Source organism: Methylobacterium sp. J-030, assembly GCF_022829545.1.
Lineage (GTDB): Bacteria > Pseudomonadota > Alphaproteobacteria > Rhizobiales > Beijerinckiaceae > Methylobacterium.
The window spans coordinates 1-85,927 of the sequence record NZ_JAKSYM010000322.1 but is presented as its reverse complement, the minus strand read 5'-3'; the positions used below and the strand labels follow the sequence as shown (position 1 = coordinate 85,927).

General features: G+C 69.5%; 79 protein-coding genes and 2 pseudogenes. 35 read left to right on the top strand and 46 right to left on the bottom strand.

Annotated elements, in window-relative coordinates:
• Nucleotides 1–265: 265 nt before the first annotated feature.
• Both MKK75_RS25325 and MKK75_RS25320 read right to left on the bottom strand, forming a co-directional pair.
• On the bottom strand, nt 266–1,651 hold the full coding sequence (locus MKK75_RS25325; protein ID WP_244045261.1) for an MdtA/MuxA family multidrug efflux RND transporter periplasmic adaptor subunit: 1,386 nt from the start codon (nt 1,649–1,651) through the stop codon (nt 266–268).
• A 285-nt stretch (nt 1,652–1,936) separates the two neighbouring features.
• Complete coding sequence (locus tag MKK75_RS25320; protein ID WP_244045260.1) at nt 1,937–2,116, bottom strand: hypothetical protein; 180 nt, start codon at nt 2,114–2,116, stop codon at nt 1,937–1,939.
• Between the two features lie 345 nt (nt 2,117–2,461).
• Between MKK75_RS25320 and MKK75_RS25315 the strand changes: the two genes are divergently transcribed.
• From MKK75_RS25315 to MKK75_RS25300, 4 genes are all read left to right on the top strand, one after another.
• Nucleotides 2,462–3,616 carry an aminotransferase gene (locus MKK75_RS25315; RefSeq protein ID WP_244045259.1) on the top strand — a complete coding sequence of 385 codons (1,155 nt, stop codon included), beginning with the start codon at nt 2,462–2,464 and terminating at the stop codon, nt 3,614–3,616.
• A gap of 81 nt (nt 3,617–3,697) precedes the next feature.
• The gene (locus MKK75_RS25310) at nt 3,698–4,174 is read left to right on the top strand and encodes a DUF4112 domain-containing protein (protein ID WP_244045258.1); all 477 of its coding nucleotides are present in this window, start codon (nt 3,698–3,700) and stop codon (nt 4,172–4,174) included.
• A gap of 327 nt (nt 4,175–4,501) precedes the next feature.
• Nucleotides 4,502–5,713, top strand: a complete 1,212-nt coding sequence (locus MKK75_RS25305; RefSeq protein ID WP_244045257.1) for an ABC transporter permease — start codon at nt 4,502–4,504, stop codon at nt 5,711–5,713.
• A gap of 435 nt (nt 5,714–6,148) precedes the next feature.
• Nucleotides 6,149–6,688 carry a MucR family transcriptional regulator gene (locus MKK75_RS25300; RefSeq protein WP_244045256.1) on the top strand — a complete coding sequence of 180 codons (540 nt, stop codon included), beginning with the start codon at nt 6,149–6,151 and terminating at the stop codon, nt 6,686–6,688.
• Nucleotides 6,689–7,084: 396 nt separating this feature from the next.
• Here the strand turns inward: MKK75_RS25300 and MKK75_RS25295 are convergent, their stop codons facing one another.
• A complete protein-coding gene (locus MKK75_RS25295; RefSeq protein WP_244045255.1) occupies nt 7,085–8,518 on the bottom strand; it encodes an FAD-linked oxidase C-terminal domain-containing protein in 1,434 nt (477 codons plus the stop codon).
• Nucleotides 8,519–8,700: 182 nt separating this feature from the next.
• Here MKK75_RS25295 and MKK75_RS25290 point away from each other — a divergent pair, with 182 nt between their 5' ends.
• On the top strand, nt 8,701–9,738 hold the full coding sequence (locus MKK75_RS25290) for an SIS domain-containing protein (protein ID WP_244045254.1): 1,038 nt from the start codon (nt 8,701–8,703) through the stop codon (nt 9,736–9,738).
• Between the two features lie 171 nt (nt 9,739–9,909).
• Here MKK75_RS25290 and MKK75_RS25285 read toward each other — a convergent pair whose 3' ends face one another.
• The 5 genes from MKK75_RS25285 to MKK75_RS25265 form a co-directional block, all read right to left on the bottom strand.
• Nucleotides 9,910–10,656: an SHOCT domain-containing protein gene (locus tag MKK75_RS25285; protein ID WP_244045253.1), complete on the bottom strand. Its 747-nt coding sequence runs from the start codon at nt 10,654–10,656 to the stop codon at nt 9,910–9,912.
• A gap of 156 nt (nt 10,657–10,812) precedes the next feature.
• Nucleotides 10,813–11,412: a nitroreductase family protein gene (locus tag MKK75_RS25280; protein WP_244045252.1), complete on the bottom strand. Its 600-nt coding sequence runs from the start codon at nt 11,410–11,412 to the stop codon at nt 10,813–10,815.
• 129 nt (nt 11,413–11,541) lie between these two features.
• Nucleotides 11,542–11,844, bottom strand: a complete 303-nt coding sequence (locus MKK75_RS25275; RefSeq protein WP_244045251.1) for a BrnA antitoxin family protein — start codon at nt 11,842–11,844, stop codon at nt 11,542–11,544.
• Nucleotides 11,825–12,115, bottom strand: a complete 291-nt coding sequence (locus tag MKK75_RS25270; protein ID WP_244045250.1) for a BrnT family toxin — start codon at nt 12,113–12,115, stop codon at nt 11,825–11,827. Before MKK75_RS25270 ends, MKK75_RS25275 begins: the two co-directional genes overlap by 20 nt.
• 101 nt (nt 12,116–12,216) lie before the next feature.
• Complete coding sequence (locus tag MKK75_RS25265; protein ID WP_244045249.1) at nt 12,217–13,284, bottom strand: GSCFA domain-containing protein; 1,068 nt, start codon at nt 13,282–13,284, stop codon at nt 12,217–12,219.
• 73 nt (nt 13,285–13,357) lie between these two features.
• Between MKK75_RS25265 and MKK75_RS25260 the strand changes: the two genes are divergently transcribed.
• Nucleotides 13,358–14,422, top strand: a complete 1,065-nt coding sequence (locus MKK75_RS25260; protein ID WP_244045248.1) for a WcbI family polysaccharide biosynthesis putative acetyltransferase — start codon at nt 13,358–13,360, stop codon at nt 14,420–14,422.
• A 6-nt stretch (nt 14,423–14,428) separates the two neighbouring features.
• Here the strand turns inward: MKK75_RS25260 and MKK75_RS25255 are convergent, their stop codons facing one another.
• Nucleotides 14,429–14,833, bottom strand: a complete 405-nt coding sequence (locus MKK75_RS25255) for a response regulator (protein WP_244045247.1) — start codon at nt 14,831–14,833, stop codon at nt 14,429–14,431.
• 352 nt (nt 14,834–15,185) lie between these two features.
• On the opposite strand from MKK75_RS25255, the gene pal reads away from it, so the two are divergent.
• From pal to glmM, 7 genes are all read left to right on the top strand, one after another.
• Nucleotides 15,186–15,680: a peptidoglycan-associated lipoprotein Pal gene (gene pal / locus MKK75_RS25250; RefSeq protein ID WP_244045246.1), complete on the top strand. Its 495-nt coding sequence runs from the start codon at nt 15,186–15,188 to the stop codon at nt 15,678–15,680.
• Nucleotides 15,681–15,800: 120 nt separating this feature from the next.
• Nucleotides 15,801–16,838 carry a tol-pal system protein YbgF gene (gene ybgF, locus MKK75_RS25245; protein WP_244045245.1) on the top strand — a complete coding sequence of 346 codons (1,038 nt, stop codon included), beginning with the start codon at nt 15,801–15,803 and terminating at the stop codon, nt 16,836–16,838.
• Between the two features lie 145 nt (nt 16,839–16,983).
• On the top strand, nt 16,984–18,108 hold the full coding sequence (gene tilS / locus MKK75_RS25240) for a tRNA lysidine(34) synthetase TilS (RefSeq protein ID WP_244045244.1): 1,125 nt from the start codon (nt 16,984–16,986) through the stop codon (nt 18,106–18,108).
• Nucleotides 18,109–18,111: 3 nt separating this feature from the next.
• Nucleotides 18,112–20,034 (top strand): ATP-dependent zinc metalloprotease FtsH, encoded by a 1,923-nt coding sequence (ftsH, locus tag MKK75_RS25235; RefSeq protein WP_244045243.1) that lies wholly within the window; start codon nt 18,112–18,114, stop codon nt 20,032–20,034.
• Between the two features lie 509 nt (nt 20,035–20,543).
• Nucleotides 20,544–21,074: a YagU family protein gene (locus MKK75_RS25230; protein WP_244045242.1), complete on the top strand. Its 531-nt coding sequence runs from the start codon at nt 20,544–20,546 to the stop codon at nt 21,072–21,074.
• Nucleotides 21,075–21,316: 242 nt separating this feature from the next.
• Nucleotides 21,317–22,063 carry a sulfite exporter TauE/SafE family protein gene (locus tag MKK75_RS25225; RefSeq protein WP_244045241.1) on the top strand — a complete coding sequence of 249 codons (747 nt, stop codon included), beginning with the start codon at nt 21,317–21,319 and terminating at the stop codon, nt 22,061–22,063.
• A gap of 142 nt (nt 22,064–22,205) precedes the next feature.
• On the top strand, nt 22,206–23,546 hold the full coding sequence (glmM, locus tag MKK75_RS25220) for a phosphoglucosamine mutase (protein WP_244045240.1): 1,341 nt from the start codon (nt 22,206–22,208) through the stop codon (nt 23,544–23,546).
• 124 nt (nt 23,547–23,670) lie between these two features.
• Here the strand turns inward: glmM and MKK75_RS25215 are convergent, their stop codons facing one another.
• Nucleotides 23,671–24,003 carry an MmcQ/YjbR family DNA-binding protein gene (locus MKK75_RS25215; RefSeq protein ID WP_244045239.1) on the bottom strand — a complete coding sequence of 111 codons (333 nt, stop codon included), beginning with the start codon at nt 24,001–24,003 and terminating at the stop codon, nt 23,671–23,673.
• A gap of 289 nt (nt 24,004–24,292) precedes the next feature.
• Between MKK75_RS25215 and MKK75_RS25210 the strand changes: the two genes are divergently transcribed.
• The gene (locus MKK75_RS25210) at nt 24,293–25,279 is read left to right on the top strand and encodes an outer membrane protein (RefSeq protein WP_244045238.1); all 987 of its coding nucleotides are present in this window, start codon (nt 24,293–24,295) and stop codon (nt 25,277–25,279) included.
• 212 nt (nt 25,280–25,491) lie between these two features.
• On the opposite strand, the gene MKK75_RS25205 is transcribed toward MKK75_RS25210, so the two are convergent.
• Together MKK75_RS25205 and MKK75_RS25200 are read right to left on the bottom strand one after the other, a co-directional pair.
• Nucleotides 25,492–26,076, bottom strand: coding sequence for a methyltransferase domain-containing protein (locus MKK75_RS25205; RefSeq protein ID WP_244045237.1), 585 nt, complete (start codon nt 26,074–26,076; stop codon nt 25,492–25,494).
• A 6-nt stretch (nt 26,077–26,082) separates the two neighbouring features.
• Nucleotides 26,083–27,000 (bottom strand): glycosyltransferase, encoded by a 918-nt coding sequence (locus MKK75_RS25200; protein WP_244045236.1) that lies wholly within the window; start codon nt 26,998–27,000, stop codon nt 26,083–26,085.
• A 484-nt stretch (nt 27,001–27,484) separates the two neighbouring features.
• On the opposite strand from MKK75_RS25200, the gene MKK75_RS25195 reads away from it, so the two are divergent.
• Nucleotides 27,485–28,027 (top strand): methyltransferase domain-containing protein, encoded by a 543-nt coding sequence (locus tag MKK75_RS25195; RefSeq protein WP_244045235.1) that lies wholly within the window; start codon nt 27,485–27,487, stop codon nt 28,025–28,027.
• A 692-nt stretch (nt 28,028–28,719) separates the two neighbouring features.
• Here MKK75_RS25195 and MKK75_RS25190 read toward each other — a convergent pair.
• The 5 genes from MKK75_RS25190 to MKK75_RS25170 form a co-directional block, all read right to left on the bottom strand.
• Nucleotides 28,720–29,259: a hypothetical protein gene (locus MKK75_RS25190; protein WP_244045234.1), complete on the bottom strand. Its 540-nt coding sequence runs from the start codon at nt 29,257–29,259 to the stop codon at nt 28,720–28,722.
• Between the two features lie 156 nt (nt 29,260–29,415).
• Nucleotides 29,416–30,000, bottom strand: coding sequence for an SIS domain-containing protein (locus MKK75_RS25185; RefSeq protein WP_244045233.1), 585 nt, complete (start codon nt 29,998–30,000; stop codon nt 29,416–29,418).
• A gap of 264 nt (nt 30,001–30,264) precedes the next feature.
• Nucleotides 30,265–31,263: a GHMP kinase gene (locus MKK75_RS25180; protein WP_244045232.1), complete on the bottom strand. Its 999-nt coding sequence runs from the start codon at nt 31,261–31,263 to the stop codon at nt 30,265–30,267.
• Nucleotides 31,264–31,281: 18 nt separating this feature from the next.
• Nucleotides 31,282–33,180: an HAD-IIIA family hydrolase gene (locus MKK75_RS25175; RefSeq protein ID WP_244045231.1), complete on the bottom strand. Its 1,899-nt coding sequence runs from the start codon at nt 33,178–33,180 to the stop codon at nt 31,282–31,284.
• A gap of 10 nt (nt 33,181–33,190) precedes the next feature.
• Nucleotides 33,191–34,162, bottom strand: coding sequence for an NAD-dependent epimerase/dehydratase family protein (locus tag MKK75_RS25170; RefSeq protein ID WP_244045230.1), 972 nt, complete (start codon nt 34,160–34,162; stop codon nt 33,191–33,193).
• A 425-nt stretch (nt 34,163–34,587) separates the two neighbouring features.
• Here MKK75_RS25170 and MKK75_RS25165 point away from each other — a divergent pair, with 425 nt between their 5' ends.
• Nucleotides 34,588–35,493 carry an outer membrane protein gene (locus tag MKK75_RS25165; protein ID WP_244045229.1) on the top strand — a complete coding sequence of 302 codons (906 nt, stop codon included), beginning with the start codon at nt 34,588–34,590 and terminating at the stop codon, nt 35,491–35,493.
• Between the two features lie 41 nt (nt 35,494–35,534).
• A complete protein-coding gene (locus MKK75_RS25160) occupies nt 35,535–35,777 on the top strand; it encodes a hypothetical protein (RefSeq protein ID WP_244045228.1) in 243 nt (80 codons plus the stop codon).
• A 425-nt stretch (nt 35,778–36,202) separates the two neighbouring features.
• On the opposite strand, the gene MKK75_RS25155 is transcribed toward MKK75_RS25160, so the two are convergent.
• On the bottom strand, nt 36,203–36,751 hold the full coding sequence (locus MKK75_RS25155) for an HNH endonuclease (protein ID WP_160536565.1): 549 nt from the start codon (nt 36,749–36,751) through the stop codon (nt 36,203–36,205).
• A 534-nt stretch (nt 36,752–37,285) separates the two neighbouring features.
• On the opposite strand from MKK75_RS25155, the gene MKK75_RS25150 reads away from it, so the two are divergent.
• Nucleotides 37,286–40,000 (top strand): DUF3772 domain-containing protein, encoded by a 2,715-nt coding sequence (locus tag MKK75_RS25150; RefSeq protein WP_244045227.1) that lies wholly within the window; start codon nt 37,286–37,288, stop codon nt 39,998–40,000.
• A 96-nt stretch (nt 40,001–40,096) separates the two neighbouring features.
• Nucleotides 40,097–40,594 (top strand): CAP domain-containing protein, encoded by a 498-nt coding sequence (locus tag MKK75_RS25145; protein WP_244045226.1) that lies wholly within the window; start codon nt 40,097–40,099, stop codon nt 40,592–40,594.
• A 7-nt stretch (nt 40,595–40,601) separates the two neighbouring features.
• On the opposite strand, the gene MKK75_RS25140 is transcribed toward MKK75_RS25145, so the two are convergent.
• Both MKK75_RS25140 and MKK75_RS25135 read right to left on the bottom strand, forming a co-directional pair.
• Nucleotides 40,602–41,435 carry a flagellar motor protein MotB gene (locus MKK75_RS25140; RefSeq protein ID WP_244045225.1) on the bottom strand — a complete coding sequence of 278 codons (834 nt, stop codon included), beginning with the start codon at nt 41,433–41,435 and terminating at the stop codon, nt 40,602–40,604.
• A gap of 1 nt (nt 41,436) precedes the next feature.
• Nucleotides 41,437–42,210 (bottom strand): motility protein A, encoded by a 774-nt coding sequence (locus MKK75_RS25135; RefSeq protein WP_244045224.1) that lies wholly within the window; start codon nt 42,208–42,210, stop codon nt 41,437–41,439.
• A gap of 283 nt (nt 42,211–42,493) precedes the next feature.
• On the opposite strand from MKK75_RS25135, the gene MKK75_RS25130 reads away from it, so the two are divergent.
• The 3 genes from MKK75_RS25130 to MKK75_RS25120 all read left to right on the top strand — a co-directional run bounded on the left by MKK75_RS25130 (nt 42,494) and on the right by MKK75_RS25120 (nt 46,150).
• Nucleotides 42,494–44,269, top strand: coding sequence for a glucan ABC transporter ATP-binding protein/ permease (locus MKK75_RS25130; protein ID WP_244045265.1), 1,776 nt, complete (start codon nt 42,494–42,496; stop codon nt 44,267–44,269).
• Between the two features lie 572 nt (nt 44,270–44,841).
• Complete coding sequence (locus tag MKK75_RS25125) at nt 44,842–45,456, top strand: TonB-dependent receptor domain-containing protein (protein ID WP_244045223.1); 615 nt, start codon at nt 44,842–44,844, stop codon at nt 45,454–45,456.
• Nucleotides 45,457–45,652: 196 nt separating this feature from the next.
• Nucleotides 45,653–46,150: a peptide deformylase gene (locus MKK75_RS25120; RefSeq protein WP_244045222.1), complete on the top strand. Its 498-nt coding sequence runs from the start codon at nt 45,653–45,655 to the stop codon at nt 46,148–46,150.
• Nucleotides 46,151–46,186: 36 nt separating this feature from the next.
• Here MKK75_RS25120 and MKK75_RS25115 read toward each other — a convergent pair whose 3' ends face one another.
• The 6 genes from MKK75_RS25115 to MKK75_RS25090 form a co-directional block, all read right to left on the bottom strand.
• Nucleotides 46,187–46,423: a hypothetical protein gene (locus MKK75_RS25115; protein WP_244045221.1), complete on the bottom strand. Its 237-nt coding sequence runs from the start codon at nt 46,421–46,423 to the stop codon at nt 46,187–46,189.
• A 177-nt stretch (nt 46,424–46,600) separates the two neighbouring features.
• Nucleotides 46,601–47,998, bottom strand: a complete 1,398-nt coding sequence (locus MKK75_RS25110) for a TAXI family TRAP transporter solute-binding subunit (RefSeq protein WP_244045220.1) — start codon at nt 47,996–47,998, stop codon at nt 46,601–46,603.
• Nucleotides 47,998–48,918, bottom strand: a complete 921-nt coding sequence (locus MKK75_RS25105; protein ID WP_244045219.1) for a DMT family transporter — start codon at nt 48,916–48,918, stop codon at nt 47,998–48,000. Before MKK75_RS25105 ends, MKK75_RS25110 begins: the two co-directional genes overlap by 1 nt.
• Nucleotides 48,919–48,940: 22 nt before the next feature.
• On the bottom strand, nt 48,941–50,203 hold the full coding sequence (locus MKK75_RS25100; RefSeq protein ID WP_244045218.1) for an arsenic transporter: 1,263 nt from the start codon (nt 50,201–50,203) through the stop codon (nt 48,941–48,943).
• Between the two features lie 65 nt (nt 50,204–50,268).
• Nucleotides 50,269–51,507, bottom strand: coding sequence for a metallophosphoesterase family protein (locus tag MKK75_RS25095; protein WP_244045217.1), 1,239 nt, complete (start codon nt 51,505–51,507; stop codon nt 50,269–50,271).
• A gap of 398 nt (nt 51,508–51,905) precedes the next feature.
• The gene (locus MKK75_RS25090) at nt 51,906–52,955 is read right to left on the bottom strand and encodes a helix-turn-helix domain-containing protein (RefSeq protein ID WP_244045216.1); all 1,050 of its coding nucleotides are present in this window, start codon (nt 52,953–52,955) and stop codon (nt 51,906–51,908) included.
• A 394-nt stretch (nt 52,956–53,349) separates the two neighbouring features.
• On the opposite strand from MKK75_RS25090, the gene MKK75_RS35865 reads away from it, so the two are divergent.
• The 3 genes and pseudogenes from MKK75_RS35865 (at nt 53,350) to MKK75_RS25060 (ending at nt 58,565) form a co-directional block, all read left to right on the top strand.
• Nucleotides 53,350–58,005, top strand: a complete 4,656-nt coding sequence (locus MKK75_RS35865) for a S8 family serine peptidase (RefSeq protein ID WP_313901892.1) — start codon at nt 53,350–53,352, stop codon at nt 58,003–58,005.
• Between the two features lie 15 nt (nt 58,006–58,020).
• Nucleotides 58,021–58,359: pseudogene (locus MKK75_RS25065) on the top strand (autotransporter domain-containing protein); the annotation flags it as partial.
• Entirely contained in the window at nt 58,356–58,565 is a 210-nt protein-coding gene (locus MKK75_RS25060; RefSeq protein ID WP_244045214.1) for a hypothetical protein, read from the top strand. The pseudogene MKK75_RS25065 and the gene MKK75_RS25060, both read left to right, overlap by 4 nt.
• Before the next feature lie 10 nt (nt 58,566–58,575).
• Here MKK75_RS25060 and MKK75_RS25055 read toward each other — a convergent pair whose 3' ends face one another.
• Both MKK75_RS25055 and MKK75_RS25050 read right to left on the bottom strand, forming a co-directional pair.
• On the bottom strand, nt 58,576–58,941 hold the full coding sequence (locus tag MKK75_RS25055) for a response regulator (protein WP_244045213.1): 366 nt from the start codon (nt 58,939–58,941) through the stop codon (nt 58,576–58,578).
• Complete coding sequence (locus tag MKK75_RS25050; RefSeq protein ID WP_244045212.1) at nt 58,938–59,192, bottom strand: hypothetical protein; 255 nt, start codon at nt 59,190–59,192, stop codon at nt 58,938–58,940. The genes MKK75_RS25055 and MKK75_RS25050 overlap by 4 nt, the downstream gene beginning before the upstream one ends.
• A 156-nt stretch (nt 59,193–59,348) precedes the next feature.
• On the opposite strand from MKK75_RS25050, the gene MKK75_RS35860 reads away from it, so the two are divergent.
• Complete coding sequence (locus MKK75_RS35860; RefSeq protein ID WP_279594111.1) at nt 59,349–59,480, top strand: hypothetical protein; 132 nt, start codon at nt 59,349–59,351, stop codon at nt 59,478–59,480.
• A 9-nt stretch (nt 59,481–59,489) separates the two neighbouring features.
• On the opposite strand, the gene MKK75_RS25045 is transcribed toward MKK75_RS35860, so the two are convergent.
• Together MKK75_RS25045 and MKK75_RS25040 are read right to left on the bottom strand one after the other, a co-directional pair.
• On the bottom strand, nt 59,490–59,768 hold the full coding sequence (locus tag MKK75_RS25045) for an adenylosuccinate synthase (RefSeq protein ID WP_244045211.1): 279 nt from the start codon (nt 59,766–59,768) through the stop codon (nt 59,490–59,492).
• 33 nt (nt 59,769–59,801) lie between these two features.
• Nucleotides 59,802–60,050 carry a DUF6894 family protein gene (locus MKK75_RS25040; RefSeq protein WP_244045210.1) on the bottom strand — a complete coding sequence of 83 codons (249 nt, stop codon included), beginning with the start codon at nt 60,048–60,050 and terminating at the stop codon, nt 59,802–59,804.
• A 176-nt stretch (nt 60,051–60,226) separates the two neighbouring features.
• Between MKK75_RS25040 and MKK75_RS25035 the strand changes: the two genes are divergently transcribed.
• From MKK75_RS25035 to MKK75_RS25025, 3 genes are all read left to right on the top strand, one after another.
• Nucleotides 60,227–60,547, top strand: coding sequence for a hypothetical protein (locus MKK75_RS25035; protein WP_244045209.1), 321 nt, complete (start codon nt 60,227–60,229; stop codon nt 60,545–60,547).
• A 247-nt stretch (nt 60,548–60,794) separates the two neighbouring features.
• Nucleotides 60,795–62,171, top strand: a complete 1,377-nt coding sequence (locus MKK75_RS25030; protein ID WP_244045208.1) for an NAD(P)H-dependent oxidoreductase — start codon at nt 60,795–60,797, stop codon at nt 62,169–62,171.
• A 392-nt stretch (nt 62,172–62,563) separates the two neighbouring features.
• Nucleotides 62,564–64,714 carry a molybdopterin-dependent oxidoreductase gene (locus MKK75_RS25025; RefSeq protein WP_244045207.1) on the top strand — a complete coding sequence of 717 codons (2,151 nt, stop codon included), beginning with the start codon at nt 62,564–62,566 and terminating at the stop codon, nt 64,712–64,714.
• A gap of 279 nt (nt 64,715–64,993) precedes the next feature.
• Here MKK75_RS25025 and MKK75_RS25020 read toward each other — a convergent pair whose 3' ends face one another.
• Genes MKK75_RS25020 through MKK75_RS25005 form a run of 4 tightly spaced genes read right to left on the bottom strand, consistent with a single transcriptional unit; the run spans nt 64,994 to nt 68,028 of the window.
• Entirely contained in the window at nt 64,994–65,404 is a 411-nt protein-coding gene (locus tag MKK75_RS25020; RefSeq protein WP_244045206.1) for a response regulator, read from the bottom strand.
• Between the two features lie 49 nt (nt 65,405–65,453).
• On the bottom strand, nt 65,454–65,915 hold the full coding sequence (locus tag MKK75_RS25015) for a hypothetical protein (RefSeq protein ID WP_244045205.1): 462 nt from the start codon (nt 65,913–65,915) through the stop codon (nt 65,454–65,456).
• A 19-nt stretch (nt 65,916–65,934) separates the two neighbouring features.
• Nucleotides 65,935–66,432 carry a hypothetical protein gene (locus tag MKK75_RS25010; RefSeq protein ID WP_244045204.1) on the bottom strand — a complete coding sequence of 166 codons (498 nt, stop codon included), beginning with the start codon at nt 66,430–66,432 and terminating at the stop codon, nt 65,935–65,937.
• Between the two features lie 30 nt (nt 66,433–66,462).
• The gene (locus MKK75_RS25005) at nt 66,463–68,028 is read right to left on the bottom strand and encodes a chromosome partitioning protein ParA (RefSeq protein WP_244045203.1); all 1,566 of its coding nucleotides are present in this window, start codon (nt 68,026–68,028) and stop codon (nt 66,463–66,465) included.
• A 440-nt stretch (nt 68,029–68,468) separates the two neighbouring features.
• On the opposite strand from MKK75_RS25005, the gene MKK75_RS25000 reads away from it, so the two are divergent.
• Nucleotides 68,469–69,116, top strand: coding sequence for a peptidase inhibitor family I36 protein (locus MKK75_RS25000; RefSeq protein ID WP_244045202.1), 648 nt, complete (start codon nt 68,469–68,471; stop codon nt 69,114–69,116).
• 475 nt (nt 69,117–69,591) lie between these two features.
• Here the strand turns inward: MKK75_RS25000 and MKK75_RS24995 are convergent, their stop codons facing one another.
• Complete coding sequence (locus MKK75_RS24995) at nt 69,592–69,885, bottom strand: hypothetical protein (protein ID WP_244045201.1); 294 nt, start codon at nt 69,883–69,885, stop codon at nt 69,592–69,594.
• Between the two features lie 412 nt (nt 69,886–70,297).
• Between MKK75_RS24995 and MKK75_RS24990 the strand changes: the two genes are divergently transcribed.
• Nucleotides 70,298–70,510, top strand: a complete 213-nt coding sequence (locus tag MKK75_RS24990) for a hypothetical protein (protein ID WP_244045200.1) — start codon at nt 70,298–70,300, stop codon at nt 70,508–70,510.
• A gap of 39 nt (nt 70,511–70,549) precedes the next feature.
• Here the strand turns inward: MKK75_RS24990 and MKK75_RS24985 are convergent, their stop codons facing one another.
• On the bottom strand, nt 70,550–70,996 hold the full coding sequence (locus tag MKK75_RS24985) for a response regulator (RefSeq protein WP_244045199.1): 447 nt from the start codon (nt 70,994–70,996) through the stop codon (nt 70,550–70,552).
• 226 nt (nt 70,997–71,222) lie between these two features.
• Between MKK75_RS24985 and MKK75_RS24980 the strand changes: the two genes are divergently transcribed.
• Nucleotides 71,223–71,936 (top strand): hypothetical protein, encoded by a 714-nt coding sequence (locus tag MKK75_RS24980; RefSeq protein ID WP_244045198.1) that lies wholly within the window; start codon nt 71,223–71,225, stop codon nt 71,934–71,936.
• Nucleotides 71,937–71,991: 55 nt separating this feature from the next.
• Here MKK75_RS24980 and MKK75_RS24975 read toward each other — a convergent pair whose 3' ends face one another.
• The 7 genes from MKK75_RS24975 to MKK75_RS24935 form a co-directional block, all read right to left on the bottom strand.
• Nucleotides 71,992–72,369: a hypothetical protein gene (locus MKK75_RS24975; protein ID WP_244045197.1), complete on the bottom strand. Its 378-nt coding sequence runs from the start codon at nt 72,367–72,369 to the stop codon at nt 71,992–71,994.
• A gap of 354 nt (nt 72,370–72,723) precedes the next feature.
• The gene (paoC, locus tag MKK75_RS24970) at nt 72,724–74,943 is read right to left on the bottom strand and encodes an aldehyde oxidoreductase molybdenum-binding subunit PaoC (protein WP_244045196.1); all 2,220 of its coding nucleotides are present in this window, start codon (nt 74,941–74,943) and stop codon (nt 72,724–72,726) included.
• 3 nt (nt 74,944–74,946) lie between these two features.
• Nucleotides 74,947–75,897, bottom strand: coding sequence for an FAD binding domain-containing protein (locus MKK75_RS24965; RefSeq protein ID WP_244045195.1), 951 nt, complete (start codon nt 75,895–75,897; stop codon nt 74,947–74,949).
• Nucleotides 75,894–76,454, bottom strand: coding sequence for an aldehyde dehydrogenase iron-sulfur subunit PaoA (gene paoA / locus MKK75_RS24960; RefSeq protein WP_244045194.1), 561 nt, complete (start codon nt 76,452–76,454; stop codon nt 75,894–75,896). Before paoA ends, MKK75_RS24965 begins: the two co-directional genes overlap by 4 nt.
• 242 nt (nt 76,455–76,696) lie before the next feature.
• Nucleotides 76,697–76,894, bottom strand: a complete 198-nt coding sequence (locus MKK75_RS24955) for a hypothetical protein (protein ID WP_243998730.1) — start codon at nt 76,892–76,894, stop codon at nt 76,697–76,699.
• Nucleotides 76,895–76,994: 100 nt separating this feature from the next.
• Entirely contained in the window at nt 76,995–79,469 is a 2,475-nt protein-coding gene (locus tag MKK75_RS35855) for an EAL domain-containing protein (RefSeq protein ID WP_279594110.1), read from the bottom strand.
• Between the two features lie 113 nt (nt 79,470–79,582).
• On the bottom strand, nt 79,583–80,041 hold the full coding sequence (locus tag MKK75_RS24935) for an NUDIX hydrolase (RefSeq protein ID WP_244045262.1): 459 nt from the start codon (nt 80,039–80,041) through the stop codon (nt 79,583–79,585).
• A 245-nt stretch (nt 80,042–80,286) separates the two neighbouring features.
• Here MKK75_RS24935 and MKK75_RS24930 point away from each other — a divergent pair, with 245 nt between their 5' ends.
• On the top strand, nt 80,287–80,760 hold the full coding sequence (locus MKK75_RS24930) for a CYTH domain-containing protein (RefSeq protein WP_244045193.1): 474 nt from the start codon (nt 80,287–80,289) through the stop codon (nt 80,758–80,760).
• A gap of 278 nt (nt 80,761–81,038) precedes the next feature.
• Here the strand turns inward: MKK75_RS24930 and MKK75_RS24925 are convergent, their stop codons facing one another.
• Nucleotides 81,039–81,587, bottom strand: coding sequence for a hypothetical protein (locus MKK75_RS24925; protein ID WP_244045192.1), 549 nt, complete (start codon nt 81,585–81,587; stop codon nt 81,039–81,041).
• 181 nt (nt 81,588–81,768) lie between these two features.
• A complete protein-coding gene (locus MKK75_RS24920) occupies nt 81,769–82,002 on the bottom strand; it encodes a hypothetical protein (protein ID WP_244045191.1) in 234 nt (77 codons plus the stop codon).
• A 339-nt stretch (nt 82,003–82,341) separates the two neighbouring features.
• On the opposite strand from MKK75_RS24920, the gene MKK75_RS24915 reads away from it, so the two are divergent.
• The gene (locus MKK75_RS24915; RefSeq protein WP_244045190.1) at nt 82,342–83,913 is read left to right on the top strand and encodes an ABC transporter substrate-binding protein; all 1,572 of its coding nucleotides are present in this window, start codon (nt 82,342–82,344) and stop codon (nt 83,911–83,913) included.
• A gap of 275 nt (nt 83,914–84,188) precedes the next feature.
• Complete coding sequence (locus tag MKK75_RS24910) at nt 84,189–85,517, top strand: MFS transporter (RefSeq protein ID WP_244045189.1); 1,329 nt, start codon at nt 84,189–84,191, stop codon at nt 85,515–85,517.
• A 271-nt stretch (nt 85,518–85,788) separates the two neighbouring features.
• Here MKK75_RS24910 and MKK75_RS24905 read toward each other — a convergent pair.
• Nucleotides 85,789–85,927 (bottom strand): annotated as a pseudogene (locus MKK75_RS24905) (porin family protein); the annotation flags it as partial.

Below are 85,927 nucleotides of genomic sequence, written 5' to 3'. Positions count from 1 at the left end.
CGGAGTGGCGACCGGCCGCATGATGAGGAGGCGGGGTGGGTTCACGACGGGCGTACCGCCTTCCCGCCCACTCTGCGGGGGAGGGTGGCCCGCGCGTCAGCTAGAGTCGGGAGAGGCGGGCGACGGTGCAGAATGAAGCGATGAGCTTCATGAAGGCCACGTCTCGTCCGGAAGCCGGGCGCCCCGCTCCCAACCCCCGTCGGCGGCCACCCTCCCCCGCAGAGGGGGGAGGGGGTGAAGCGGCTAGCGCGCGCCAACCCCGAACTCACTCCGCCTGACGGCGCCGGTGCCGACGACCGCCCTCCGCTGTCCCCTGCGCATCCGCCGCGGCCTCGGCCGGCTTCGCCTCACCCTTGCCATCGGGCTTCGACTCCGCGGCCTTGCCGTCGCCCGCGGCCGCCTGCGTACCCTCGGTGATCCGGACCGGCGCGCCGTCCTTCAGCCGATCGGTGCCGTCGGTGACGACGCGATCCCCCGCCTTCAGCCCCGAGACCACCACGGTGGTGGTCCCGTCGGTCTCGCCGGTCTTGATCGGCCGGACCGTGACCTTGTTGGCCCCGTCCATCAGGTAGACGTAGGTGCCGGGCGTGCCCTGGAGCAGGCCGGCATTCGGCACCAGCGTGGCGTTCCGCACCGTGTCGACGGTGAGCTTCGCGTTGACGAACTGGTTCGGGAACAGCTCCTCGTCGGCGTTGTCGAACAGCGCGCGCAGCTTCACCGTGCCGGTGGTCGTGTCGATCTGGTTGTCGACCGTGTCGAGCCGCCCGGTGGCGATCTCGTGGGCGTCGCCGCGGTCGTAGGCCCGCACGGTGAGCGTGGCGCCCGCCCGCACCTGCCGCATCACCCGCGCGACGTCGTCCTCCGGCAGGGTGAACACCACCGAGATCGGGTGGAGCTGGGTCACCACCACGATCGCCGTCGAGGCCGCCGAGATGTAGTTGCCCTGGTCGACCTGCCGCAGGCCGACCCGGCCGTCCACCGGCGACGTGATGTGGGTGTAGGCGATGTTGAGCTTCTGCTGGTCGACCAGCGCCTGGTCGGCCGCCACCGTGCCCTCGTTCTGCTTCACCAGCGCGGCCTGCGTGTCGACGTTCTGCTTCGAGATCGAATCCTGCCGGTTCAGCGTCTGGTAGCGCTGCAAATCGAGCTTCGAGTTCTGGAGGAGCGCCTGGTCGCGGGCGAGCTGGCCCTGGTACTGGGCGAGCAAGGCCTCGTAGGGTCGCGAGTCGATCCGGGCGAGCTCGTCGCCGGCCTTCACATTCTGACCTTCCCGGAACTGCACCTGCGTGAGGTAGCCGCTGATCTGCGACTTCACCGTCACGGTGGCGAGCGGCGTCACCGTGCCGAGGCCCTGGAGTACGACCGGCATGTCGCCGGTCGTGACGGAGGCGATGCCCACCGCCTGCGGCATGTCGGCTCCGCCGTGCCGGCCGCCGCGTCCGCCGCCCTTGTGGGCCATGGCGGGCTCGGCCCCCTTGTCGGTCCGGGCCTCGTACAGGCGATGGCCGATCGCCCCGGCGCCGGCGAGCAGCACCAGGATCAGGAGCCAGCGGATCGGCCGGAACCGCCGCCGCCGGACATCGCGCACGGGTGCCTCGCCGGGCTGGTAGGCGCGGGCCGTGTCGGTCCGGATCGGTGAACTCTCGTTCATGGCTGACTCATGTCTGACGGGAGCCGAGGCGGTCGCTCCGATGGAAGGCCCCGTTTCCGCGTATCCGAACCCCTGTACCGGCCCCCGCGACGCCGGTCCCGGAGACTGGGTCTGAGACCGTTTCCGTCCCGTATCGCACCGGGGCGGAAACGACCCCCGGCGTGAAGCCTAAGCCCATAACGTTATCTGGGGCCTGTACGGCTCATGACCGCGGCGACATCTTCGCCGCCCGGTCGGCGTGCGATCGGTGCCCGCCCAATGCGCCGTCACTAGGGCGGCGAGGTTTCAGTCGTGTTGCTGACGGTCCCCGGATCCCGGAGGGGCCGCGGATTGCGGGGACGCGTAGGCGCGCAGCACCGCCCGGAACGCGCCGTCCACGGGCGTCACCGGCAGGGCGCCCCGCAAGGCGACGCCGAGACCCGCAATCAGCAGGGCGAGGAGAAGGCAGCGCGAGACCGTCGGCATCGTCGGCTCCGGAACGGCCACGGGCGATCGAGCGGGGGCGGCCCTGCCGGAAGCGTGGCCCCGAAACGTCGAAAGGACCACCGACCCGCAAGTCGATGGTCCTTCACGAGGACCGGAGCGGCATCCTGATGACGGGGCGAGGGGGCGAAGCCCCGTCAGAGGATGTGCCGTTCCGGCCGTGAGGGAAACCTACGATACGAGTGATGAAAGTCAACATTCGTCAGCCATCCGTTTCCGGCGGCACGATGCGTCTGTGCGGCGGCGCACATTCCTCATTCCCGCGCGCCCGTGCTACAGCCCGGCCATGCTGAGCCCGTTCCGGCACGACCGCCCGTTCCGTCCCGCATGAACCCGGCCTTCGCGACGCTGCCCACCACGGTGTTCGAGACGATGTCGCGGCTCGCCCGGGCCCACGGCGCGATCAATCTCGGCCAGGGTTTTCCGGACGATCCCGGACCCGCCGACATCCGCCGGCACGGCGCCCGGGCCCTGGTGGACGGATGGAACCAGTACCCGCCGATGATGGGCGTGCCGGCCCTGCGCGCGGCGGTGGCGGCGCATTACGAACGGCACCAGGGCCTCGCCCTGGATCCCGAGACCGAGGTGATGGTGACCTCCGGCGCCACGGAGGCGCTGGCCGGCGCGCTGCTGGCCCTGATCGAGCCCGGCGACGAGGTCGTGCTGTTCGCACCTCTGTACGACGCCTACCTGCCGCTGGTCCGGCGCGCGGGGGGCGTGCCGCGGGTCGTGACCCTGACGCCGCCGGCCTTCCGCCTCGACGAGGCCGCCCTCGCGGCGGCCTTCGGCGACCGCACCCGGGTGGTTGTGCTGAACAACCCGCTCAACCCCGGCGCCAGCCTGTTCGCGCAGGACGACCTCGCGCTGCTGGCCTGGTACTGCCGTCAGTTCGACGTGACCGCGGTCTGCGACGAGGTCTGGGAGCACGTGGTGTTCGACGGCGCGCGCCACACGCCGCTCATGGCGCTGCCCGGCATGCGCGAGCGGACGGTGAAGATCGGTTCGGCCGGAAAAATCTTCTCGCTCACCGGCTGGAAGGTCGGCTTCGTGATGGCCGAGGCCCGGCTGATGCAGGGGTTGGCCAAGGCGCACCAGTTCCTCACCTTCACCACGCCGCCGAACCTTCAGGAGGCGGTGGCCTACGGCCTCGCCAAGCCGCCGGACTGGTTCGACGCCATGCGGGCGGGCTATGCCCGGTCCCGGAACCGGCTGGCCGGCGGCCTGCGGGCGCTGGGTTTTTCCGTGTTGCCCGCACAGGCCACGTGGTTCCTCAACATCGACATTGCGGGCCTCGGCCCAGAGAATGACGCGGCGTTCTGCGAGGCGCTCGTCACCCGACACGGCGTGGCGGCGATCCCGGTGAGCGCCTTCTACCCCGACGCCTCCGTGCGAACGCTCGTGCGCCTCTGCTTCGCCAAGGACGACGCCACCCTGGACGCCGCCCTCGACCGGATGAGCGGGCTCGCTCCGAGCCGGCCATGAGGGAGGCACGCCTCTTCCTTGCGGGGATCCGACCGGGGGGCCACATCGTTGAACGCGATGGCTTTCCCACGGACCGCAACCATGGATTTCACCCAGGCCCCCCCGACCGGACGCTTCGCCCGGGCCGAGACCTCTTCCGGCGGCCGGCCGCCGTTCCTGTCGGCGGATCTCGGCCGCGAGGCGAGCCTCGCCCGGCTGGAGACGCTGGCCCACCTGATGGACACGGCCTTCGTGATCCCGGGCATCAACCGGCGGGTCGGCTTCGACGCGCTGATCGGCCTCGTGCCGGTGATCGGCGACGTGGCCGGCATGGTGATCTCGTCGTTCATCGTCTACGAGGCCCGGCGCCTCGGGGCGCCGCGCTGGCTGCTGACCCGGATGGGGCTCAACGTCGCCTTCGACGGGCTGATCGGCGCGGTGCCGATCGCGGGCGATCTGTTCGACGCCGCCTTCAAGGCCAACCGCCGCAACGTCCGCCTGCTGCGCCGCTGGATGGAGCGCAGCGGCGGCCTGCGCCCGAGCGAGATCGAGGGCACCGCGACTCGGCTCGACGTCTGAGGGGGATGGCAGCCACCGGCCTCCCGGTATGCGGGGAGGAATCCCCGCGCCCCGCTTGCGGGGAGAGGGCCGCGTCTCCCCCTTGTCGGGGAGCGCGGCGAGGCGGCAGCCGACGGTGAGGGGGCCTGAACGGACCAGTCTCTTCCGGAGCCGCCCCCTCACCGTCGCTCCGGCTTCGCCTGCGCTTCCCGTACGGACGACGAGGTCCGTACGGGCCTCTCCCCGCAAACGGGGCGCGGGGAACCCGCGCTTGAGCTTGAGATGCGCCGAGCGCGCGACCCGCCGCGCGGGCCGGACGCCCCCGCGCCAGCCCGGGAGCCTCCCGCGATGAACGAAGTCGCCCGCCCAGGCGAGAGCACGGCCGTGCCGGCGCCGATGCCCGGTGCCCAGCCGATCCTCCTGCGGCCGGACGAGGGCGCGCCCCCGCCGCTCGCCCCGGCGGGACGGCGCGGCCTGTCACCGCTCAACCGGCGCCGCCTCGACAATTTCCGCCGCAACCGCCTCGGCTATGTGTCGTTCCTGATCTTCACGACCCTGTTCGTCCTCAGCTTGTTCGCCGAGTTCATCGCAAACGACCGGCCGATCCTCCTGTCCTACAAGGGCGAGTGGCTGGTCCCCGTGCTGGTCGACTATCCGGAGGAGAAGTTCGGCGGCTTCCTCGCGCAGACCGATTACCGCTCCTCCGAAATTCGAAACGAAATCGCCGGGAACGGTTGGGCGCTCTGGCCGCCGATCCCGTTCTCCTACGACACGATCAACGAGGATCTACCGACCCCCTCGCCGTCGCCGCCGACCTGGATGCTGACCGACGCGCAGTGCAAGCCGGTGGCGGAGAAGCTCGGCGGCGCGACCTGCGCCGACATCCCCTGGCACTGGCTCGGCACCGACAACACCACCCGGGACGTGCTGGCGCGGGTGATCTATGGCTTCCGGATCTCGGTGCTGTTCGGCCTGATCCTGGCGGCGGTCTCCTCGGCGATCGGCGTGGTGGCGGGCGCCGTGCAGGGCTATTTCGGCGGCTGGGTCGATCTCGCCTTCCAGCGCTTCATCGAGGTCTGGGGCGGGATCCCGACCCTCTATCTCATCATCATCATCTCGGCCTTCATCGCCCCGGGCTTCTTCGTGCTGCTTGGGATCATGCTGCTGTTCTCCTGGGTGGCGCTGGTGAGCGTCGTGCGCGCGGAGTTTTTGCGCGCCCGGAACTTCGAATACGTCCGCGCCGCCCGGGCGCTGGGCCTGTCGAATCTTCGCATCATGACCGTGCACCTGTTGCCGAACGCCATGGTGGCGACGCTGACCTTCCTGCCGTTCATCCTGAACGGATCGATCACGACGCTGACCTCCCTGGACTTCCTCGGCTTCGGCCTGCCGCCGGGCTCGCCCTCGCTCGGGGAACTCTTGGCGCAGGGCAAGGACAACCTCACGGCCCCCTGGCTCGGCCTCACGGGCTTCTTGGTGATCGCCGTGATGCTGAGCCTGCTGGTCTTTGCAGGCGAGGCGGTGCGCGACGCGTTCGATCCACGCAAGACCTTCGCGTGAACCCCCGCGATGGGATGACCTGAGGTTGGTGGCGCGCGAATCAATCGATCGCGTGATGGCACCGAATGTCGCAGCCACGCAGATTTTTCACGAAATCTTGCGCGCGGGCTGCAGTTCTTGCCGACAGATCGATAAACCCGGTCGCAGGACCGCCCGAGACTAGGGCGGCCCTTGGGGGTAAAGGTCTCTCCCATCAACGAAAACTTGCTTTCCGGATCCGCGCAGCATTCGGCCGACGGACCGCGATAAAGCGGCCGGGAAGTGCGGTCCAAATGTCGCCAATGCAACCGCACCCTGTATGTATGGACGGTGGATGCATACTTAGACTTTTGTTTAGGCACGGAGCGATATCAGGATGACCTTGCTTTTTCCGGTCGGTGTCTTAACTCGCGAAAAGAGGGGACCCAACCAGGTTTTAAGGCAAGGAAAGAGAGAATGTCCGACGCTGCGCCGACATCCCAACTGGATTTTATCGAACGGACCGTGGACGTCGTCGCGGCCTACGTCTCCAACAACTCGCTGCCCTCGGCCGAATTGCCTGCCCTGATCACGAGCATCCACAGCGCATTGAATTCGATCGGATCCGGTCCGGCCGCTCCGGCCGCCGACACTGTCGAGCGGCCGACACCCGCCCAGATCCGCAAATCGATCCGGCCCGACGGGCTGGTCAGCTTCATCGACGGCAAGTCGTACAAGACGCTGAAGCGTCACCTCACCAAGCACGGCCTGGACCCGCAGAGCTACCGCGACCGGTTCGGACTGCCGGCCGATTACCCGACCACGTCGGCAAATTACTCGGCGCAGCGCTCGGCGCTGGCCAAGAGCCTCGGCCTCGGTCAGCCCGGCCGCGGCCAGCAGGCCGATCAGGACAACGAGCCCGCGGACGACGCCGCCACCTCCGGCGCCCCGCAGGGCCGGCGTCGAAATGCGGCCGCCGGGGGCCGCGGGCGCAGCCGCAAGGTCGAGGCCGCCTGACGCGGCCCCGCGGAGCCTGTTTGGCGGGATCACGAGAAGGCCCGCGCCGCGCGGGCCGCTCACCTCGTGGTTTCGAAAGGCCGAGACCCAGCCCTTTCAAGCTGTTTGGCCGGGCGCGCGGCACAGGATCGGGGTCCCCGGGCTGATGGTGCGCGCCCTATCCCGGATAGGTGAAGCGACGCGGAACCTGATCCGGGATCCGGCGCACAGGGCGCCGCGCCCGCGGCACAGGGTGATCCCGGTATACCCTTCGGCGGCGTCGTGGGCTGGGTCCCGGGGCGCATTCCGCGGGCGCTCCATGCGCCCGGGAAGGGGTCGGTGCGAACCTGCCCGACGCCATGGTGTCGGATCGCTCAACACCCTGAAGGGCGGGGCTGAGCCCTTTGGAAACCCAGCTCAGGCCGCGAGCCGGCCCTCCAGCGGGAAGACCTTGGCGGGGTTCAGCATCCAGTCCGGATCGAACACCGCCTTGACCCGCATCTGCTGCTCGAGATCGACCTGATCGTACTGGAAGCGCATCAGCTCGCGCTTCTCGATGCCGACGCCGTGCTCACCCGTGAGGCAGCCGCCGACCTCGACGCAGAGCTTCAGGATCTCGTCGCCCGCCTCCTCGGCCTTCTGCAACTCGCCGGGCCTGTTGATGTCGAACAGGATCAGCGGGTGCAGGTTGCCGTCGCCGGCGTGGAACACGTTGGCGACGCGCAGGCCCTTCCCGGCGCAGATCGCGCCGATCCGCTCCAGCACCGGCCCGAGCTGGCCGGTGGGGATCGTCCCGTCCATGCAGATGTAGTCGGAGATCCGGCCGGTGGCGCCGAAGGCCGACTTGCGGCCCTTCCAGATCGCGGCGGATTCCGCCTCCGAGCGCGAGACCCGGATGCTCGTCGGGCGGAAGCCTTGCGCGATCCGCTCGATCCGCGCCAGCATGGCGTCGCACTCGGCATCCGAGCCCTCGACCTCGATGATCAGCATCGCCTCGGCGTCGCGCGGGTAGCCGGCTTTCGCGAAATCCTCGGTGATCAGGATCGCCTCGCGGTCCATGTACTCGATCGCCACCGGGATGATGCCGGCCGCGATGATCGCGGCGACGCAATCGCCCGCATCCTCGACCTTCGAGAAGCCGACCAGCACCGGCCGCGCGCCCTCGGCGGCCCGCAGGATCCGCACGGTCGCCTCGGTGACGATGCCGAGCTGCCCCTCCGAGCCGCAGACCAGGCCGAGCAGGTCGTAGCCGCCGCTGTCGAGGTGCTGGCCGCCGAGCTCGACCACGGTGCCGTCGTTGAGCACCAGGGTGACGCCGAGCAGGTTGTTGGTGGTCACCCCGTATTTGAGGCAGTGGGCGCCGCCGGAATTCATCGCGATGTTGCCCGCGATCGTGCAGGCGAGCTGGCTCGACGGGTCGGGGGCGTAGAAGAAGCCCTCGTGGGCAACCGCCCCGGAGATGGCGAGGTTGGTGATGCCGCTCTGCACCCGGGCGGTGCGGTTGGCGAAGTCCATGTCGAGGACCTTGGTCATCTTGCCGACGCCGAGGATGATCGCGTCCGCCTGCGCGATGGCGCCGCCCGCGAGGGATGTGCCCGCGCCCCGGGGCACCACCCGCACGCCCTCGGCGTGGCAGTAGGCCATCACGGCCGCCACCTCCGCGGTGGTGGAGGGCAGCACCACGGCGAGCGGCATCTGCCGGTAGGCGGTGAGCCCGTCGGTCTCGAAGGCCCGGCGCTCGTCCTCGCTCACCACCAGCGCCTCCGGCGCCACCAGGGGCGCGAGGCCGGCCAGGATCGCCTCGCGCCGGGCGAGGATGGCGGGATCGGGTTCGGGGAAGCGGATCGACATGGGGCGCGTGCCCTCGTGGCTGGTGTGGCGTGCCGCCAGCATGGACCCGGGCGGGCGCGGCTTCAACCGGGTTGCGGACAACCGACGTGCGGCCCTGCGTCGTCCCGGCGTCACATTTCAACCACGACGGCTGCCTAGCGTCGGTCCTCACGCTTCGCATTGCCGGGTTCAGAACGGAACCGATGAACGCTCCCGCTTCCAGCGCCCTGCGCGACGATCGTCACGACGACCGCTACGACGCGCCGTCGCCGCATCTGGCCACCACCCGGGACCTTGGGATCCGCAGCCTGCAGCTCGGCATCGCGGCCCTGCAGGAGGCGAGCGCGGCGTTCCAGGGGCGCCTCGGCGTGGCCTTCGAGGAGGCGGTGCAGACGATCCTGCAGAGCAAGGGCCGGGTGATCGTCAGCGGCATCGGCAAGAGCGGGCATGTCGGGCGCAAGATCGCCGCGACGCTGGCCTCCACCGGCACCCATGCGTTCTTCGTCCACCCCACGGAGGCGAGCCACGGGGACCTCGGGATGATCGCCCGGGACGACGTGATCATCGCCCTGTCGTGGTCCGGCGAGACCGCGGAACTGTCCGACCTCGTGGGCTTCAGCCGGCGCTTCTCGATTCCCCTGGTCGCCATCACCCGCAACGGCGAGAGCACGCTGGCCAAGGCCGCCGACGTGCTGCTGGAACTGCCGCGCGTGCGCGAATCCTGCCCGCACGACCTCGCGCCGACCTCCTCCAGCCTGATCCAGCTGGCGCTCGGCGACGCGCTGGCGGTGGCGCTGCTGGAGCGGCGCGGCTTCACCTCGGCGCGCTTCCACACGCTGCATCCCGGCGGGACGCTCGCCGCCCGCCTCAAGACCGTGCAGCAGGTGATGCACGGGCCGCAGGACATGCCGCTGGTCCACGAGACCGCGCTGATGTCCGAGGTGCTGATCGAGATCGCGGCCCGGCGCTACGGCTGCGTCGGCGTCACGGATGGGGCCGGGCGCCTCGTCGGCATCGTCACGGACGGCGACCTGCGCCGCCACATGGGTCCGGCGCTGCTCGACACGCCGGTCTCGACGGTCATGACCCGCGATCCGATCACCGTGGAGCCGCACAAGCTCGCCCAGGCCGCCCTGGAGCTGATGAACCGCAGGCTCATCACGGCGGTCTTCGCGGTGACGGACGGGCGGCCGGTCGGGATCGTGCACGTCCACGACCTGCTCCGCGCCGGCATCGCCTGAGCCCGGCCTCGCAAAGCGTCGGAAAGTCCGGGTTTCAAGAAGGGCGAGCCCTTGTGCGGGTGCAGGGCGGAGCCCTGCTGTGTCGGGCCGCGCCCGATCGGCCAGGGCTTCACCCTGGCGACCCACCGAAGGGCCGAAGCCCTTTGGAATCTCCGGTGCGGCGATCGATCCCTAAAGCCGCGCCAGCAGTTCCGCCTTCTTGTCGGAAAATTCCCGGTCGGTGAGCACACCCCGGGCGTGCAGCGCGGCGAGCCGCTCGATGGTGGCCAGCACGTCGCCGGGCGGCGCGGGATCCGCCACGGGTGCCTGCGCGGGATCGGCCTGCCGCGGGGCGGCCGCCTCCGCCTCGATGCGGCGCAGCCGGGCGACGTCGACGGATCCCGCCGGCCCGGTGAAGCCGAGGCTGCCGTTCGCTTGCGAGACCCCCGTGATGGGATGCTCGCCCGTGTCGTAGACTGCCACGCCCGAACCCGACTCGACGGCAAGCCGCCGGGCCTGCGGAAAATAGGCGTAGCGCATCCCGTTCTGCGAGCCGGTGCTCGCCGGGGCGCCGAGATCCGCCGGCCACCACTCGCCGCCGCCGTGCCCTGCCGCGGGCGACGCCACCGAGAAGCCGCCCGCCGGCAACGCGGCGGCCAGCTCCGTGCAGAGGGCGTCGACCCGCGTCTTCAGCGCGTCGTCGAACATCCGGCCGACCATCACCATGCCGCCGGAGAACCACTGGCCCATCCCGCCGAGATCGGGATGGTCGAACTGTGCCATGGTGCCGTGGCCGCGCTCCAGCGCCTGCACGAGATGGCGCACGGCGTCGAGGCCGACCCCGTGGCGGTCGGCGATACTCTGCAGCCCCGAGGCATGGTCGAACCGCCCGTCGTCGAGGAATTCGGCGGCCGTGGCGCCCCTGTCGGAAGAACCCATGAGCCAGCTCCCGAATCGTCGCAGGGCGGACCGGATAGGTCCGGGACCGGCAATTCGCCCACCCGGAACCCGGTTCGGAGGCGGCGAGCGCCGGAGCTGTGACGGCTTTGCGATGCGGACACAATCCCCGGTCGAAGCCGCTGGTTCCGACGCGCCTCAGTCCGCGGCGGCCGGGAACGGCCCCGCGATGGTGAAGTCCGTGATCGGCCGGCGGCCGTTCGGGGTCTCGCGCGGTCGCTGCTCCTCGGTGAGGTCGGCCTCCGGGGTCTTGCGGCCGACCGCGAAGGCGGCCTCGATCCGGTGGTTCTCGGGCAGGCGCAGCACCTCCGGGGCGCGGACATGGTCGAAGCCGACCATGCCGTGGGCGTGCCAGCCCTGGTGGATCGCCTGGAGCTGGAACGCCAGGGAGGCGGTGCCGGCATCGAAGGAATGGCTGTAGGAGGGCTTCAACTCGTCCCCGACCTTCATGAGGCCGTTCGAGACCAGGAACAGGATGGCGCCGGTACCCGAGACCCATTTCTGATTGGCGGGCACCAGCAGGCCGAGGAAGGTGTCCCAGTGGGCGTCGCCCCGGAGCGCGTAGAGGAAGCGCCAGGGCTGCGAGTTATAGGCCGAGGGCGACCAGCGCGCCGCCTCGATCATCCGCATCAGCTCGGATTCCGGTACGGCCTCGCCCGTGAAGGCGCGGGGCGAGTGCCGCGCGACGAAGACCGGATCGATGGCGTGGTCGGCGCGGCGGGGCGGGGGCAGGCTCACGGGATTCGTCTCCGGCAGGGCGCGGGCGCCCGGGCGGCCGAGCTTGCCCGAAAGGGCGGGCCGGAGGCAAACCCGGGATCGGCGCTTACGCCTAAGGCTGCGGAAGACCCGAGCCTATTGTCCGTCGGCTTATCGGTCGGCCTTCTTGACCTGCTGGGCTTCCATATAGCGGCGCAGCACGGCGTTCATGCGGGTCTGATAGCCCCTGCCACCCTGCTTGAAGAACGCCACCACATCCCGGTCGAACGTCGCATGGATCGCGGTCTTGCCCGTGGGGACGTAGACGGTCGCGTGCGCCCATGCGTCGTCACTGACGGTGGCCGGGTTGTCCGCGTCCTCGACGGCCATCCGCTCGATCTCGTCCTCGGACATGGCGCGGAGGGCCACCCAATCGGTCTGGCCTTGTGCGGGCTTAGCGACTTTGCCCGGCATGGTAGATCCTCCTTTCCTTCCGATTGGCGAGACGGGCGGACACGATCCGCTGCTTGCCGCCGCGCGGGGTGAAGGTGATGTTGAAGATGATCCCGTGCAATTCGACGATCATATTGAAGCGCCGTTCGCCGTAATCCTGCCGCTGATCCTCGTTGACCAGGGCAAACCGCCCGTCGAAGGCTGCCTCCAGATCGGCGAAGTCGATCTTACGCCGCGAGATGTTCGAGGCATTCTTCTCGTCATCCCACGCGGTCAGTTCGTTCTCACCCACGGCGCAATGTACATCAGTATGGACATCGTTGCACAGGCGATGACGGCGGGGGCGCCGTCAACGGATCTTGGCCGGAGCGGAGCTCGGGGGCTCGCCCCGCCTCACGCCACGCTGCGCTCGATCTCCTCCTCGTCGCAGATCACGCCGGCATTGCCCTCGAACTCCGCCGCGAGGTCCACCGGGGCGTGAGTCGGCGCCGGGGAGACCCGGTCGCGCGCAAAGGTCGCCAGGAACAGGCGCATCACGTGGCGCACGCCCGCGTCGTTGATGGTGCGCTGGTCCTCGTTGTAGTAGCGCCCGGCATTCACGTTGCTCGTGACGATGTCGTAGGCGGGGAAATACACCGCCCGCGGATCGCCCCGGCCGACCACCTCGCCGGCCGCCACCCGCAGCACCGACTTGGAGTAGCTGTTCGACTCCATCACGTGCCGGTCCATGTAGGTGGCGATCATCGGCACCGGCGAGACCGTGAAGATCACCCGCGCCTTCGGGTTCACGCTCCACAGCCGGTCGAGGAAGCCGTTGAGGTCGCCCAGCACCTCGCCGGCGCCGGCATTCACGCATTCGTAGAGCGCGGGGTCGAAGGTGCCGCCCGCAACCCCGGGGGCGAGCGGCAGGGCCGCGCCGTCGGCCCGCCAGCGCCAGCCCTCGGTCAGGCCGAGCGTCAGCACGAACACGTCGAGCGTCTCGAACAGGCGGCGCACCTCGGCGAGATGCGCGTCGCGCGCCGCGATCACCTCGGCCTCGCTGGCGAAGCCCGCCGGCTCGACGGTCGGGCGGAACGGGTCGACGTAGCGGCCGTCGTCGCGCAGCCACGCCTTCAGCTCCGGCTCGAACCGGCCATAGGCCCGGTCGAACAGCTGCACGAACTGGCGCGTGTAGTAGAGGTTGCCGTAGCGCGCCGAGAACGTGCCGAACTGCCGGGCATTGGCCTCCTCGGGGCTCATGCCGGGGAGCGGCGGCTCGGTCAGGTAGTAGTTAAACCCGGCGCCGCGCACCGCCTCGGCCACCCGCTGCGCGAAGCAGGAGCCGCCGGTGGCGACCTTGTCGGTCGGCGCGATCACGAACGTGTCCTTCGGGTGCGGATTGACCGCGAAGGGCGGCACGTTGGTCACGACCTTGCGCCAGAATCGCTCGGCCGGTAGACCCGTATACGGATTCAACGCCATCTTCGAACCCTCTTCCTCACGACGGCGACGGCCCTCGGGACCGCCGAACCGTCCGCTGATACCGGCACGCGACGTGGCCCTGAACGACCTGCCCCGGCGCGCCCGCAGCGCGTTCACCCTCTCGGTGCCCAGTTGGGCCCCCGTCAGTTGGGCCCCCACCTGGGCGACACCATGGCGGAACCGCGCCCGCGCCGCCACCGGCCGCGACGGGCCGAGCATCGCGGTGCTGGGCAATTGCCAGGCCCGCGGCGTCGCCCGGGCGATGCGCCTGCTCGCGCCGAGGAGCCCCGTGCGCTACCTGCCCATGGGCTCTCTGAAGCGCGACCACGGCCATATCGACGGCCTGGTCCGGACCCTGCTGGCCCACGACCACGTCTTCGCGCAGACGTTTCCGGCCGGGCTGATCCCGGGGGGCGACGCCGCCACGCTGCGCGCCGCCGATCCGCGGCTCAGGCTGTTCCCGTCGATCGTGTTCTCGGCCTTCCACCCCGATATGGTGTATGCCGGGCAGGCCTCGGACCTCGCCGCGCTGAAGCTCGCGCCCTCGCCGATGGGGCAGTACCATTCGGCGATCGTGCTGACCGCCCACCGGCTCGGGCTCGCGCCCCGGCACACCGCCGGCCTGTTTCGCGAGGACGTGTTCCGGCGCCTCGGCTATCTCGACCATTGGGATCCGGCGGTGCGCGAGCTCGTCGGCGCGGCCGAGGCCCTGGGCTTCGGCCTGGAGCGCGAGCTGACGCGCTGGGCGCGGCGCGGCGCCTTCATGCACCTGATGAACCACCCGAAGGCGCACGTCATCGGCGACATCGCCCGGCGGCTGCTCGCGGAGAGCGGGATCGCCCCGGAGCCGGTGGAGATCGAGGATTACCTCGGCGACGAGCTGACCCAGGACGTGATCTGGCCGATCTATCCGCCCGTGGCCGAGCTTTTCGGGGTGACCGGATCGTACCTGTTCAAGGCCAAGGCGTTGAAGTCCAAGGTGTCCGGCGACGAGTTCCCGGTGCTCTACGATCTGCCGGGTTTCATCGCGGCGAGTTTTTCCGTCTACGAAACTCTGCCGGTCGGCGACCTCACCTGTCCGCGGGTGGAGTCCTGGCTCGCCGCACCGGAGATCGTGGCGCTGTTCCGGGTTGGCTGAGCCTGCTCAACCCGCTGTGCAGAGCGGCGCGCCGAGATGCGCCTCACCCAGTCCCTCGACCATCATCCGCACCAGCCGGTTGACCTCCCGCACCTGGAACGGCTTGCGCAGGAAGAGGCTGCCGGGCACGCCGTTGCGGCCCGTCGCGTCGGTCGAGGTGTAGACCACCGGCCGGTCGGGATGGATCGCCCGGAAGGCGTGGGCCACCGTCCAGCCGTCGATCAGCCCGGGCAGGTGGATGTCGGTGAACAGCCAGTCGATCGCCGCGCCCCGCGCACGCAGGAGCGTCAGGGCCGCCTCGCCGGTGGAAGCCTCGACCACCCGGATGCCGTGCGTCTCGCAGAGGCTCGCGATGATCTCAAGGAGCAGGTAGCTGTCCTCGACGATGAGGACGCTCTGGGCGGGGCGCATGGCGGGATATCCGGAGTTCGGCCCGCCGATTTAGGGATCGATAGGGTTGATGATCTCTTAATCGGCGCCCGGGGTCCGTTACCGGACGGTGCGAAATCCGGATGATCCTGTTGCAGCGCCGCAACCGACCCGCGTGAAATCGCCGGTCCGGCTCCTCCGCCCCGCGACCGCCGCATTCCGGGCGTGTCCCGGGTGTGTCAGCGCACGCCGCCGAGACGACGCGAGCCCCATCAGCCGCCCGGCGGAACCGTCGCTTAACCATCCGCGCCTACAGACGGCGCTCAAGGACTACGCGGACCCGCCTCGAAGACCCGCAGCCGGCCTTCGGCCCCGCGCGAGGAGCTTTTTGATCATGACGCAGCGTTTCCGTGCCGCCGCCCTCGGCCTCGCCCTCGTCGCCGGCCTCGGCCTCGGCGCCTGCAGCAACGACAAGGACCTCGCCGACGCCTCCGCGTTCGGCGCCGGCGCCGCGACCCCGGGCAGCGCTCAGGACTTCGTGGTCAATATCGGCGACCGGGTCTTCTTCGAGTCCGATTCCACCGACCTGACGCCCACCGCCACCGCGACGCTGGACAAGCAGGCCGCGTGGCTGCAGCGCTACCCGCGCTACACCTTCATCATCGAGGGCCATGCCGACGAGCGCGGCACCCGCGAGTACAACTTCTCCCTCGGCGCCCGCCGGGCCCAGGCGGTGAACGACTACCTCGCCACCCGCGGCATCGGGGCGAGCCGGATGCGGACCGTGTCGTACGGCAAGGAGCGGCCGGTGGCGGTGTGCAACGACATCTCCTGCTGGTCGCAGAACCGCCGGGCCGTGATCGTGCTGGACCGCGGCGCCGGGGCGTGACATCCGAACGGCCGCGCCGGAGGGCGGGAACACGCCTCGCCCTCCAGTCCCGCCCCAGTTTTGCCGCGGACCGGCGCATCTGTTAGGGCCACGCGCCGCCATCGGACCGTAACCTGATCCATGCCCGTCCGCCTTCGCACCCGTCTCACCCTCGCCACCGCCCTCGGTGCCGCGCTCCTCGGCCACCCGGCCGCCGCGCAGGACGCCTCCGAGCTGGTCGTGCGCCTCGGGCGCATCGAGAACCAGTCCCGCGTGATGGCGGGGCAGATCGAGACCCTTCAATACGAGAACCGCCAGCTCAAGGAGCAGCTGCGCAAGTTCCAGGAGGATGTCGAGTTCCGCCTGAACGAGGGCAAGGGGAGCGAGGGCAAGGGGAGCGGCAGGCCCGCCCCCACGGCCGCGCCGTCCTCAGGCCCGGCCGGCACCGTCAACGGCGTCAATCCGGGTTCCGGGCGGCCGGGCAAGCGCGGCGACGCGTTCGACCCGGCGCAGGCCCCCGGGGCGCCGGGCGCGCCGATGCAGCTCGGCAGCACCCAGCCCTCCGCCCCGCTGCCGCCCCGCGAGGCCGTCGAGGCAACAGAAGCGGCCGAGGCCGCGCCGCGGCCCCAGCGCCTGCCCCAAGGCGCCCTGGAGGGGGCCATGGAGAGCGAGGACGAGGAGGCCGGGGCCCCCGGCTACGACCAGCCGGTGGACCTGCGCCCGCCGGCCCGGACCGGGGCGATCCCGGCTCGCCCCTCCGAGAGCGAGAGCGTCGCCGCCACGCGGACGGGCGATCCGGCCGCGGACTACGAGGCCGCGGTCGAGCTGTACCGCTCGAAGCAGTACGAGCAGGCCGAGATGGGCCTGCGCCAGTTCATCCAGTCGCATCCCCGCGACAACCGCGTCGCAGGCGCCACCTACTGGCTCGGCGAGAGCTACCTCGCCCGCGGCCGCAACCGCGAGGCGGCCGAGCAGTTCCTGAAGGTCTCCACCGACTACGCCCGCTCCACGCAGGCGCCCGACGCCATGCTGAAGCTCGGCGTCACGCTGGCCGCCCTCGGCGCCCGCGAGCAGGCCTGCGCGACTCTGGCCGAGCTGGACCGGAAGTTCCCGAATGCCGGTTCGGGGGTCCGCCAGGGCGTCGCGCGCGAGCAGAAGCGCGCCCGCTGCGGCGCCTGACCTTTCCGGGTTCCCGAAGGGAGAGCCCTTCGGCGGGGTGTCGGGGGGGAGCCCCGATATCGGGTGACGACCGACAACCGGGCTTCGCCCGGACCCATCAGGGCTCCGCCCTGGACCCGCAAAAGGTCACGGACCTTTTGAATCCATGACGGACGCTTCCGACGATCCCGTTCTGCAGGCCCTTGGACCCTGGCTCGGTCGGGGCGTCCTGCTCGCCGTCTCGGGCGGGCCCGATTCGCGCGCGCTGATGCACGCCGCCGCGGCCCTGGGCGCGCGCGTGCAGGTCGCCACCGTCGATCACGGCCTGCGCCCGGAATCCCGCGCGGAGGCCGAAGGCGTCGGCGCCGCCGCCCGGGCGCTCGGCCTGCCGCACGCGATCCTGGCCTGGGCGGGGCCGAAGCCGCGGACCGGCCTGCAGGATGCGGCCCGCGCCGCCCGCTACGATCTGCTCGCCGCCGAGGCCCGGCGGGTCGGCGCCGACCGCGTGCTGACCGGCCATACCCGCGACGATCAGGCCGAAACCGTGCTGATGCGGCTCGCCGCCGGCAGCGGCCCGGCGGGGCTCGCCGGCATGCCCGCCGAGCGGGTGCTGGTGCCCGGGATCACCCTGGGGCGGCCGTTCCTCGTCCTGCCCAAGGCCGCTTTGGTCGCGTGGTGCGAGGCCCGCGGCATCCCCTACCTGCGCGACCCCGGCAATGCCGACCCGCGCTTCGCCCGCGGCCGCCTGCGCGAGGCCTGGCCGATCCTGGAGCGCGAGGGCCTGACCCCCGCCCGCCTCGCCCGCCTCGCCGAGCGCGCGGCCCGCGACGCGGCGGCCCTGCGAATCGCCGCCGCGCAGGCTTTTGAGACCGCGCGGATCCCGGCGGCGGACGGCACCCTGCGCCTCGACGGAGCCGTGCTCGCGGCCCTGCCGGAGGCGGTCGCCCTGCGCTGCCTCGACCAGGCCCTGACTTGGGCCGGGGCGGCACCCCGCCGGCTCGAACGCCTCGAAGCCCTGGTCCTCGAATCGCTGCTGCCGGCCCTGCGGCGTCGGGCGGCGATCCGGCGCAGCCTCGCGGGCTTCATGATCGCCGTCGACGCCGCCGGCACGGTGAGCCTCGTCCCCGCGCCGCCGCGCCGGCAGAGGGCGGCGGATGCTGCCCTCGCCGCAGGGGCGTCGCGATTACTTGGCAAGGGAGAGCCCCCCGCTTACATTGGCGCTGTGTGCACGGATGGACCGGCCGAGCCGCGCGACGCGTCCGTCCCGGGGGTCGCACACGCCAAGGATTGATCGATGAACCCGAATTTTCGCAACTTTGCCTTGTGGGTCGTCATCTTCCTGCTTGTGCTGGCCCTCGTCACCCTGTTCCAGAACCCGGGGCACCGGGGCGGCGGCAGCGAGATCGCCTACAGCCAGCTCCTGAACGACGCCGATGCCGGCAAGATCCAGTCGGTGGTGATCTCGGGGCAGGACGTGTCCGGCACCTATGTCGGCGGCGGCAATTTCTCGTCCTATGCGCCGAACGATCCGGGGCTGGTCTCCAAGCTCCAGGGCAAGGGCGTGCAGATCACCGCCCGTCCCCCGTCCGACAACACCCCCTGGTTCATCCAGCTCCTCGTGAGCTGGCTGCCGATCCTGGTCTTCATCGGCGCCTGGATCTTCCTGTCGCGCCAGATGCAATCCGGCGCCGGCCGCGCCATGGGTTTTGGCAAGTCGAAGGCCAAGCTCCTGAACGAGGCCCACGGGCGCGTCAGCTTCGACGACGTCGCGGGCGTGGAGGAGGCCAAGGAGGATCTGCAGGAGATCGTGGAATTCCTGCGCGACCCGCAAAAGTTCCAGCGGCTCGGCGGACGGATCCCGCGCGGCGTGCTGCTCGTCGGCCCGCCCGGCACCGGTAAGACCCTGATCGCCCGGGCGGTCGCGGGCGAGGCCAACGTGCCGTTCTTCACCATCTCGGGCTCCGACTTCGTGGAGATGTTCGTGGGCGTCGGCGCCAGCCGCGTGCGCGACATGTTCGAGCAGGCCAAGAAGAACGCGCCCTGCATCATCTTCATCGACGAGATCGACGCCGTTGGCCGCCACCGCGGCGCCGGCCTCGGCGGCGGCAACGACGAGCGCGAGCAGACCCTGAACCAGCTCCTCGTGGAGATGGACGGGTTCGAGGCCAACGAGGGCGTGATCATCATCGCGGCGACCAACCGCCCCGACGTGCTCGACCCGGCCCTGCTGCGGCCCGGCCGGTTCGACCGCCAGATCATGGTGCCGAACCCGGACGTCACCGGCCGCGAGCGCATCCTGCGCGTCCACGTCCGCAAGGTTCCGCTGGCCCCCGACGTCGACCTGAAGACCATCGCGCGCGGCACCCCGGGCTTCTCGGGCGCCGACCTGATGAACCTCGTGAACGAATCCGCGCTGCTGGCCGCCCGTCGCGGCAAGCGGATCGTGACGATGCACGAGTTCGAGGACGCCAAGGACAAGGTCATGATGGGCGCCGAGCGGCGCACCCTCGTGATGACCGAGGACGAGAAGCGGCTCACCGCCTATCACGAGGGCGGCCACGCCATCGTGGCGCTGAACGTCCCGGCCACCGACCCGGTGCACAAGGCGACCATCATCCCCCGCGGCCGGGCCCTCGGCATGGTCATGCAGCTGCCCGAGCGCGACAAGCTCTCCATGAGCTTCGAGCAGATGACCTCGCGGCTCGCCATCATGATGGGCGGCCGCATCGCCGAGGAGATGATCTTCGGCCAGGACAAGGTGACCTCGGGCGCGCAGTCGGACATCGAGCAGGCGACGCGGCTTGCCAAGATGATGGTGACCCGCTGGGGCTTCTCGCCCGAGCTCGGCACCGTCGCGTATGGCGACAACAACGACGAGGTCTTCCTCGGCATGTCGATGGGCCGGCAGCAATCGGTCTCGGAATCGACCGCCCAGAAGATCGATGCCGAGGTGCGCCGTCTGGTCGAGACCGGCCTGGAGGAGGCACGTCGCATCCTGGCCGACCGCAAGGACGACCTGGAGGCCCTGGCGCAGGGGCTCCTCGAGTACGAGACCCTCTCGGGCGAGGAGATCCGCAACCTGATCAAGGGCCAGCCCCCGATCCGCGACGGCGGCGACGTGCCGCCGACCCCGGCCCGGGGCTCCTCGGTCCCCTCGGCGGGCCGCGGCCGGCCGAAGGAGAGCGACGGCGGCCTGGAGCCGCAGCCGCAGGCGTGAGCCTGGCCGGATGAGCGAAAGGGGCGCCGCGAGGCGCCCTTTTTTTGTGCCGGCTACCGCGGGACCTCGCCGTCGACCGCAATCGCCCGCTGGGCTTTCGCGACGATGCTCCCGGAATGGGGCAGGCGGTCGTCCCGTGGAGCCGCGTCGGAACCGAAGCCTGCCGCAACGCGGGCCCGTGCGGTCGCAGCCGCATGAGCCACCCTCGACCCTGGGCGCCGTCGCGTCCGGCCCCGCTCGCGGGACATGCACGTCAAAGTCCTGGGGAAGATCGACGTTGCCGCAGCGTCCGCGTGCACCGGCCGATCCGTGACAAGAGTGATGGTCATTCAGTCATGTTGTTTGTTGCAACGCATAAATCAGATCTCACAGTTTGAAGTTAAAACGATCATTGTCGCGCATAGGATACCGGCGCATTGCGATACCACTTCGAGTGGACGCCGTTTCAGACTTCAAGAATGCTCCAAGCTATGTTTCTGTGCGAATCGCGCAGTCCGTGATTCACGCACATGCATTTCAGCGGAGATCTCATGCTTATAAAATTCCGTCATTTCGAAAAAGAAAACTACATTGCAGCGATATGGGCCGGTGTTATCGGAGGAAATCTATCCAGTTTCGTCAAATGGGGATCGGAAATACCGTTCCCGCCCCGCGAAGCCGGACGCATCTCACCGCCTTTCGCCATCCTCAAGGCCCTGGGGCTCAACGCCGAGGCCATGACCTACCTGTTCACGGGCCACGTCATCAATTACGGCGTCGCCCTCATGCATCAGGCCTTCTCGATCGTTTTCGGCGTGCTCTATTGCGCGCTCGCCGTGGCGGTCCCGATCACGACCCTCGGGCAGGGCCTGGCCTTCGGGTTGGCCGTCACGATCCTGTTCCACGCCGTCCTGCTGCCCTTCGGCGGCTGGGCTCCGCAGGTGTGGGAGATTTCCGCGCAGGAGACCTTCTCCGAAGTCCTCGGCCACCTGCTCTGGGCCTGGACGATCGAGATCGTCCGACGCGTCGCGATGGACGTGTCGCCGAGCCGCACCGCCTGAAACGGAGGCCGATCGCGGCCGCCGGCGCACCGCGTGGTCTGTGCCCCGGCAGCGGGAAAGGCGTTGATGGATCGTCCCGGCCTCCGACGACCGGGGCGAGAGGCGGCCGGCGCGGCCGTTCTCGCGTGACAGCTTGGGCCGCTCGGTTATGAGTCGGCCCGGTCGGCGTGATCGCGCGCTCCGCGCCTCAGGATCGGAAATGCGGCACCGACGGGCTTTCCACGTGCCGCAAAGGCTTTCACATGCCGGTCTCGACCTATCTCGTCGTCGCCCTGGGCGCGGTCGTCGCCGGCTTCGTCCAGGGGCTCTCGGGCTTCGCCTTCGGGCTCGTCTCCCTGTCGTTCTGGGCCTGGGTGCTCGACCCGAAGCTCGCCGCCTTCCTCGCCGTCTCCGGCGCCTTCACCGGGCAGGTCGTCGCCGCCCTCTCGGTCCGGCGCGGCTTCGATCTCAAGCGCCTCGCGCCCTTCGTGCTCGGCGGCCTCGCGGGCGTCCCCCTCGGCATCCTCCTGCTGCCGCGCCTCGACGCCGACTGGTTCAAGGTGATCCTAGGCCTGCTGCTGCTCGTCTGGTGCCCGACCATGCTGTTCGCCCAGAACCTCCCCCGCATCACCGTGGGCGGCCGGTTCGCCGACGCCCTGGTCGGCCTCGGCGGCGGCTTGATGGGCGGCCTCGGCGGCTTCACGGGCGTGCTGCCCACCCTCTGGTGCACCCTGCGCCGCTACGAGCGCGACGTGCAGCGCGCCGTGATCCAGAACTTCAACCTCGCCATGCTCACCGTCACGGCCGGCACCTACGTCGCGTCCGGGCTCGTCACGCGGGCCATGCTGCCGATGCTGGCCGTGGTGCTGCCGGCCATGCTGATCCCGACGTTCCTCGGTGCGCGGATCTATCTGGGCATCAGCGAGGCGTCGTTCCGCACCCTGGTGCTGAGCCTCCTGACCCTCTCGGGCCTCGCCCTGGTGGGCGCGTCGCTGCCGCGGATCCTGTAGCGCCCGTCAGGGGCGTGGCCCCATTTCGACCGCCTTTGTCGGGGAGCACCCGATTGCCTCCGCCGGCGGCTCGGCATCCGGCGTAAACGATTGTCTGCTAAGATCTGTCCGGCCGGTGAGACCGGCCCCCGGAGACGACCTCGTGCGCAAGTATTTCGGAACCGACGGTATCCGCGGCCGGGCCAACGGCGTGATCACCCCCGAACTCGCCCTCAAGGTGGGCCAAGCGGCGGGCCTCGTGTTCCAGCGCGGCGACCACCGCCACCGGGTGGTGATCGGCAAGGATACCCGCCTGTCCGGCTACATGATCGAGACCGCCCTGATCTCGGGCTTCACCTCGGTGGGCATGGACGTGCTGCAGCTCGGCCCCGTGCCGACGCCGGCCGTCGCCATGCTGACCCGCTCCATGCGGGCCGATCTCGGCGTGATGATCTCGGCCTCGCACAACCCGTTCGAGGATAACGGCATCAAGCTGTTCGGGCCCGACGGGTTCAAGCTCAACGACGCGATCGAGCACGAGATCGAGGGGCTGATCGACGCCGACATGCACAAGCGCCTGTCCGCCTCGCACGACCTCGGCCGGGCCAAGCGGATCGAGAGCGTGCATGCCCGCTACATCGAGTTCGCCAAGCGCACCCTGCCGCGGCACGTGACCCTGGAGGGCCTGCGCGTCGTGGTCGACTGCGCCAACGGCGCCGCCTACCGGGTCGCCCCCGAGACGCTGTGGGAGCTCGGCGCCGAGGTCATCGCCATCGGCACCGAGCCGGACGGATTCAACATCAACCGCGACGTCGGCTCCACCGCGCCGGCGGCGCTCGTCGCCAAGGTGCGCGAGCGCCGGGCCGATATCGGCATCGCGCTGGACGGCGACGCCGACCGGGTGCTGATCGTCGACGAGAAGGGCCACGTGGTCGACGGCGACCAGCTCATGGGGGTGGTCGCCCGCTCGTGGAAGGAGGACGAGCGCCTCACCCAGCCGGGGCTGGTCGCCACGATCATGTCGAATCTCGGCCTGGAGCGCTATCTCGGCGGCCTCGGGCTGACGCTCGCCCGCACCGCGGTGGGCGACCGCTACGTCCTGGAGCATATGCGCGAGCACGGCTACAACCTCGGCGGCGAGCAATCCGGCCACATCATCATGTCGGACTACACCACCACGGGCGACGGCCTCGTGGCGGCTTTGCAGCTCCTGAGCGTGGTCCAGCGCCAGAACCGGCCGGTGAGCGAGGTCTGCCACTGCTTCGAGCCGCTGCCGCAGATCCTCAAGAACGTGCGCTACAAGGCCGGCGAGCCGCTGCGCCAGGACAGCGTGGTGAGCGCGATCGAGCACGCCCGCGAGCGGCTGGGCAATGCCGGCCGCCTCGTGATCCGCCCCTCCGGCACCGAGCCGGTGATCCGCGTGATGGCCGAGGGCGACGACCGCGGCCTCGTCAGCGCGGTGGTGGACGAGGTGGTCGACGCGGTGACCCGCGCCGCGGCCTGACGTTCGGGATTCCAAAGGGCTCAGCCCTTTGGTGGGGTTCGGGGGCGGAGCCCTGATATCTCCACCAGGGCTCCGCCCCGGACCCGCGAAAGGTCTCCACCTTTCGAAACCAGGACCTGGGCGCTCAGTCGTAGGCGGCGCTTAAGTCCGGCGGCGCCGTCATGCGCCATGCCGCCAGGAGGGCCGTGCGGAGCGTCTCCTCCTCGCAGAGGTCGAGATCGAGGTTGGTCCAGCCGCGGCGGCCCCAGGCCCCGTCGAGCGGCGTGAACAGGTCCGGCTCGGCCGCGCACAGGGCGGCCTGATCGGCGGGCGCGAGCCGCAGCACCACCCGCGTCTCCTCGACCCACAGGGTCGCGAACACCCGGCCGCCGACGCGGAAATCCGGGTTGCCGCTATGGGCGCCCGCCACCGTCTCCGGCAGCATCAGCGCCAGGATGCGCACGTCCTCGGGGAGCACGGGCGCCTCAGCCGGCCTCGCTCCGCCGGAGCCTGATCCGCGAGGCCGGGCGGTGCAGGTTGTTCATGCCGATGTCCTCATGGGTGTGCCGATACTGAACACGTGACGGCACATAGCCGCGGGACAAACCAATATTGGTCCAGCAACGGTTTGCCCCGGTGGATCGAAAACCCGCAAGCCTAAGACTTAACGTTAAGCTGGATTTAAGACGTTGCGCGCATTCTTCACAGGGTAACCACAGAGCACGCACGCCGAGCGTCGGGCTCACGAATCCAGTAAAGGAATTCTTATGGCCCGCTCCAAGCTCAACGCTTTGGTGCGTAGCCTGACGCTCGCGGCGAGCGTCGGCGCGCCCTGCCTCGCCGCTGCGGCGGACCTGCTGCCCCCACCTCCGCCTCCGCCGCCCGTTCCGATCGAGGTCGGTGGCGGCTGGTACCTGCGCGGCGACGTGGGCGCTAGCGTCTACAACCGCCCGAAATACAGCGAGGCCTACGACTATACCGGCTATCCGGACGCCAACCGCTCCTTCGGCAACGAGATCGGCGGCGGTGGTTTCGCGGGCGTCGGCGTCGGCTACCAGTTCACCCCGTTCTTCCGTGGTGACATCACCGGTGAATACCGCTACGCTACCGGCCTGCGCGGCAGTGAATACTACCGTGGCCCGGATTACGATGATGGCCTCGGCTCATACGGGGTCAACAAGTCGAGCGGCAATTTCGACTCCGCGGTGGTGATGGCCAACGCCTATTTCGACCTCGGCACGTGGTACGGCATCACGCCGTTCATCGGCGGCGGCGTCGGCTACGCCTTCAACCACATCTCGTCCTACTCGACCAACCAGCAGTTCACCAGCCCGACCTACGGCTACGATTACGCCAACCCGGTCTATGGCTGCAGCTGCGGCGCGCCGTCCTACAACTACAAGCCGGTCTACGACTCGAACGGCAACCCGGTCTACAACACCAACAGCGGCAGCAAGTTCTACAAGGACAAGTCGTACGGCAGCTTCGCCTGGGCGCTCCACGCCGGTCTCGCCTACAATGTGACCGACGCGCTGAAGATCGAACTGGCCTACCGCTACCTGAACCTCGGCAAGGCCGAGACCGGCGCCGGCTACGTGCCGTGCTGCACCGGCAGCCTGCAGGCGATCAAGGTGAAGGACATCGAGGCGCACGACGTGAAGATCGGCCTGCGCTACTACCTCGGCGGCGTCGTGGCGGCCCCGCTGCCCCCGCTGATGCCGGAGCCGGTCGGCCCGCTGGTGCGCAAGTACTGATCGCAGCCAGAGCGCCCTCCGCCGGAGCCGACATCGGTTCGGCGGAGAGCGCGTCAGACCAGATGCTTGGAGCCGCGCCCGATCGCACTGCGACCGGGCGCGGCTTTTTGTGATCGTGCGGTGCCATTGCTGGGGCGGTCGTCCCTCCGCGGGTGTCGCAAAAGGCTGCGGGATTGCAGGGCCTGCACGCGGCGAACCGACCTGCGGGCAGCCTATCGGCGCACGAAGAGCAAACCAGTCCTTGCAAGGTATGCCGCGCCTTCCGCTTCGGCGAGCTTGCGGATCCGGTTGGTGTCCGCCACCACGCAGTCGTACCCAGCCTGATTGATGACGTTGAGCCAGTAGCTCGTGTCATTGCAGTTGACGTGGTGATAACCGTGCTGCCCGGGCACAGCATGGGTCATGAGGATGATCTTGCCGCAGGTAAGCGAGCGCACGAAATAGTCGAGGTGGCGCTCTTCCACATGCTCGGCTACTTCCTGACACCACGTCAAATCGACGTGACAGGCGAACGGCCCCTTTGTGAAGTCGGTCTGGACGACCGGATAGACGTTGTGAGTAATGTTGCGCGTCAGTCCATCGCAGGCGATCGCGATCACCCCCTGGCGATGAAACTGGGCGGCGACATGCCCCTGGCCCGAGCCGAGATCAAGCATCGAGCGCAACGCGAAGCGCTCGGTGACGTATCTGACGACCGATGGGGCAAAGGAATAGGGGTCGCCGTGATTGGCGTTGCCGCCGAGATGCGGTGTCTCGGCAACTTCAATGGAAGCAACACCTGCATATTCAAGAGTCATGAGCGGTCAGGCTTTCGCAAGAGTATAGCTGAATCGCGGTGAGTAGTGGGGGTTCTGAGACTGCGTGGCGCGGGCCTCTTGCATCCAAGCGATTTCTTCTGCGAATGCACCGAGTGCGAGCCCGAGCCGACGCAACTCGGTGGTGTCACTCGGTTCCGGCAGTCGATCCTGCCAGTATTGGAAGAAATCCTTGCCTCCGCTCGCCGCAAGCTGCGCGAAATAGGCACCTGTGACCACAGCGTACATGTCCTTGACGTGTTCCGCTTCGGGTGTGTTCGCCTTGCGGCCGTGGTCGTGATACACCTTGGGTCCGCGCAGCATCACGCCCGTGTACCCGGCCTGCGAGGCAAGGTGTGCCGTCATGGCATCGTTGCTATCGATCGGGCCGACTTTGCGGACGCCACCCGTCGCGGCGAGGACTTCGCGCAGGAAGAACATGTTGGCCCCCTGGATAAACCCGGGGCTGATGAAGCTGCGCGGCCGCAGGATCGCTCCTTCCTCTTTGAAAGACCACCATTCCGTGTGTGCGACGCCCCAGTCGTAGTCCCGTGAGGCCCTTCCGATCTCGCCGCTGCCATATTGGAAGACTTTGGGATCGAATTTATCGTGGAGAATTGTCAGGTAATTTTCGTCCATGTAACAATCATCATCAGTGAATACGATAAGATCCCCGTCGCTCATACTGATGCCAACGTTCTGGGCGTGGACGAAACCCGGATCCGAAGCCATTGCCCATTTGACCGGAAACGAAACGGTGTCACCGTACTGCTTGAAGACTGCGGCGGTCGCGTCATCGGGGGCCGACCCGACCAGAATCAACTCGGCGCCAAAATCCTGCATCGGCTTCACGGGTAGGCGTCGGAGAGTCACCGCGAGCTGTGCGGCCCGTTTGTAGGATGCGATGATGATCGATGTCTTCAGCATCACATTAGTTCCAGAAAGCGTTCACCGCGTGTGGATTTCGAATAAATGTGTCAAACATTTCGAACAGATGCTGCATATCAAATGATGTATCGCACAATTCAATTTGCAGCCGGGAGTATCTTGCATGTTGGAAAGAAAACTTCAAGCCTGTGACGATCACAGAAAAAGTTGCGAGGTTTTATTGGCGGTGCTATGAAGAATGGAATTGTGATTCGCGCAAATAATACGTCTATAATATTTAGAATTTTCATTGTTCGGGAAGGAATGTTTGTAAATAAGTTTATGTCTCAAGACGTGCTATAAAAATGAGGTATGAAAACTGCGGCTTACGACCGAAGACTTGGATCCGAGAGATCCTCCGGAAATTTCAACTCCCGAAGCGGAGTTCATGGCCGCCCGAGTCGTAGGCGTCGCAGCGCCAGACCGGGGGCTGAGCGTAACCGCACCGACAACTTGAATTCCGCTTGATAGCTTGGGGAACAAAATGACAGATTGGTCAAGAGTGATCATGAATTTATGCAATAGTGAAGTGGTCAAACGCCTACCTCATTCGCAATTGAATGCCCTGGAACTCTCCGGCAATTATTGGCAAACGTTTCCTTGGAAGTCCTTCAAAGCTTTACATTACCCGCAGTTCGATATCTGTTTCGATGTCGATGGTTCAAATACATACGACGTGATATTCGCTGAACAGGTCTTCGAGCATCTGAAATATCCGTATCGCGCAGCTCGAAATGTATGGCGCATGCTTAAACCAGGCGGTTTGTTTATCATTACGACCCCGTTTCTCGTGAAAATCCATGGGCACCCTTTGAATTGTTCGCGATGGACATCGACGGGCATGAAATATTTTCTGGAAGAAGCAGGGTTTGATCCCGAAACGATTATTGCCGACAGTTGGGGTAATCGCGAGTGCGTCGTCGCGAACTTCGATCGATGGGTCACCTTCTCTCACGGTATGAATCTGGACAACGAAGCTGATTTCCCCGTTGTCGTTTGGGCTCTGGCCCGCAAGTCGGCGGCGTAGCTGCGGCGGCCTGCGGCGAACCGAGGTGATCGATTCCGGAGCAAGATGCCCGGGGGGCGAGAACTGCGATGCGGTTGTGAGTCGTTCTCGGACCGCTTCACCGGAACCGCTACGGTGCGCGATGTGTCATCCTCCCGTGCCGCCGTGAAGGGCAGGTGACTCCCCCCGTTCAGGTCGTCGTGCTGGGCTCGATCATCGGCCCGACTTGGCACCGGACGCGTGTCGACGGGCGCATACGAAGCCGGTACACCCGTCCGGCTCCGATGAGAGACGGCGCGACCGCTGTTCTACGCGCCCTATACGCCGCGCAGGCGACGACCTGTGGGATGCATCAGACGCCATCCTTGAGCGGACCCCACTGGGAGCCGAGCGGGTTCAAAGGCTCGCCGATCCCGCATGGAAGGAGCTGCAAATCTGATCGCGGCTTCTGATGGGATGCTAAGCAGACTTGCGTTGGCAGGCCCAGGCTTCATCCGCTTCGCTCCTCGATCTGTCGCAGGTCTTCGTCGCAAAACCGGTGACCACTTCAGCGAAACCTGCTTAGCCGCCCATGCCAAGGGTCGATCGACCAGGGGGAATCGTTTCCTCCTGGCACGCGCCGGCGCATCCGATGCGGCCGCCACGGCGGTTTTCCTTCGATCCTCTGCGACCCAAGCCGCGAAGGGGAGCGGAAATCCGGCTTTCGATCCGATTCATGCGCGCGTCTGACAATAAAGGTGCGCATCGTGCGGGCGGGCCATGCGACGGCGAGCGATGCTTCGTTCCTCAAATGGCTGCAGGCCGTATCGTGTCTCGGTGAATCCGGCTGTATTCAGGGCCTGATCAAGTTTCTCTCGGTACCATCCGGACTTGTGCTCATCGCCCGGCCAGCGCTGCCAGCCGTATAGAGTGCAGAAAACGTGATCGATGGAGAACGGGATCGGCTTTCCGTCGAAATGGTCGACGACGTATCGACACCAGACCGGAATATCCGGGACGTCGAACAGGAAAATGCCGCCCGGCTCCAGCAACCTGCGTACCTTGTCGAGCGTCATGCTGAATTGCTGGTAGGTCAGATATTCCATCAAGCCGAGCGCAATGACTTCCTTCATGGAATGATCCGGAAGATCGATGTCCCAAGGATTTCCTACGATATCGACGCCGTCAAACGGGTTGATGTCATTGTGCAGATATCCCGGAGTTTGGTTGACTCCACATCCAAGCTCGAGCCTGTCCAGATGTTTTTCGGTCAAAACCTGCTCCTCCTCAGCACATTTGAAGCGCGAATCCCGGCAAACGATACGGTGTATCCCCAGAGCGAGCGGTCCCGCGCGAAACCGAATCCGTCAGCAAGGCGTCCATCCGCGCCTGTGCCTGAAATTGCCCGCGCGTCGCGGCCACGAACGACCTCAACCGTCGGCCCGGCAGAGCGCCTGCATGACGATGTGTCCGAAGATGGCGTGGACATCTTCGGCGATCTGCATGTCGTTGACCTCCACCCAGACGACATGCTTGGCCAGCGGCTTCACCTTGCCCCCGGAATAGCCGACCAGGCCGAGCGTCTCGCAGCCGAGCGCGTTGGCGTAGCGCACCGCACGAACGACATTCTCCGAATTGCCGCTGCCCGAGATCGCCACCACGAGATCCTGGGGCGTTGCGATGTTGCGGAGCTGCTCGACGAACACGTCGGCGTAGGAGACGTCGTTCGCGTAGGCCGTCACGATGCCCATGTTGTCGATCAGGCTCCGACCGCGGAAGGGTCGCCGCGTGGCCTCGAACACGCCCTTGCTCCAGTCGGTCGCGAAGTGGAGCGCCGTGATGGCGCTGCCGCCGTTGCCGAGCGTGATGATCTGGCCCCCCGCATGCCAGACGTCGCGGATGACCGTGATCGCGCGATCGATGTCCCGCGCGTTCAGCGCCCCCAGTATCGTCGTCAGGCGCCCGAGATAATCGGATGCGAAGGAACACGTGGGCGCGGCGTCGTGCTGGATCATCCAACAAGTCCTGTTCGGCAGAGAGGGCCGGCCAGAAAGCAAGGCTCCGCAGAACGCACGGCTTGATTCCCGGGCGCACAGATTCGAGCACCCGCCAGCTCAAGAAAGCTTTAGAGCCTCAAGCGTCCACAAATCAACCGCTTCGTTTCGGACGAAGAACGAGAATGTCAAATCAATGTCGCTCAGTTATCAGTCGATTTTGAACGGATTGCGCATCAATAAGCTCTGAGACTGCCATATTAATCCTCCATTATCTGAGTTATATCATGAAGCATAGACATTTGGATTGTAGAAAATGATCCGGCTGCCGAGCTGTTCGAAGCCGAAGCGGACCGGCCGCAGGTGGCTCAGCGCGTCCGTGATCGCCGGGTGCCGATCCTCGGGCGCGTAGAACATCAGGAAGCCCCCGGAGCCGGCACCGAGGATCTTCCCTCCGATGGCCCCGGCCTGCTTCCCCAGCGCGTACCACGCGTCGATCTCCGTCGAGCTGACGCCGCTGCTGAGCGTCTTCTTCAGGTTCCAGTTGTCGTCCAGGATCTCTCCGAAGGAATCGAGGCTGCCGCGCTGCAGCTCGTCCCGCAGATGATAGGCGAGTTCGACCATGCGAATCAGCGCCCCGCGCTTGGCCTGGTCGCTCGCCACGGCCTGCGCCTGCGCCTTGAGGATGCCGGAGGCGCTGCGGGTGATGCCGGTGTAGAACACGATGATGCGGCGCTCGAGGGCTCGGCGTTGCGTCGCCGGCATGATGACCGGCGACACGTGCACGCTGTCGTCGGCCTTGAACTCGATGAGGTTCAAGCCGCCGTAGGCGGCCGCATACTGATCCTGCTTGCCGATCGGCTCACCGCAGCGCTCGATCTCGATCTCCGAACTCAGGCGCCCCAGATCGTCGGGCGAGATGTGCCGTCCGAGATAGGCGCTGACCGCGTTCAGAAGACCGACCGTGAACGTGCTCGACGAGCCGAGGCCGGTTCCCCGCGACGGGATGTCGGCGATCGTCGTGATCTCGACCCCGCCGGTGACGTTGAGGCACGCGAAGGCCGCGCGCACGAGCCGGTGCTCGATCTGATCGACCGACTCGACCTCCTCCGTCTTCGAGTAGGCGAGGCGGATGCCGCCGTCGAACTTGCGATTGATGTTGACGTACACGTACTTGTCGATCGCGGTGCTCAGGACCGCGCCCCCGTGCCGGCGGTAGAAGTCCGGCAGGTCGCTGCCGCCGCCGACGAAGCTCATGCGCAGGGGGGTTCGGCTGATGATCATGACGGCCCGGTCGCGGAGTCAGGGGAAGCAGTGATCGAGGGCGAGCCGCAGGCCGGCGCCGCGGCCCGCCCGCTCGACGAGCGGAAACTCGTCGCGCTGGCGTGCCTCGTAGACGGCGGCAGCCTCGTCGCGGCCGGCGAGCCCGCGGTCCATCAGGTCGGCGATCACGCGCGCCTGGCGGCCAGCCTCGTCGGTGCCGAGGTGGATCGTCAGCACGCGGCGGCCTGTCCGGAGGGGCAGCATCAGGGCCGGCATGCCTTCGAGGATCGCCACGGTCTCGGCCCGCAGGCGGAGCGATTCCCCGGGACAGCGCAGGCGCCGCCGCCTGTCGTAATCGGGCAGGTCGATCGCGGTCGCGCCGCCCTTGAGCCAGGGATCCAGGGCGGCGGCGGCGGCTTCGACATCGAAACGGCCGAGCACCCCCTCGGTCCGCTCCGCCTCCGGCCTGATCCAGGCATCGAGCGGCAGCACGGCGGCGTCGCGGCCGGCACGGCGCAGCGCGTGCGCCAGCACCGCGGCGACCGTCGACTTGCCCGCGCGGGCCGGGCCGCCGATGCAGATCAGATCCCCCGGCCGCACCCCGTCCATGAGGGGGGCCGTTTCCGCCACGAGCCGGGGATGGATGTCGAGGACGAACGCGGCGGCGGCGGCGATGTCGGGTACGGTGAAGTCCGGACGGACACGGTACTTGCCGTCGCGCCCGCCCGCACCGGTCAGGACGAGGATCGACCGGACGCCGGCATTGCGGGCTGCCAGGAGATCGCTCGTGCTGTCGCCGATCATCCACGAGCGCGCGAGGTCGGCGTTCAGATCCCGGGCGGCCTGGAGGATCAGCCCCGGCTCCGGCTTGCGGCACGCGCAGGCGACCTTCAGCGCGCGGACCTCGCCCGGGAAGCCGGCGTCCGGGTGATGGGGGCAGACGTAGAGGCGGTCGACATAGGCGCCGGCTTCGCCCAGCGCCATGTCGAGCTTGGCGTGGATCGCGCGCAGGCCCTCCATCGAGCATTCCCCGCGCGCGATCACGGGCTGGTTGGTCACCACGGCGATCCGGTACTCGGCCGCGTTGAAGCGCCGCGCCGCTTCCGCCGCGCCGGGCAGGAGGACGAGATCCTCCGGCCGGCGCACGTAATCCCGCAAGACGTTGAGGGTGCCGTCCCGGTCGAGGAAGACGCAGGCCTGCGGCGTGCGGTGGCGCGCGCGCGCCACCACGCCGCTCCGGAGGTGCGCGCACGCCGCGTCGAGCCGCTTGGGCGTCCCGAGGTCCTTGATGTATTCGAAGCTGTTGAAGCCCTGGAGGAACGCCCCCCGCTCCAGCAGGGCGGGAAACAGATCCTGCCCGAAGTCGGCCGGCGTCGGGAAGTCCCGCCAACCCTCCAGGGCCCGCTTCTCGACGACGTAGAAGGCGGCGTTGACGAGGTTGGGCCGCAGCGCGCCGGGCGGGTGCGGCTTGGGCAGGAAGGCGGTGATGCGGCCGTCCTGCACCGCGACCAGATCCGAGTCGAAGGGATGGTCGTTGGGGTGGAGGAACAGCGTCGCGTCGGCCCCGGCTTCCGCGTGCGCCGCCAGGAAACGGTCGATGTCGATGTTGAAGAGCGTGTCGCCGTAAACGACCAGGAAGCGGTCCGCGAGCCGATCCAGGCAGGCCAGTACGGCGCCGGCGGTGCCCCGCGGCGCGCCGTCGTCCACGAGCGCGAGCCGGGCGAGGCCGAAATTCTCCCGCGCCGCGCAGAATGCCGCGATCTGGTCGGCCGCGTGGTTGACGAGGAGGACGACCGCGTCGACCCCGTAATCCCGCAGGGTGCCGATCTGGCGCTCCAGGAGGGGAACGCCCGCGACATCGACGAGCGGCTTCGGCCGGCCCTGGAGCCGTTCGGCCAGGCGCGTGCCCTTGCCCCCGGCGAGAATGACCGCCTGCATCGCGGGCGCCTCAGCCGCGGCCGCGTTCTTGCGCGGCGATCTGGTCGACCGCTCGCCGCACGGCCCCGATCGAGTCGTGGCGCGGCCGCCAGCCCAGGGCGGCGAGCCGGTCCGTCGCGTAGCGGAAGCGCGGCACGTCGCCCACCCAGCCGCGTCCGCCGGTCCCGTAGCGGATCTCGGCATCGGGCGCGACGCGGTCGCGCACCGTCTCGGCGATCGCGCGCACCGTGACCCCCTGATCGGGCGGCCCGACGTTGAAGACGTTGTACCGGCCCTGCGCATGGGCGGCGATGAAGAGCATCGCGTCGACGAGTTCCTCGACGTGCAGGTACGCCTTCCTCTGCGTGCCGTCGCCGAGGACGTCGAGGGTGTGGGGCGTGGCCTGGAGCTTGTCGACGAAGTCGACGATGACGCCGTGCGTTGCCGGCACGCCGACGACGTTCGGGAAGCGGACGACGTTGGCCTTGGGCAGGAAGGCCTCCACCGCGGCGCGGATCTGCGCCTCGGAGGCGAGCTTCATGGCGCCGTAGTTCGAGATCGGCTCCAGCGGCCCGATATCCTCGTGGATCGCGGTCTCGCCGTGGTCCCCGTAGATCGCCGAGCTCGACGCGAAGTGCAGCGTGGGAATCGCGAATTCGCGCATCAGGACCAGCGTGTTGAACGTGGTCATGAACGTCCGCTGGAGGTCGATCCGCGGATCCGCGATGCCGGCCGGGATGTCGGAATTGGCAGCCAGGTGCCAGACGGCGGCGATGTCGCCGTCGCCGACGGCGTCGCGCAGCGCAGTCCGGAAGGCCTGAAGATCCGCACAATCGACGATCGCGGAACGGAAGCGCGGTCGACCCTGAAACGGCGCCCAGAAATCCGGCCGTCCGCGCGACAGATCGTCCAGGACGAATACGGTTTCTCCGAGGTCGATGAGCCGATGAATTAGATTACTTGCAATAAAGCCAGCGCCGCCCGTCAAAACATGAAGAGTCATATCTTCTATTCCTCGAGGTCGATCCGCATTGATTCGTTCGACCGGACGCAACTTCAGAATCAGATCGGTCCGATGTTCACATGACATCATACACACACCGTACCGACGGCGGCCACTTACTGGCAAACGGTGACGGACTCAACGGGCGGCATGGATAACGCGGCCGGTGCGGGTCCCGATCGGACGCGGACGGTGCGAAGGCGCCTCAAGGCCGTCCGCATGTCGGGGCCGCCCTGCGGGCCCGGGACGCCGCCGGAGACACGTCGGAGGTTGATCGATGTAAGCCGAGAGATCGCCGACACTACCACCCGAGCAGAATTGGGACCTGGAAACTCGTATCGGGCAACGGACGGTTAAGGTTACTCGACTATCACGGTGTCGAGGCTCGATCCGCCGCTTATCACGTCAGTTCCAGGACGATCCCGATGCGTACCGTCACCTTGCCGCTGCTGGCGGTTCTCGGCTTCTGCGGTCTCGACACCGCCCGGGCCGCCGACCTGGATTACGATTACCTGCGCGGGGCCGAGTACGACCCGGTTCCGGCGCCCATCCGGGTGATCGACTGGAGCGGCGTCTATGTCGGCGGCCATGGCGGCTACACCTCGGCGACGCTGGGCAGCAAGGGCGCGCTGCAGCCCCTGATCTATCGGGATTCGCACAACACGACGGGCGAGTCCGACTTCAGCGCCTCGACCCTGCTCAGCCCGGGATCGAAGCGGGTCGGTGACGTGAGCTTCGGCGCCTTCGCGGGCTATAACGTCCAGTTCGATCAGTTCGTCTTTGGTGTGGAGGCCGATTACACGTATTTCGGCCGGATGGGCGTGTCGAACGACAGCCTCGGCCGCAGCCAGACCACGGCCGCCGGCGTGTACGAGGTCGTGAACCTGAGCGGATCCACCGCCACCCGGGTCAACGATTACGGCACGCTGCGTGCACGGATCGGATACGCGTTCGAGAACTTCATGCCCTACGTGACCGGCGGCGTTGCCGTCGGACGGGCGCGCATCGCCGATTCGACCGCCTACCAGAATTACGGGTTCAATCTGAACGCCTACAACGCCACCCTGTCCGGGACGCCGACCGCCGTGAACAGCTTCGGCTACGCGAGCTTCGATCAGAGCGCGCCCTACAGCGGCACGCCGGGCACCTCGCTTCAACAGCAGTCGCGGACAAAGGTCGTCGCCGGCGTGGCGGGCGGCGTCGGCATCGAGTACGCGATCACCCCGAACATCCTGCTGCGCGCCGAGTACCAGTACGTCCTGTTCAGCGACTTCGACGGCCACAAGGTCAACCTGAACACCGTCCGCGCCGGCGCGGCCGTCAAGTTCTGATGCTGCAGATGCCGGTTCTGGTTACCGGCGGGAGCCTGTCCATGCGTGGTCGCCGCCGTCTCGCGCTCGCCGCGGCCCTGCTCGCCGCGGGGCCCGTCCTGGCCTCCCCCGCCAACTGCCCCGGGGACCGGCCCGAGCGGCGCGTCATCCGCCACAGGGTTTTGGTGCGGCCCGTCCCGGTCGCGCCGGTCGTCCTCCCGCCCGTGCTGGTGCGGGACTACCTGCCGCGCAACCACGCCGTCCCGATGTACAACGTGCCGCCCCGCGCCGCGCCGGCTTGGTGAGGCGGTCGCCGATCCCGGTTCCGCGCGTCGATCAGGCTGCATCGTAATCGACCACGGCGACCTCGGGCTCCGGCCCGTAGCCGCCCTGCTTCCCCCTCCCGGCGAGGATGGCCGGCGGCCATGGGAACGCGATCCCCGGCCTCTGCGCCGCGTAACAGCTGGCGTCGCGGGTCCCGAATGCGGCGTTCGAGAGGTTCTACAGGTTCGTGGCGATGACGTTGTGCGCCAACCGGGGAGGCGTCATCATCACGGGAACCCCTTCGATCAGGTCCCGGCGCTCGTGATCTGGCCGTTCGGCCTGGAAGGCGCGGAACGCCGTCCCCGACCTGCGGGGCTCGCTCCGATGGCGAGAGGCATGCTGGGCTCCTCCTCACGTGGGGCCGGGAGCTTCGTCGTGTCGAGGACCTGCTGCGGGCAGGCCCGCTTCAGCTCTCCAGCTCGCTGTCCCAGTACAGGTAGTCGAGCCACGTGTGGTGATACTGCCGGTGGTCGAACTCGGGCTGCCGGTGGTGCAGTTCGTAGCGGGTCGGCCGGCGGGGGGCGTTCATCAGCGGCATGTCGGCCTCGTCCGGCGTCCGGTTGGCCTTGCGCAGGTTGCAGGGCGAGCAGGCCGCCACGACGTTCTCCCAGCTCGACAGGCCGCCCCGGGAGCGCGGCACGACGTGGTCGAAGGTCAGGCCGCCCGAGGGCAGCCGCAGGCCGCAATACTGGCAGCTGAACCCGTCCCGCAGGTAGATGTTGTAGCGGGTGAAGGCCGGGCTGCGGGCGAGCGCCACGTAGTTCTTCAGCGCTACCACGCTCGGCACCCGCAGCGACCGCGACGGCGAGCGCGCCTCGACATCGTAGCTCGCCACCAGGGTGACCCGGTCGAGGAACAGGGCCGTGAACGCGTCCTTCCACGACCACAGGGAGAGCGGATTGTAGGAGAGCGGCCGATAATCCGCGTTGAGGACGAGGGTTTGGAGATCCATCATCGGCGCGACTCTTCGGACTCTTGCGTGCGCGGATAACGCGCGGGACCACGCCGGCGCCCCACCGGCCCGTCCGATCCGGCCCGAGGCCGATCGAGAGCGGGCCGACATGCAGGGCACCGGCTTGGCGGGAGAGGCGGAGGGAGCAACAGGGCGGCGGGCCGGCGCGCAGGGGCGCCAGTCGAGGCGGTCGGATCCGGAACGCGGCCGGGCCAAGCCGGCGCGATCACCGGCCGTGCCCTTTCGCGTGAAGACGAAAAGGCCCTGTCCATCAGGTGTTCATCTAATCCCAGCGTGACACCCTTGTGAAGCTTTTCCGGGCGGGCCGAGGGACGCACCCACAGGACGCACGCGCAGGCTGTCTCGCCGGGCCGGAAAGCAACCGGATCGGGTGCAGGGTGGGCAGGGGCACGGTTTCGCCCTATTGCTCCCCCAGAGCGCCGGGCCGCCAGGAGGCCCGCCCGGTCCCCAATCGCCGCCGATTCGCCGATGCCGGACGACGACCGGACGTCCGGCGCGCCCGACGAGAGGTCGCCCATGACTCGTACGCCAGCGCGTACCCCCAGGCCGGATGGCGGCGCGCGCCCGTCCCGCCTGCCCGCCCTCCTCGCCGCCCTGATGCTGAGTCTCTCGACGGCCGCATGCGGGCCGGCCTTCGCGCAAGCTCCGGCCCCGGGACCCGCGCAAGCGCCCGCCCAGGCACCGGCCGGCAAGGCGACGGCCAAGCCGACGGACGCCAAGCCGACGGACGCCAAGCCCGCCGAGGCCAAACCCGCCGAGGCCAAGCCGGCCGACGCGAGACCCGCCCCGGTGCAGACGGAACTCCCGGAACAATTCAAGGCGGTGCGGGCCAAGCTCGACGCCGCCAAGGCCGAGCTCGACGCCCGCGAGAAGCAGCTCGGGCATACCGACCTGACGGTGGCCGACCTCACCGCCATCCGCGACAGTGCCGCCACGGTCACCGACGAGATCCGCGCCCTGGTCACGCGGCTCGACGCACCGCTCGAGGCCGCCCGCGAGCGGCTGACGCAGCTCGGGCCGAAGCCCAAGGACACCCAGGAGAGCGCCGAGGTCGCCGAGCAGCGCGCCGAGCGCGAGGCCGCCGTCACCCGGATCGACGAGACCCAGCGGCTGGCCCGCTCCCTGGTGGTGCAGGGCGACCAGATCGTCGACCGCGTCTCGAACCGCCGCCGCGAATCCTTCACCCGCGACCTGTTCCAGCGCTCGCAGCCGCTGATCGGCCCCGGCCTCTGGACCAAGGTGATGGCCGACATCCCCCGGGACACGCGCGCCCTGCAGAGCGCGCTGTCCGACATCGGCCTGCTGTTTTCCCGCAACGGCAGCCTCGCCAACCTGCTGTTCCTGGGGCTGGCCTTCGGGATCTCGGTGGCGCTGTATTTCGGGCGGCGCAACATCGCCCCCCGAGGCGCCCACCGGGACGCGGGCAAGACCGATCCGTCGCGGCGGGCGCGGCTGCTCGCCGCGTGGCGGGTGATCCTGCTCGGGACGGTGCCGGCGGTGGCGGGCTCCTACGCGGTCTACTACGCGCTCGACGCCACCAACCTCCTGCCGTCCCGGCTCCTGCCGGTGGCGGCCGCGATCTCCGGGGGGCTCGCCTTTATCGCCTTCGTGGAGGCGCTCTGCGACGGGCTGCTCAGCCCGGAAAAACCCGCGTGGCGTCCCGCCCCCGTGAGCGACGAGGCAGCCGCGCGCCTCACGCGGCTGGCGGTCGGCATCGCCACGGTGGTGACGATCGTGAAGTCCGTGGAGGCCCTGAATTCCGGGATCTCGGCCGCCCTGCCGATCTCCATCGCCACACGCGGCCTCGGCGCGGTGGCGACCGCGCTGATCCTGGCGATCGGCCTGCACCGCTTCGCCGATACCGAGCAGGAGGAGGAGGCCTGCTTCGGCCCCTACGTGCCGACCAAGACCACCACGGGCATCGGCGGGCCGGCCCGGCTCCTCGGCTGGGCCGCGGTGGCGGTGATCGGGCTCGGCGCGCTGGTGGGCTACGTCGCCTTCGCGACCTTCCTGATCGACCAGCTGACCTGGGCCGCGGGCGTCCTGGTGCTGCTGTACCTGCTGGTCCAGAGCGTCGACGTGTTCGTCGGGAAGGCGCTCGCCGGCGAGACGCGGCTCGCCACCGCGCTCCAGGCCAATACCGGCCTGCGCAAGCGCTCGCTGAACCAGATCTCGGTCCTGGCGACCGGCGCCGCCCGGGTCGTGCTATTCCTGACGGCCGCCCTGCTGGTGCTGGCCCCCTGGGGGCTCGATTCCACCGACATCGTGTCGTCGGTCCGGCAGGCCTTCTTCGGCTTCAAGGTCGGGGACGTGACGATCTCGCTGTCGAGCATCGCGCTGGGGATCGGCATCCTGGTGGTCGGCGTGTTCATCACCAAGGGCATCCAGCGCTGGCTGGAGAACACCTACCTGCCGGCCACCGACCTCGACGCCGGCCTGCGCAACTCGATCACCACGGTGGCGGGCTATTGCGGCTTCCTGCTCGCCCTGGCGCTCGCCTTCTCGTATCTCGGCCTGAGCCTCGAAAAACTCACCCTGGTGGCCGGTGCGCTCTCGGTCGGTATCGGTTTCGGCCTGCAATCGATCGTCAACAACTTCGTCTCGGGCCTGCTGCTCCTGTGGGAGCGCCCGATCCGGGTCGGCGACCAGGTGGTGATCGGCGATTCCGAGGGCATCGTGAAGCGGATCTCGGTGCGCTCCACCGAGATCCAGACCTTCGACCGCTCGGCCGTGATCGTGCCGAACTCGAACCTGATCTCCGGGGTGGTCAAGAACCGGGTGCGGGGCGACCGCTCGGGGCGGGTGAGCATCACGGTCAGCGTCCTGCGCAACCAGGACCCGGTCCGGGCCGCCGAGATGATCACGGCCTGCGCGCAGGCCCATGCCGACGTTCTGCGGGATCCGGCACCCCGGGTGGTGTTCAAGAAGATCGGCGATCCGTTCCTCGAATTCGAGCTGCTGGTCTGGATCACCGACGTCAGCCTCGGCCAGAAGGTGCTGACCGACCTGAACTTTTCCGTGTTCGCGACCCTGTCGCAGGCGGGCTTCATCCCGCCGCTCGGCCCCGGCGCCAGCATCGTGACCGTGCAGGGCCTCGACGCGATGCAGAGCGCCATGGGCGAGATCGCGAGCCGGTTCGGACTGGGAGCGCCGGCCGGGGCACCCGCCGCCGAGGCCGGGGAGGGGGCTCGGGCCCAGCGGGACCGCGCGCTGCGAAGCGCGGGGGGCTGAGGGGGCGGATGCGGATCCGCCGAACCCTGCCTATATGGCTCAGGCATCCGAGCCGGATGCCGCAGCAGGGACCTTGAGACCGTGGGCGGACGAAGCGTGAGACGAAGCCTGCGGCCGGCGCTCTGCGTCCCGGTCCTGGCGGCCCTCCTCGGGGCCTGCGCCGCCCAGGCGCCGGCCTCCTCGGCGCTGCCGAGCATCTACCTGCCGCTCGCCAACACCAGCGCGCATATCGATGTCGAGGCGGCCCGCGACATGATCTCGTCCTATCGCCGCAACCGCGGCGCGGCACCGCTCGCGGTCGATCCGGAGCTGCAGCGGCTGGCCGAGGCCGAGGCGGCGTCGATGGCGCTGGCCGACCGGCCGAGCCGGGCGCAGACCGTCAAGGCCGCGGTGGAGCGGCTCGGCTACGCGGACGTGAACGCCAACCTCTCGGCGGGCTACCATACCCTGGCCGAGGCCTTCTCGGGCTGGCGCGAGAGCGCCCCGCACGACGCCACCATGCTCGACCCGAAGGCGACCAGGATGGGCATCGCCACCGCCTACGCGCCGGGCTCGAAGTACAAGGTCTACTGGGCGCTGCTCACCGCCAAGTAGGCCGCCCCTACGGCAGCCCCCTCACGTTCGGCACCGGCGGCGCCTCCTTGAGCAGCGTCACCGTCACCCGCCGGTTGGCCGGCAGGTAGGGGTTGTCGGGGAACATCGGCTCGGTGTCGGCCTTGCCGGTGACCGCGGCGAACCGGTCGTCCGGGACCCCGGACCGCGCCAGAATCTCCCGGACGCTGATCGCGCGTCCGGCCGACAGCTCCCAGGGCGGGGCCGCCGGGCGCTGGCCGGGCCGGTCGGTGGCGGTGAAGCCCGTGACGGCGATGCGGTTCGGCATGCGGCGCAATGCCGGGCCGAGCTTCTCCAGCAGGCGCCGCGTGCGGTCGTTGGGCCGGGTCGAGCCATCTGGGAACATCGAGCGCCCGTCCTGGTCGACGATCGACATGTCGAGCCCCCGCTCGGTCCGGGCGATGACGATGTTCTTCGACAATTCGGCGAAGTCCGGCATGCTCTGCAGGGCCTGCCGCAGGGAGGTCGCCGCGAGGCCGAAATGCTCCGGCTCGCCGATGTCGGTCGGGCCGAACGCGCTGCTCGTCTCGAGCCGCGGCGGCGTGGTCCGGTCGGTGGCCTCGTCCGGTGGAATGTCGCGCAGGTTCTTCACGTGCTCGGCGGCCGGGAGACCCTCCGACTCGATGATGCCGGCGAACTTCGAGTCCTTGTTGACGCCGAAGGCGTCGCGCATCGAGCCCGCCACCAACTGCATCTTCTTCTGGTCCTGCGTGGAATACGCCGCGACCATCACGAAGAAGCTCATCAGGAGCGCCATCAGGTCGGCGAAGGTGACGAACCAGCCGTGGCCGCCATGCGCGCCGCCGCGCTTCCGCCTGGCCATCTCAGGCGGCTTCTTCCATCAGCGCCTCGCGATGGGTGTGCGGCAGATAGGCGACCAGCATCTCGCGCACCAGGGTCGGGCTCTTCTGATCGCGGATCATCAGGATGCCGTCGATGATCAGGGAGCGCGACACGTCCTCCTCCTCGAGCTTCACGTGCAGCTTGTCGGCGAGCGGCAGGGTGATCAGGTTGGCGATCACGGCGCCGTACAGGGTGGCGAGCAGCGCGGTCGCCATGGCGGGGCCGAGTTTGGAGGGGTCGGACATGTTGGCGAACATCGCCACCATGCCGAGGATGGTGCCGATCATGCCCCAGGCCGGCGCGCAGTCGCCGTAGGCGCGGTAGACCTTCGAGCCCTCGTCGAGATGCATCAGGAAGTTGTCGCGGTCCCGCTCCATCGTGTCGCGGATGAACTCGCGGTCGTAGCCGTCGGCGATGTAGCGCGCTCCTTGAGCCAGGAACGGGTCGGAGATCTCCATGTTCTCCAGCGCGATGGGCCCGTTCCTGCGCACCATTTCGGCGATCCTGGTGATCTCCTCGATCAGCGTCTGCGGCTTCACCGAGCGCATCATGAAGGCGTAGCGCAGGCCCATCGGCAGGCCGTGCAGGATCACCGAGAACGGGAAGCGGATCATCGTGGCCGCGGTCGCGCCGCCGAACACCACCACCACGGCGTGCTCCGACGCGTAGGCGCCGAAATGCCCGCCATCGAGCATGATCAGCCCGACCACGACGCCGAGGCCCGAGAGTAGGCCGAGTGCGGTTGCGAGATCCATGAGGCGGGCGCCCGATGCCGAATCGTCAAGAGAAACCGGAACCCTGCTCCGAAAACGGCCCGATAGGCCAAAGGGTTGGGAAACCTTGCTGAACGAACGGTAAAAAGGTCATTTCGACCCTGTGTCGGCCCGTCATCGCGCGTTCAGGCAGAGCCTGGCATACCCCTGTCGTACGAAGGGTTTGGCGGCAGGGACGGCGACGCCGCCGGCCGGGCGAATCTCCTTAAGATCGGCGCAGGACCCGGGTCACACGGGCCGCGCCAGGGGTGGCGGAGCGGTCGTGATGGTTCGTCTGTACGGGCGGGTCCTGGGTTTCCTGAAGGCGGAGCGGCGGCTCGCCATCGGCTTGGCGTTGACCAACGTCGTGCTGGCGGTCGCGGCCTTCGCCGAGCCCCTGCTGATGGGCCGGATCATCGATCAGCTGAGCCATCTCAAGCGCGGCGGCGACGCCATGGGCACGATGCTGCCGCTGCTCGCCGCCTGGGTGGCGTTCGGCTTCTTCACCATCGCGGCGGGCGTGTTCATCGCGCTGCACGCCGACCGGCTGGCCCACCGCAACCGGCTGTCGTCGATGGCGGGCTACTTCGAGCACGTGCTGGACCTGCCGCTCGCCTTCCACTCGGCCAACCATTCCGGCCGCGTCCTGAAGGCGATGCTGGAGGGCACGAACGGCATGGCGTGGCTGTGGCTCGGCTTCTTCCGCGACCATCTGGTCGCCCTGGTGTCGCTCGGCGTGCTCCTGCCGATGACGCTGTTCATCAACTGGCAGCTCGGCGCGATCCTGGTGGTGCTGGTGCTGGCGTTTACGGCGCTGACCACCTTCGTGATGCGCCGGACCGAGGCGCTCCAGGGGCAGGTCGAGGAATTCAATTCGGGCCTCGCCGCCCACGCCTCGGACGCGCTCGGCAACGTCGCGGTGATCCAGTCCTTCACCCGCGCCAAGGCCGAGAAGGAGGCGATGCGCGGCATCATCACCAACCTGCTCGCCGCGCAGATCCCGGTCCTGTCCTGGTGGGCGCTCGCCAACGTGGCGACCCGGGCGTCTGCGACCATCACCATGACGGCGATCTTCGTCACCGGCATCTGGCTCTATCAGGCCGGCACCACCACGGTGGGCGAGGTCGTGGCCTTCATGAGCCTCGCCACCGCCTTCGTGGCCCGGCTCGACCATGTGGTCGGCTTCGTTAACGGTCTGTTTCAGCAGGCGCCGAAGATCGCGGAGTTCTTCGAGATCTACGACACCGTCCCGGCGGTGGCCGACCGGCCGCATGCCCGACAGGTCGCCCGCTTCGAGGGCGCGGTGACCTTCGAGGACGTGACCTTCTCGTATGACGGCCAGCGTCGGGCGCTCGACGGCGTGTCGTTCACGGCGCGCCCCGGCGAGACGATCGCGCTGGTCGGCACCACGGGCTCCGGCAAGTCGACGACGCTCGGCCTCCTGCACCGCAGCTTCGATCCGGCCTCGGGCGCGATCCGCATCGACGACATCGACGTCCGCGACATCGGCCTCGCGAGCCTGCGGCACAATATCGGCGTGGTGTTCCAGGAGCCGATGCTGTTCGCCCGCTCGATCCGCGAGAACCTGCAGGTCGGCCGCCCCGACGCCACGGATGCCGAGATGCTCGACGCCCTGGAGCGGGCGCAGGCCAGCGCCTTCCTGGCGCGCCAGCCCAACGGGCTCGACACGGTGATCGGCGAGCGCGGCCGGTCGCTCTCGGGCGGCGAGCGCCAGCGGCTCTCGATCGCCCGGGCGCTGCTGAAGAACCCGCCGATCCTGATCCTCGACGAGGCGACCTCGGCGCTGGACGCCGCCACCGAGCGCAAGCTCCAGGGGGCTCTGGAGGCGGTGATGGAGGGGCGGACCACCTTCGTGATCGCCCACCGCCTTGCCACGATCCGCGACGCCGACCGGATCCTGGTGTTCCACGAGGGCCGGATCGTCGAGGCCGGCACCTTCGACGACCTGGTGGCCGAGGGCGGCCGCTTCGCCGAACTCGCCCGGGCGCAGTTCATGGCGACCGAGGCGGAGGCCGAGGAGGGGCTGCCGCTCGCGGCGTGAGGCGCGCGATCACCGCGCTCGGTCGGGACGGGTTCCCGAAGGGCTGAGCCCAGCCGTTTCACGGTGTCGTCGGACGAGCCGGGCATCACCGGTCGGTCGGTACGGCAGGTCGAAGCGACCACGCGCCCTCCCTCGCAGAGGGGGGAGGGTGACACGCGGGAATGGCATCGACTCGGATGGATGAACATCGCAGCCACATGGGGAAGTGGAAAATCGTGTTCCCTGTCATCAGGTCATGACCACACGCGGTGATCCCCGCCCCCAGCCCGGACACCGTGAAACGGCTGCGGCCGGAGCCCTTTCGTGAATCGCCGGGGCGAAGGTCTGGGGGGAATTTAATGCTTCGGTTGATTCCTCAGACGTAGTATCAACCTGACATACGAAGGTATCGAATGATTCCAATCATAATCTTTTAGATCCGTCTCGATCAAGGATTGAAGACTCAAAACAGGGTTGGAGACGGCCGCGGCACCGAGATTTTCATGGTCCGCGCCTGCCGAAATGTATCAATTTCAAACTTTACATTTATCGAACCGATCGAAAAACCGACCGTATTTGCGAAGTCTGATCGCGTGCCGGTCGCCGGCCTCGTGGTCCGGCCCTGGGAGGCGGTCGCGCTCTACGGCAACTCCGTCGAGGGCCTGAGCCGGGGCGATCTCGCTCCGACGGTGGCCAGGAACTCCGGCGAGATCCTGGCGCCCGCCGTGGCCCGGCAGGTCGAGACCGGGGTGAAGCTCGATCTCGGCCGCTTCGGCGCGACGCTCAGCGCCTTCCGGATCACGAAGCCCGGCGGCGAACTCGGCCCGCAGAACCGCTTCGCCGCCACCGGAGAACAGCGCGTGAGCGGGCTCGAACTCAGCCTGTTCGGCGAGATCACCCCGCAGGTGCGGGTGCTCGGCGGCGTGACGCGGCTCGACGGGCGGCTCGTCCGGACGGCGCTCGCCGCCAATCTCGGCCACTGGCCGATCGGAGTGCCGGCGGTGCAGGCGAGCCTCGGCGCCGAGTGGGACCTGCCGGGACTGTCCGGCCTGACCCTCGACGGCGCGGCGCTCTACACCGGGCGCCAGTTCGTCGATCTTGGGAACAGGCAGGCGCTGCCCGATTGGGCGCGGCTCGATCTCGGCCTGCGCTACGCCACCGCGATCAACGGGCGCCGGACGCGGTCCGGGCCAGCGTGCAGAACGTGACGGGGACGCGCTCCTGGACCGGCGTCGCCTCGTTCGGGACCTTCTTCCAGGGCGCGCCGCGCACCTACCTGCTTGTCGATGGCGATGGATCTGTGAGCAGGCTCGGTGGGCCCCGAGGGCTCGGCGCCCCGCACTCGCCGCGCGACCGCGATACGGGTAAGCGAAGGCCCCACCCGTCCAGCCGAACCGACCGCCCATGCCGGCCCGCCCCCTCGTCCTGTTCCCGGATCCGCGACTCGCGCATCCGGCCGCCCCGGTCGAAGCGTTCGGACCGGACCTACGGGCGCTGGCCGAGGATGTCGAAGAGACGCTCCTGGCCGCGAGCGCCATCGGCCTCACCGCCCCGCATATCGGCGTGTCCGCGCGGGTGATGGTGATCCGGCTCGAGCCCGGGGCGGAGCGGCGCGTCTACGTGAATCCCGGCATCCTCTGGGCCTCCCCCGAGACGGCGACCCACGACGAGGGCAGCGTCAGCATGCCGGGGGTGCGGGAGCGGATCACCCGGCCCGCCCGGGTGCGGTTCGGCTATCGAGACCTAGACGGCGCGGCGCACGAAGAGACGGTGGAGGGGTTTCCCGCCGCGGTCGTCCAGCACGAGATCGACCAGCTCGACGGCGTCTTCTGGATCGAGCGCCTGTCGCGCCTGAAGCGCGAGCGTCTGCTCAAGCGCTTCGGCAAACTGACATCATCCTGATCCCGCGGTCGTCCGACCGGGCGGCCGACAAGCGTTTCAGCGCAGCGCCAGCATCTGCACGGCGTGGGCGGCGACGTCCTGCACGGCCGGCATGTCGTAGGCATAGATGCGCCCGGCCAGGATCGCCAGGGCGAGCGTCCAGAACACCGCACCGCCGACCCGCCGGGCCGTCCGGTCGCCGGCAGCCTCCGGGCAGGCGCGCGCGACCCCGTCCGTGACGGGCTCGCCGAACGGATCGAAGGCGGTCGGGCGAATTTCGGAACGCGTGCTCATGGTAGGGAATGTCGCCCCGGACCCCCCCATCGGCAATGGAGGCGTCTTTCGATTTTCCCGGCGCCGGGAGACTCTTGTTCTCTCTTCCGGTGCCAGCGCAGACAGCTTCTTCTCAGGGGCCTGCCCGAGGCCCGGGAACGCGCGAATCGTCTTCCCGGAACCCGCCGCAACCGGCCCTCAGATCCCGCCCGAACCGTGCAGCCGGACGGACTGCCCAATGCGCGCCCCGGCCGCGTCGGCCCGGGTCCGGCAATCCGCGACCGTGGCCCGGGCCGTGTCGATCGCCACCGAGGCCGCCGACAGGACCGGCGGGTCCGGCGCCCGCTCCCGCGTGTAGCGGACCACGTCCATGGCGAGCGCGTCGACCTCGCGGGTCAGCGCCTCGATCGCGGCCGGGTCGCGCAGAGCCCGGGCCTGGCCGGCGATCTCCAGGAGCCGGTCGATGATCTCGTCGATCCGCTCCCGGCGCAGGCTGGCGAGCCGCTGGCGGATCCAGGCCAGCACCGAGACGAGGCCGCCCGCGAGCGCCCCGAGGAGGTAGAGCGTGTCGCCGTAGCGCTCGATGAAGCCGTGCTGCTCGCGCTCGTAATAGTCGAGCGCGCCGGGATGGATCGGGACGCGCGCGCTGGTCGCCGCCACCGTCGTGTCGTAGGCCGGGGCCTGGACGTATTCGGCCGCGACGGTTCCTTGCGCGGCGGCGGTGCGCTTCTCGAACAGCTGCCGGGTCACGTCGGCCACCACCACGCGGCTCAGGGAGGCCCGGGCCATGAGCCGGTAGGAGGCGCCCACGGTCTTCACGTCGTCGGCCGGCAGCTTCGGGCGGCCGCCGAACAGGCCCCCCGGGATCGTCACCGCCTGGAGCCGCGGGAAGCGCTCGATGATGGCGTCGTCGTCCTCGACCGCGACGAACGCGACCTTGCCGCCGCGGGCGAGCCCCTGCACGGTTCCCACCAGGGCCAGCGCCTTCGGCGCCGATGGCGCGATGATGCTGACGAAGGCGTCGATCCGCTTCTCCCGGAAGGCGCCCGCCACCGCCTCCTGATCGACCGGGACCAGCAGGACCGTCGAGTCCCGCGCGGGGCCGCCCGCCTCCTCCAGGGTGAGGCCGTGATAGCCGAGGATGTTGCGCAGGAGCCAGAGATCGGCGTCCCGGTGCGCCGCGATGCCGAGGCGCTTGCCGGCGAGCTTCGGAAAGCTCCCGATCCCGGTCTGCTCCGGCGAGGCGATGATCAGGGCCTGATCGCGCAGGATCGCCACGGTCAGACCGTTGGTCGGCAGCAGCACGTCGGGGCGGACCACCGCGAGGTCGGCGCGCCCATCCTGCAGGGCGGCGGCGCTCTCGCGTACGTCGTCGAAGGGGAGGATCTTCAGGCGGACGGATTCGCGGCCGGAATCCAGCGCGTCGGCATAGGCCTTGATCAGCTCCGGCTCGGTGCCGTCCCGGGGGGCGACCGCGATGGTCAGGACCGTCGCCTGGAGCAGGTACCACGCCGCCGCCCCACCCGCGCCCAAGAGGGTGGCGCCGGCCAGGAGCAGGACCTCCCGGCGCAGCAGCCAGGCGGGGAGGCTCCCCATCAGAACAGCGAGATCAGGACGATGCCGCCGACCATCAGCGCGGCGCCGATCAGGCGCGGCGGGCCGGCCTTGACCTGCCGCATGCCGAACCAGCCGAAATGGTCGAGCGCCACCGAGGTGATCAGGTTGGCGGTGATCAGGAGGCCGTTGAAGGCCCCGGCCCCGACCTTGTCGACGAAGAGCAGCCCGGCGAACACGGCCACCGCCCCGGTGATGCCGGCGAGCGGCATCCACCAGCGGACGCCCGCGATGTCCTCGCGATTCGGCAGCGGCGAGAGCCGCAGCAGGAATATCAGGGCGAACACGAACACCACGGGCACGAAGGAGACCGCGGCGGCGAGCCAGGGGTTCTCCAGGGCGCCGCGCAGCTGCGCGTTCCACACCACGCCGATCGCCATGAGGGCGCCCGCCACGAGGATGAACGGGTAGAGCAGCTTGCCGCCGACGCCCTTCTCGCCACCCTCGCTCTTGCCGCCCGAGCGCGCGATGAAGGTCACGCCCACCGCCATCAGCAGGCCGCCGAGCCAGGCCATCGGCTTGAAGCCGGAGGCCTGCAGGCCGAACAGGCCGAGCGCGTCCATCGCCAGGGAGGTGAGGATGTTGGCGGTGAGCGTCAGGCCGTTGAACGGCCCGGCGCCGACCTTGTCGATGAAGGCCAGCCCGCCGAACACCGCCACCGCGCCGGCCACGCCCCCGAGCGGCGCGTACCAGGGCATCTTGCTCAACGACGCGAGGTTCGGCAGCGGCGTCGGCATGGTGAAGAACAGGGTCGTGAACACGAAGACGATCGGCAGGAACGACACCGTCGCGGCGAGCCAGGGATTGACCAGCTTGCCGCGCAGCTGCGCGTTCATGGCGTTGCCGATCGCCTGCAGCGCGCCGGCCACCAGGATGAAGGGATAGAGGAGGGCAGCCGTCACGCGGGGACCTTGGGTTCGGGGTTCAGACGAGGAGCAGGCCGGCCAGCGCCAGCACGAGGGCCGGCGGCATCACGAGCAGGCCAAGCTTCAGGAAGGTCCAGGCGCCGACATCCTGGCCCTCGCGGCGGATGGCGGTGAGCCAGAGGATCGTGGCGAGCGAGCCGGTCACCGAGAGGTTCGGGCCCAGATCGACGCCGACCAGGATGGCGCCCGCCACCGTCTCGGACACGTCCGCCGTATGCACGGCGGCCCCCGCGATCAGGCCGGCCGGCAGGTTGTTGACGAGGTTGCACAGCACCGCGATGAGCGCGCCCGCCCCCCAGGCGGTCTCGGTCGGGGCGGCGTGGGCGTAGCCCTTGAGGAGGTTGGCCAGCATGGCGAGCACGCCGGTCTTCTCCAGGGCCTCCACCAGCACGAACAGCCCGGCCACCAGCGGCAGCACGCTCCACGACACGTCCTTGGCGACCTCGACGAGGCCGCCGCGCTTGATCAGCAGCACGACCAGGGTGGTGGCGAGCCCGGCCACGAAGGTCGGCAGGCCGAGGTCGAGGCCGAGCGCGGACGCTCCGATCAGCACGCCGCCGGTCGCCACGATCCCGAGCCCCGCCACGAGGCCGGTGCGCGAGAGCGCCTCGGTCTCCACATCGGTCGCCACGGTCTGATCGCGCAGGGTCTTCGCCTGGGTCAGGCGCAGCACCGCGTAGGTGGTGGCGATGGCGAGCACCGAGGGCAGCGCGAACAGGGCGAGCCAGCGCACGAGCGGCGGCATGTGCTCGGCGAAGACCACGAGGTTCGCCGGGTTCGAGATCGGCAGCACGAAGCTCGCCGCGTTGGCGATGAAGGCGCAGATGAACAGGTAGGGGAGGGGGTTCTCCACCTTGGCGGCCTTGGTGGCGGCGTAGACGGCCGGCGTCAGCACCACCGCGCAGGCGTCGTTCGACAGGAACACCGTGACCACGGTGCCGACGAGGTAGACCAGGGTGAACAGCCGCGCCGCCGAGCCCTTGGCGGCACGCACGGCGATCGAGGCCAGCCAGTCGAACAGGCCCTCCTTCCGGGCGACCTCCGACATCAGCATCATGCCGATGAGGAACAGGTAGACGTCGGTCCCCTTGAGCACGCCCTCCCAGGCGGTGGCGGGGGCGAGCAGCCCGAGGGCCACGAGGGCCCCGGCGCCGAGTACGGCCCAGATCGCCTCCGGCCACGAGAACGGCCGCAGGATGACGCCGAGCGTCGCGAGGGCGGCGATCGCCCAGGTGGTGATGTTGGGGGTCAGCGCACCCATCGGTTCCGGAAATCCTCTGCGGTGAGTCGGGACGGAATCTTGTGAAGCGTTTCGGGTGCGGCCGGCTACCAGCCTCGGCCGGTGCGGTTGGGGCCGAGCTGGTCGCCGCGGATGCCCTTCTCGGGCCAGGCCCCGGTCCGGAACGCGTCGCTGCCAGGCTTGTCCGGGGTGAGGGGCCGCACGAAGGTCCGGCTGACGGGCTCGATCGTGTCGGTGTCGGTGTTCGCGTCCCGCTTGCGGATGTTGAACGTCGTGTCGGTCACCGTCACCGAGAGGCGGCGCGACCCGTCCGGCCACGGGACCCGCGCCTGAACGACCCGAGGGCCGGCCGGACGCATCGGATAGGCTGGGCCGTCATCGACGCGCGCCACGCAGCACCAGTCCGCCTGCGGGGCGTTCGAGAGCACGAGGGCGCGCACCGCGATGTCTCGCCCGGGCGCAAGGGCCTCCGTGGCGAGGCGCCGGTCGGCCGGGCTCGTGATCATCACGATAGGCAGATCCTGGTCGAGGGGCTTGAAGCGCCAGCTCGTGACCGCGCCATCGATCGCCGCCACGGCGTAGCCCACCGAGCCGTCCTCGTTCTGGCCGACCGAGCGGGCCGAGGCGTAGAGCGTGCGCCCGTCATGGGCGAGCTCGTTGTAATGGGTGTGGCCCATCTCGACGAGGCGCACGCCGTGGCCGCGGATCAGGCCGGCGAGGGCCGCCTTCTCGGAGCCCTCCAGGTCGTCCGGATAGGTGTGGGTGAAGACCGCGCGGGGCAGGCCATCCTCGGCCGCCGCTGCGAGTTCGCCCCTGAGCCAGTCGAGCTGGTAGGGGCCGAGCCGGAAATCGAGGCCGAACCCCTTCCGGCCGTAGCCGGCGCTGATCATGTCGAGGAACAGGCAGCGCACGCCGGCGATCGTCTCGGCGTAGTAGTAATGCGGCACATAGGCCGGGGTCTGCGGCCGGGGCAGGTCGTGCCCGCGGGGCCTGTGCCCGCCCCCCTGCCGGCTGCCCATCACCCGCGCGAACAGGGCGTCGAACTCCGTCATCGTGCCGTGCTGACGGTCGTGATCCCCGGCGATCAGCCGGATCGGAAGCGTCGGATGGGCCGCCAGGGCCCGGATCAGGATCTCGTACTGCGCCGCCCGCCCGTCCTCGGCGAGATCGCCCGGCAGATAGGCGAAGTCGAGGAGGCCGTGCTTGTGGAGGCCGTCGACCTCGGTGAGGATTTCCCCCAGGTCGATGGCGTTCCGGTCAGCCGGGTGTTCCAGGTGCAGGTCGCCGATATGCGCGAAGGCGAACACGCCGCGGGTCCCGCTCATGGGGCCGCCGCGCCGCGGGGACCCGCGTACGCCCGCCCGATCGATCCGCCTGTGCCGCCCGCCATCGCGCCCTCTGGATGGGCCCCCGGGAGGCGGCCGCACATGTTGTGACCGGCCCGACGCCGCGGACGCCGCCGAGTTCCGCGATCGGACCGGAGGCTTGGCGGGGCGGAACCGAATTTTTCGTGATCGCCGTCGGGGCGTCGGATCGGACAGGGAAAGTGTCGTGAAATCGGACGCCCTATGTCTGCTTGCTGGACACATGCCCGATCGTGGCAACGACAGGAACCGGCCAGCCGAATCTTACCCTCGAACGGCGCCGATCGCGGATCTTCCGCCGTAAGACGGGATCTCGACAGGACGCGCGCGTCGCCCCGGGGCGGCGCAATCTCCGGGGTTCAGAGGCTGTCGATCCAGTCGCGCAGGACCGCCCCCGCCGCGCACTGCGCCTCTGGGCGCTGCGGCGCGGTGCTGGGCACGAAGCCGAATCGGCGCTTGAACGCCCGCCGGAAGGTCCGCTCGTCCGAGAAGCCGACCGCGTAGGCGACCTGCGCGATGCGGGCGGCTTGCGGACGGTCATCCCGCACCAGCATCCGCATGGCGGCCATCAGGCGGCGGTCGCGAATGTAGGCGACGATGCCATGCGGTGCGAACAGCCGGTACAGGGTCGAGCGCGACAGGCCGAGCCGCGTCGCGATCAGAGCCGGCGACAGCTTCGAATTGGCGAGTTCCGCCTCGACGAGCCGGCGGATCCGAATCCGGACGTCGGGGTTGTGGGGCGGCCGACCCGCCTCCTTGCCCCGCAGCCAGGTCGCGCAGAGCTGGGTGATCGCCGTCGAGGCCGCGAGAGCCTCGCGCTGGTCCAGCAGGTCGCCGCAGGCGACGACGTTGGCCACGACATTATGGACCAGGCGCCCGAACGGGTCGCTGTCATGGTCGAGGGGGTGGCCGTGCAGGGCATCCGGGTGGCAGCCCAGTGTCTCCAGGCGGGCGCGGGGAATCACCACGTTGGTGGCGTCGACCGGGTCCGCGACGATGCGCACGGGCTGTGCGAGGTCGAACACGATGCACTGGACTTCGGAGACCGTGTCGGCGCGCAGGCTGGTTTCCACGCGACTCCGCCCCCGGCGGTAGAACTGCAGCAGGATGTGGTCGAGGCCCTGCTGTTCGATCATCGCCTGCGACCGCACGAGGATGTGCGCCGGCGCGATGACATCGCCGACCAGGAGGTCGCCCAGGTGGTAGCTGCGCATCGCGATCGGCATCGTAAGGTCGGTCTCGGGCCGGAAGCTCGCCGCGAAGATGGGGGCGAGGTGGTCCTGCCACGCCCGGCCGAGGGCCTCCGGATCCGCGGGCGGCTCGAACCGCAGGCAGGCGATTCCAGCGCGCTGGGCACCGTCATCGGATTGCGACGGGTCGGGACCCGGATCTATGTCGTCGAGAGACATCGCTGAAGCCTGACGTTTATTATTGCCCGATTTGATGAATATTTCGTGTCTCGGGATAAGATGATCTGTCGTCTCGAATTCATGGCGCGACATGGGACGTGCGGAACCGGCAGGGCGATTGCCGGATCTGTCCTGTCGCAGTGAATGTCCTAGACCATCGCGATGCGTTGAGAACGTGTGATTCTGCGCCGACAGGGCCGAATCACGGCGCCGGCCGCCCGGCCGCCCGGCGATCGGGCGGCGGGAGCACGGGACTCTCCGTTCCAGAAGAGGGTACAGCAGTTTCAAATGGACGCGTGGGGAGCCGCGTGTCGTAGCTAGGATACAGTGCGTTTGTGTTGCCCTTGCTAACTCGATTGGAAGTGCTCGATGCGAGTTCTTCGGAGGCAACACGATGGTTCATCAGTGCGGCGGGGCAGGCCAGGGCGTCTCGGTGGGTAGGTACATCGGATCTCGACGCGTCGCCGCGATGTGCCACGGATCGGCGCGGGCGGGATTACTGATCGGATGCTCGCTCGCCGCGCTGGTGGTGGCCCTGGGGCCGGTCTTCGCAGAGGACGACGGTCTGCGGCCGCAACGGTCGCCTTCGACTTTAGACGCCGCCGGCCACCCGCTGACGGCGGCGGACTTCCGAGCGTGGGACGCCTACAGCGGCGATTGGGGGCTCGGGGCCATCGACGCCGCCGGAGCCTATGCGCGCGGCTTCACCGGTCTCGACGTTCCGGTGGCTGTCATCGACAGCGGTATCGATCGGGATCACCCGAAGTTCGCCGGTCGCATCTTGGACGCATCCCGCAATTTCTGGACCCCAAACGGACTGCTGGACAGCAACATCCTGTTCGACCCCAACATCCATGGGACGCATGTGTCGGGGACTGTCGGGGCCTCGCCGAGCGGCGGCCGGATGATGGGCGTCGCCTTTGACAGCAATATTTTGAACCTCGGCGCCATCATATCGATCGACCGCGACCCGAGAACCCCCGCCAAACCGTCAGATGCAGAGGTCATCGAACAGACATATGGAGCGAAGCCGACCGGAACGGACATTAACGGGGCCGTTGACTATGCGGCCGCGAACGGCGCGCGGATCCTGAACGGCAGCTATGGACCGGATTTCAGCGAAACCACGACGGTTTATCAAGGATATAACTACCTAGAATCCTCTGTGGAGTACAAATCTCTCAAGCGAGCTGCGGACAAAGATGTGCTCATGGTTTTTGCCGCCGGCAATGAGCATTCCGCTATAAACCAATATAACTGGAAAAACGCGTCTGGTGCCGCTTTGTACCCGTACATACGGCCTGAAAACGCCGATACGAATGTCTACCGACTTGTCGACGAAAACCGAGCTGTGCGCAAAGATGCGGATTTCTCGAGCCTGAACGGCTATATTATCGCGGTCGTGAACATCGATCGGAATCGTGACGTCGAGGATTCCAGCAATCAATGTGGCGTCACCGCGAACTGGTGCATTTCCGCTCCCGGCACAGCGATCCTGTCAACGATTCCGGGCGGCAAATATGCCGAAGAAACCGGCACCTCGATGGCGGCGCCCCACGTGGCCGGTGCGGCGGCGGTGCTGCGCCAAGCCTTCCCGTTCCTGAAGGCGCCGCAGATCGCCCAGACGATGTTCACCACCGCCACCCATCTCGGCGACGGACCCGCCAACGCCCCGAACGACGTCTACGGCTGGGGCCTCCTGAACCTCGGCAAGGCGATCAACGGTCCAGGCCAGTTCACCGACACGTGGACGGTCGACACGACCTATAACCGCCAAGGCTATTACGGCACCTTCGCCAACGACATCTCCAGCGTCGGCGGCCTGATCAAGATCGGTGCGGGCACCCTCGAACTGTCCGGAAGCAACACCCACGCGGGCGGCACCCGCGTCTACGGTGGCAACCTAGCCGTGTGGCGCGACGCCAATCTCGGCGCGGACGGCACCGGCCTCACCCTCGGCAACGGCGGCCGGTTGCGCGTTCTGGCGGACGGGTTCGTCACCACGCGTCCGGTCACCCTCGACAGCAACGGCGTCCTGCGCATCGACACCGGCACCTCGAGCTTCGCCGGGGTGTTCGCCGACGGCACGCAACCCGGATCGCTGACCAAGACCGGGGCCGGCACCGCCCAACTCACCGCCGACAACACCTACACCAGAGGCACCAGGATCTACGGCGGCGTCCTGGCGGTGACGCATGACGCCAATCTCGGCGCGGCGAGCGGCGGCCTTTCCTTCGCCAATGGCGGCGCATTGCGGGTCCTGGCGGATGGGTTCGCCACCGCGCGGCCCGTCACCCTCAATGGCTTGGGGGTACTCGGCATCGCGGGCGCCGCCGCGACCTTCGCGGGCGTGTTCTCCGACGGCGACCAGTCCGGCACGCTCGTCAAGGCCGGGCCCGGCACCGCAATCCTGACGGCGGCCAACACCCATACCGGCGGCACCGCAGTCGCGGCCGGCACGCTGGCGCTGACGGCGACCGGCCGCCTCGTATCCCCGGTGTCGGTCGGCCTGGGCGCAAGCTTCGCCAATGCGGGGCGCGCCTCCGGTGGTGTGACCAACGCCGGCACGGTGAACAACAGCGGCGCCATCGCCGGCGGGGTGACCAATGCGGGCCTGCTGCTCAGCAGCGGCGCGATCGCGGGCGGGCTGACCAACACCGGCACCGTCACCGCCAGCGCCGGCTGGATCAACGGCACCCTCCGCAACGACGCCGGGCTCTTCACGGTTTCCGGATCGGTGGCCAGCGCCGGCACCTTCGCCAACGCCCCCGGCGCGACGCTCGCGGTCGCCGGCGCCTACAGCCTCGCCGGGCCGCTCACCAACGCCGGCACCCTCACGGTCGCCCGGGCCGTCAGCCTCACGGCGCCTGCCGGCCTCGGCAATGCCGGCAGCCTGACGAACGGCGGCACGATCACGGGCGCGGTCGCGAACACCGGCATGCTTACGACGAGCGGAACCATCGCCGGCAGCCTCGCCAATGCCGGCGTGACGATCAACGGCGGCGCCATCGCGGGGGGCACGAGCAATTCCGGCCTGCTGGCCACCAGCGGCACGCTCGCGGGCGGGCTGACCAACACCGGCACCGTCACGGCCAGCGCCGGCCGGATCGACGGCGCCATCCGCAACCAGGCCGGCACCGTCGCCGTCGCCGGGGCGGTCGCCAGCGCCGGCACCTTCGCCAACGCCGCCGGCGCGACGCTTACGGTCGCCGGGGCCTACAGCCTCGCCGGGCAGCTCACCAATGCCGGCACCGTCGCGGTCGGCCGGACCGCCAGCCTCACGGCCCCCGCCGGCTTCGGCAATGCCGGGCTCCTGGCCAGCGACGGCATCCTCACCACCGACCTCACCAACACCGGTACCGCCCGCCTCTCGGGCCAGCTCAACGGCGCGCTCGTCAACACCGGAGCCCTCCAGTTCACCGGGCCGCTGTCCGGCCTGACCAGCCTGACCAATGCCGGCCCGCTCGACCTCGCCGGCAACGCCCTCACCCTCGCCAGCCTGGCCGGCACCGCCGACGCCGTCCTGGCCAATGGCGGGATCACCGTCACGGGCTCGGCCAATTCCACCTATGCCGGCGCCATCCTGCAGAGCACGGCGCCCACCAGCCTGACCAAGGCCGGATCCGGTACCCTCACGCTCACCGGCACCGGCCGCTTCTCCGGCCCGACCAGCGTGCAGGCCGGCACGCTCGCGCTCAATGGGCTCTGGGCCTCGCCCGTGACGGTGGCCGCCGCCGGCACCCTGCGCGGCATCGGCACGATCGCGGCCCCGGTCACGGTGGCGGGCGCCCTGCGGCCAGGCAACTCCCCCGGTACGCTCACCGTGCTCGGCCCGGTCGCGTTCGCGCCCGGCAGCCTGTTCGGCCTCGACATCGACGGGGCGGGCACAGGCACCGGCGCGGGCAGCTATGCCCGCCTGCTGGCGCTCGGCCCCACGGGTGCGGTGGCGGCCAGCGGCACCCTGCAACCGGTGCTGCGCGGCATCACCGGCAACGCCACCAACGGCTTCACCCCGGCGCTCGGCCAGCGCTTCGGCGTGCTGACCGCCCAAGCCGGGCTGACCGGCGCCTTCGCCGGCCTCGCCCAGCCGGGGGCGGGCCTGGCGGCGGGCACGCGCTTCGACGCGCTCTACCGCGCCACCGGCCTCGACCTCGTAGTCACGCCCTCCGCCTACGGCAATCTCGCCGGGCTCGGACTGCCTCAGACCGGCAACGCCCGAGGCGTTGGCGCGGCCCTCGACGTCGCCCGCCCGGCCGCCGGCACGCGGCCGGACGCGGACCGGGCGCGGGTGTTCGACGGGCTCTACGCGGCCGACCCGGCCACGCTGCCGGGGAGCCTGGCGAGCCTGTCGGGCCAGGCCTACGGCGACGCCGTGATGGCCGATCTCACCGCGCGCCGGCTGGTGACCGATACGATCGACCGGCACCTGCGCGGACAGGGCGGCGGGGCGGCTTCGGTCAGCGCGGGCGATCCGGGGCTCGGCCCGAACCGCTCGGCGCTGCAGCTGCGCGGGGCCGCGGGCGCGCCGGACCAGCCGCTGGCTTCGGGCGAGGGCCGGGTCTGGGCGGAGGCGCTCTACGGGTTCGGATCCCGCGCGGGCGACCGGGCGGCGGCCGGCGCGGATCTCGACGCGGGCGGCCTGCTGCTCGGCGTCGACCGACAGATCGGGGCCGACACGCTGGTGGGCGGGGCGTTCGGCTACCTGCGCGAGACCGGCACGGGCAACGGCCGGGGCACTGGCCAGGGCTCCGGCTTGGGCTTCGGGCCGGGCCGGACCACCGCCGACAGCTACGGCGGCACGCTGTACGCGAGCACGCGGCTGGGTTCGGTGATCCTGCGCGGCACGGCCGGCGCCTCCTACGTGGACGGGCGGATCGACCGGACGGTGGCGCTGGGCTCGCGCGTGTCGCGGGCGAGCGGCCTGGCCTCGGGCTGGGACGCGGGGGTGTCTGGCTTGGCCGGCTACGCGCTGGGCCTCGGCCTGCCGGTCGAGCTCGTGCCGGAGGTGGGCTTCAGCTACGACCGGCTGACCCGGGGGCGGGTCGCGTAGCGGGGCGGGCCGGCGAGCCAGAGTTTTGCCACCGCCGACCTGAACGCGGCGCGTGTGCTCGCGGGCGGGCGTCTGGCGAGCCTGGCGCTGGACGACGCGGCGGGCCTGCATCTGGAGGGCCGGGCCTACTGGGCGCACGAGCTGGGCGACACCTCCGCCATGGTCCGCTCCAGCCTGTTCGGGGTGCCGTTCGCGAGCCGGACGAGCGCGCTCGGCCGGGACGGGGCGGTCCTGGGGGTGAGCCTGACCGGCCCGGTGGCGGAGGGCGTGCTGCTGTCGCTGAGCTACACCGGCGACGTGCGGCCCGGCGCCAACGACCAGGTGGTTTCGGCCGGCCTGCAGGCCCGCTGGTGACGGGCGACGGGGCACGGTCGCGGCCGGTCGCGCCGTCCGACGGGCCCGAGCGGGCCCCGTCCCGTTGGCGCTCCCGGCTGCAGAGATTCGAGGATTGGGTCGACGATCTGCACCTGCTCGGCTTCGCGGTCCGGGGGGCGTGGTGGCTGCTGAAGGCCCTGTGGGACGTCGCGGGGGCGCTCGCCCGGCTGATCCCCCGCGGGTGAGGCCGGCGCCTCAGCCGAACAGGATGCGCGCCACGGCCCGCGGGTCGATCGGCTTCTGGCAGAGGGCCACGGCCCCGTGGGACGGCGGCACGGCGGCCGGATCGTAGCCCGTGGCGAACAGGAACGGCACGCCGCGGGCGCGCAGCGCGTCGGCGACGGGGTAGACGAGTTCGTCCTGCAGGGTGATGTCGAGCACCGCCGCGTCGATCGCGTCCGTGCCGGCGATCAGGGCCAGTGCCGCATCCACGCTGGGCACCGGGCCGAGCACCTCGGCGCCGCCCGCCTCGAACCACGACTTGAGGTCGACGGCGATGAAGTAATCGTCCTCGACCAGCAGCACCCGCCGGCCGGTCAGCGCCTGGACGGCCGGACTCATGGGAGGGTCCCTGCGGTTTCGCCCTCGGGGCGGGGGATGTTGATCGCCCATCGGAGCGCCGTCTCGCTCAAGGCAGAGCGGGTCCGGGCCTTCAGCGCGCAGGGCAGCGCCCGCGCGATCCGTCCGCGCCCGTTGCCGCCCCGCCGGGACGGATCCTGGGGGCCGGACGGGCCGACCAGCCCCTCCTCGACCCAGTCCATCAGGAGGCGCCGCCCCTCCGCGATCGCGCAGCTCCGCTGCGTCACGCTCAAGGCGTTCTCCGGCGCGGTGAAGGCGCCGTATCTGAGGGCGTTGGTGGCCGGGCTGCGACCCGATGGACCGGCCCCGTTCATAGTCTCGCCGTGTTCCGGGCGCCCCTTGGGGCGGTCGGCCCCGCGGGGCAGCCCGATGCCGGGAGAACGACCCCCATGCTGAACTCTGTCCTCGCCCTCCTGACGGTCGCCGCGGTCCTGACGGTCCGGGCGCTGCTCAAGCTGCCGCTCCTGCCGTTCCGACTCATCGGCCGCCTGCTGCGCGGCCGCCGTCCCGCCGCCGCCTGAGCAGGCCGGTCACGCCGCCGCGTCGATGGTGAAGGCCATTCCGCGGCCCGGGCCGTGGTCGGAATAGTCCACGAGCGCGAGGCCGCGCTCGGCCAGCGTCGCCGCGACGGTCTCCCGCTCTTTGCGGACCATCTGGCCGACCGCGAGCGGCGTCAGCCGCGGGCTCGCCTGCCGCAGCCGGTCCACCCCGATGCTCGCCGGCAGCCCTTCGCCCTCGGCGATCCGGGCCAGGGCGAGACCCAGATCCCGCGCCTTGGTCTCCGCGGCGGATTTCGGCTTGAAGGCCATGACCAGTCTCCCTCTTTCCAAGCTCTACGCCGCTTACGCGGCCCGCGCATCGACGTTCACGTCTGGGAAGGCCCGGATCCAGACCCGGCGCCCCCGCGCGTCGTAGACCTCGACCTGCCAGCGCGACCAATCGAACCGCTCGACCACCCGCTCCATCAGGGCCAGGGCCACGCGCTCGGCATGGACCCGCATCTGCGCGGCGTTCGGCAGCCGGCTGCCCACAAGGTCGGTCACCAACGCGTGGCCGTCCGTGCAGTGGAAGCGGTAAAGCCGTGTCGGCATTGATCTTTTCCTGATCCGTCCACAGCGATCCACCGCAATCCGGAACTGCAATCCATCGATGGTTGAACCGCGCAGGCCGATGCGCTTTGTTCATGAAATGTTCTAGACGGATCGGAGCCGCGATGCACGCAGATCCTGAGACGGTGCCTGTGGAGATTCGTCCCAGGGATGCAGCCATGGCGGTGACCAGGGAGGCGACCAAGGAGGCAACCAAGAATCTGGCCAGGGAAGCCGAGGTGATCGCCTGCGCGTATCATCGGGCCGCCCGGGGCGACCTGTGGGGGGCGCTCGTGGCCGCGATTACGGACGCCCTGGTCGACCTCGACGCGGCGGAGCGGCGCATCGCCCGGCAGGACCAGTTGATCTCCCGGGGTTACGCCCGCGGCTGGACCGGCGCGGCGGCCGGCCGGCCGGGATCGGGGGCGGCTCTCGCCTCCTGTCCCCACCCGCTCCCCGACGAGCCGGCGTCCGCCGCGGCGGAAAGCGCGCACGGGTAGCCTCGGGATCGAACCGCCCGGCGGGACGGGCAGTCCACGTCGCGCACGCGCCCTCCCGTGCGGGGCTACGATGTTCGCGCCTCGCCGACGCGCTCGCCTCGCACGGGCTTGCCGAAAAAGGGCGCGCGCCGCATCGCCCGAACGGACAGCGCCGGTCTTGTCACGCGACGGGTCTCACCGGGACCGGGCGTCGCCCTAGGTGCAGCCCCGACCAACCAGGCGCTGCGCCGCCCAGGGAGAACGCCCCATGTCCCTCTTCGCCAAGCTGCAGCGGCGCGCGCAGGAAGGCCGACCCGTCCGGGTGGGCCTGATCGGGGCCGGCAAGTTCGGCTCCATGTACCTGTCGCAGGCACCCCGCACGCCGGGGATCCACCTGACCGGCCTCGCCGACCTGTCACCGGATCGGGCCCGCCAGTCCCTGCGGCGGGTGGGCTGGGACGATTCCCGCTTCGCGGCCGCCGGGATGGAGGAGGCCGCGCGGGACGGCACCACCTTCGTCACCGAGGATGCCGACGCGATGATCGCGAGCCCCTTCGTGGACATCGTGATCGACGCCACCGGCAGCCCCGCGGCCGGCATCCGCCACGCGCTCAAGGCCTTCGCGGCGGCCAAGCACATCGTGATGGTCAACGTCGAGGCCGATGTGCTCGCCGGGCCGCTGCTCGCCCGCCGGGCCGCCGAGGCCGGGGTGATCTACTCCATGGCCTCGGGCGACCAGCCGGCCCTGATCGCCGAGCTGGTCGATTGGGCGCGGACCATCGGGCTGGAGGTGATCTGCGCCGGCAAGGGCACCAAGTACCTGCCGGCCTACCACGCCTCCACGCCCGACACGGTCTGGGGCCATTACGGCTTCAGCGAGAGCCAGGTCGCGGGGGGGGATTTCAACCCGCAGATGTTCAACTCCTTCCTCGACGGCACCAAGTCGGCGCTGGAGATGGCCGCGGTGGCCAATGCCTGCGGGCTCACCCCCCCGCGCGACGGCCTCGCCTTCCCGCCCTGCGGCGTCGACGACCTGCCGGGCATCCTGAAGCCCGTGGCGGATGGCGGCTGCCTCACCGAGCGTGGCACCGTCGAGGTGGTGTCGTCGGTGGAGCGGGACGGCCGGCCGGTCTTCCGGGATCTGCGCTGGGGCGTCTACGCGGTGTTCGAGGCGCCCAGTCCTTACGTGCGCGACTGCTTCGCCCAGTACGGCCTGAAGACCGACGAATCCGGCCGCTTCGCCGCGACCTACAAGCCCTATCACCTGATCGGGCTGGAACTCGGGATCTCGGTGGCCTCCATCGCGGTCCGCGGCGAGGCCACGGGCGCCACCGGCGACTGGCGCGGCGACGTGGCGGCCACCGCCAAGCGCGCCCTCCGGGCCGGCGAGCGGCTCGACGGCGAGGGCGGCTTCACGGTCTACGGCAAGCTGATGCCGACGGCGGACTCCCTCGCGCAGGGCGCGCTGCCGATCGGCCTCGCTCACGACATGGTGCTCAAGACCGACGTACCGGCCGGCCGGGCCGTGCGCTGGAGCGACGTCGCCTTCGATGACGGCCAGGAGGCGATCCGCGTCCGGCGCGCGATGGAGGACGTCTTTCGCGGGGAGCTGGGACTCGGCAGAGCGGCGCGGGTGGTGGGCTGAACGGGCCCCAGGTTGCCCGCCCCACCTGCGGGCTCCGATCCTCATAGATCTGGGTTGGACATCGATGGTCGTGACGGAGCGCAACCGGCCCCCTTCCGACCGGCCCGCCTTCGCCCGATCACCCCTGCCGGGGCGGATGACCGGCCGACGGCCGCGTGCCGAGATGCCCGCGCAGGGCCCGCCCCGCGTCGTTGGATCGGACGCGTCGAACCGGCCTCAAGCCCTTCCCGCATCCGCATGCGGATAGGGTGATCCGTTCCACGGGATAGCGATACGCGCGAACCGGATACCGAGGTACGATTTGAAACCATTCTGAATTCGGTGCAGTCTGTGCCCGCACCGAGCCGCTCCCCGCACGACAAGAAGGCGGAACGCTCGCGCGGGGAGGAAACATGAACGAGATCGTCAAACCCGAGGCTCTCCTCGACGGCAAGACCGAGACGTTTTTCGGCGGCTGCCCGCACGATTGCCCGGACACCTGCTCAATGCTGTTCGAGGTCAAGGACGGGGAACTGCTCGGCGTGCGGGGCAACCCAGACCACCCGATGACCCGCGGCGGTCTCTGCGTGAAGCTGAAGGATTACGAGAAGCGCCACTACCACCCCGACCGGCTGCTCTATCCGATGAAGCGGGTCGGGCCGAAGGGGTCGAAGCAGTTCGCGCGGATCACCTGGGACGAGGCGCTCGACACGATCGTCACCCGCTGGAAGGCGATCATCGACGCCCACGGCCCGCAGGCCATCGTCCCCTACAGCTACCTCGGCAACCAGGGTCTGGTACACGGGCTGAACGGCGGCGACGCCTTCTTCAACCGCATGGGCGCGACCGTGACCGAGCGGACCTTCTGCGGTGAGGGCTCGTGCACCGCGTGGCTGCTGACGGTCGGCCCGACGGCCGGCCTCGATCCCGACAGCTACATCCACTCCAAGTACATCGTGATCTGGGCCTGCAACTCGGTCAGCACGAACCTGCACCACTGGGCCATCGTGAAGGACGCCCAGAAGAAGGGCGCCAAGGTCGTGGTGATCGACGCCTACGCGTCGCGCACCGCCAAGGCGGCCGACTGGCACATCGCGCCGAAGCCCGGCACGGACGGCGCGCTCGCCATGGCGCTGATCAACTCCATCATCGAACAGGGCCTCGTCGATCAGGACTACGTCGACACCCACACGGTCGGCTTCGCGGAGCTGAAGGAGCGGGCGAGCACCTGCACGCCCGACTGGGCCGCCGAGATCACCGGCGTCCCGGCCGACGACATCCGCAAGCTCGCCCGCGAGATGGCGACCGAGCAGCCGGTGGGCATCCGCCTCGGCGTGGCGCTGGAGCGGCACTACGGCGGCGGCCAGACCATCCGGGCCGTGACCTGCATCCCGGCGCTCACCGGCGCGTGGCGCCATGTCGGCGGCGGCGTCACGCAGTTCGGCGTCTGGGAGCACCCCTACAAGTTCGACGTGATGTGCCGGCCCGACCTGATCCCGGAGGGCACCCGGGTCGTCTCGAACCTGCAGATCGGCCGGGCGCTCACCGGCGAGATGCAGCTCGACCCGCCGATCCTGTCGATGATGTGCTGGAACTCGAACCCGGTCACGCAGGCGCCCGAGACCGACAAGATCGTCGAAGGCCTGATGCGCGAGGACCTGTTCCTGGTCTCGGCCGAGCATTTCATCTCGGACACGGCCTCCTACGCCGACATCCTGCTGCCGGCCACGATGGGCGCCGAGATGGAGGACATGATCCTGTCCTGGGGTCACCTTTACCTCACCTACAACACCAAGTGCGCCGACGCCCCCGGTGAGGCGATCCCCAACAACGCGATCTTCCGGCAGCTCGCGGCCCGGCTCGGCTTCGAGGAGGAGAACTTCAAGTGGAGCGATGCCGAGTGCCTTGAGCATTACGTCGACTGGAATGCCCCGGCCTGCGAGGGCATCGACCTCGCCTACATGCGCGAGCACGGCTTCGCCCGGCTGAAGGTGGGCACGCCGGACGACCGGGCTCCGCATAAGGACGGCAACTTCCCGACGCCCACCGGCAAGTGCATGCTCAAGGTCGAGGGCGCCACGAACTTCGTCGCCCCGCCGTTCCGGCAGATGTACGAGGGTTTTCAGCCCGGCGAGCCCCTCGATCCGCTGCCGGACTACGTCGGCGCGCGGGAGACGCACGCGAACGATCCGGCGCTGGCCGCGCGCTACCCGCTCAACATCGTCTCGCCGAAGAGCCACTATTTCCTGAACTCCTGCTACGCCAACATGGAGGACAAGCAGAAGGGCCAGGGCGAGCAGTTCGTGATGATCAGCCCGCACGACGCGCGGGCGCGCGACATCCGCGACGGGGACCGGGTCCAGGTCGCCAATGACCGCGGCGCCTTCAAGGGCGTGGCCCGCGTCACCGACGACGTGAAGGCGGGCATCGTGGTGGCGACGCTCGGCTACTGGCGCCAGCTCAACGAGGGGACGGTCAACAGCATCTCCTCGGCGGCCTTCACCGACATGGGCCATGCCCCCTCGTTCTCCGACAACCTCGTCGAGGTCGCCCGGGCGAATTGAGGGGTTTTGGGGTGGTGCGGCGTGGGATCGGCGCACCGCTGCTCGTGGTGTGCACGCCCTGTTCCCGGACGGGTGGGGCGCCCGCGGAACCTGATCCGGGACCCGGCACACGAAGTGCCGCGCCGGCGGCACAGGTTGTTCCGGATCGACGCTGCGCGAGGTGTCGTGCCGAGTCCCGGGTCGCGTTCCGCTGCCGCGACATACGCCCGGGAAGCGGTCGGTGCAGAACGGGTTCGACGCGATGGCGTCGGATCGCTGCTGGCACCGAAAGGGCCGTCCCTACGGCCGCAGCGGCTCCGGCTTCTGTCCGTCGGGGAGGATCTCCCGCAAATGATCGTGCACCATGTCGGCGGTGAAGGGCTTGCCGATGAAACGGGCCCCGTCGGGCATGTCGCCCGGTCCCGGCTGGACCCGTCCGGACGCCACCACGATGGCGATGTGCGGCCAGCGGCTGGCGGTCTCGCGCGCCACCGCGAAACCGTCCCGCGAGCCCGGCATCTGCACATCGGTGAACAGCAGCACGATCAGGGCGTGTTCCCGGCCGAGCAGCGTCATGGCCGTGTCCCCGTCGCTGGCCTCGAAGGTACAGAACCCGGCCTCCGCCAGGATATCCATCGCATCCATGCGGATGAGACCGTCATCGTCGACCACGAGGGCGTAGGGTGCCGGGGGCTGGGCTGATCCGCTCATCTCCCAATAAGTCTTGATCCAGGTGAAAGGTTCGCAGGCGCGGTCGCCGTCAGTCCTGGTCCGTGATCCCCGGGCGGTCGCCGATCCGATCGAGCAGATCTTCGAGCCGGAACACCGACCGCTCGGCCAGGAAGGCCCTGTGCTCCGCCTGGATGACCCGGAACTCGGCCTCCATGCAGCGCATGACCACGCGCTCGTAGTCGGACGAGATCTCCGCGAGGGCGCGCTCCAGGTCGGCGTTGCGCCGGTCGAGCCCCGACAGGTCGGATTCGAGAGCCCGGATCGTCGCGTCCTTGTGGGTGCGCTCCTCGTAGACGCGCCGGAACAGCCCGCTCGCCCGCTGCTGGATCACGGCACGCCACCCCTGGAACCCGCGAATCTCATCCGCAGCCTGCCGGATGAGCGCGAGGGTCAGGCGCGGATCGATGACGCGGAAAGCGGCGTGCGGATCCTGCACCAGAGGAAGGGTCTCGGCGATCCCATCCGCCCCTATGGTCGTCGACTGCGCCATCGTCGCATGCGGACCGGTGCTACTCGGTCTCTTCGGGGGCACCGGTCACGGGCGCGGGCTTGGCACGGTTGCCGAAGGCCTCGATCGCCGCATCGTGCAGGCGGACGAGCCATTCCTCGGCCTCCGAGGCCCGCGCCTCCGCCAGCCGGACCCGCTCCTCGGACCGCGCCAGGTTCTGCACGCCCGTGGCGACCTCCTGCTCCAGGCGCCGGATCTCCAGATCGGCCTGCGCGACCACCTGGGCGAGCTGCGCCTCCAGCTCGGACGCCCGCTCCTCGCCGACCCGGATGGCCTCGCTGGCCTCCCGAATCAGGTCGACGGCCGAGGACCATTCCCGGGTGATGGTAGGGCCGCCATCGTGCGCGCCGTCACCGGTCGGGAAGGCCCCGTTCCGGCTCTCGATACCCATGAAGCTGACCACCTTCTCGGGGGACGCGTCCGCCTTCGCCTGCCACGCGCGCATCATCACGTTCGGGCTGCCGTTGTAGCCCGCATCGATCGAAGCCCTATCACTCATCGTTGGAACCCCTCACAGGACAGCATCGGATCAACCGGCCGTGCCGGGAGATGCGAACGGGTGCACGTTGCTCGGCTCGTCGCGCTCGGCGTGTGGCGCCGGCTCGTGCGGCAGGCCCTCGCCCGCCCCGTCCGGCTTGCGCCAGCCGCGGCCGGAGCGCTTGAGCGCCTCGTACTGCTTCTGGAGCGTCGCCCGGGTCTCGCGGGCGATGTCGAGGGCGCCCTGCACCAGGGCCCGCTCCGAGCGCTCGTTCTGGAGGTCCTCGGAGAGGCGCCGGTTGGTGGCCTCGAACTCGATCCGGGCTGCTTCCTGGCGGTGGGTCAGCTGCTCGATCCGCTCGGTCAGGGCGGCGTTGCGGGAGCCCGCCTGCTCCAGGGCCGCGTCCTTGGCGGCGAGGGCCTTGGCCAGCATGTCGCAGCGCGCGTCGAGGTCGCCGCGGGCGCGCTGCATCTCGACGAAGCGCTCCGTCTGCCGGGCGAGATCCTCCTGGATGGTCTCCAGACGCCGCTCCGCGGTGACGCGGGCGATGTTGGTTTCCTTGTAATTCCGCTCCGCGAGCCGATGGGCGTCGTCCCGGTCGCGCAACTGCACCCGGGCCTGCGCGAGGAGCTGCTCGTTCGTGTCGGCCCGGTTGACGGCGGCCTCCAGCTTCATGGCGAGCGCCGAGCGCTCGCTGCGCAGGGCGGTCGTGTCGGCCTCGAACTGGGCTTCCAACCGGACGCGGTTCGCGACCTCGGCGGCGAGCAGGCCCTCGGCGGCCCGCGCCTTCTGACGCTCGACCTCGACCGTGCCCTCGACGGTCCGGCACCGGGCCTCCAGCTCGTCGAGGCGCAGGGTCTGGTCCTCGTTCTGGGACCGCAGCCGCCGGTTGTCCTGTTCGAAGGCCGCCAGGGTCTCCCGCGCCGCCAGCAGGTCGTGCTCCGTCCGCGTCAGCGCGCTGTCGGCGGTCTGGGCCTCCGTGCGCAGCGCCTTACCCTCGGCGACCAGCGCCTTGCTCTGCTCGATCTCGGCGGCCAGGCGCCGCTCCAGGTTCTCGAACGCCAGCACCCGGTCCCGGAGCTCGATCGCCTGCCCGGCCAGGGCGGCGTCGCGGGCGTGGAGCTGCTCCTCCGCCCGGGCGACCCGCGCCGACGCCTCGGAATACTCGTTGGTCAGGATCGAGATGCGGGCCGAGAGCTCCGCGGCCTCCAGCCGGATCGCCTTGCCGGTCTGGAACTCCTGGGCCAGCGAGGTCTCCAGCTCGGCGATGCGCATGCTGGCGCGCGGCAGCTCGTCGCTGATGCTGACGATCGGCTCCAGGATCGACACGAAGTCGTCCTGCAGCGAGCGGATGTCCTCCAGCCGGTCCACCATGGCGTCGATGCGCTGCCGCAGCATCTCGTCGCGCTTGCCGATCGCGTCGAGGGAGGAATGGGTCCGGTCGGCTTGGGTGACCCGCTGCATCGGCGCCTCGGCGTTCAGGCGCGCCCGGACCTGCGGCATCGCCGGCTCGGCCGCGGGCCGGGATGCGGTCGGGGCCGGCACCTGGGTCGGCGGCTGCGACTCGGATCCCCCCTCGGACGAGGAGAGCATGTTACGAAAAGACGTCCACGCCATGAAACGAGCTCGCGCGCGCCCACAATCCGGGCGAATTAACTAAATCTTAAAGCTATATGACTGTCGAGCGATATTTTGCCTTCTACTTCGTAGTTCACAGGCTGAGACTGCCGGTGACTCCGCGCATGGCTTTCGGGCGCCCGAAGGACTTCGGGCGGCGGGTTCGCGGCCCGTCGCCCGGTGCCGCTCGGCGGGTCGCGGCGCAGATCGTTCTACCCTTGCCGGCGGGTCGGCGCCGACGGGGCATCGCGCGCGCCGCGCGCGCCGGAGCCGAGGCCGGATCAGCTATTAACGCATCGTTAACGATTTACCGGACGTTAATAAACCGGTCCATGGCCCGATACTGAGAAATCCTCGATCTCGGGTGCCCGGTGTAGCGTCCGGGTGACGAGAACTGTGTTCAGGGCCCCGGGGCCCGCGACAGCGCGAGGAGGGTTGAGGTGACGGCGATCGTTCTGGCTGTGCCGGCTGTCGAGCTTCCGCGGGAGGGTCGGCGCTCCTACGCGCCTCAGATCCTCCTCGCCGCGGGTTGGGTCGGTCTGTTCGCCTATTGCGCCACCTACCTGACCGAGGACATGCCGTTCCGGAACTCGGCCCCCCTGGCGGTCGGGGAACCGTTGTTCGATCAACCGGAGGATCTGCCGCGCCGCGCTTTGGCGATGGCCAAGTCGGAGGAGCCGGCGCCGGCCGCCGCGAGCGTCGCGGCCCCGGCGGCCGCGTCCGCCGTCGAAGCGGCACCCGCATCGGCCCCCGCGGCTCAACCGGTCGTGCCGGCCTCGGCCCCGCGCCCGGCCGCCGAGTATGTCGGGACCTGGGGCCCGACGGCCGAGGCCTGCGGCGCCCCGTCGCGCCGGCAAGGCTATCTGCCCGCCATGATCACCCCCGAGCGCGCCAGGGCGGGCGCCACGCTCTGCACGTTCCACGACACGCATCGGTCCGGCAACGCCTGGACCATGGCGGCCGATTGCGCCGACCGGGACCGCCGCTGGTCCTCCCGCGTTCGCCTCGTCGTCGAGGGCGACCGCCTGACGTGGTCGAGTGCCTGGGGTAGGTCCGACTATATCCGCTGCGGCCGCCGCGCCGGGTGAGGCGCGACGGCCCCGTTGCCTGGCAGACACGTGTTGGCGGGCCCCACGGTACACGACACGAGACTGCCAAGCCGCATGTCGGCCATCCGATCCCCTCATCCTGAGGTGCCGGAGCGGAGCGCGGACCTCGAAGGAGCCCTCCAGGGATGGCGCGGCTGGCTGGAGCCCGCCGTCTCGAGACCCGCGGACACGGGCTCCTCTGGATGAGGAGGTCGGGTGGGATCACCCGATGACGCTAACCACAGGTCACTGTCGTGGACCGTGGGCGGGCCAGCGCTTCATCCGCCGAGCTCCTCGGCGTGTCGCAGGGTTTCGTCGCCAAACCGGTGGCCACGTTTGCGAAACCCGCCTGGAGCCGTGCCCGATCGTGCACGGCTCCCAGTCTCCGGTCGGACGCGCACCCTGCGCCGAACCGGCGTCCACTCCGGCGCAGAGCGCTCCAAGTCGGGGAAGGCGCGCGTCTGTCAGGCGGCCTTCAGCCGCCGCCGCCGTTGCCGCCGGCGCCGCCGCTGCCCGTGGAGCCGACCCGCGACGGTTGATCCTCGTTGCCGGCGGCGGCCGAATCGGTCTCGATCCCGTCGGCGGCGCGGCCGGTCGGCGAGTATGTGAAGGCGTCCGCGTCGCCGGTCGTATTGTTCTGGCGCGTGATCACGCCGGGAGCCCCGGGCGGTATGACGACCTGGGTGCGGGTGGGGGTCTCCACGACCTGCGCGATGGCAGGGGTCGCCAGGGCCGCCATGACGGCGGTGGCGAGGGTCAAGCGAGTCACAGCGTTCTCCGGGTAGAGCCTACAGGCCGGATAGGTCCGGTTGTGTCGATCAACACGAGCCCCGCCCCAGGGATCCGCAACGCGTATGCAACGGTATGCAGAACGTGCGCTGCAACACCTCATTTACTTATAGAAACATGGTGTCTCGATTGTAATAACGAGATCTTTATTGCATTTCAGTCCAGAGCATCGGGAAAATGTCTTGCCGGCCCGCAAGCCCGTGGTGGCGTTTCAGCGCGGTTCAGCCGAAACTGCGCGCCGCTTTCGGGACAGCGCCGGACCGGCTCGACTCATCGCCGGCTAACCATGGGGCGCAATTCCGCATCGCGAGTCGCTCCGACGGACGGCGCAGGCCGGTTATCCGGACGTTCCCAGCGGAGCGGACCAACCCAACGCGTCGAGGCGATATCCGATGGCCGATCAGAACGGGCAGCAGCTCTCCGACGAGGAACTCGACCGCCTGGCCCGCAAGCTGTTCGCGGAGGTGCGGGCAGAGAGCCCGGAGGCGAAGGAGGGGCGTGCCCTGGAGAGTGCCGGCGCGATCGCGGGCGAAGTCATCCCCGGCCTGCCCGACTGGCTGGTGTCGGACGACGGCGATGCGGAGGCGGGCGAGAGCGGCGATTGATCGGCATCCGTCAGGCTCGGCCCGGTCGAGGGAACGGCGTCAGGCGCGATGCTGCGCGCTCCCGGGCGCGCGCGGATCGGACGCGGCATCCGGGCTCTCCAGGCCCCGCGCCGTCAGCACCGCCCGCAGGGCCTTCGCGAGCCCGTCCGCGGTGAACGGCTTGCGCAGGTAGCCCGCCCCCATCGGCACCTCCCCCTCGGCCGGCCAGACCATCCCCGACACGATCAGGATCGCGCGCTCGGGCCAGCGCGCCGCCACGGCCTTGGCGAGGGTGAAGCCGGTCAGGGGCTCGCCCCCGAGGTCGACATCCGCCACCATGGCGACGAGTTCGGGCCGGGCGGCCAGATGCGCCTGCGCGGCCTCGACGGTGGAGGCCTCGGCCACTTCGTAGCCGGCCTCGCGCAGGGCCGTGGCGGCCTCCATGAGCTGCACGGGATCGTCCTCGACCAGCAGCACCGCGGGCTGCGGCGCACACGCCTCCGCCATAGGGATCTCCAAGCGACAGATGCCGCATCAACGCGGCTCGGGCCGGTCGCGCCCGTCCCCGCCCGGTCACGTTGCCGTGGCGGGATGGAGATGGTCTTCCGGGGCGGCGAACCAGAATGCGGGATCGCGAGTTGGTGCACCTCGCGAATCGGCCGTGCGGCGGGAAGCCCGCCCGGAGGCGTCGCGGAGCGGCTCCGCGGGAGCCGGATCGCTGAGGAGCATCGGCATGCGGCAGGTCAAGTACAGGCTGAACGAGCCGGGCCTGCGCCCGCGCCGCACGCGGCTCGAGATCCCGGGCTGGGCGGGGCAGCCCGAGCCCCGGACCGACGGATCGCAGGAATACGCCTGGCACTGCATCCCGTTCTCGGAGGCCGCCAAGGCGGGGATCGAGCTCTTCTACCCCTACGCGGCCGAGCTGCACGTCAGCACGCGGGACGGCCAACTCGTCTTCGAGGGCGATTTCGGGCCGCCGCCCGAGCCGGGGCTCCAGTGGCCGCCGTTCCGGAGTTTTGGCGAGGCCTACTACACCTACCAGATCCTCCTCGACCTGAAGGTGGAGGAGGGTTGGGCGATCCGGACCGAACCGCACCCGTGCTTCTACACCGACCGGACCGGGACCGTGCCGGTCGCTGTGCCCGCACTCCTGCGCCACTGGTGGCCGATGATGTACTTCATGGTGTTCAAGGCCCCCGACGAGGGGCGAACCCACGTGTTCCGGCCGGGCGAGCCGTTCATGCAGATCACCGTCGTGCCGGTGGATGCGGAGTTCGACCTCGTGCCGATGCCCGAGGACGAGGCCGCCGAGCGCGAACTGCAGTCCCGGCGCATCTACGCGAGCCGGCATACCCTGTCGGCGGATTCGCAATGGACCTCGGCGACCAACACGGTGTTCGACGGGACCTACCGGCGCATCCTGGGGGCGGCCAAGAGCCAGGGCTGAGCCAGGGCTGAGCCAGGGCTGACGGCGGGGCGCAGGCACGCCCCGCCCGGAAGCCTCAGTACCCGTACGGGCGGAAGTACCCGTGATGATGGTGGTGATGGTGATGGTAACGCCGGAAGTACCGGTGATGGTGGTGGTGATGGTGGTAGAACGGCCGGAAGAACCGGTGGTGGTGATGGTGGTGATGGTAGTACTGGGCCTGCTGGACCGTCGCATCGCCCTCGGAGGCGGCCGCCAGGGGCTCGGCCTGTACCGTCGCGTCGGACTCCTTGAGGAGCGCGACGGCGTCGGGAATCGGCTTCAGCAGATCGGCATAGCTCTCGGCCTGCATGGCGGCCTGCAGACGGACCGGGGGCGCTGCGGCGGCCAGGGCCGGATCGACGGCGGCCAGAAGGGTGACGGCCCCGACGAGGCCAGCGACTGTCTTGTCCATTGACGGGCTCCTTAGAGGAACAGCGCACCGGCCACGTGGACCGCAAGTCGTGCGCGGCCGGAAACATCGCATCCGCCAAAAGCGTTCCGGTGCGTTGGCCGTCTAACGGGCCAGGACATTCACATTCTCGGCAGAATCTGAGGTATTGGCCGCCGCCCGAGCACGATCCGATGCGGATCATTCTTTATGACATAAAATTTAGTCGCTCGTCTGCGGACCTGCAGGGCCGCCTCTAGCTTGCGCGGCCGGAGGCCGACCGGAGCGCCATCGCCACCCGTTCCGGCGCGGCGCGAGACCCACATCCCCGACGATCGCCCTCTCCCAGCCCGTGGGAGAGGGCGTCGCCTCCCGCGATCAGGCCGCGTCCGGCATGCGGTCGAGGAGCTTGTCCAGGGTGATCGGATAGTCCCGCACCCGGATCCCGGTGGCGTTGTAGATCGCGTTCGCCACCGCGGCCCCGACCCCCGAGATTCCGAGCTCGCCCACCCCCTTCGCCTTCATCGGCGAGGACATCGCGTCGACCTCGTCCAGGAAGATCACCTCCTGGTGCGGGATGTCGGCGTGGACCGGCACCTCGTAGCCGGCGAGATCGTGGTTGGCGAAGAAGCCGCGCTTGGTGTCGACCGCCAGCTCCTCCATCAGGGCTGCGCCGGTGCCCATGACCATCCCGCCGATCACCTGGCTGCGGGCCGATTTCGGGTTGAGGATCCGCCCCGCCGCGCAGACCGCCAGCATCCGCCGGACCCGCACCTCCGCGGTGTAGAGGTCCACGCCGACCTCGACGAAATGCGCGCCGAAGGTCGAGACCTGCTGCGTCTTGGAGAACTTGCCGAACTCGATCGTGTCCTCGGCGACCAGCGCGCCGTCGGATGCGGCCTCGGCCAGCGGGATGGCGCGGTTGCCCGCCCGGACCTCCCCGTCCTCGAACACCGCGTCGGTGGCGTTGAAGCCGAGTTTTTGCGCAATCGCTTCCCGCAGCTTCACGCAGGCCGCATAGACGCCCGCGGTCGAGGAATTGGCACCGAACTGTCCCCCCGAGCCCGCGGAAACCGGGAACTCGGAATCGCCCAGGCGAACCGCCACGCGGTCGAGGGGCACGCCCATCATCTCGGCCGCGGTCTGCGCGATGATCGTGTAGCTGCCGGTGCCGACATCGGTCATGTCGGTCTCGACCGTGACGGTGCCGCCGGAGTCGAGCCGCACCCGGGCGCCCGACTTCATCACCATGTTGTCGCGGAAGGCCGCCGCCATGCCGAGGCCGACGAGCCATTGGCCGTCCCGGACCTGCCCGGGCTTCGGGTTCCGTTTGGCCCAGCCGAACTTCTCGGCGCCGAGCTTGAGGCAGCCGACGAGGTCGCGCTGCGAGAAGCGCAGATCCGGCTGGGTCGGGACGACCTGCGTGTCGTTGCGGATGCGGAACTCCACCGGATCGAGGCCGAGTTTCTCGGCCATCTCGTCCATGGCGACCTCCAGCACCGCGAGGCCTGGGGCCTCGCCGGGCGCGCGCATGGCGTTGCCCTCGGGCAAATCGAGCCGGGCCAGCTTCATGGCGGTCAGGCGGTTCTTGCCCGCATAGAGGTACTTGGTCTGGTTCACCGCGGTCTCGGGATCGCCGTCCGGCAGGTTGCCGGACGTGCTCTCGTGCGCGATCGCCGTGATGGTGCCGTCCTGCGTCGCGCCGATGCGCACCCGCTGGATCGTGGCGGGCCGGTGCGTGGTGTTGTTGGCGATCAGCGGGCGCGTCAGCGCCACCTTGACGGGCCGGCCCGCCTGCTTGGCAGCGAGCGCCGCCAGCACCGCGTCGGCCCGTATGAACAGCTTGCCGCCGAAGCCGCCACCGACATAGGGCGCGTCGAGCCGGACCTTCTCCTTCGGCAGGCCGAGCATCTTGGCGATGCTGCCATGGCCCCAGCCGATCATCTGGTTGGAGGTCCAGAGCGTGACCCGGTCGCCCTCCCAGGCCGCCACCGTGGCGTGCGGCTCCATCATGGCGTGGCTCTCGTCGGCGGTGATGTAGGTCGCGTCGAGGGTCACGGGCGCCTGCGCGAAGGCGCCCTCGAAGTCGCCGACCCGCTCCTCGCCGTTGCCGCCGCTGCCCTCGCCGCTGTCGGCCGGCACCGGCTCGGCGGTCTTCGCCGCCACGGCGAGGTCGAACTGCCCCGCCTCGGGGGCGTAGTCGACCGTGACTAGGAAGGACGCCGCCCGGGCCTGCTCGAAGGTCTCGGCCACCACGACCGCGATCGCCTGATGGTAGTGCTGGATCACGTCGCCGCCGAACAGGTAGGCGACGTTCATCACGCCGCGGGCGATCCGCGGGGTGTCGAGGGTCGTGACCACTGCGAGGACGCCGGGCGCCCGCCGGGCCGAGGCCGTGTCGATGCCGCGCACCCGGCCCTTGGCGATGGCCGAGCCCAGCACGTAGCCGTAGGCGGCATCCGGCGCGACGTCGTGGCGCTCGTAGGCGTAGGGCGCGGTGCCGGTGGTCTTGTACTTGCCGTCGATCCGGTCGGTGGCATGGCCCACGACCTTGAGGCGGTCGATCGGGTTCGGGCCGGCGGGGGAATCGAACTTCATGGCTCAGGCCCTCGCTTGGTTGAGCGCCGCGCCGAGGGTCCGCTCGGCGAGCTTCAGCTTGTAGGCGTTCTCGTGGGTCGGCTCGGCGTCGGCGAAGACCTTTTGGGTCACGGCCCTCGCGCCCTGGGGCAGGTCGGCCTCGGCCGCCTCCACCCTCCAGGGCTTGTGGGCGACGCCGCCGAAGGCGACGTGGCCGCTGCCGTCCTTGCCGAGGATCGCCGCGACCGAGACCAGCGCGTAGGCGTAGGAGGCCCGGTCGCGCACCTTGCGGTAGATATGCGTGCCGGGAACCGGCTTCGGCAGCGTCACCGCGGTGATCAGCTCGCCGGGCTTGAGGTTCGTGTCGCGCGAGGGATCGTCGCCGGGCAGGCGGTGGAACGCGGCGATCGGGATCTTTCGCGCGGCGCCGGCGTCGTCGACCGTCTCCACGGTGGCGTCGAGGACGCGCATGGCCACCGCCATGTCGCCCGGATGCGTGGCGATGCAGGCCGCGCTGCCGCCGATCACCGCGAGCTGGCGGCTCACCCCGTCCAGCGCCGAGCAGCCGGAGCCCGGCTGGCGCTTGTTGCAGGCCTGGGCCGTATCATAAAAATACGGGCAGCGGGTCCGCTGGAGCAGGTTGCCGGCGGTGGTCGCCTTGTTGCGGAGCTGGCCGGAGGCGCCGGCGAGCAGCGCCCGGGCGAGGACCCCGTAATCCCTGCGCACCCGCGGATGGGCGGCGAGGTCGGTGTTGCGCACCAGGGCGCCGATCCGCAGGCCGCCATCGTCGGTGGGTTCCACCGCATCGAGGCCGAGCCCGTTCACGTCGACGAGGTGGCGCGGGGTCTCGATCTGAAGCTTCATCAGGTCGAGCAGGTTCGTGCCCCCGGCGATGAACTTCGCTTGGCCGTTGCGGGCGACGGCGGCGGCGGCCTCGGCGGGTGTGCTGGGGCGCTCGTACGTGAAGGACTTCATGCCCGCGCTCCTGCCACCTCGGTCATCGCCTCGACGATGTTGGAATAGGCGCCGCAGCGGCAGATGTTGCCGCTCATGCGCTCGCGGATCTCGGCCTCGGTGACCTGCGGCGCGGCTTCGAGATCGGCGGTGACGTGGCTCGGGATGCCGGCCTTGATCTCCGCCAGCACGGCCACGCCCGAGCAGATCTGGCCCGGCGTGCAATAGCCGCACTGGTAGCCGTCGTGGCGGACGAAGGCGGCCTGCATCGGGTGGAGGTGATCGGGCTGGCCGAGGCCCTCGATCGTGATGATCTCGGCGCCCTGATGCATGATCGCCAGCGTCAGGCAGGCGTTGATGCGCCGGCCGTCGACGATCATCGTGCAGGCGCCGCACTGGCCGTGGTCGCAGCCCTTCTTGGAGCCGGTCAGGTGCAGGTGCTCGCGCGCGGCGTCGAGCAGGCTGGTGCGGGTGTCGAGTTCGAGGTCGCGGCGCTGGCCGTTCACCGTGAAGGTGACCTGGGCGAGGATCGGCGCGTCGGTTCGTTCAGAGGCCGCCGGTGCGGTGGCTCCCACCATCAAGTTTCTCCGGTTCGAATCAAAACTGTGCGGCCGGTGCTTCCCCGCGCGGCGCGGGCGTGCGGACCGACACGAATGGGCTCACCCGCGGGACAGCACCGAAAGCCTAGATCGCCTCCAAGGTAGGCGACAAGCGCGCGCCGATCAGGGGGCGCTGTGAAGCTGGGCCCATCCGTCGCGCCCGCGCAAACGAAAGGGCCGACCCGAAGGCCGGCCCCTGTCACCGCATCCGTGCGGGGCGCTTACTCGGCCGCCGTCATCTCGGGCGTGTAGTGGCCGCACCAGTCCTTGGAGGCGACCACCGGCCAGAGGCCCTTCGATTCGGGGGCGGGCTGGCTGACGGGCGGGTTGAAGCGGCACAGGCCGGCATCGTTCTGGGCGACGGCGCCGTTGCCCTTGTGCTCGTCGAAGAACCGGCAGGTCTCGCACTTCGCATTCATGATCAGGCTCCCGTAGGATCGCGGATCGCTCAAAACTTAGAAGCGATCCAATCTGATGAACCAACGGCGGGGCCCTGTGCCGGTTCCCGTCCCGGCGGCCTCAACCGGCGAGCGCGAGGCCGGGAGCGACCCGGGCGGCCACGTCGGCGGCGGGTTCGAGGGCGACGGCGTAGTCGGCGATCGGGCGCGGCTTGCCGAAGAGGTAGCCCTGCATCTCGCCGCAGGCCTCCTCGGCGAGGAACACCCGCTGCGCCTCGGTCTCGACGCCCTCCGCCACCACCCCCATGCCCAGGCTGCGGCCGAGGCCGAGCACCGCGCGCACGATCGCGGCCGCCTGCGGCTCCGAGCCGAGCTGCGACACGAAGGAGCGGTCGATCTTCAGCTTGTCGAACGGGAAGGCCTGGAGCGTGGCCAGCGACGCGTAGCCGGTCCCGAAATCGTCCATGCTGATCCGGATCCCGTAGCTCCGCAGGCGCCGGAGGATGCCGACAGCCCGGGCCATGTCGTTGATGATGATGCTCTCGGTGACTTCGAGTTCCAGACGGTCGGGCGCCAGACCGGTCTGCGCCAGGATGGCCAGGACCCGCTCGGGCAGGTCAGGTCTCTGGAACTGCCGGGGCGAGAGGTTCACCGCGATCTTGAGGGGCTGCGCCCACCCCGCCGCCTCGTGGCAGGCCGCCCGCAGCACCCACTCGCCCAGGGCGATGATCAGCCCGGTCTCCTCCGCCAGCGGCACGAAGACGTCCGGGCCGATAGGGCCGCGCTCCGGGTGGACCCAGCGCAGGAGCGCCTCGAACCCGATGAGCGCGCCGGTCCGGCCGTCCACCTGCGGCTGGTAATGGAGGCTGAGCCCGTCCTCGTCCATGGCCTGGCGCAGGTCGCGCTCCAGCACCCGGCGGGCCTCGGCCTCCTCGTCCATGGCGGGGGTGAAGACGCGGAACGTGCCGCGTCCCTCGGCCTTGGCCCGGTAGAGCGCGAGGTCGGCGCGCCGGTACAGGCATTCCGCCGCGGTGCCGTGCTCGGGAGCGAACGCGATGCCGACGCTCAGGCCGACGCTGATCCGGTGCCCGCCCACGCTGAGCGGGTGGTCGAACAGCGCGATGAGGCGTTCGGCCAGGGGGCCGGCCTGCACGGCCCCTCCGGGGACCAGCACGGCGAACTCGTCGCCCCCGAGGCGCGCCACGGCCCCGGCGCCCGCCACGCCCACGAGACCGCCCGCGACGTGCCGCAGGAGTTCGTCCCCGGCCTGGTGGCCGAGGCTGTCGTTCACGCCCTTGAACCCGTCGAGATCGAGGTACAGGACCGCGCAGGCGCCCCCGTGCAGGGCGATGTCGGCGAGGCTGCGCGCCACGGTCTCGTGGAACAGCGCCCGGTTCGGCAGGCCGGTGAGCACGTCGTGACGGGCGAGGCGCGCCACCTCGGCCTCGGCGGCCTTGCGCTTGGTGATGTCGGTGAAGGTCCGCACGAAGCCGCCATCCGCCAGCGGGACGGTACGGACCTCCAGAACGAGGCCGTTCGGCCGCGTGCGCTCGTGGACGTGAGCCCGCCCCGCTTCGCCGCGCGCGACCCAGGCGCGGAAGGCCCGATCGGTGGGGTTCCGCTCGCGCTGGCGGGCCTGATAGCGCAGCACCATGCGGTAGCGCGGCTGGGCCTGCATCATCGCCCGCGGCAGATCGAGCAGCGCCAGCGCCCGCTCGTTGCACACGCGCACGATGCCGCCCGCATCGACCTTGATCAGGCCCTGGTCCATGCTGTCGAGGGTGTCGTCGAGCAGCCGAGTCTTCTCCTGGAGCATGCGGCCCTGGCGGGCCAGCGCGACGTTCATGCCGTGCAGGCGGTCCAGCATCAGCGTCAGGGCACCGAAGGCCAGGATCACCGCCATCACGGCCGCGATGCCGCTGGCCAGCACCCCGCGGTCGAGGCCGAGTTGCGGGACCGCCAGGGCCGGATCCGGCACCACCCGGGCCGCCGCCATGGCCAGGAAGTGGAGCAGCGCGATGGCCAGCGTCAGGATCGTGGCCGCCGCGGCCCGGGTGCGCCCGTCGGTGCCGCTGACGTGGACCGCCATGCCGACCGCCGCCAGCAGGCCGCCCGCCGCGATGGCTGTCACCACGAGCGCGCCGTCCCAGGTGAAATGCCCCGGCAGCCGCACCCCCGCGATGCCGAGGAAGTGCATGCAGGCGATGCCGAGGCCGAGCACGAGGCCCGCCCCCGCGCCGACCCAGGCCGACGAGCCCGCAGACGACCCCGCCGACGATCCCGAACGCGCGAACAGGAAGGCCGCCGTGGCCGCCGCGATGGCGACGGCCAGCGACAGCAACGTGATCCGGGGCTCGTAGCCCAGGACGACGCCGGGGTCGTAGCCCAGCATGCCGATGAAATGCGTGCTCCAGATTCCGGAACCGATCGAGAACCCCGCCGCCAGCGGCCAGATCAGGGCGGGGCCGCCGTCGCGGATCCGAACCCGCTGTTCGAGCTTCAGCGCGACCGAGCAGGTGATCCAGCACACGCAGGCCGCGAGTACCACGACCCAGACAGTGTGCTCATCGGCGAGGCAGGTGAAGGCGCGGTACATCGAATGGACCCAACCGGCGGTATCGTCCGGAAGGCTACGCCGTGAATACTAATCATAAGTTGCATACTGGCGGTAAGAACACGCAGCCCGGGGTCGCGCCGAGCCGCGCATCCTCAGACACGGGCGCAGGCGGGCCCCGCGGCGAAGCCCGCGAGCAGCCGCCGGAGATCGTCCTCCTGGACGAGGCGCGCCGCATCCGCCGGGGCGAACCACCGGAGCGTCCGTTGCGCCTGCTCCGGCCAGCGTGGGTGCTGGACCTCGACCCGCAGCGGGTAGACGCGGACCTTGCAGGGCAGCGCGCGCCCCTGGGCGAGGCGCTTCTCGTAGCGGTACCACCCGACTGGATCCGCCGCGATCTGTCCCGTCAGGCCGGCCTCCTCGAACGCTTCCCGTTCGGCGGCCCGATGCGCTTTGCGGCCGATCATCGGCCAGCCTTTGGGGATGATCCAGCGGCCGGTATCCCGCGACGTGATCAGCATCACTTCGACCTGACCGTCCGATCCGATGCGGAACGGCAGCGCCGCGACCTGCTTGAGCGGCTTGGCCTGCGCCTTCCGCAGCAGCTTCTTCAGGCTCGGACGTTTCGATTCTGTCTTCAGCGATGGACTCGCGGGTGAGAAAGGACGGGTTTGCCGACGGTGATTCTGCAATCTTGCGACTCCTACATCCTTTACATAGTTGAAGAATGTGGCAACACGTCCCGCCTCACGCGGCGAAGAGCCATGCATGTCACGCTCTTCTCAGCATTGGCCGGACTGCTTGCCGCGCGCCGGTTTGTCGGCGAAACTTCCACGATTGAATGACCCTGAGTCGCAGCATGGCTGTCGAAATCGAGCGCAAATTCATCGCGGGCCCCGCCGTGCTGGCGCATTGCCGGTCGGGGACGCCGCTGGTTCAGGGCTATCTCTTCACCGATGACGCCAACACGATCCGCATCCGCCAAGCCGGCGAGCGCATGCTGGTGACGTGGAAGAGCCCGCGGCGCGGCACCAGCCGCGAGGAGGTCGAGTTCGCGGTCCCCCCGGCGGACGGCGCGGTGCTGCTGGCGCGCGTGCCGGCCAACCGTCGCTTGGAGAAGACGCGCTTCCGCGTCGAGCATGCCGGGGCGACCTGGGACGTCGACGTGTTCGGCGGCGCGCTCGCGGGCCTGATCCTGGCGGAGATTGAACTCGCGCGCGAGGATCAGCCGGTGGTTCTGCCGCCCTGGGTCCAGCGCGAGGTCACGGGCGATCCGCGATACCGCAACTCGCGCCTGGCCGGGGGCGCGAGGCCCGAGCGGTCGGCGGCTTGAGCTCCCATCGACCGGTCTGGCGGATGCAGCAGGCCGTGGATATCCGGGGCTGATACGGTTTCCGTTGGAACGCCGCGGTCGATGCGGCGCGACCATAATGCGCGCGGTGCCGCTGAACCGCCGCGCTCCGTCCGGAGCGACGGCCACGCCGGAGTCATCGACGCGAACACTGGATCTGCATCGTGTTCGGGAACGGTTCTCGGGGAAAGCGCACGACGGCTTTCCCACGCCCATGACGGCCATCCACGGCACGCAGGCGTTTAATGCCTGAGCCCGCTTCAGCGCAGATAAGGCGGGAGACGGCGCTTCCAGCGTTCGCCGAGCCGGAGTTCCTTCGTCCGACGCCAAGTCGGGGATCGTGGTGCTGCGCCCTGTCCGGGCTCATCGGCAGCCGCGGCGACCGGCTTCACCGTCAGCGTGGCAATCCGTTCCGCCCGGGCCGCGGTCGGACGGACCTCCCGCGCCGGCTCGGCCGGGGCCGCCTCCGGTGCCGGCTGCGCGGCCACGGGGGTGCGTTTGCGCCGCGTCCGCCGGGGCGGCGCCTCGGCCGGGAACTCAGGCTCGGCCTCGGGCTCGTCCGCACCCTGGAACATCGGAACGAGGCTCGGCAGGACGCGCCGGACCGGTGCGTCCGGCTCCTTCGGCTCCGCCCGCGGAGGCGGCGCCGCCTCGAACGCCGGCTGCGCCGACTTGGGCTCGGCCTGCGCCAGCTCCGGCCAGAGGACCTTGTCGGGCCGCGCCTGCGGCTCGGGGACTTGCAGAGCTGTGCGTGGGGTCCGGGCGTGCTTGACTTCGACCATAAATGGCCGCGCGCTACGGCGCTTCATGTATACCGATCCTTGGAAGCATTCGAGCCGAAACGTCGGCGGCACGAACACTCTTAGGTTAAGCCTGATCTCGATGGATGTCCAGAAACACGGCCCCGTATCCGCAGAATTTCTTTGCGTCCAAGATCGAGTGCGGCCGCCGCGGCGGACCTCAGCGGTTGATGGTGCCGTCCCGGACCAATCAGGCGGCCTGCAGCGCCACCGGGGCCGGCCGGGCCTGCGGCGTCGCGATGCTGCCGAACAGGGATTGGTAGAGCGCCGCCGGCGATCGGATCCGGCCGCTTGCGTCGGTGATCGTCACGTCGGCCATGCCGGCGGCGATCAGGCTCATGCCCTGGTCGAGGGCGGTGAGCACGGAGGCGTGCTGATAGGCGAACCGGCGCGCGGCGAGGCGTGCGGAGACCGTGAAATTCATGGTGGCGCTTGATCCTGGAAACTCGCGTCCGGTCGAACGACCGGGTGGCGGCCGCGCATCGCCGGCCGGATCGACGCCCTGGGGACGTCCTGACTGCCGGGCTCGACCGCTGCGGCCGTATGAGGGGCAATAAAGTCTTTCTGTTGACAAAACATTGTTCCTGCGACCGATCACGATGGAAAAACGCGTCCGTAGGATCGAATAGAGTTCTTTCCGCTTACCGGATCCGCGGACCGGTCGCCCGGGGGATGGGGCGTCGCCGAGGGACCGAGGCCGTCTGACGCCGCCTGGCCCGGGGCGTGCTACGCTCGGCCGGACCTCATCGGGTGGACAGGCCGCATGCTCAACAGACGATCCTTCATGGCCCTGTCGGGCGCCGCGCTCGCCGCCCCGGCGCTGGCGCAGGGCACGGCCGCCCGGGTCCTCAAGTTCATCCCGCAGGCCGACCTGACGGTGCTCGATCCGGTCTGGACGACCGCCTACGTGACCCGGAACCATGGGCTCGCGGTGTTCGACACGCTCTACGGCACGGATGCCGCCTACGCGGCGCAGCCGCAGATGGTCGCCGGCCACACCGTGGAGAACGACGGCAAGCTCTGGCGTCTGACGCTCCGGCCTGGACTGTCCTTCCACGACGGCAGCCCGGTGCTCGCCCGGGATTGCGTGGCGAGCGTCGCCCGCTGGGGCAAGCGCGACGCCATGGGCCAGACGCTCATGGCCTATACGGACGAACTCTCGGCCGCCGACGACCGGACGATCCAGTTCCGCCTGAAGAAGCCCTTCGCGCTCCTGCCGGATGCCCTCGGCAAGGTCGGCTCCTCGATCTGCGCGATCATGCCGGAGCGGCTGGCTAAGACCGACCCGTTCACGCAGGTGACCGAGATGGTCGGCAGCGGACCGTTCCGCTTCAAGGCCGACGAGCGCGTGGTCGGCGCCCGGGTCGTCTACGAGCGGTTTGCCGGCTACGTCCCCCGGGAGGGCGGGGAACCGAAATGGACCTCGGGCTCCAAGCGCGTCTTCGTCGACCGCGTCGAGTGGACCACCATCCCCGATCAGGCCACCGCCGCCTCGGCCATGCAGACCGGCGAGATGGACTGGTGGGAGCAGCCGCCCGCCGACCTCGTGCCGACGCTCGGCGGCCTGACGACGCGGATCATCGATCCGACCGGCCTGATCGGCTGCCTGCGGATGAACCAGCTTCAGCCGCCCTTCGACAACCCGGCGATCCGGCAGGTGCTGCTGAAGGTCGTCGACCAGACCGACGTCATGCAGGCGGTGACCGGCACGGATCCGAAGCTGATCCACGTGCCGACCGGCTTCTTCTGCCCCGGCCTGCCGATGGCGAGCGATGTCGGCCTCGACGTGTTCACGGCCAAGCGCGACTACGAGGGGGCCAAGAGGGCGCTGGCGGCGGCGGGCTACAAGGGCGAGAAGGTGGTGCTGATGGGCGCCTCCGACTTCCCGAGCCTGAAGGCGATGGCGGATGTCGCGGCCGACATGCTCAGCCGCGCCGGCTTCAACGTCGATTACCAGATCATGGACTGGGGCTCGGTGGTGCAGCGGCGGACCAAGAAGGACCCGGTCGCGCAAGGGGGCTGGAGCGCCTTCTGCACCTTCTGGGCGGGGCTCGATCAGGCCAATCCGGCGGTCAGCGCCTTCCTGCGCGGGACCGGCCAGACCGCCGCGATCGGCTGGCCGACGAGCGCGACGATCGAGGCCCTGCGGGACCGGTGGCTCGACGCCCCCGACACCGCCGCCCGCAAGACGCTCGCGGACGATCTGCAGCGGCAGGCCTTCATCGACCTGCCCTACCTGCCGCTCGGCCAGTACTTCAACCAGACTTCGTACAAGCCGTCCCTGACCGGGGTGCTCGACGGCGTGCCGGTGTTCTGGAACGTGAAGAAAGGTTGAGGGGAGGCGCCGCTCCCGCCCCGGGACCGCCTCGATCGCGCAATCCTCGACGGTCTCCCGGCCTACGAAGACGCCCGCACCGTCAACAGATCCGGTCCGTCACCGCATCGCACCGGCTTCCCAGCCGCGCCGGTGACGGGCTAAGCAGGATCGGCACAGGTCACCGCCAGAGATGACCGGCCCGCGAGGACGCCCGAGAGGTCCGTCACCCCGCCGTCGCGGTGGGGCCGGGCGTCCTCCGAATCCGCGCGGACTCCGCGATGAGGACAGGCCCGATGCCAAGCCCCGTGACAGGCTCCCCGGACGAGACCGCCCTGGAACGCGCGGCGATGCGCCGGATCGGGTGGCGGCTCGTGCCGTTCCTGATCCTCGCCTACTTCATCTCCTTCCTCGACCGCGTGAATGTCGGCTTCGCGGCGATCCAGATGAACCACGATGTCGGCCTGTCGGCTACCGTGTTCGGCTGGGGCGCCGGGATCTTCTTCCTCGGCTACTTCCTGATGGAGATCCCCAGCAACCTGATGCTCGAGCGCTTCGGGGCGCGGCTGTGGATCGCCCGGATCATGGCGACCTGGGGGCTGATCTCCGCCGCCATGGCGCTCGTGCAGGGGCCGTGGTCGTTCGTCGGCCTGCGCTTCCTGCTCGGGCTCGCCGAGGCCGGGTTCTTCCCGGGCGTGATCCTCTATCTCACCTACTGGTTCCCCTCGGCCTACCGGGCGCGGATCATCGGGATCTTCATGATCTCGATCCCGATCTCGTCGTTCCTCGGCTCGCCGATCTCGGGGGCGCTCCTCAACGTGACCGGGCTCGGGCTCGCGGGCTGGCAGTGGCTGTTCATCCTCGAAGGGCTGCCGGCGGTGCTGATGGCGGTCGCGGTCCTGTGGTTCCTGCCGGACGGTCCGCGGGACGCGGCCTGGCTGCCCGCGGCCGAGCGCGACTGGCTGGCGCGGCAGCTCCAGGCCGAGGCGGCGCGCAATACGAAGCGCGGGCAGGCGGCCAAGCCGCCCCTGTGGGAGATCCTGCGCGACCGGCGGCTTGCCCTGTTCGCGGCGATCTATTTCGGCTCGACGGCGAGCAGCTACGGGCTCTCGTTCTGGACCCCGCAGATCGTCAAGAGCTTCGGCCTCGGCAACGTCGAGACCGGCCTGCTGAACAGCATCCCGTACGGCTTCGCGTCGGTCGCCATGATCCTGTGGGGCCGGCACAGCGACCGGACGGACGAGCGGCGCTGGCACCTCGCGCTCTCCTTCCTGATCCTGGCGCTCGGGCTCGCGGGCGGTACGGTGCTGACCGGGCTCGGGCCGGTGGTGGTGGCGCTGACCGTGGCGGCGGTCGGCGTCTACATGCTGAAAGGACCGTTCTGGGCGCTCGCCACCGAGCAGATGCCCCCCGCCACCGCGGCGGCCAGCATCGCGGCGATCAACGCGGTCGGGAATCTCGGCGGCTTCCTCGGGCCCTACCTGATCGGCGCGATCAAGGACGGGACCGGCAGCTTCACCTTAAGCCTCCTGCCCCTGGTGGCGTTCGCGCTGATCTCGGCGGCCCTGTCGCTGGTGCCGGGCCGCGCCCCGCAACCGGGCGCCCGCCGACCCTCGACGGCCTGACCGCGCGGCGGGCGCCGGTTCGCCCCGTCCACACATCTGCGTCGGACAGGAGACGAACGGCTCCGCGCGTCTCCCCCCCTCTGCTGGGGAGGGCGGCCGCGTCGGGGATCGGGACCGCCCGACCTGTCGACCGGACGATGATCCCAGATCCGACGTGCAGTTCCGCTCGCTGAAAGCGGAGAGGCCGCCCCCTCGCGGAAGCGGCCTCTCCGATCGTCAGGCCTGGGGAGCGGCGGCCGGCAGGCCGGACCGTCGCTCCGTCGGCGTCGTCTCAGTACGAGCCGAACTTGTAGTTCAGGCCGGCGCGGACGACGGCGAACTCGTCGGCGCGGCGTCCGATCGGGCTGGAATAGGCGGGGACGAGGTTTGCGGCGTTGACGACCAGGACACCCTGGTTGCGGGTGTTGCGG

Bases quoted from the DNA above. Each gene is read 5' to 3' on its own strand.
- MKK75_RS25325 (WP_244045261.1), bottom strand. From the start codon at position 1,651: ATGAACGAGAGTTCACCGATCCGGACCGACACGGCCCGCGCCTACCAG.
- MKK75_RS25320 (WP_244045260.1), bottom strand. From the start codon at position 2,116: ATGCCGACGGTCTCGCGCTGCCTTCTCCTCGCCCTGCTGATTGCGGGT.
- MKK75_RS25315 (WP_244045259.1), top strand. From the start codon at position 2,462: ATGAACCCGGCCTTCGCGACGCTGCCCACCACGGTGTTCGAGACGATG.
- MKK75_RS25310 (WP_244045258.1), top strand. From the start codon at position 3,698: ATGGATTTCACCCAGGCCCCCCCGACCGGACGCTTCGCCCGGGCCGAG.
- MKK75_RS25305 (WP_244045257.1), top strand. From the start codon at position 4,502: ATGAACGAAGTCGCCCGCCCAGGCGAGAGCACGGCCGTGCCGGCGCCG.
- MKK75_RS25300 (WP_244045256.1), top strand. From the start codon at position 6,149: ATGTCCGACGCTGCGCCGACATCCCAACTGGATTTTATCGAACGGACC.
- MKK75_RS25295 (WP_244045255.1), bottom strand. From the start codon at position 8,518: ATGTCGATCCGCTTCCCCGAACCCGATCCCGCCATCCTCGCCCGGCGC.
- MKK75_RS25290 (WP_244045254.1), top strand. From the start codon at position 8,701: ATGAACGCTCCCGCTTCCAGCGCCCTGCGCGACGATCGTCACGACGAC.
- MKK75_RS25285 (WP_244045253.1), bottom strand. From the start codon at position 10,656: ATGGGTTCTTCCGACAGGGGCGCCACGGCCGCCGAATTCCTCGACGAC.
- MKK75_RS25275 (WP_244045251.1), bottom strand. From the start codon at position 11,844: ATGCCGGGCAAAGTCGCTAAGCCCGCACAAGGCCAGACCGATTGGGTG.
- MKK75_RS25265 (WP_244045249.1), bottom strand. From the start codon at position 13,284: ATGGCGTTGAATCCGTATACGGGTCTACCGGCCGAGCGATTCTGGCGC.
- MKK75_RS25255 (WP_244045247.1), bottom strand. From the start codon at position 14,833: ATGCGCCCCGCCCAGAGCGTCCTCATCGTCGAGGACAGCTACCTGCTC.
- pal (WP_244045246.1), top strand. From the start codon at position 15,186: ATGACGCAGCGTTTCCGTGCCGCCGCCCTCGGCCTCGCCCTCGTCGCC.
- ybgF (WP_244045245.1), top strand. From the start codon at position 15,801: ATGCCCGTCCGCCTTCGCACCCGTCTCACCCTCGCCACCGCCCTCGGT.
- tilS (WP_244045244.1), top strand. From the start codon at position 16,984: ATGACGGACGCTTCCGACGATCCCGTTCTGCAGGCCCTTGGACCCTGG.
- ftsH (WP_244045243.1), top strand. From the start codon at position 18,112: ATGAACCCGAATTTTCGCAACTTTGCCTTGTGGGTCGTCATCTTCCTG.
- MKK75_RS25230 (WP_244045242.1), top strand. From the start codon at position 20,544: ATGCATTTCAGCGGAGATCTCATGCTTATAAAATTCCGTCATTTCGAA.
- MKK75_RS25225 (WP_244045241.1), top strand. From the start codon at position 21,317: ATGCCGGTCTCGACCTATCTCGTCGTCGCCCTGGGCGCGGTCGTCGCC.
- MKK75_RS25210 (WP_244045238.1), top strand. From the start codon at position 24,293: ATGGCCCGCTCCAAGCTCAACGCTTTGGTGCGTAGCCTGACGCTCGCG.
- MKK75_RS25205 (WP_244045237.1), bottom strand. From the start codon at position 26,076: ATGACTCTTGAATATGCAGGTGTTGCTTCCATTGAAGTTGCCGAGACA.
- MKK75_RS25200 (WP_244045236.1), bottom strand. From the start codon at position 27,000: ATGCTGAAGACATCGATCATCATCGCATCCTACAAACGGGCCGCACAG.
- MKK75_RS25195 (WP_244045235.1), top strand. From the start codon at position 27,485: ATGACAGATTGGTCAAGAGTGATCATGAATTTATGCAATAGTGAAGTG.
- MKK75_RS25185 (WP_244045233.1), bottom strand. From the start codon at position 30,000: ATGATCCAGCACGACGCCGCGCCCACGTGTTCCTTCGCATCCGATTAT.
- MKK75_RS25180 (WP_244045232.1), bottom strand. From the start codon at position 31,263: ATGATCATCAGCCGAACCCCCCTGCGCATGAGCTTCGTCGGCGGCGGC.
- MKK75_RS25175 (WP_244045231.1), bottom strand. From the start codon at position 33,180: ATGCAGGCGGTCATTCTCGCCGGGGGCAAGGGCACGCGCCTGGCCGAA.
- MKK75_RS25170 (WP_244045230.1), bottom strand. From the start codon at position 34,162: ATGACTCTTCATGTTTTGACGGGCGGCGCTGGCTTTATTGCAAGTAAT.
- MKK75_RS25165 (WP_244045229.1), top strand. From the start codon at position 34,588: ATGCGTACCGTCACCTTGCCGCTGCTGGCGGTTCTCGGCTTCTGCGGT.
- MKK75_RS25160 (WP_244045228.1), top strand. From the start codon at position 35,535: ATGCGTGGTCGCCGCCGTCTCGCGCTCGCCGCGGCCCTGCTCGCCGCG.
- MKK75_RS25155 (WP_160536565.1), bottom strand. From the start codon at position 36,751: ATGATGGATCTCCAAACCCTCGTCCTCAACGCGGATTATCGGCCGCTC.
- MKK75_RS25150 (WP_244045227.1), top strand. From the start codon at position 37,286: ATGACTCGTACGCCAGCGCGTACCCCCAGGCCGGATGGCGGCGCGCGC.
- MKK75_RS25140 (WP_244045225.1), bottom strand. From the start codon at position 41,435: ATGGCCAGGCGGAAGCGCGGCGGCGCGCATGGCGGCCACGGCTGGTTC.
- MKK75_RS25135 (WP_244045224.1), bottom strand. From the start codon at position 42,210: ATGGATCTCGCAACCGCACTCGGCCTACTCTCGGGCCTCGGCGTCGTG.
- MKK75_RS25130 (WP_244045265.1), top strand. From the start codon at position 42,494: ATGGTTCGTCTGTACGGGCGGGTCCTGGGTTTCCTGAAGGCGGAGCGG.
- MKK75_RS25120 (WP_244045222.1), top strand. From the start codon at position 45,653: ATGCCGGCCCGCCCCCTCGTCCTGTTCCCGGATCCGCGACTCGCGCAT.
- MKK75_RS25115 (WP_244045221.1), bottom strand. From the start codon at position 46,423: ATGAGCACGCGTTCCGAAATTCGCCCGACCGCCTTCGATCCGTTCGGC.
- MKK75_RS25110 (WP_244045220.1), bottom strand. From the start codon at position 47,998: ATGGGGAGCCTCCCCGCCTGGCTGCTGCGCCGGGAGGTCCTGCTCCTG.
- MKK75_RS25100 (WP_244045218.1), bottom strand. From the start codon at position 50,203: ATGGGTGCGCTGACCCCCAACATCACCACCTGGGCGATCGCCGCCCTC.
- MKK75_RS25095 (WP_244045217.1), bottom strand. From the start codon at position 51,507: ATGAGCGGGACCCGCGGCGTGTTCGCCTTCGCGCATATCGGCGACCTG.
- MKK75_RS25090 (WP_244045216.1), bottom strand. From the start codon at position 52,955: ATGTCTCTCGACGACATAGATCCGGGTCCCGACCCGTCGCAATCCGAT.
- MKK75_RS35865 (WP_313901892.1), top strand. From the start codon at position 53,350: ATGGTTCATCAGTGCGGCGGGGCAGGCCAGGGCGTCTCGGTGGGTAGG.
- MKK75_RS25055 (WP_244045213.1), bottom strand. From the start codon at position 58,941: ATGAGTCCGGCCGTCCAGGCGCTGACCGGCCGGCGGGTGCTGCTGGTC.
- MKK75_RS35860 (WP_279594111.1), top strand. From the start codon at position 59,349: ATGCTGAACTCTGTCCTCGCCCTCCTGACGGTCGCCGCGGTCCTGACG.
- MKK75_RS25045 (WP_244045211.1), bottom strand. From the start codon at position 59,768: ATGGCCTTCAAGCCGAAATCCGCCGCGGAGACCAAGGCGCGGGATCTG.
- MKK75_RS25040 (WP_244045210.1), bottom strand. From the start codon at position 60,050: ATGCCGACACGGCTTTACCGCTTCCACTGCACGGACGGCCACGCGTTG.
- MKK75_RS25035 (WP_244045209.1), top strand. From the start codon at position 60,227: ATGGCGGTGACCAGGGAGGCGACCAAGGAGGCAACCAAGAATCTGGCC.
- MKK75_RS25030 (WP_244045208.1), top strand. From the start codon at position 60,795: ATGTCCCTCTTCGCCAAGCTGCAGCGGCGCGCGCAGGAAGGCCGACCC.
- MKK75_RS25025 (WP_244045207.1), top strand. From the start codon at position 62,564: ATGAACGAGATCGTCAAACCCGAGGCTCTCCTCGACGGCAAGACCGAG.
- MKK75_RS25020 (WP_244045206.1), bottom strand. From the start codon at position 65,404: ATGAGCGGATCAGCCCAGCCCCCGGCACCCTACGCCCTCGTGGTCGAC.
- MKK75_RS25015 (WP_244045205.1), bottom strand. From the start codon at position 65,915: ATGGCGCAGTCGACGACCATAGGGGCGGATGGGATCGCCGAGACCCTT.
- MKK75_RS25010 (WP_244045204.1), bottom strand. From the start codon at position 66,432: ATGAGTGATAGGGCTTCGATCGATGCGGGCTACAACGGCAGCCCGAAC.
- MKK75_RS25005 (WP_244045203.1), bottom strand. From the start codon at position 68,028: ATGGCGTGGACGTCTTTTCGTAACATGCTCTCCTCGTCCGAGGGGGGA.
- MKK75_RS24990 (WP_244045200.1), top strand. From the start codon at position 70,298: ATGGCCGATCAGAACGGGCAGCAGCTCTCCGACGAGGAACTCGACCGC.
- MKK75_RS24985 (WP_244045199.1), bottom strand. From the start codon at position 70,996: ATGGCGGAGGCGTGTGCGCCGCAGCCCGCGGTGCTGCTGGTCGAGGAC.
- MKK75_RS24980 (WP_244045198.1), top strand. From the start codon at position 71,223: ATGCGGCAGGTCAAGTACAGGCTGAACGAGCCGGGCCTGCGCCCGCGC.
- MKK75_RS24975 (WP_244045197.1), bottom strand. From the start codon at position 72,369: ATGGACAAGACAGTCGCTGGCCTCGTCGGGGCCGTCACCCTTCTGGCC.
- paoC (WP_244045196.1), bottom strand. From the start codon at position 74,943: ATGAAGTTCGATTCCCCCGCCGGCCCGAACCCGATCGACCGCCTCAAG.
- MKK75_RS24965 (WP_244045195.1), bottom strand. From the start codon at position 75,897: ATGAAGTCCTTCACGTACGAGCGCCCCAGCACACCCGCCGAGGCCGCC.
- paoA (WP_244045194.1), bottom strand. From the start codon at position 76,454: ATGGTGGGAGCCACCGCACCGGCGGCCTCTGAACGAACCGACGCGCCG.
- MKK75_RS24955 (WP_243998730.1), bottom strand. From the start codon at position 76,894: ATGAATGCGAAGTGCGAGACCTGCCGGTTCTTCGACGAGCACAAGGGC.
- MKK75_RS35855 (WP_279594110.1), bottom strand. From the start codon at position 79,469: ATGTACCGCGCCTTCACCTGCCTCGCCGATGAGCACACTGTCTGGGTC.
- MKK75_RS24930 (WP_244045193.1), top strand. From the start codon at position 80,287: ATGGCTGTCGAAATCGAGCGCAAATTCATCGCGGGCCCCGCCGTGCTG.
- MKK75_RS24925 (WP_244045192.1), bottom strand. From the start codon at position 81,587: ATGAAGCGCCGTAGCGCGCGGCCATTTATGGTCGAAGTCAAGCACGCC.
- MKK75_RS24920 (WP_244045191.1), bottom strand. From the start codon at position 82,002: ATGAATTTCACGGTCTCCGCACGCCTCGCCGCGCGCCGGTTCGCCTAT.
- MKK75_RS24915 (WP_244045190.1), top strand. From the start codon at position 82,342: ATGCTCAACAGACGATCCTTCATGGCCCTGTCGGGCGCCGCGCTCGCC.
- MKK75_RS24910 (WP_244045189.1), top strand. From the start codon at position 84,189: ATGCCAAGCCCCGTGACAGGCTCCCCGGACGAGACCGCCCTGGAACGC.